Source organism: Xenorhabdus thuongxuanensis, assembly GCF_001908095.1.
GTDB lineage: Bacteria > Pseudomonadota > Gammaproteobacteria > Enterobacterales > Enterobacteriaceae > Xenorhabdus > Xenorhabdus thuongxuanensis.
Genome location: NZ_MKGR01000002.1, coordinates 25939 through 141281, shown reverse-complemented (window position 1 = coordinate 141281; position 115343 = coordinate 25939). Strand labels below are relative to the sequence as shown.

Genomic DNA, 115343 nt, shown 5'->3' with positions numbered 1-115343 from the left:
TAAAAAATAGTTCACTGCGCTAGCAAAAGCCACAGGATTGCCATAATGAGCATTATGTCCAACTTGAGGAATGGTTGTTAATGGCAGTCTATATTGCTGCGCTATGCTCTGGAATTTACGATCATTTTCCCCACATAAGTAAGAGAAAGGAATAGATATCCGCTGTAAAGCAGGAAATAACCAAGGTTGACGCCCTAAAGAGGTATTTTCCAGTATATCTGCGATACAAGCTCCCCTATTTTGACTACGCAGATGAATAAGTTGCTCACGTTGTGCCGTTGTTAAATCAGCAAATATCGGTTGTTGATACCAATCAGCCAAGACTAACATCATTGGCTCTTGACGAAAACGCTGCGCCCAATGCTGATCATTGCGCAATCGCACATCACGTTCCTGCTGGGAAAACAGTCCCGGATTTCCTCCCTCCACCAGCAACCCACGCAAACCATCCTGTTTGTTATAAATCGCATGGTACATAGCTATTCGTCCTCCCAGTGAATAGCCAATCAAACAGTAATCATTGATTTGATACTCTGTCAGGGTTGCCATCAGCAACTCACTCATCTCGGCAAAACCACCGGTCAAATTCACATCGACGGAATTACCGTGTCCAGGCAAATCAACAACTAATGAAGGATGCTGATCACAAGCATTTACGATAGGAGACCAATCGTCGCCTGTTCCCAATAATCCATGTAACCAAACTAGCCATATCCCTTGGTTATGCGAATGAAACGTTCGACAGTTTAGTTTCACAGAGCCGCCACCTGTTTTAGCAGTTCTTGCAGGCATACCGCTCCTGCATTGCCTGGGACCTTTAACTCAACCAATGTCGTCCCCTTACGATCCCATGCTCGTTGGGCACACCGTTTTAATTCCGGCCAATTTTGTGGTGCCGCATAATTCAGGCCGAACATGGCAGCAACATGATCAAAATTGACATCTTGCGGCATACAGTAAAAACTCTGGCGTTCTTCTTGTGGCGTTGGTAACAGAGAAAAAATCTGCCCGCCATTATTATTCACTATGATCAATAACATGGGAGAAGAAAGATTGCGTAATAAAGCCAGACTATTCAGATCATAGAGGGCTGAGATATCACCTATAATCGTTAGTGTCGGTTTATTTGTTGCCCGCTGAACGCCTGCTGCGGTTGCAATCAACCCATCTATACCACTGGCACCTCGGTTACTGTAGACCGGATACCCCACGGGAAGCTGCCCCAAAGCATCAATCAAACGCACAATCAGGCTATTACCGACAAACAATTGCCCCTGCCCTGGCAACAATTGATGCAGTTGATGTGCAACCGCTGCCTCGCTAAATTCTCCTGTCAACTTGGTTTCAACACACTTAAACGCACTTTTTGACCATGAATGCAATTCCTCTGCCCAAGGTGTTTGTGAATATGCAGGATGTTCCCGTAACCAATTAGTCACACTGCAAGTGAATTTGCGCCCTCTATGGTTTGCAGGATCAAGCCGGCCAACAATGGGATCAACAATCCAATATTGCTCAGGTTGGCATTTAGCCTGCCACTGCAATAGTCGCTTACCTGTCAGGCTGGCACCAAATTGGATCACCAATTGCCCTTGCGCCAGAATTTCCTGAGTGCGGGAGTGAGTCAGCCACAAATCTGCATATGGCAAAGGCTGCCCAGTTTGGGACAACACATCACCAATAATCGGCCATCCCATCTCTTTTGCCCATTGAGCAACATATTTTCCCTCTTCTGCGCTCATTCTCCCTGCCAATACAATTCCCTGTTTTTTCTGCCAGATATCCCAATCAATGGCCTTGATTGTGGTATGCATTTCTGGCTGAGCCAACCACGGCTCATTCCCTCGCCACCACTCACCCAATGTTTGCAACCAATCTTGATGTGCCATCATCTCATTACCATACAAAGGCTCCGCAAACGGACAATTAATATGTAGAGTACCTTTCAGGTTTGACATTGCATTATCAATGGAAGAAACCAACCAACTGGCGGGAACCTCTGTAGTTGGTCGTGGTAATGCTAAAGTTTGCGCGGGATGGGAAGCAAAAATGCCTACCTGACGAATGGCTTGATTAGCACCACAATCGATTAGTTCAGGCGGCCTATCAGCGGTGAGAAATACCAATCGTTCTCCCGTCAATCCCGCTTCAATTAAAGAAGGATACAAATTGGCAACTGCTGTTCCAGACGTCACAATAACCGCAACCGGCTCTTTACTCGCTTTTGCTAATCCTAAAGCCAAATACCCCAATCCACGCTCATCAAAATGGGTATGACAGATCAACTTACGATTTCCTGCGGCAGCCAATGTCAATGGTGTTGAACGAGATCCGGGAGCAATGCAGACATGACACAATCCGTGGCGGGTTAATGCTTCCAATAAAAGTTCCGCCCAGCGGCGGTTAAGTGCGCTGTTTGACATAGAGTGCTCAAAAACTTCTTTTCAAAAATGATGCTAAAGAATAAGAGATAATTATATAAGGCTGTTTTGATCTTAATGCGGGTAAAAACGATTTCCTTATCTTAGTTCAAGAAATTGTCATTTAATTGATGATATTTTATCTATAAGTGAGAAATATAAAATAAAGTGACAACAATACCCATATAATTACTAATGTAAATCACCAGTATAATATTGTTTGAAATTCACACACAATCGACAACGCAAAAGAAAATGATCAAATACTCATTTTACTATCCGGTAATATTTCCGTCATTTCTTAAGAGACTACTTTGGAGGTTAAAAATAGCATTTAATTTCGAAATATAGTCATGACACGATTAATAAACTACATTTTTATACTGAAAAAATCAATTAATATAATCCCACTAATTTATTTCAAATAAAAACATCAACAACTAGTAACATTCACACTTCGGTAATAAAAAATATTTACACTCAATCTAAGTTTTTTTTTATTGAAATTAACCTCAATATTAAACCTTATTTTTCAAGATATTCACAAAACAAAAAACACAAATCACAACCAATTGATTTAAAACAAATAAAAATCACTCAAAATAGATGAGTAATTCTTATGCATTATTACAAATAGATATAATCCCAATAAAAAACAAAATACCTGTAATTATTTTGCGAAATTTTCCCATTGATATAAATTCACGCAGTACGTATTATTTTCCCTCTTCAAAAATGAAGAATGTAAAAATTCACCTTAATCTAAATTAAACTCAATTCCGTCTGGCCCTGCTATTTGTAAAATCAATAAGCAGTATAAAAAGGGGATAGCGTGTCATATCTTTATTTCCATCCGATGGGCTTTCGTAGATATCGGTATAAGTTGTTATCGTTATTTATATCACTAGGTTGTTTAATAACAACGGAATCCGCGCAGGCAGATTACGATGCATTAATTCAACAAGCCAGAAATGGTAATACTAACCCTATGCTCGAATATATTCGTCAGGAAGAAAAACAACATCGTCTTTCTTCCTCACAAATTGCTGATTGGTTACAAGTTGCAAGCTGGGCTGGATATGATGATGAAGTCATTTCTCTCTGGCAACGCTATTATTCAATGGCTATACCTGCCAGAGGGCTTTCGGCGATTGCCCGCGCTTATCGCAACCAACGCCAGTGGTCACAAGCAATACAGATGTGGCGTACAGCCCTGGTTCTGGACAAACAGAACCGAGACATCAAAGCTGGCCTTATTATGACGCTCGCCGATGCCAAACAAGACACAGAAGCCCGCCGTTTAGCAAAAGATTTATTAGCTGATAAGACTAGTGCTGCTAATTACCGTTTGATGGCCTACGTTGATCAAGCTGCCGGCCGGATATGGGATGCCATGCAAATGCTTTCTATCGCGCATAAACGGTTTCCCGACAATCAAGAAGTTATCCAAGACTATCTGTTCAGCCTAAAAAACAATCGAATCAGTGATCCTGCATGGCGCCTGGGACAACAGCACACTACACAATTGACCACAGCGCAACTGCGCAGGCTGGAAGCTGACGCCGCCGCAGAATTGGTTCGTTTATCAATGATCCCTAATCGTAGTGAAAAAGAGCGCTTTGACATTGCTGACAGGGCACTTGCACGCTACGAACAGATACTTAATCAATGGCACAACCTGCCTGATGCACAACAAGATTACCAACAGGCGCGTATTGATCGGCTTGGTGCCCTCCTTTCTCGCTATCGGATGCAAGAAGTCATTGATGAATACCTGGCTTTACAAAAACAAGGCATAAATGTTCCTGAATATGCGCAGAAATGGGCAGCAGCAGCCTACCTGAATCTGCGCCAGCCAGAAAAAGCACGGAGTATTCTGCGTTCTTTGAACTATTCCTCTTTGAATCATCCCGATGAAAATGCCTCGTCGTCAGGGAAAATATCATCACCCAATATCCCCCTTGAAGATGATATCGTCCTTTTTTATGCAAATGTGGAAAGTGAGCGCCTGGATGCAGCTCAACAACTTGCTACCAATATCAAGCAGCGCAATTCTTATATGCTTAATGTCTTTGGCTCTCCCATTCGCGTTCCGAATGATGACTGGCTACAAGGGCAGCAGTTTTTAGCGGAGTCTGCACAATTACGTGAAGATCTTCCCGAAGCAGAAAAACGCTTTACCCATTTAGCCCGCACTGCCCCCGGAAACCAGAAATTACGGATTGACCTGGCAGCTATCTGGCTGGAGCGAGGTTGGCCACGTCGTTCTGAAAGTGAATTAAAGCAAATTGAAGGACTCGATCACCGTAATCTGCCGTTGGAAATCCAACAAGGTTATACCGCTCTTGCCCTGCAAGAATGGCGGCAGATGGATTTGCTAGCTGATGATGTTATTACACGCGCACCAGAAGATATGCTCGCTAAACGCCTTGATCGTCTGCGTAATGTGCATTATATGTCAGAACTGCAAATTAAGGTCAATCAGGGCATTAATTCAGATAATCCAGAAAGTGGAAAACACAGTTCAGATATTGACACTGTACTTTATAGCCCTCCTTTTGAGGATAATTGGCGCTTATTTGCTGGTGGTGCTTACAATCGCAGTCAATTTCCAGAAGGCCGAGGTTTTAACCGTGATTTACGCGGCGGTGTAGAGTGGCGTTCGCGGGATCTTTGGCTGGAAGGTGAAGTTTCCACACGTAATTATCGTCATGGCAATAAGATGGGATTGCGAATCGCGGCCTGGTATGACTTCAATGATCAATGGCGACTGGGTAGTTCCGCAGAACGCCTGGCTCGTAATACCCCCCTGCGTGCTTTGAGTAATAATATCCATGCTAATGGCGGACAAATTTACACTCGTTGGAGATACAGCGAACGTAGTCAATGGAATGCGCGCTTTGCCCCTACATTCTTTTCAGATGGCAACCATCGTTTTGAATATGGCATCGATGGCCTTCAACGCCTATATACCGCCTCTTACCTAAAGATCGATGCGCAGTTGGAACTGAGTACAACTCACAATACCCGGCAAAATACACCTTATTTCAATCCCAAAAACGACTTTACATTCCTGCCTGAACTGGAAGCAGATCACATCATATATCGACACTATCAAACCGTCTGGAGCCAGCAAGTTATGGCTGGTATTGGGCGATATTGGCAGCAAGGGTACGGTAGTGACCTAATCACAACGGTCGGATATGGCCAACGTATTAAATGGAATGACGTCATTGATGCAGGGATAAGACTCACTCTGGATAAACGTCCTTACGACGGTAAACGAGAAAGTAATCTGCAAACTGCTTTTGATTTAATCTATCGGTTCTAAAGGATTTTTTATGATACACAACGTTTTTCGTCATTGGTTGATGATATCGGCACTACTGGTTAGCCTGTTGATCTCCCAGTTCAGCATGCTGGCATACGCAGAAAAACCTGCTTTCATTCCACCAGCACAACGGCCGCTTTCCATGAATGAACGCCCTTGGCCTGAAAATGGTTTTGTGGTTCTCGCTTACCATGATGTCGAAGATGATGGCGCCGATCAGCGTTTTATGTCAGTCCGTACCAGCGCATTAAACGATCAGTTTGCATGGCTGCGGGAAAATGGCTACCAGCCGATTACTGTCGATCAAATTCTTACCGCCAATCAGGGGGGAACACCATTGCCGCCCAAGGCCGTATTGCTGACTTTCGATGATGGCTATAGCAGTTTCTACCATCGTGTATTTCCGCTGCTGAAAGCTTATAACTGGCCTGCCATTCTGGCTCCGGTTGGGATCTGGGTTGATGCACCCGCCGAAAAACCCGTGGATTTTGGTGGATTGAGGGTAGCGCGGGAACGTTTCACAACCTGGGAACAGGTAGCTGAAATGTCCCGTTCTGGTTTAGTAGAAATTGGCTCCCATACTTATCAGCATCATTATGGCGCCATCGCTAATCCACAAGGCAATACAGAGCCTGCGGCGGCCGTTCGCATTTACAATCCAAAAACAGGTAACTATGAAAGTGAACAAGCGTTTCGCCAGCGAATGGAAAAGGATATTGCTACTATTACCCAAAGAATTACCGCTGCCACAGGCAAACAGCCACGAGTTTGGATTTGGCCTTATGGCATAGATAACGGTGTTACACTGGAAATAGCCAAACGCTACGGCTACAAAATGGCATTGACTCTGGACAATGGGCTGGCTAACGTCAACAATCTTGATAATGTTCCGCGTATATTACTCACTCATAATCCTTCCCTGAAAGAGTTTGCCGAGCAGGTGATTCAGGTACAGAATAAACAGATCTTACGGATTGCCCATATTGATCTGGACTATGTTTACGATCCAGATCCCGCTCAACAAGCACAGAATCTCGACAAACTTGTTCAGCGCATTGCCGATCTACGCGTCAATACCGTTTTCCTGCAAGCCTTTGCTGATGCCAAAGGTGACGGCAATGTACGTGAGCTCTATTTTCCTAATCGCTGGCTGCCGATGCGAGCCGACTTATTTAACCGTGTCTCCTGGCAACTGCACAGCCGCCTGAATATTGAAGTTTATGCGTGGATGCCCGTTCTGGCATTTGAGCTGGAGCCTTCACTCCCGCGGGTGATGAGCTATGACGAAAATCACAACAAATTGTTTGTAAACCCGACACAATACCGGCGCTTATCGCCTTATAACCCAGAAAATCGCCAAAAAATCAAAGAGATTTATCAAGATTTGGCTTCTCATGCCATTTTTCAGGGCATCCTGTATCACGATGATGCAGTCATGTCTGATTTTGAAGATGCTGGGGCAGATGCTATCAAAACTTATCAAGCCACTGGTTTATCTGCCTCCATTGCAGAAATTCGGCAAGATCCGGAACAATTTGCCCGTTGGACGCGTTTCAAAAGCCAATATCTAATTGATTTTACTCATGAATTAACCAGAGAACTCAAGTCAATACGGGGTTATCAACTCAAAACTGCGCGCAATATTTTTACCCTACCAATTTTGGAACCAGACAGCGAAGAGTGGTTTGCCCAAAATCTGGATGATTTCCTCACTCACTACGATTGGGTTGCCCCAATGGCAATGCCGTTGATGGAAAATGTGCCTCTATCCAAAAGCAATCAGTGGTTATCCCGATTGGTGAAAATCATTGCACAACGCCCACAAGCACTGGACAAAACTGTTTTTGAATTGCAATCCGTAGATTGGCGCAATCCACTGGATAAAAGAGCGATTCCAGGGCACCAATTAGCAGAATGGATGCGTCAATTGCAACTCAATGGTGCGCAGAGCTTCGGTTACTATCCTGATGACTTTCTCAACAATCAACCAGAAATGAATGAGATTCGCCCTGTTCTTTCTCCTGAATGGTATCCACTTAATGATTGATCGTATTATTGCATTTGTAGTGCTCTGCCTTGTATTGAGCATCCCTCTTGGCATCGCTATCACCTTTACTGGGGAAGTCATGCTGAAATTTGTCTTTTTCTGGCCTTTGTTCATGTCGGCCATCTGGATCTCCGGAGGGATCTATTTCTGGTTCAATCGAGAAAGGCATTGGAAAATCATTGATAAAGAAGCCCCGCATCTTGAAGGTCAGCCTCTGATTTCAATTTTGATCCCTTGCTATAACGAAGGGCCAAATGTTCGCGAAACGCTGCTGGCAGCACTGAACCAACGCTATCCCAATGTTGAAGTGATCGCTATCAATGATGGTTCAACCGATAACACCGCAGATGAACTCAATGTTATGGCGCAACAACATCAAGCCTTGAGGGTGATACACCTGAAACAGAATCAAGGTAAAGCGACTGCACTTCAAGCGGGTGCTGCTGCCGCGAAGAGTGATTATCTGGTCTGCATTGATGGTGATGCTCTGTTAGATCGCGATGCGGCTGTTTGGCTGGTTAAGCCTATGATTGATCATCCCCGTGTTGGTGCTGTTACAGGTAATCCCCGCGTTCGTACACGATCCACCTTAGTTGGGCGCATTCAGGTTGGAGAATTTTCCTCCATCATTGGCCTAATTAAGCGTACCCAAAGGGTTTATGGTCAAGTCTTTACCGTTTCAGGTGTTGTTGCAGCCTTTAATCGCAGAGCGCTGGCTGAAGTAGGATATTGGAGTAATGATATGATCACAGAAGATATCGATGTAAGTTGGAAACTCCAATTACACCATTGGTCCATCTTTTTCGAACCCCGCGCCATTTGCTGGATCTTGATGCCTGAAACCCTACGGGGATTATGGAAGCAGCGGTTACGCTGGGCACAGGGAGGAGCCGAAGTTTTCCTGAAAAACCTGCGTCAATTGTGGTCATGGCAATATCGCCGCATGTGGGTGTTATTTGCTGAATTCTGCTGTTCCGTTATCTGGTCATTTACATTTTCCCTTTCCATCATTTTATTTTTACTCGGCATGTTCCTCACATTACCGGAAAACATTCGCGTCTATACACTATTTCCACCTGGGTATACGGGATTGGTTTTAGCAGCTACCTGTCTGATCCAATTTACCGTCAGTTTAGTGATTGAACGACGCTATGAAAAACACGTTGCCTCGTCGCTGTTCTGGGTGATTTGGTATCCGATGGTTTATTGGATGCTAAACCTATTTACGACCTTGGTATCTTTTCCCAAAGTGATGCTTAAAGTACACAGAAAACGTGCTCGCTGGGAAAGTCCTGACAGAGGAATAGAGAGAATCGAATAATGAAAGAATCCTTGATTTTTACCGAACAAAGGTTATGGCCTCGTTTAATCGATATTCTGTTGACCATCCTGGCTTGGGTGGGTTTTGTCTATTTATTCATAGTGGGGTTATTTTACGCCTCCCATAACAACCCCAAGCCTTTTATTTCGACATTATTTACTTCAGAACTGGGAACTGTCGCCATTTATATTGCTATCGCCATATTTAATGCATTTTTGCTCATTAGCTGGGCAAAATACAACCAACGTCGATTTAGGATAGAACGCCGTCGTCACCGACCTGCATTAACTCACACTGAAGTAGCCCAGAGTTTTACTTTGGAACAAGGGTTGTTAGATACCTTAAGGCAAAGCAAGGTTTCCAGTATCACTTATGACAATCAAGGACATATAATAGAAATCAATGAGGATGTATCAATATAAAAACAGCCATCTATTTACTAAATAATGAAATTATACCTTGGCGGTATCAATTAGATTTCCAATAATCTTATTTGGCAGGTAATAACTTTACAACCTATCTCATTCAGTTTCATTTCCTTAATGAGGTAGGTTCTGACTAAGAATAAATTTTATCAAAAATCTCAACACGATTATTTGCAATATGAAAGACAAATACTGGAACCCGATATGAAAATGATTGAACGGACTCATCATCTTTGTAAACGCACTATTTTTAAACACTGTATTTCCAGATTATTTCTATGGATATTGATGACCTTATGCTTAATCACCGTCACATGTAATTCGGCAGTAATGGCTATGCCTGATACCACTGAAAAAATAACACCTAACGAAAACGTTGCACGGGTAGTTTCTGGAATTATCAGTTATACCCACTGGCCTATTACACCTACTACCCTGCACCTATGTCTGGTTCCCCCATCCAATTACATTAGTGCCTTAACCCACATTAATATGATTTCTGATCACACAGAACTACAAGTTGAAACACTAAATTTCAATGTAGAACAACTCATAGAAAGATGTGATGTAATTTACTATGGTCAAGTCGATCCACAGCTTCAACACCAAGTGATCAGCCTGAAAAATGACAAACCATTACTTACCATTGCTGAAAATAACCCGAACTGTGAAATCGGCAGTGCATTTTGCCTCAACATTAACAACGCTCAGGCAACATTTAGCCTCAATCTTGATATTCTGACACGCAGCGGCGTGCGCGTACATCCGAATGTCCTGCAATTGGCTCGTAAGGTGGAATAATCTTATGAAAAAACGTTATTCACTGATGCTATCACGCCCTACTTTACGTCATGCTTTCCACCGGATCCATTTGGTCATTACGTTTATCATATTATCCGTAGTCGGCTTGTTTTTATCTTTGCTGGCATTGCTTGCCATGCAGAAATATGCTGAAAACAGTTTAAAACTGATTGCCACAACCATTGCCCATACAGCACAGGCAGCAGTGGTTTTTCAGGATAAAACCGCAGCAAACGAAATATTGGAAATGATTGCTGTTCATGATGGTTTTACAGAAGCCAAGATTTTTGATGCTAAACAGCAGGTGTTAGCCAGATGGCAAGCCAATCAGGAACACCGTACTGGCAATTTCAAAAAATTGGTCGAGCACTGGCTTTTTCCTGAACCTTTCACCCTGTCAATTTATCACCACCAGCAAAAAGTAGGAGCAGTCTGGTTAATTGGCAACAGCGACCACATCATCAAATTTATTTATCAGGCCCTGTTGGTACTATTTATCTGCCTGCTGTTCAGCGCCGTAATTTCACTCTACCTCTCATTACGTATGCACGATGGCATCGTCAGAGCCTTGCAAAACATTACAGCCGTCGCCCATGATGTGCGACAACGCCGAACATTTTCACGGCGCGTACCCTCTGCCCATATTGCTGAATTGCATGAACTAAGCCAAGTTTTCAATCACCTGCTAGAAGAGCTGGAAGAGTGGCAACACCATCTGCAAACAGAAAAAGCCGTTTTAACCTGGCAAGCACAACATGATTCCCTAACAGGTTTACCAAATCGGGCAACTTTTGAGCGCGTTCTTTCAACCGTCATGAGCGATAAATTTATGCGTGAAAGTGCAGCGATATTATTTATTGATGGTAACAGACTGAAATATGTCAATGATATCTATGGACATGCCGCCGGCGATCACGTGCTTATCACTATCGCCGCAACCTTAAGACGAAGAGTAAGAAAAACAGATACTGTTGCCCGACTAGGCGGGGATGAATTCGCTATCCTATTGCCTTCTACCACCCAGGAAGATGCAGAACGCGTTGCTAAAAATATCATTCATGCTATGGATTCCCCCATTCTCCTTCCTAATGGGCAACATTTACGTATCACACTCAGCATCGGCATCGCATTATCCAATGGTGAGCTAACGGCAGAGCAACTGCTCTCTGAAGCAGATGCAGCGATGTATCACATTAAACAACGAGGCGGTGGCTGGTATTCCGCTGATACAACAAAACTAAACTATCTATCAAGGAACCCTCTATGAGCAGAAATCGTTACTGTATATTTATCTGTGCATTTATTGGCGCACTTTTTCTCAGCGCCTGCCAGAACAAAGATTCTTTAACGGCCGCACAAATCGCCGCACTTAAACAACAAGGATTTCAACAAACCGATGAAGGTTGGTTATTTGGTATATCAGAAAAAGTATTGTTTGGTAATAACCAATTTCATTTGCGTCCAGAAGGTGAAGCAAAATTAAAACAACTCGCAAGTGTCTTATCCAAAATTGGTATCCACCACGCACGCCTTGATGGTCACACTGACAACTACGGAGAAGTAAATTACAACAATCAGCTATCGTTAAAACGAGCCAACACGGTTGCAGATGCACTAACACAGGGAGGTATGCGACGTACAAATTTGACAACTCGTGGATTAGGGCCAAGCCAACCTATCGCCGATAATCGAAACTCAAAAGGTCGGGCAGAAAATCGCCGAGTTGCCATTGTGATAACAACACCGTAATGGCTATGCAATGAAGCAAACAAAATGGATTTTAATACAACCCTATTTATTACATTCAACCTGATAATATATTGATATAAATCAAATAATGATTTAGCCACGGATGGCAGAAATATTTGTTTATCTTGCTCATCCTCAGCAATTATAAAAATTTCCCCCAGATCTTACTGTATAGCTATTTCCCGTCTTTAAATTCTTCCTGTAACATAGCCGAGGTTGTTTTCTCAAAAAAAGAGCCTCTTTTTTGTAATCAACAAGTTAATAAAATTTTGCATAGTTTGGATAACAAGCCTATTGTTAAGTAATGGGCTTTATCAAGAAGGAGATATGATGGAGCTGAATCTGAAATCATACCGATCCCTGTATCGGATGTTTGTGATGTTATTCATCACCATCACTGCCAGCACAGGTTTTATATTCTGGAGACTATTTTCCAATTATCGGGATAATATCCAACCAGGTGTAGAATTAGTATGTGTATTTATTTTATTGCCTCTGCTTACACTCATCTCTGCGGTGTTTTTTTATAAGCACACAAAAACCATCACCATTCCAGAATATCGCCTGAAAAAAGCGATTAAAAACAAGCAATTTATTCCCTACATACAGCCAATTATTTGTAGCAAAAACAATGAAATCGTTGGATGCGAAATCCTTGTTCGCTGGCAACACCCAATTCATGGGCTGTTGACACCAAATAAATTTATCGCACAAATTGAAAAGTCAGATTTGATTATTCCCTTAACGCATAACCTAATCACTCAAGTGAGAGATTATTTTTCACCTATTGCTCATCAATTACCTGCAAATTTCCATTTTAATTTCAATATTAGTGCAAGACATTATAAAGATGTTAGATTAGTTGATGATTGTCATCATTTTCTGAAATCATTTCCCACAGATTCCATCAAACTGATTTTGGAAATTACCGAACGAGAATTATTGGAACTCGACAATTATACTATTAATTTATTCAATAAGTTGGATGAATTAGGCGTATTAATTGCATTGGACGACTTTGGTACAGGTTTTTCTAATTACAATTATTTACAAAAAATTAATGTTAACTTAGTAAAAATCGGACATAACTTTGTTAGCAAAATGAATACTGATATGATTTCAAAAAATATTGTGGAAAATATCATTGATCTCGCCCTGCGATTACATCTGGAAATTGTGGCAGAAGGAATTGAAAACCAAAGATTGGCTAATCAATTAAAGAACTATTCTGTCGATTATTTGCAGGGATATTACTTTGACCGTCCGATGCCATTGGAAGAGTTTGTCAAGAAATGGTTATGATAAAGATTCCCCCTGCAAACGCTTGATGCTTTTAAGTCAAGATTGTTATTATAGTGACATTTTATGGCGGTTTTTCGTCATTATTGGCACTATAATATCATAACGCTAGAAAAGCCCGCTCTTCGAAAACACCAATCTATTTTAGTGAAAATAACGCAGAATAATACATTGATTATATCGTTTTATCACAATTTATATTGACTGTCAGATACTTTTATTAGTTTACCGTAAATAATCATTTTTTCTAAAAAACTATTTAAATTTTCTCTCACTTGAATCAAGTTTACCTGCCTAAATACATTCTTATTAGTAACCCAAAGGGAACTTACCTACACCACAAGCAAGTCAGTGGGTACGTTGCGTACGTCCTTACACTTTATTGCCTATTATGCCTGGTGGCTTTGGAATGAAAAGCGCCCATTCGGCTTGCATTTAATTTACAAAATTATATTATATAAAAAAATAAATTGTCAAGGTGAGGATATGGTAATGAAGGTAAATCATCCTGTACAACAAGCAATGCAGGAAGCTGCCGAACAGGCGGCAGATGTGTTACGAGCACTTGCCAATGATGATCGCTTATTATTGATGTGCCAGCTTAGTCAAGGAGAGTCTTCTGTTGGACAGCTTGAAGAAGCAGTGGGCATCCGCCAACCAACACTGTCACAACAGCTTGGTGTAATGCGGCGATTGAATCTGGTGCAGACGCGGCGGGAAGGAAAACAAATTTTCTATCGTATTGAAGACGAACGTATTCTGACATTGCTTCATACTCTCTATACCTTGTATTGCCCAAAACCGGAAATAACAGGAGATTAGGATGAGCATTAACTTTGCCCAGTTTACACCATGGCTGAGCTTTGGTGGGGGAATATTGGTTGGCCTAGCGGCAATTGTGCTGGTGTTGTTTTGCGGCCGAATTGCTGGTATCAGCGGTATTCTTGGTGGATTACTGCAACGTAAAACAAATGATCGCTCATGGCGGGTGGCATTTCTCGCAGGGATAGTTATTGCCCCTATACTCTATGGCCTGCTGCATCCATTACCAAAAATCACGGTTACGGCATCTTGGCCTGCTGTCATTATCGCTGGTCTTTTAGTGGGAATAGGAACACGTATTGGTTCCGGTTGTACCAGCGGGCATGGCGTATGTGGACTCTCTCGTCTCTCTTTGCGTTCGTTAATCGCCACCCTGATCTTTATGGCTGTGGGATTTGTCACTGCAACAGTGTTGGGTTACTGGTTCTTAGTGAGGTGAAAAATGATAGTGATATTTTCTTTTCTGTCTGGTGTCATTTTTGGTTTAGGATTAATTATCAGTGGCATGGCAAACCCCGCTAAAGTTTTAGGCTTTCTGGATCTGGCACATCCGTGGGACCCATCCCTGGCATTTGTGATGATGGGCGCTATTCTTATCGGTTTAGTAGGTTTCATACTGGCTAAACGTCGTCAGTATACACTTTGTGGTACACCAATGATATTACCTGACCAACGTCAAATAGACTGGCGTTTGATAGGGGGAGCCGCGCTTTTTGGACTGGGATGGGGAATTGCTGGGATTTGTCCGGGACCAGGGTTAGTACTACTGGGAGCGGGATATGCAAAAGGATTCGCTTTTGTGCTGGCAATGAGTGTCGGAATGTGGTTGGTGGATCGTAAAAAATAAAAAAGACCCAGTCAACAGTCACTGAGTCTTTAAAATAGTTTCTTTATCTTATTATTTACAAAACGCTTCTCGTCAGCTGAACAATATCAATCAGCGGTTGTGGCCAAATACCAAGGATCAACACCAGTAACGCAGCAAGCAATACAACAATCCCGCCAGAAGTAAATGCCCAATTGCGTGGTGTATCACGGTTCAATGCTTTCGGTGCTGGCAGGTACAAGCTCACCATCACGCGCAGATAGTAGTAAAGGCCGATGGCACTACCCACTACAACTGCACCGGTCAACCACCACAATCCTGCTTCAACACCTGTCGCGATAACATAGAATTTGCCAATGAAACCAAATGTTAATGGTATTCCTGCCAATGACAACATCATGACAGTCATAACCGATGACAGAATTGGTTTATGCCAGAACAGGCCACGATATGAGAACAGTGAATCCGCATCTGGCCCTCTGTATGGGCTAGACATCAAACTGACTACGCCAAATGCCCCGATGCTGGCAAGCAAATAACCGACCAGATAAATACCTGCCGTCTCTTCTGCCAAGGTATGATCTTTGATAGCAACCAATACCACCAGCAAATATCCCAAATGAGCAATGGATGAGTAACCCAGCAGTCGTTTGATATTGCTTTGTGTCAATGCCAACAAGTTACCAAACAGGATAGATGCAATGGCAATCACAGTTAGCAGAATACGTAAGGTTGTGCTTTCAGCCACTGGTGCTTCGATGAATAAGCGCATGATCACTGCAAAGATCGCAACCTTACTTGCCGTCGCCAGAAAGGTCGATACCGGTGCTGGTGCGCCTTGATAAACATCCGGTGTCCACAGTTGGAAAGGCACGAGGGAAAGTTTAAAACCCAGTCCTACGATCATCATCCCCAAACCAGCCAGCACTAACGGTTCATGCAGTTTGCTATCGCTCAAACTCTTGCCGAGTGATGAGAAAGACAAGTCACCGGATTCTGCATACAGCAGTGCAATACCGAATAGCAAGAATGAAGACGCGGCCGCAGACAGCAACATATATTTGATGCCCGCTTCTAACGAACGTTTCTGGCGATACGCATAACCCACTAAACCAAACAGAGGCAGAGTGATCAATTCAATTCCGATAAACAGTGATGCCATGTGGTTGGCAGAAGAGAGCAGAATTCCCCCAACCGCCGCGATCATCACCAACAGATAAAATTCTTCTTTATTATCGGGATAATTTTCCAACCATGAGTAGGCAAATGTCGTTGTTGCAAGGCTCGCAATTAGCACAAGGCCAGTATAGAACATTGCAAAACGATCTACATGAATCAATGGCGTGACATCCATTGGCTCCTGCTGTCCCACAAAATAGAGAGAGAACAGAGCCAGGTTTAGACCAATCACCGTCAAGGTGACATTGGTGAAATGATCGCGTCGCCACGCAATGGACAGCATCACAACCACCACCGTCAATCCGACGATCAATAGCGGCAACAGTGCGATCAATTGTTCAGAAGTTATTGTCATGGCGAATTACGGCCTTGTAGTTAAAAGTGAAGCAGAATACCAATTCTGGATGTTACTCATTGCTGCGGCTGAGGTATCAAGGATTGGCTGCGGGTAAACGCCCAAAATCACCAATAAGACGACCAACAGCAGCAGAATGGAAATTTCACGCACATCCATTCTCTGTAAGGGCTTATCCGTTTTTGGCGTACCGTAATAAGCTTTCTGCATCAAGTACAGTGCATAAACGGAGGCAAAAACCAAACCGAACACGGAGACCGTGGTAATCAAGGTAAATTTACTAAAGCTGCCAAACAGGATCATAAATTCACCAACAAAGTTACCGGTTCCTGGCATACCCAAGGTTGCTACCGCAAAAAACAGGGATATCGCAGGCAAGAGTTGAATTCTTCCCCACAATCCGCCCATTTGGCGCATGTCTCGGGTATGCAGGCGTTCATAGAGCTGACCACACAGAATAAACAAGCCCGCTGCTGACAGGCCATGTGCAATCATCTGGATCACCGCTCCCTGATAAGCTAATTGGCTACCTGTGTATATGGCGATAAGTACAAAGCCCATGTGGGAAACACTGGTATAGGCAATCAAGCGCTTGATATCAGTCTGGCTGAATGCCATCCATGCGCCGTAGAAAATGCCAATGATGCCCAGCCACATCGCAATCGGAGCAAATTCCGCAGAGGCTTGTGGGAATAGAGGCAAGCTGAAACGCAACAAACCGTATGCCGCGGTTTTCAGCAAAATCCCCGCAAGGTCAACTGAACCTGCTGTTGGTGCCTGACTATGGGCATCTGGCAGCCAGCCGTGTAAAGGCACAACCGGCATCTTCACCGCGAATGCAATGAAGAAACCCAACATCAACAGATATTGAACGGTGTATGACATCGGTGTATGCAACAATTTTTCATAGTTGAATGTCCATTCACCGGTTGCATCATGGTGAATGAAAGCCAATGCCAGAATCGCAATCAGCATCACCAAACCACTGGCCTGGGTATAGATGAAAAATTTCGTTGCCGCAGTGATACGAGTTTTACCTTCCGAGCCTCTGTGTCCCCACAGTGCAATCAGGAAGTACATCGGTACCAACATCACTTCCCAGAAGAAGAAGAACAAGAACAGGTCAATGGCAAGGAAAACCCCCATCACACCGCCCAATATCCACAACAGATTCAGGTGGAAGAAACCCTGGTATGGCTGGTTTTCATTCCACGAACAGAGGATTGCCATCAAACCCAATAATGCAGTCAGCACCACCATTAGCAAGGACAAACCATCCAATGCCAAATGAATGCTAATGCCAAAACGTGGGATCCACTGAAGCAAGAACTCTGATTGCCACTGTGGTATTCCCTGTGGGTTGGTGAGTGTATAACCGCCCTGTAACCACAGGTACAGGGAGAGTAACAGCGTCAGTCCCATCGCCAGAAGCGCTATCCAACGCGGCATACGGGTGCCGAAGCGCTCTGCCTGCCAACACAGCAGGCCCCCGATGAAGGGCAGAAGAATTAGCCAAGGTAGTAGCATGGCGCAATATGTCCCTTAATTAAACCAAAAGCAGCAGAGCTAAAACCAGCACTGCACCCAACCCCATAGAGGTAGCGTACCAACGGACTTGTCCGTTCTCACTCCAACGAAGCCCTTTATTGCCCCAACGTGACAATATAGCTGGAATATTCATCAGTGAGTTCAAAGGATCACTCTGCAACAAACGGGTAATGCCCTTGAATGGTTTCACAAATACCCAGTCATACAGTACGTCAAATCCCCAGGCATGGAACCACCATGTGGAGAAAAAGCGCCCTGGTGCACTGTTCGCCGTAGCATTAACCACACCACGTTTGCCCAGATACAATGCAGCCGCCAGCAAGATACCGACAACGGCAATCACACCAGAAACGATTTCCAATGTCATTTTGCCATCATGCCCTGTCGCACTGTTTTCTGACAGAACACTCTCAGGTAAGACGCCCGCCAGCGGTGGCACAATCAGCGCGCCAACAAAAGTGGACAGCACCAGCAATACTGATAATGGCAAGGTATGGGTAATACCCTTGACTGGATGAGCATAGGTATTTTCTTCACCGTGGAACACGATAAAGATCATGCGGAAGGTATACAGTGATGTCATCAATGCTCCAATCAGCCCTGCCAGCATCAGGTTCATATGACCATTTGCTAACGCGCCCCACAGGATCTCATCTTTACTGTAGAAACCGGCTGTCAGTAATGGCAGTGCCGACAACGCAGAGCCACCCACCAGGAAGCAGAGATAAACAAATGGGATACGCTTGCTCAGGCCCCCCATTTTGAAAATGTTTTGTTCATGATGGCAGGCCAGGATCACTGAGCCAGAAGCCAGGAACAGTAACGCTTTAAAGAACGCATGAGTCATTAGATGAAAGATAGCTGCATCCCACGCCTGTACGCCCAATGCCAGAAACATGTAGCCAATCTGGCTCATGGTGGAGTAAGCCAGCACTCGTTTGATATCTGTCTGTACCAGTGCTGCAAAACCTGCCAACAGCAAAGTGATCGCACCAATAATACCGACCAAATGCAAAATATCAGGCGCCATCAAGAATAATGCATGGCTGCGAGCAATCAAATAAACACCAGCGGTAACCATTGTAGCGGCGTGGATCAAGGCAGAAACCGGTGTTGGGCCAGCCATCGCATCCGCCAGCCATGTTTGCAATGGTAATTGAGCTGATTTACCGACAGCGCCACCCAGAATCATCAAGGTTGCCCAGGTGATCGCGCTAGAACCTATTTCAATATGTTGTGGTGCTAATACCGCCAATTCGCGGAAACTCAACGTACCAAGCTGGTCATAAAGAATAAACATGCCAATGGCAAGAAATACGTCACCAACACGGGTCACAATGAAGGCTTTCATTGCCGCCGCACCATTGGCAGGGGTTTTGTAGTAGAAACCGATCAACAGGTAACTGCACAGGCCTACACCTTCCCAACCGAGGTACATCAGCAGGATGTTATCTGCCAGCACCAATATCACCATGCTGGCGATAAATAGGTTGGTATAAGCGAAAAAGCGGGAGTATCCCTCTTCACCACGCATATACCAAGAAGCGTAAATATGGATCAGAAAACCAACGCCGGTCACAACACTAAGCATCGTCAGCGACAGACCATCCAGTACCAGATTAATAGGGATGCTGAAATTATCTACCGCCATCCAGTTCCACAACGTTTGGCTGTAGACCAGCCCCCCTGCCCCATCCTGGGTAAGAAAATCAATTGCAGCCCAGAATGTGACCAAAGCTGCCAACCCAACAGAACCAATCCCAATAGTGGCTGACAAATTTTCAGACCAGCGGCCACGGGAAAATGCCAATAGCAAAAATCCCAGCAGTGGCAGCAGAATTGTTAAATAGAGTAAGTTCATCCGCGCATCTCACTGACTGTATCAATATTCAGGTTTTGGCGACGACGGTGCAACTGTAGTAACAGTGCCAAACCGATGCTCGCCTCGGCTGCTGCCAGAGTAATGGCCAGAATGTACATCACCTGACCATCAGGCTGGAGCCAATAGCTGCCAGCAACGACAAACGCCAGCGCTGAAGCATTGATCATAATTTCCAACCCGATCAGCATAAACAATAGATTGCGGCGGATAATCAGGCAGGTGAAGCCCAATGTAAACAAAATAGCCGCCAGAATGAGGCCATGGTGTAACGCTATCATTATTGTTGGTCCTCCGCACGATTGCTGATCACTTCCCCTTGTCGGTTTTCACGGCCGATGTGGTAAGCCACTACCAATCCTGCCAACAGCAGCAAAGAGGCCAGCTCGACCGCCAATACATAAGGGCCAAACAGGCTAATGCCCACTTCTTTGGCACTGACCACTTCACCACTGATTTCAGCGGATGGCAGAGTGCTGATGGCGTAAATCAACACAATCAACAGCACGATAGACAGGATTGACGGGCCAATCCAAACACGGGGTTGTAACCATCGCCGTTCCTGCTCGACAACTGATTTTCCCAGATTCAGCATCATCACGACGAAGACGAACAACACCATAATTGCGCCCGCGTAAACGATGATCTCTAAAGCACCAGCAAAATAGGCCCCCATCGAAAAAAATACGATAGACAGTGCCAATAAAGAAATAATCAGATACAACAGTGCATGCACTGGGTTCGTATGGGTTATTACCCTGAGTGTTGCGAGAATAGCAACCAGCCCTGCGACATAAAATGTAAATTCCATGAATATCGCTCCTTACGGCAACAGGCTTTTAACGTCGATAGGCTTGGCCTCATTGTCGGCTTCGCCTTTATCCTTGCCGTCAATTGCCATACCTGTCTTACGGTAAAAGTTATAGTCAGGATATTTACCTGGCCCTGAAATCAGCAGATCTTCTTTCTCATACACCAGATCCTGACGCTTGAATTCACCCAGTTCAAAATCCGGTGTCAACTGAATAGCGGTAGTTGGGCACGCTTCTTCACACAGGCCGCAGAAAATGCAACGCGAAAAGTTGACGCGGAAGAATTCAGGATACCAGCGGCCATCCTTATGCTCGGCTTTTTGCAGTGAGATACATCCCACTGGACATACCGCTGCACACAAGTTACACGCAACACAACGCTCTTCACCGTCAGGATCACGCGTCAGAACGATGCGCCCACGGTAACGGGGTGGCAGATAAACTGGCTCTTCCGGATACATTTTTGTTTCGCGTTTATGGAAGGCATGAAGCCCTATCATCCAAATACTGCGTACCTGGGTGGCGAAACCGACCACTAATTCTTTCAATGTCATGGTTCAATCACCCCTTTATTGAGCGTTGTATAAAATAACTGCGGCTGTCGCTAGCATATTAAGTAACGTTAACGGCAGACAGATTTTCCAACCAAACGACATCACCTGGTCATAACGAGGACGCGGCAATGCAGCACGGATCAAGATGAACATCATCATAAAAAATGCTGTTTTTAGCGCAAACCAGACGAATGGCGGCAAAAGAGGCCCATTCCAGCCACCAAAGAACAGCGTGACGATCAAAGCTGATACCGTCACTATTGCAATATATTCCCCGACAAAGAACAGACCAAATTTCATACCGGAATATTCAATGTGATAACCGTCGGCCAGTTCTTGCTCTGCTTCCGGTTGGTCAAAGGGATGGCGGTGACATACTGCTACGCCCGCAATGGCAAAGGTCAGGAAGCCAAAGAATTGAGGAATAACATTCCACACATGTTGCTGTGAATTGACGATATCCACCATGTTAAAGGAGCCAGCTTGTGCCACAACTCCCATCATGGACATACCAAGAAAAACTTCATAACTCAATGTCTGTGCCGATGCCCGCATCGCACCCAGCAGGGCATATTTGTTGTTACTCGCCCAACCCGCAAACAGCACAGAATAAACCGCCAGGCCCGCCAACATCATGAAGAATAAGATGCCGATATTCAGGTCTGAAACCATCCATGTTGGACTTATTGGTACAATCGCAAAGGCCAAAAGCATTGAGCAGAATGCAATGACTGGAGCCAAAGTGAAAATGGCTCTGTCAGAAAAACGTGGTGCCCAGTCTTCTTTAAAGAACATTTTGATCATGTCTGCAACAAGCTGCAATGAACCGCCCCAACCTACACGATTTGGCCCATAACGGTTTTGAAACAGTCCAAGAATGCGGCGTTCAAAGAAACTCATGAATGCCCCGCAGATAACCACTACCAATAGAATGGCAATAGCTTTCAATACAGCAATCAGGATTTCAATTACCTCGGGAGTAAACCAGCTCATTATGCAACCTCCCGTAAGTTATGGACTAACTTGCCTGCCAGAACCGGCGGTATACCCGACATTCCCAGTGGCAAGCCGATTTGCCCTTGGGCCAGATTGCCGCTCAAGCGCACTGCCAAACGCAGTTTCTGCCCTTCACAATCAAATGCCATCACAGCACCTTCTTTCACATTCAAATGCTCCGCATCTTTATGATTGATCATCACATACGGCTCAGGCATACGCTCCTGTATTACATTAGAACGTTGTGACAATTCTTCACTGCCGAATAAATGGAAATAAGGCGCAACATGCCATTGATTTTTTTGCGCAGTGAATGCTGTCGGGATAGCGTCAAAATAGTTCAACCCACCATCAACCGTTTCAATCAAACGAACTCCTGGATCGCCAAAACGCAGCTTGCCACCGACTTCAGCCTGGAATTTATTCCAGGCTTGTGGTGAGTTCCAGCCTGGTGCCCATGCAAATGGGATTTGCTGACGTGGTGCATATGGGCTGTTGTTCCCTTCCATCGAGAAAGCAAATGCGGTATCGATATCCTGTGGTTGGCGCTGCTCATGGACACTGACATCAGCTAACATAGCTGTACGGCCACTGTAACGATGAGGTGAACGTGCTAATTTTTGTCCACGAATACGGAATGTCGCATCTGGTGCCGCATTTATGATGCCTTTGAATTGCGGCATAACTTTGACACAAGCTGCAATCACATGATCAAGCTGTGTCCAGTCCGTTTGGCACTGCGTATAGGTGGTATACAAGGAATGCATCCAGCGCCAGCTTTCTAACATAACGATGGATTTATCATAAAATGCGGGTTCGTAAACCTGGAAATAGCGTTGGGCACGACCTTCCTGATTCACCAACGTACCATCGCTTTCAGCAAAACTGGAGGCCGACAGAATCAAATGAGCCTTATCCATGATAGCAGTGCGTTGGTGATCCACGACAATCAGATTTTTCAGACTATCCAGTGCGCGATCAATTTTATCCGCCGGTGCATGACGATAGAGATCATTTTCCATCACGATGGCGGTATCTGAATCCCCTTTAGCAATACGCTGTAAAGCAGAATCCAATGGCTGCGCCTCCATCATTGCCAGTCCCAGGCTATTGGCATATATAGCAACATAGGAAAGACCCACATCCGAACCTTTATCTTTCAGGGCCCATGCGATATTGGCAGCAGCCTGAATCAGAGCATCACTGCCTGGATTGCTGCCACTAATAATCAATGGCTTTTTCGCATCACGCAATGCGTGCGCAATGATTTCTACTTTCGATTTCAGTTCATCCGGCAGATCATTAACGGCAGGTGCGATGTTATTCAAGGCATGTGCCACGGCAAAACCTAAGCGAGCCTGATCATCAATAGGTGCACGATAGCTCCATGCCGCAATATCATCCAGTCGGGTCTCATCGACATTGGTCAGGAAAAGAGGATATTTGGCGTGCTGGCCAATATTCATAACCGCCGCAATCTGCCAATCTGCCACTTTCTGGGCGGCAGCCATTTCACGCGCTTTGCCCTTAACTGCCTGACGTACAGATAACGCCATACGAGCAGCCGTTTGGGTCAGATCTTCCCCTAATACCAGCACCGCATCATAATCTTCAATTTCACGCAGGGATGGCGTATAGACTCCACCTTGCTGGAGAATTTCTAACATCGTATCAAGGCGATGTTGTTCTTCCGCTGAAATGCCGCTGTAGAAGTTTTCCGCACCCACCAATTCACGCAAGGCAAAGTTACTTTCAATGCTGGCACGCGGTGAACCGATGCCAATGGCATTTTTCGCCTGACGCAAAATGTCTGCACCCCCTTGCATAACCTGCTCAGCATTCAATGAAATCCACTGATCACCACGCAACTGTTGTGGCTGGCGAGGACGGTCGTCACGGTTGACATAACCATAACCGAAACGCCCGCGGTCACACATAAAGTAGTGGTTAACAGTGCCGTTATAACGGTTTTCTATCCGGCGCAATTCACCATAACGTTCACCAGGGCTGGTGTTACAGCCAATGCTGCACTGTTGGCAGATACTTGGCGCAAACTGCATGTCCCATTTACGGTTATAACGTTCTGAATGTGTTTTGTCGGTAAATACCCCTGTTGGGCAAATTTCAACGAGGTTACCGGAAAATTCACTTTCCAATGTGCCACTTTCAGGACGACCAAAATAGACGTTGTCATGAGCGCCATAAACGCCAAAATCTGTTCCATCCGCATAATCTTTGTAGTAACGGACACAACGGTAACAGGCGATACAACGGTTCATTTCATGAGCAATGAATGGCCCCAACTCCTGATTTTTGTGAGTACGTTTGGTAAAACGGTATTTTCGGAATGAATGCCCCGTCATCACTGTCATATCTTGCAAATGACAGTTACCTCCTTCCTCACAAACTGGACAGTCGTGGGGATGGTTGGTCATTAACCATTCCACAACACTGGCACGGAACTGTTTAGCTTCTTCATCATCAATGGAGATATACGTGCCATCTGACGCCGGTGTCATACAAGACATCACCAAACGACCACGCGTATCTTCCGCGTTTTGATATTGCTTCACCGCACACTGGCGGCAAGCGCCAACGCTTCCCAGCGCTGGATGCCAGCAAAAATAAGGAATATCAAGCCCCAATGAGAGACAGGCTTGTAACAGGTTATCAGCCCCGTTTACATCATATTCTTTGCCGTCTACATGTATCGTAGCCATAGTCAGCATGCTTCCCAATGGCCTGCCGTGGCAGGCGTTAATCAAAAATTAGCACTGTTTGTTACCAACGCTGGTTGAGCAGGTTTGGTTGAATACCCGCAATCAGGTTGGTATTGCCATAATCTTTGGTGACAATTCCCGCTTCAAACTCTTCACGGAAATATTTAATAGCACTCTGCAAAGGTTCCACAGCACCTGGCGCATGGGCACAAAACGTTTTACCTGGGCCAAGAAAACGACAGAGTTGTTCTAATGTTTCAATATCACCTGGCTGGCCTTTGCCACTCTCAATAGCCCTGAGGATTTTGACACTCCACGGCAAGCCATCACGGCATGGTGTACACCAGCCACAAGATTCACGGGCGAAGAATTCTTCAAGATTGCGGGTCAGGGAAACCATATTGATCTCATGATCTACCGCCATTGCCAGTGCGGTTCCCAATCGGCTACCCGCTTTAGCGATATGCTCAAAATCCATCGGCAGATCTAAATGGTCTGCTGTCAGGAAATCAGTTCCTGCCCCTCCGGGTTGCCATGCCTTGAATTTCAAGCCATCACGCATTCCTCCCGCGTAATCTTCAAGAATTTCACGGGCTGTTGTGCCAAAAGGTAATTCCCAAAGACCTGGATTTTTGACCCGACCAGAAAAGCCCATCAGTTTGGTACCGGCATCTGTACTTTTGCCAGCACTCAAACCGATATACCACTCTTTCCCATGTTCAAGAATTGCAGGAACGTTGCACAATGTTTCTACGTTGTTGACGCACGTAGGTTTACCCCATACGCCAGCCGTCGCAGGAAATGGAGGTTTTGAACGTGGGTTTGCCCGACGCCCTTCAAGGGAGTTAATCAGGGCAGTTTCTTCACCACAGATATAACGACCCGCGCCAGTATGAACAAACAGTTCAAAATCAAAACCACTGCCCAAAATGTTCTTGCCAAGCAACCCAGCAGCTTTAGCCTCCTCTATCGCTTTGCGTAAATGGACAGCCGCCTCGACATACTCACCACGTAGGAAGATGTAGCCGCGATAGGCTTTCAATGCAAAGGCACTGATTAGCATACCTTCCACCAATAGATGAGGCAGTTGCTCCATCAGTAGGCGGTCTTTGTAAGTGCCCGGTTCCATCTCATCCGCATTACACAACAAATAGCGGACATTCATGCTTTCGTCTTTTGGCATCAGACTCCATTTCAAGCCTGTTGAAAAGCCTGCACCGCCACGACCTTTTAAGCCAGCATCTTTAACCAATGTAATAATTTCATCAGGAGCCATGCCCTTCAGTGCTTTTTCGGCTCCTTTGTAACCATTTTGGCTTCGGTATTCATCCAGCCAGACAGGTTGTTGGTCATCACGCAACCGCCATGTCAGGGGATGAGTTTCCGCTGTGCGGATAATTTCTTTCACTCCTGAATGCGTTGTCATGGATATTGCTCCAGTAATTTTTCAATTTCTTCGGGTTTCACATAACTGTGGGTGTCCTCATCAATCATCATCGTTGGCCCCTTGTCACAGTTACCCAAGCAGCAAGTTGGTAATAGTGTGAAACGCCCATCTGCCGTGGTTTGCCCCGGGCGAATGTTCAAACACGATTCTATCGCTGCTTGAACACCTTGATAGCCTGTGATGTGACATACGACACTGTCACAGTAACGGATAATGTGACGTCCCACTGGCTGCCGATAAATCTGGCTGTAAAACGTCGCTACACCTTCCACGTCACTGGCTGGAATACCCAATACCTCAGAAATGGCATAAATGGCACCATCTGGCACCCAACCACGCTGCTTTTGTACAATTTTCAGGGCTTCGATTGACGCAGCACGCGGATCTTCGTAGTGGTGTTTTTCCTGCTCAATGGCATTACGTTCGTCAGCACTCAATACAAACTTATCCGGTGTCTGAGCGTCCGTTACGTTAACCACATCAAGGCGTGCTTGCTTGTTTGCGTTAAATTCACTTTGCATCGTTAGCGATCCACATCAGACATAACAAAATCGATACTGCCCAGATAGACGATAAGGTCAGAAACCAGACTGCCGCGGATCACCGATGGAATTTGCTGCAAGTGAGCAAAACTTGGTGTACGGATGCGGGTACGGTAGCTCATAGTGCTACCATCACTGGTCAGGTAATAACTGTTGATACCCTTAGTCGCTTCGATCATCTGGAATGATTCATTAGCAGGCATGACCGGCCCCCATGACACTTGCAGGAAGTGGTTGATCATGGTTTCGATGTGCTGCAAAGTCCGTTCCCTCGGTGGCGGCGTGGTCAGTGGATGATCCGCCTTGAATGGTCCTTCCGGCATATTTTTCAGGCACTGCTCAAGGATGCGCAGACTCTGACGGATTTCTTCCACTTTCAACATTACCCTGTCATAGCAATCACCGTTGTAGCCTGTTGGTACTTCAAAATCGAAATTTTCATAACCGGAATAAGGGCGCCATTTACGTACGTCAAAACTAATACCAGTGGCACGCAGCCCCGCACCAGTAACCCCCCAGTCCAAAGCTTGTTTAGCATTGTAGGCCGCTACCCCAACAGAACGCCCTTTCAGAACACTATTTTTCAGTGCTGCCTTGACATAGGAATCCAAACGTTTCGGCAGCCAGCCCAGCAATTCACGCAAAAGTTTGTCCCAACCACGCGGTAAATCATGGGCAACACCACCGATTCGGAACCATGCCGGATGCATACGAAATCCAGTAATCGCCTCGACGACGTCATAAACTTTCTGTCGGTCAGTAAAAGCAAAAAAGACGGGCGTCATCGCACCAACGTCTTGGATAAATGTACTGATATAAAGCAGATGACTATTAATGCGGAACAGTTCGGACAACATAACACGAATTGTTTTCACCCGATCGGGGACTTCAATGCCTGCCAGCTTTTCAACCGCCAGCACATAAGGCATTTCGTTAACACATCCCCCCAAATATTCGATGCGATCAGTATAAGGGATATAACTGTGCCATGACTGACGTTCCCCCATCTTTTCGGCCCCACGATGGTGATAGCCGATATCGGGAACACAATCGACGATTTCTTCACCATCAAGTTGCAAAATAATGCGGAACGCACCGTGAGCAGAAGGATGGTTTGGACCGAGGTTAAGGAACATGAAGTCCTCATTATCGGTGCCACGCTTCATGCCCCACTCTTCTGGTTTGAAAGTCAGCGCTTCCATTTCCAGATCTTCTTTCTGCTTAGTCAATACGAAAGGATCAAATTCCGTGGCACGCGCAGAATATTCCTTGCGCAACGGATGACCTTCCCATGTCGGTGGCATCAAGATACGACGCAAATTGGGATGACCGTTAAATGTAATGCCAAACATTTCCCACGTTTCACGCTCATACCAATTGGCATTTGGGAAAATCGATGTAGTCGTGGGGATATTTAGGTCTTGTTCAGTAAGCGCGACTTTCAGCATGATGTCACGGTTACGCTCAATGGAAAGGAGGTGATAAAACACCGAAAAATCCGCCGCCGGTAAACCTTCTCGATGAGAGCGCTGACGCTCATCAACACCATGCAAGTCAAACAGCATGACATAAGGTTTGGGCAATTTTTTCAGAAATGTTATTACTTTCAGTAACTGCTCCCGCTTAACCCAAACAACTGGCATACCGGTACGGGTCGGCTGGATGGTAAAGGCATCCGGGCCAAATTGACGGTTAAGCTCGCTGACAACAGGATCATCAAGATGATCGCGTGTTGTCCAAGCAGGCCGGGCGCTTTCTTGCGCTATCTGATCTGTCATCATTCTTCACCACAACGCTTGATCAGGGTTTCTGTGATCGCAACACATTGCTCTGGTTACGCTATATGGCTAAAAGCCTTAAATTTCATCTGGAGTACGCAGATTTTTCACCGCAATACGTTCACCGCGTTTTCTTTCTCTTTCTGATTGCATATTGGCGCGGTAAACCCCCTGATCGCCAACCACCCATGACAGTGGGCGTCGTTCTTTACCTATGGACTCCTGCAACAGCAGCAGTGCCTGCATATAGGCTTCTGGGCGAGGAGGACAGCCAGGAATATAAACATCGACAGGGATAAACTTATCAACCCCTTGGACTACGGAGTAAATATCGTACATACCTCCAGAGTTTGCACAGGCTCCCATTGAAATGACCCACTTCGGTTCCAGCAATTGGTCGTACAGGCGTTGAATGACGGGCGCCATTTTGACGAAACAGGTTCCAGAAATCACCATGAAGTCAGCCTGACGGGGAGATGCTCGCAATACTTCTGCACCAAAACGCGCAACATCGTGAACAGCGGTAAATGACGTCACCATTTCCACGTAGCAGCAGGAAAGCCCGAAGTTATAGGGCCACAGGGAATTTTTCCTCCCCCAATTCACCATATTATGCAGAGCATGTTCCAATTTCCCCATATAGACACTTCGGTGAACATGTTGCTCCAAGGGGTCGCTGACAGTTTCCTGTTTTTGCAGGGGATAACGGTCATTCTCACCGTTCGGATCTATGCGGGTGAGCGTATAATCCATCTTTATGCCTCGCTATTACTGCATGTGACTGTTGTTGGTATGATTGCCAGTAGTGTTGATATAAGTATCCGCACTCGGTTTACTGACCTGACGTTTTGAACGTGCTGGTGTCCAATCCAACGCCCCAATGCGCGCCAGATAAACCAAACCTGCCAATAACACCAAAATGAAAATGCTTGCTTCGGCAAAGCCTAGCCAACCGCTCTCTTTGATTGAGACGGCCCATGCATATAAGTAAAGGACTTCAATGTCGAAGATAACAAAGAACATGGCAACCAGATAAAACTTCGCCGACAGACGTAAACGTGCACTGCCGACAGAATCGATACCTGATTCATAAGGTATGTGTTTTGCTCTGGCTTTCGCCCTGCCCCCCATGAAGTACCCACCCAGTAACATGAATGCGCACAAACCAAGAGCACCTATTAGAAAAACCGCAAATGCCCAGTGATGGGCTAAAATTCCAGTGGATGTAGACATACTCGTTGCTTACTCATCAAAAGCGGTGTCAAAGTGTCTGCTCTTTTTGCCGGCAGTGTTGCACCACATCGATTCATGGGAAGGGATAATAACCAAATCTGAAACAACGCTAATCAATGCATCTTATAGCTTGAATCATCTTGGTTTTTATTCCTCTCAACAAAATTTGCCATAACGGCAAAACCACTTGCGTATTTATTTACAAACCACAAACCATTAATTAACGGATTGTGCTAATATACCGCTAAAACGTGTCAGTCGTACAAAGAAACATCTTCCCGACATAACTAGTCTAACCGATAACTCGACTTTACTACATCATTATCGCAGGAAAAACCTGTCTTTCCACTGTACCGCTTGGGGTATTTTTATGATCAAGTGCACAATTTCATTGAAAAACATTCAACACTTGAATGAAATTCATTCAACCCTTAATAAATTGTTTCTAAAAAGGACTATTAAAGTGTAATAAGCAAGCTATTCCTGAAAACGGTTTTATTTTATCAAGTTAGAAAAATGAAATTTGTTAACAAAACAACATTATTTTAACTAAAATTCGAAAGACATAGGAAAATTAGTGGGGTATATTTCTTATTAGAAATATCAGAAATGGAAATGAAAACTTGGGAGGATTATTATTAATAAGTAATTAACAACAGGCTAATACCTCCATAAATAAAATGGAAATATTAGCCTATAAAACACATAATACTTATTCGTCTATATTTTCAACGGAATTTCCATCAACTGTTTCAGTTGATTTGATGGGTTCAATAGTGTCGATAGATTCATCCATCTCATCGGATTCATCAGATTCAACAGCTGTTATAGTATAAGGTGTTTTCTTATTTTCTATTGCATCAAAAACAGTCAGAACAGATTCATTCTGTTCGTTACTATTACGATATAAGAAGAATTGGATTTCCGGCAGACGTGGTAATCCTTCAATTTCACCTAAAATTCTCAGGTCCGCATTCTGCATTTCCAGAGGGCGAGCAGTAATACCGACTTCTGCATTCACAGCCGCGCGAACAGCGGACAAGGAAGCAGCTTCATAGGCAATACGCCATGAAATGCCTGACATATCCAGCGTTTCCTGAGCGATCTGGCGGAAAGGGTTGGTTTCATCCATCACTACCAACGGTACAGGTTCATTCGTCTGCAGTTGGAAATCTGGTGCACAGTGCCATAAAACAGGCGAAGAACGTAAGATCGTTTTAGGATGGTGGTTGATTTTTGCTGTGGTTAATGCCAAATCAATTTCATGGTTATCCAACATGTTTTCGATAAACTGAGCGCGCTTAATGCGTACATCAACAGCTACACGTGGATAGACAGAGGCAATACGGTTTAATAAGAAAGGAAGTAGTGTATCAACAGCGTCATCTGATACGCCTATTCTCAATTCACCGTCTGCATCATTGTAGGTTAATGATGCTGTTGCATCGTCATTGGCACGCAGAATTTGGCGTGCGTAACCAAGAAGTTGAAGCCCATGTTCGGTCAGAAGCTTATTGCGGCCGTGACGAGCAAACAACTCTCTCCCCACGAGATGTTCCAACCGCTGCATTTGCTGACTCACAGCTGACTGCGTTCTAGAAACAGCTGCCGCTGCTGCTGCAAAAGTATTTAAGTCAGCAACAGCAACAAAAGTTCTTAGCAGATCGAGATCGAGGTTTATTATCTGACGATTTGCATTTATCATTGTATATTCATCACTTTTTTTTGATTTTAATTACTAACTAACCTGGTGTTTTTACTTCAGCAGTATCAAATAAAATAATACCGATTGTGACATTACTCTACTCTATTAAATAGGGCAAAGGTTTACTGATTTTTTTTACTATTTAGATCATCATGGGTTTTATTTTCTCCTTTCTTAACAAAATTTATGCAATCCCAAAATAAGTTGGAGATAAAATCCTATTTACATCACATAATCACCAATTTCCAGTACAAATATTCTTTTTCTGACTTGCTTCAAAGAATAACCTAATCTGAATTAGGAACACTTAACATTATCAGATAGTATTAGCATTTTTAATAAATTAACATCTTCATTGAATAGGCTTGAAAATGTTATGGATAAAAACTCAAAAAAATTGTCGAAGTATCATGTGAAAAAACCTAAATTAACTTTAGGTCGATAAAGATAAATTATAAGAATACATTATACAAATCTTCTTACTTTTATTGACAATTTGAAGATCCTTAAACAAACGACATTTGAACTAAAAAACCTCGTCAAAATGCCCTCTCTTGTCTCTCTTACCAACTAGAAACCAGCCATTATGCAAAATTTAAATCCAATCTAACACATATTTATGAAACAAAACACCAATAAAAAACAATAATTCAGAGAGCAAACTTGTTCATTTATTCTTAAAACAACCATTTTAACCAAAGATATCAAAGCCTCTTCAAAATACAGACTGAGAAGAGTACATTGATCATTACACTTTTTATGCCAGGTAATATCCATTTTGCCAAAGAGGTCAAGGCACCCTATGTTTTCCATTAATAAATCCAGTAAATTAGATAATGTCTGCTATGACATTCGAGGGAATACCCTCAAAGAAGCTAAACGACTCGAAGAAGAAGGTAATAAGGTACTGAAATTAAACATTGGTAATCCGGCGCCATTCGGATTTGAAGCACCAGATGAAATTTTAGTCGATGTTATCCGCAATCTGCCAACAGCCCAGGGTTACTCGGATTCAAAAGGGTTGTATTCAGCGCGTAAGGCAATCATGCAGCATTACCAAGCAAGAAATATGCTGGATGTTACCGTTGAAGATATTTTTATTGGTAATGGTGTTTCTGAACTTATTGTCCAATCCATGCAGGCTCTGTTGAATACTGGGGACGAAATGTTGGTTCCTGCGCCTGATTATCCTCTTTGGACTGCGGCAGTATCACTTTCCAGTGGTCATGCTGTCCACTATCTATGCGATGAGCAACAAGGCTGGTTTCCTGACTTAGATGACATACGCCGTAAAATTACCCCACGTACCCGTGGTATCGTTATTATTAACCCAAATAACCCAACCGGAGCGGTATATAGCAAAGAATTGTTGCTGGAAATAGTAGAAATCGCCCGCCAACATAATTTGATTATCTTTGCTGACGAGATTTATGACAAGATCCTGTACGATGATGCCCAGCACCACTCCATCGCAGCATTAGCGCCTGATCTCTTTACTGTTACTTTTAATGGTCTGTCCAAAACCTATCGTGTTGCCGGTTTCCGTCAAGGCTGGATGGTACTGAATGGCCCTAAAAAGCAGGCCAAGGATTATATTGAAGGATTAGAAATGCTGGCATCAATGCGCCTTTGTGCCAATGTGCCAATGCAGCACGCAATCCAAACAGCATTGGGTGGTTATCAAAGCATCAGTGAATTTATTTTTCCAGGTGGCAGACTCTATGAACAGCGCAACCGTGCATGGGAACTAATTAACCAAATCCCTGGAATTTCCTGTGTGAAACCCATGGGTGCTCTATATATGTTCCCGAAAATAGACACCAAACGTTTCAATATTTATGATGACCAAAAAATGGTACTAGATCTCTTGCTACAAGAAAAAGTTTTACTCGTTCAGGGCACCGCATTTAACTGGCCAGATCCAGACCATTTCCGTATTGTCACACTGCCACATGTCACTGACTTGCAAATGGCAATTGAAAAATTTGCCCGTTTTATCGGTAACTATCGCCAATAACCATAATCTTCTTCATTAAAGCCAATCCCATTAAATATTAATAGATTAATGGGATGGCTCGTCTCTGAGATAAATAGTTATTTCTTTACTTACCGCTATTTTTTCCATAATTGAATTTTCCAGGAATGAATATTTCCGTCATTTTTCAAGTTATAGATACTCCGCTCACAATTAATCATATTATTCCGCTACAATTTCGCTACAAGTTACTCGGCTACAAGAGGAAATTATGAGTCATTTTTTCGCCCAATTATCCCGCCTAAAATTAATTAGCCGTTGGCCTCTTATGCGAAATGTGCGTACAGAAAATGTTTCAGAGCACAGTTTACAGGTTGCTTTTGTCGCACACGCTTTGGCAATAATCAAAAACCGTAAATTCAACGGCAATGTCAATCCTGAACGGATCGCCCTGTTAGCAATGTATCACGATGCCAGCGAAGTCATCACCGGTGATTTGCCAACACCAATTAAGTACTACAATCCCCAAATTGCCCATGAATATAAGAAAATAGAAAAAATAGCCCAACAAAAATTATTGGATATGTTGCCGATTGAATTACAGGATGATTTTCGCCCCATTTTGGATGTGCATCACCATAGTGAAGAAGAAATCTATATTATCAAGCAAGCTGATGCATTATGCGCTTACTTGAAATGCCTGGAGGAACTCTCAGCAGGTAATACTGAGTTCAATCAAGCCAAAAAACGATTGGATAAGACACTGGCAGAACGTCGCAGTGAAGAAATGGATTATTTTATGGATGTGTTTGTACCAAGTTTCAGCCTCTCCCTTGATGAAATCAGCTTATAGATCATTATCCCCCCAATCATTTAGAGTTACAATAATTGCTCATGGAATTATTCAGTAATATTAAACTATAATCATAACGCAGCTCCCTGCCATGCGGAGCTGCCCAATAAAAATATTAGAATGGAAAAAGTATTGGGATAATCGCGACGCTAATTCCCATCACAATTAACGTAAAAGGCACACCAAGTTTCACGAAATCGGCAAATCGATACCCACCTGGCCCCAATATCAATGTATTAACGGGAGATGAAACTGGTGTCATAAATGCTGCCGAAGCCGCCACACCAATAATCATCGCAAAGGGCAGTGGAGAAACAGCCATCTCATTCGCTGCCGCAATCGCAATCGGAGCCATTAACACTGCCGTCGCGGTGTTAGAAATAAACAACCCTATAATGGCGCAAAGTACAAACAGGCAAACCAACATCACCCGTGGTCCCATATTACCTGCGATATCCATCAATCCCCGGACAATGAGATCAATTCCTCCCGTCTTCTGCAATGCCAAAGCAAAAGGCATCATGCCAACAATCAAGATAATGCTCGGCCAGTGAATAGAACGGTAAGCACTTTCCATATCAATACAGCGGAATTTTCCCATTAGCAGGCAGGCAATTAACGCGGCAATAAAATTCGGGATTTCATTGGTCAGCATCATAGCAACCATCAGGGCAAGACAGAATAAGGCATGAGGTGCCTGAGAGGCCGCAGGAGCCGCACTTTCCACCTCAATAGGCAGATTTAGCACAATAAAATCAGGGGTTTTTGTTTTTAACGCGTGGATCAATTTCCAATCGCCAATCAACAGCAGTGTATCACCAAGCAACAAAGGTTCATCCACTAACTTCCCTTCTAACGCTTTTCCCCCACGACGGATCCCTATTACATTAAGACCATAACGTGTACGAAATTTCATATCACGCAATGATTGCCCCAGTAGTTCGGATTCAGGGAGCACTGAAACCTCAGCCATACCAACATGACGAGAATGCTCGGAAAAATACTCCCCACGCAATACCATCGGTTCTAGCTGTTGCTCACGACAGAATTCCCGCAAATCAACATCACTATCCGACATATCTACCAGTAAGACATCCTGCCCTTGCAATTCCATATCCCCAGTGGCAGCAACCATCACTCGACGGAATTTACGCCAACGTTCAATACCAATAACATTGGCACCATAACAGGCACGCAGCCCTAATTCATCCAATGTATGTCCAACCAATGGTGAACCTTGACGGATAGTAAAACGACGAGCACGACCAGACAATTTATAGTCACGTATCAAATCACGAAATGTCCGATGATAACGCTTGTCCTCTGTTTGGTGGTTTGCTCCCCCTAGCCAACGACGAGCGACTAACATGTAAACCAAGCCAGCCATCAACACTAATATGCCGATTGGTGTAATGGAGAAGAAATCAAAACCCCGCAGACCTTCACGCACCAGCTCACTATTGACGATCATATTAGGTGGCGTTGCCACCAGGGTCATCATGCCACTAATCAAACCGGCAAATCCTAATGGCATCATCAATCGTCCCGGAGAGGTTTTCATTCTGGCGGCCACACTCAGGACAACAGGAATAAATATTGCCACAACGCCCGTAGAACTCATGAACGCTCCCAATCCGGCAACTGATACCATTAACCAAACTAACATCTTGGTTTCACTGTTACCTGCGACACGAACCAGCCAGTCTCCCATCTGATAAGCAACCCCAGTTCTCACCAGCCCTTCGCCAATGACAAATAGGGCAGCAATCAACAATACATTGGGATCACTAAAACCGACAGTGGCTTCACTTAACGTCAGTGTGCCACTCAAGACAAATGTGATGATCAGTAATAAAGCCACAACATCCATTCTGACTTTATTGGTGGTGAAAAGCACAATGGCTATCAATAGCAGGGTTAATACCCACAACAGTTCGCTACTCAATTTGGCCTCTATCAACGATACCTTGCAAATATAACTATCCGCATAACCAATCTGCTAATTGGCAGATTGGTTATATATCAAAAGACTACATATCAAAAGATTACAGGTACAAACGTTAACAAAGTAAGTAGACCATGTTTCTCAGAGAAAATCCCTCGTTCTGATCAAGGAACCTCCTGATTTATGGTGTCTTAAGTCGCTACTTTTTTGGCTATTTTGTTTTTGACTACATTGGTTTTGACTACAATGTTGGCTGAGATACAAAACTTATTGGGTATAGATCGATACATAACTACCAGATTTGACAATCTCAATATCTTCCAGATTATTAATCGTCAAATGAATTTCATCGCGACGTGGAATATCCGGCGAATCGTGGACAACAACAACCTGACAACCCGCATCCAGTCCGGCATTAATTCCCGCAGCAGCATCTTCAAACACGACACACTCTTCTGGCAAGAGTCCCAGTTTTTTCGCTCCCAACAAATAAGGCTCAGGGTTTGGTTTTCCATTTGTAACAGACTCTGCCGTCACCCAATGAGCAGGTTCCGGTAACTCCGCCACTTTATGACGCGCAGAAGCAAGCGGAACCGTTCCCGATGTCACAATGGCCCACGGAATATCTAGTGCATTCAACTTATCAATCAGAGCGATAGCACCAGGCAAAGCGGTAATACCTTCCGTATCTTCTGTTTCAATTTTTTCAATCCATTTGAAAGTGTTAGTGATCTCTTCTTCACTCGCATCGGGCATAAAATGTCGTAGTGACAATATCGCCGGTGTACCATGAACATAGTTCAGTACTTCATCTCTATTGATACCCATCTTATCGGCAAACTGAATCCATGCTCGCTCAACCGCAGGCAATGAATCAATCAGAGTACCATCCAAATCGAATAAAAAACCTCTACATTTCAGAACCAAACCCAACTCCTTCAAACATCACTATTTGTTAATAATCATGTGGTAATAAAATATTTATTCCACACGGCGCCTGGAGATTAAATATCATCAAGAAAAGAGTTGTCCAATTGCTTAAAAGCCCGTTTAAGCAATTCAGCCAGTGAAAAATAGGTCGGAGTACTTTCTACTGGTGCCATTGCAATGCCTGCCTGGGTAAATTTTTCCCGAATTTCATAAAACCAATGCAGTAATCTCTCCGGTAATGGTGTCGCGGCACGTTTTCCTAACCACCATAATCCCTGCAACGGCAAACTACAGGCAAACAAGGCCGTTGCCACCGATGGCCCCAATTGCCCACCCAAAGCGATTTGCCATGTCAAAGTAAAAATTGCCAACGGCGGCATAAACCGAATACCAAAACGAGTTGCCTTAATCACACGATTTTCAGGAAAAACAGGCGCAAGCTGTTTTTCCAATGGCCAAGTTTTCAAATATTGCTGTCCTAATTTCATGCGCTTGAACCAACCCTGGCTAACAGGCGGTGTCGTGTTCATCATGACCTCAATCAATTAAAGGTATAGTTTTTAAAAAATTCCTACAAAAAATAAAATCTTTTTTGTAGTATTAATACTATTAAGTATATTTTGTCTTTATTGCTAGCAAACGGTATCCTACACAGACTTTTATGTTGTTGCAGTAGCAAAACAGGAATTTTGCCCTTTTTCGCAACAATTGGGTTCGGTTTGTTAATAAATTGTTTTATTTTTAACATTGTTCTTATTTAAGATTAGATCACAACAAGATAATAGGTATTTCCATGTCAAGTAAGCTGGTACTGGTTCTTAATTGCGGTAGCTCCTCCCTGAAATTCGCTATCATCGATCCTGCCAATGGTGAAGAATATCTTTCTGGTTTAGCAGAGTGCTTTGGCCTGCCTGAAGCCCGTATTAAATGGAAAATGGATGGCGCGAAAAACGAAGCTGCTTTAGGTGCCGGCGCAGCACACAGCGAAGCACTGAACTTCATTGTTAATACTATCCTGGCTGAAAAGTCAGAACTTTCCGCCCAAATCTCAGCCATCGGTCACCGTATTGTTCATGGTGGTGAGAAGTTCACTTCTTCCGTGGTGATCACTGATGAAGTTATCGCAGGCATTGAAGCGGCTATTCCATTCGCACCACTGCACAACCCCGCTCACCTGATCGGTATTGCTGAAGCGAAAAAAGCGTTCCCTCACCTGGTTGAGAAAAATATTGCCGTATTTGATACCGCATTCCACCAGACTATGCCAGAAGAAGCATACCTATACGCACTGCCTTACAACCTGTACAAAGAGCATGGTATCCGTCGTTATGGTGCACATGGCACCAGCCATTTCTATGTTTCCCGTGAAGCAGCTAAGATGCTGAACAAACCCGTTGAAGAACTGAATGTCATCACCTGCCACTTAGGTAATGGTGGTTCTGTTTCTGCCATTGTTAACGGTCAGTGTGTTGATACTTCCATGGGCCTCACCCCATTGGAGGGTCTGGTCATGGGAACCCGCAGTGGTGATATCGATCCCGCTATCGTATTCCATCTGCACGATGCAATGGGCATGAGCATTGCTCAGATCAACACCTTGCTGACCAAAGAGTCTGGTTTCTTAGGCCTGACTGAAGTCACCAGCGATTGCCGTTATGTAGAAGACAACTACGAAACCAAAGCTGATGCTAAACGTGCTATGGATGTTTACTGCCACCGTCTGGCTAAATATATCGGCGCATACAGCACGCTGATGGAAGGCCGTCTGGACGCAATTATCTTCACTGGTGGCATCGGTGAAAACTCTGCACTGGTTCGTGAACTGACCATGAAGAAAGTTGCTCTGCTGGGCTTCGAATATGATCACGAGCGTAACCTTGCCGCTCGTTTCGGCAAATCTGGCGTTATCACTACAGATAACAGCCGTCCTGCCCTGGTTATTCCAACCAATGAAGAATTGGTTATTGCTCAGGATTCAGCACGTCTGACCGCGTAATCAGATGATTTTAGAACCGCCAGTAATGCTGGCGGTTTTCACGAATATATCGCACTGAGTCACATTTATTGACTGACGAGCAACCGTTAAAGAGGTTTCCGTGTCCCGTACAATTATGTTAATCCCTACTGACACTAGCGTTGGTTTAACCAGTGTCAGCCTGGGTGTTATTCGCTCCATGGAGCAAAAAGGCGTTCGTCTGAGCGTTTTCAAACCTATCGCACAACCACGTCACACTGGTTTTCAGGATCAAACCACTTCTATTATCCGTTCACATTCCAGCATCCATGCTGCTGAACCTCTGGATATGGCGTACGTGGAATCACTGCTGACCACTAACAAAAAAGACGTGTTAATGGAAGAGATCGTGGCACGTTACCACGAAAACGCCAAAGATGCGGAAGTGATTCTGCTCGAAGGTTTGGTGCCGACTCGCAAACATCCATTTGCCCAATCCCTGAACTATGAAATCGCCAAGACACTGAACGCTGAAATCGTGTTCGTAACTGCTCTGGGTACTAACACCCCAGAACAACTGAAAGAACGAATTGAACTGAGCCGTGCTGAATACGGTGGCAGCAAGAACCAAAACATTATCGGTGTTATCGTCAATAAACTGAATGCACCGGTTGATGACCAAGGCCGTACTCGCCCAGATTTATCCGAGATCTTTGACGAATCAACCAAAGCGACGATTACCAACGTCGATCCAAAAACCATCTTCAAAAACAGCCCATTACCCATTCTTGGTTGCATCCCGTGGAGTTTTGACCTGATCGCTACTCGTGCGATTGATATGGCTAAGCACCTGAAAGCGGACATCATCAATGAAGGAGCTATCGAAAGCCGTCGCATCAAGTCTGTGACTTTCTGTGCTCGCAGTATTCCTAACATGCTGGAATACTTCCGTCCGGGTTCTCTGCTGGTGACTTCTGCTGACCGTCCTGACGTCCTGATCACTGCCTGTCTGGCCGCCATGAACGGTATTGAAATTGGTGCCGTATTGCTGACCGGTGGTTACTCAATTGATGATTCTATCCGTGAACTGTGCGAACGTGCATTCAATACTGGCCTGCCCGTTTTCACTGTGAAAACCAATACATGGCAGACTTCCCTGAACCTGCAAAGTTTCAGCCTGGAAGTTCCAGCCGATGACCACGAGCGCATCGAAAAAGTACAAAACTACGTTGCACAACATATCAGCAGCGAGTGGATCGATTCTCTGGCTGCCGCATCAGAGCGTCCAAATCTCCTGTCCCCACCGGCATTCCGCTATCAGTTAACCGAACTGGCTCGTCAAGCTGGCAAGCGTATCGTTCTGCCAGAAGGCGACGAACCACGTACCGTCAAAGCAGCGGCTATCTGTGCTGAACGCGGCATTGCAGAATGTATCCTGCTGGGAGATCCAGAAGAGATCCGTCGTGTAGCTGCGGCTCAAGGCGTTGAACTGGGTGCAGGTATTGAAATCATTAACCCAGTGTCAGCACGTGAACGTTATGTGCCACGTCTGGTTGAACTGCGCAAGAACAAAGGCATGACCGAAGTTGTTGCCCGCGAACAACTGGAAGACAACGTCGTTCTGGGCACCATGATGCTGGAACAAGGCGAAGTTGACGGCCTGGTTTCTGGTGCAGTACACACCACAGCGAACACGATTCGCCCGCCATTGCAGTTAATTAAAACTGCACCAAATAGCTCTCTGGTTTCTTCTGTCTTCTTTATGTTGCTGCCAGAGCAAGTGCTGGTTTACGGTGACTGTGCGATCAACCCAGATCCAACCGCAGAACAACTGTCCGAAATCGCGATCCAATCTGCGGATTCTGCGAAAGCATTTGGTATTGAGCCTCGTGTTGCGATGATCTCTTACTCCACTGGTAACTCTGGTGCAGGCAGCGATGTTGAAAAAGTGCGTGAAGCAACCCGTTTGGCACAGGAAAAACGCCCAGACCTGATCATCGATGGCCCATTGCAGTACGATGCAGCTATCATGGCAGATGTTGCGAAATCCAAGGCACCAAACTCACCAGTTGCAGGCCAGGCAACCGTGTTCATTTTCCCAGATCTGAACACGGGTAATACCACTTACAAAGCAGTACAACGTTCAGCGGATCTGGTTTCCATCGGGCCAATGCTGCAAGGTATGCGCAAACCAGTTAACGATTTGTCCCGTGGCGCACTGGTTGATGATATCGTTTATACCGTTGCACTAACTGCAATTCAGGCAACTCAGCAAGAAAACGCTTAATTTTCTAGCTGCATAAAGATGAAATAGCCCTATGCTGCTAGCGTGGGGCTATTTTTTATAACGACTAATTTACCATTTCATCCTGCATACCCTGCTGTTCGCGATTTTTCCGCATACGCCACAAAATTTCCAATATCACAAACCACACAGGCGTACCATATAGCGCAATACGGGTGTCATAATCAAACACCATGATCACCACCGTAAAGACAAAAAATATCAAGGTACACCATGTCATGGGGATACCCATTGGCATTTTATAGATAGATTTTTTATGCAAGTCAGGACGTTTCTTGCGATAAGCCAGGTAAGCAATCAGTATCATACACCAGCTATAAATAACCATGATGGCTGCCACGGTCGTAACAATAGTAAATAATTTCATGACATTGGGGATAATAAATAGCAAGAATACGCCACTTGCCATACAAAGCACTGAAAATATCAAGCTAAAAATGGGAATAGCACTGTTGATTGAAAGTTGCCCAAATTTGCTGTGCGCCAGCTTTTCCGTAGATAAACCATAAAGCATACGGGTACAGGCATATAATCCACTGTTGGCCGAGGACATAGCCGAAGTCAGGGCAACAAAATTGATCACCGCAGCCGCTGCCGGCAATCCTGCCAATGCAAACAGCGTCACAAAGGGGCTAATTTCTGGTGAAATCTGCGGCCATGACGTAACAGCGATGATGCACATCATGGAAAGCACGTAAAAGATAATGATCCTGATCGGAATATTGTTGATAGCTTTTGGTAAAATTTTCTCTGGCTCTTTGGTTTCAGCAGTCACTGTACCAACCAGCTCAATGCCAGTAAAAGAGAAAATGGCAATCTGAAAACCTGCCAGAAATCCAAATACGCCATTGGGCAGGAATACTTCGGGCTCCGTCAAATGACTTACAGAAGCTGTCACGCCATTGGGAGAAGTCCAGCCTACAAAAACCATGCCACTGCCAACGACAATCAAAGCAACTATCGCTACCACCTTAATCATGGCAAACCAGAATTCCGCTTCACCAAACAGCCTTACTGAGAAGAAATTACACAGGCACATCAAGCCCAAAATAAATAACGCCGTTAACCAAAGCCAACTGTCTGGAAACCAATACTGGATATAGCCACCACATACCACAACATCTGCGATGCAACTGACGATCCAGCTCATCCAATAAGTCCATCCCAAAAAATAGCTTGCCTTATCCCCAAGATAATCTGCGACAAAGTCAGCAAACGTTCTATAGTCCAATTTAGTGAGCAACAGTTCGCCCATTGCTCTCATTACCATAAAAGCAAAAAAGCCAATCAAAAGATAAGTTAGGATAATTGAAGTCCCTGATACTGCGATAGTTTTCCCTGCTCCCATAAACAATCCTGTACCAATAGCACCACCAATTGCGATCAATTGAACATGGCGCTTACCCAATCCACGGTGAAGTTTCTGCTCACCGGCGGATTGTTCCACAGGTGTTTTTAATGATCTTGTCATCAATAACCTCTACGGCTTGCTGTTTTATGAATTGATTAGGTTAATTTCTCTAACAACAATCCTGCGCGTAACCCAATAGCAACATGGGCATTAGGAAACAGGATAAAATTTGCAGGAGGCTCGATTTTCCAGAATTGATTTTTCTGGCGGGCGATTTCAAAATCTTCCGGTAATTCAGTAAAGTTTTTCGTATCTTCTGGAATATTGAGCTGAAAACTATCATGTTGTTTGATAATTGCATCAACCACACGATAACGTTTAAGCACCGGTTTAGCTCGTTTGCCTGAAGACAAACCGGCGATCAAATCCTGCAACGCTATGGTAATATTGCTGAATCTTGCCAGATCGTTTTGTCCAAAAGGCAGTGCCTTACCGATTTCTAACGTGCAGCTATCCATATTGAAATGTTCGCTGGTAAAGTTACTGAACGTTCCCCCTACTGTGTTATGAAATACCAAGGCATCAAGATCGCTATCTTCCAACCATTGTAAAAAATCCTCAGCATATTCACGTGCCTGGTATGGCAATAGCGCGAACTGTTCATGGCAGGAACCTCGGATTGCAGTGTGAAGATCAAGGTGCCGATGTTTCGTTGATACCATCACCGCCGGTTCATTAAAAAACTGACGGATAACAGACTCCAATTCCATAGCACGGTTCGATTCACTCCCCAACGGGAAATTTTGATAGCGACCACCAAACATTCGGTTGAGATCACTATCAATATATCGCTGCCCAGCTTGCATGGCGGGTAAGTTGCCAAATATCAGCAAAAGGTTATGTTGCAATGGCAACTTTCCCTGTGCCAGTTGTGACAATAACTGGATAAGTATTTCCACAGGCGCCGTTTCATTGCCATGAATTCCGGCAGAAATAATTAACGTATCGGCGGTTTTTGATGATCTTTGCGGTAATAACTGTAATACGCCTTCTGCCAACCATGATGACTGAATAGCTGACGGAAAAAACAAGTTATTTTCGATTTTGTTTTCAAGCAATAAAGTCAGTAAATCCATTTCATCTCCTGATTAATTCTGAAACTCATAAATCGAACCCAACTTGAGGATCTGCGTCAGTTCATCAAGGGCAGAATAGACTTCCCTTAATAGTTGTGGATCAGCAAGATCAGCCGCATATAAGGAATCCCGATAATGACGCTCAACCCATGACGTCAGGCGTTGATACAGTTCTGGTGTCATCAAGGTCGCTGGATTTACCGCGGCTAACTCTTGTTCGTTCAAAACAACCCTGAGTCGCAAACAAGCCGGCCCTCCACCATTGCGCATACTTTCCCGTAAGTCAAAAAAGTGGAGCTTATTGATGGGGGAATTTCCTTTCGCAATCAACGTTTGCAAATAAGCTGAGACATTGTGATTTTGACGGCACTCTTCCGGTAAAATCAGCATCATGTTGCCATCCGGCTGGCTCAATAACTGGCTGTTAAACAAGTAAGACTCGACCGCATCCTGAATAGTGACTTGCTCCATAGGCACTTCAATTGCCACCAAGGCGTGTCCAAGCCGAGCCATTTTTTCTCTCAACTCAGCCAATACTGACTGCTGATTTAAGAAAGCCTGCTGATGATAGAAAAGAACATTACGGTTACTAACTGCGATAACATCGTTATGAAACACACCACTATCAATGGCAACGGGATTTTGTTGGGCAAATACAGTCCTGGACCCTTCAAGCTGATGTAGACGAGCAATTGCCTGACTAGCTTCCAATGTTTGCCGGGCGGGATAGCGCTTAGGTGTAATTCCTTCCTGCAATACCTTGCGACCATAGACAAATAACTGTACGCCGGCTTCATCATATTCGCCGCAAAAACGATTATGGTTTGCCGCACCTTCATCTCCCCAATCCGCATGTTGTGGCAGAGGATCATGATGAACAAAATAGTTTTGATCAGGAAAAGTCGCTCTCAGGGCCCGTGAAGTCGTGGGGCTTTCCAGTGAACGATGCAGCTTGTTATTTAAATTAGCCACCGTGAAATGGACACATTGATCCACACTATCTGCTGAAGGGGAAACCGTTGCCGCATTTGCTGTCCACATAGAAGAGGCAGAACTGAGGTTAGACAGTAACAACGGAGAATATTGTGCAGCTTTATTTAATACTTGTTCGTCACTGCCGGTAAACCCTAGTTGGCGCAATGCAGGCAGGTTAGGACGCTGTTGCGGGGGTAAAACCCCCTGTATTAACCCCATATCAGATAACGCCTTCATTTTCATCAATCCCTGAAGTGCGGCTTTGCGAGGATTAGATTCTTTACCCTGATGATTTATGGAAGCCTCATTACCTATTGATAGCCCGGCATAATGGTGAGTCATTCCCACCAAACCATCAAAATTTGCTTCAACTCCTGACATAATTACCTCTGCCATCCTATTGATTGATGAAAAAATTAAGCCCTGGTGCCGGTGTTTCAGGCAAAACTAAATTTTCAGCCGTCAGGGAAGCCATCGGCCAGGCGCAATAATCCGCTGCATAATAAGCGCTGGGGCGATGATTACCGGATGCCCCAATACCACCAAACGGTGCCTTACTGGATGCGCCTGTCAGCGGTTTATTCCAATTCACGATCCCTGCTCTCGCCCCTTGCAGTAGCCTCTCAAACAAGCTGGCGTCAGGAGAGATTAACCCAGTTGCCAGCCCAAATCGGGTATCATTTGCCATTGAGATGGCTTCATCGAAAGTGGTATAGCGCTTCACTGTTAACAGGGGGCCAAAAAATTCTTCATCAGGAATATCTTTGACATTGGTTAGATCAATGATGCCAGGTGCCATAAACGTCGAGTTCGGATCAGGCTGGGTTAAGGTGAGCAAAGATCTTCCCCCTAAAGCCAATAACTTAGTTTGGGCTTCCAGCAAACTTTCCGCTGCCGCTAAAGAGATTACCCCGCCGATAAAAGGCTGAGGATCAGCATTCCAATGGCCTGGCACAATCTGGCCTACGGCATCAACTAACCGCTGGATTAACGCATCTCCCTTATCTCCCTGCTTCACTAGCAATCTGCGAGCACAAGTACAGCGCTGCCCTGCGGAAATAAATGCCGACTGGACAATGGTATAAACCGCAGCTTCAATGTCATCATAATCGTCCACAATCAGCGCATTGTTGCCTCCCATCTCAAGAGCCAGCATTTTTTCTGGCTGACCTGCCAATATACGATGGAAGTGGAACCCTGTTGCCGCACTGCCTGTAAACAGCACACCATCAATTTCGCGATTATTCAGCAAAGTACCGCCAGTTTCTTTACCCCCTTGAACCAAATTCAGCACACCTACAGGCAATCCCGCCTTAATCCACAACTCCACCGTTTTCTCCGCCGTCATTGGCGTCAATTCACTGGGCTTGAACACCAATGTGTTACCGGCAATTAGCGCAGGGACAATATGCCCATTCGGTAAATGCCCCGGAAAATTATAGGGACCGAAAACAGCTATCACTCCATGAGGACGATGCTGTAATATCGCTTTCCCATCTGGCATAGATGTTTCGGAATACCCCGTTCGCTGTTCCCATGCTTCAATCGAAATGGCGATCTTACCTATCATAGATTGGACTTCTGTCCGTGTTTCCCACAAAGGCTTACTGGTTTCCTCACTGATCACTTGCGCAATCTTTTCTTTTTCCTGAGCCAGCAAATCAGCAAATGTCTGAATAATTGCAATCCGTTTTTCAACCGCCAATCCAGACCATGCAGGAAACGCTTTGCGGGCGAATTGGCAGGCTTCATCTACCTGATGGGCAGACGCGCCGTATGCCTGCCATAAAACCCGCTGATCTACAGGAGAGTATTTAACGACAGGCAGACCTTGCCCTGCTATCCACTCACCGCCAATGTAATTTGCTTGATGATTCATTACGAAATTCCTCAATTGCAACAGCTCTAAATGACAAAGCCTTTAATTGTGAAAACAGCTAATTGTGAAAACAGCTAAGAGAAAAGAGAAACGAAGCGTACCAGATCGCCATCATCCACATGCAACACCTCCATTTCTGCGGAGGTAAGCAGTAATTCATCGCTATCCAGCGGCTCAGAAACAGGCAGAAGGAGTGCTTTAAACGCCTGAAAATTCAGGTTCGAGACAATGCATTGTACGCCGCCCTGTGATCGGGAAACCTGGTCGTTTCTTTTCACATGCACAAGCCGGCTGGCTTTGATTGTACGTACATTGTCAATCTCAGCATCCAAGATGGCGCCCGCATCAAAAATATCGACCGCATCGTGATAAGCAAATCCCTCTTTTTCCAAAATAGCGCGAGCGGGCAGCGTATTTTCATGTACCTGACCAATGGTCTGGCGTGCTTCTTCTGGCAACAAAGGCACATAAATCGGATGAAATGGCATCAACTCTGCAATAAACGTTTTGGAGCCAATGCCGGTCAGATAGTCAGCTTCAGCAAAGGGAACATTGAAGAAATGTTTCCCAAGGGCATCCCAAAATGGCGATTCACCCTGTTGATTCACCACGCCACGCATTTCCGCAAAAATGCATTTCGGGAAGAGATGTCTGAATGCAGCAATAAACAGAAAGCGGCTTCTGGAAAGAAAAACACCATTGCCTCCCCCGTGATAATCGGGATCAAGGAACAACGTACACAACTCACTGCATCCGGTATAATCCTGCCCAACAATCAGCGTTTCAAATGTGTTATAGACGCCCAATTCGCGGGAAGCTCGCACTGATCGATGTATGCGAAAATTGTAGAAAGGTTCCTCCAGCCCAACAGCAACTTCCAGCGCACTAACACCAACAACACGATGCTTTTCCGTGTCTTCCAAGGTAAATAAAAATCCTTGTTGTGCTCGTCCCTTTGCATCGTTGAAAGAATCAATACTGCGTGAAATCCGTGCCATCAGATATTCCTGATTATTGGGTAATGTCGTCAGGCCAATTCCTGCACGGGACGAAAGATTGAGGATATCCTCTAAATCTTCATATTGAACGGATCTAAATAGCATCATGATATCACCTCAAATCGGCTTTATTCCTGAACAAATCGCCTGAGGGCGCTTTCAAGGCGGCTGAAACCGTCATTGATATCCTGCTGTTCGATATTTAACGCAGGAGCAAAACGCAACACATTGGGGCCGGCTATCAAAGCAATCAGTCCCTCTTCCGCAGCAATATTGGTCAAGTTTTTCGCCTTGCCCTGATATTTTTCAACCAACTCTGCTCCCAACAATAACCCTTTGCCGCGCAACTCACTAAATACCTGATAACGCTGATTAAGCTCAGACATCTGTCGCATAAATTCATGGTGACGCTCTTGCACCCCTGCAAGAAACTCCGATTGGTTCACCAACTCAACAACTTTGTTAGCAACGGCTGCCGCCAACGGGTTGCCGCCAAATGTTGTGCCGTGTGACCCCGGCTGGAAAGCCTCTGCGATATGTTGCCTGACCAACATAGCGCCAATTGGGAATCCACCACCAAGCCCTTTGGCACTGGTCAAGATATCCGGCGCTACACCAACTTCCTCGTAGGCATATAAATATCCAGTGCGACCAATACCCGTTTGGATTTCGTCAAAAATCAATAACGCTTGATATTGATCACATAACTCCCGTAATACTTTTAAAAATGCCGGTTCGGCAGGGATCACTCCCCCTTCGCCAATGATCGGCTCAACAATCACAGCGCAGGTTTTTTCTGATATACGAGCCTTGATAGCGTCGATATCGTTAAATGGCAGGTGAGTAATTTGCTGCGGTAGTGGAGCAAAATCTTGAGAATATTTAGGTTGCCCTCCGACAGTCACAGTAAATAATGTTCTGCCGTGGAAGGAGTTCTCAAATGAAATAATCTCGTTCTTATGATTCCCATATTTATCCAAAGCATATTTTCTGGCAATTTTTAATGCGGCTTCATTCGCTTCTGCTCCGGAATTGCAGAAAAAAACCTTATCTGCAAATGTATTTTCAACCAGAGATTTCGCCAGTTTTAAAACAGGTTCATTTGTATAACCATTACCAATATGCCACATATTCTCCATTTGAAAATTTAATGCATTCTTTAATTCATCATTGGCATGACCCAGTGAATTCACAGCAACTCCACCAGCAAAATCAACATATTCCTTACCATTCTGATCCCAGACACGCGAGCCTTTGGCAACGATTGGGATAAAATTTGCAGGTGAAAAACAGGGAACCATATACTGGTCAAACCAATTTCTTTGAATCGTGTTCAACATTTGTTTTTCCTCAAATGATTAAGGTATAAAAATAATTTTATATATTATTAAAGTTAACCTTTAATGATTGGTTTTATTTAAGATATCAATTCATTGTTTCTATAAGTTCTCAATGAATTATTACAAAATTCTTTTTGATCATGAATTGACCTCATAATTCCTTTGATATTTAACAAAGTCAACACAACGTAATCACAATTGATTTACTTTATGATGTTTTTCACAATTTATAAAAATGTATTTTTTTTCAGTTTATGCATCATTTATGCATAAAAAAATAAATAAAAAGAGGTATGGAATTGAAGGTAGTGGAAAGGGAGTATTATTGTTTAATAATTATTCAAAACAATGGTTATAAGTTATATCAATAAGCTAAAAAATGTATTTGCAATTAGTGATTTTTACTCTATTAAACAATATTATCATTTAAAATCAATTAATTAAAAATTATCATACCCGTTTTTAATGAATGATTGAGGTGACTTTGGCCGATGAGTTTATCTAATCATTGGGAGCATGTCCCACTGGCAACCGCTCTTGAGTATATACAGCAATGCGCAAAACACCTCATACACATCGACTTTCCGAGGGCGTGTGCGTTTTCGGCTGCTGAAAGACAAGGAGGTGATTCCCTGAAAGATTTATCGACTGATATCACTAATGTAGGCTTTTCTCATCCCAAATAGGATAAATGAAATGTTGAAGCGAGATTTATGAAATATAGAATTAAATCTTCATCTAATAGCCAATAACATTGACATACATTGCTACCAATCCTGAAAAAAAACCATCCCCCAATAGCTGAATTAACCTATTAAGTGCAATCGGCGGGATATTAAAAGGTGTGAGTCAACTGTGATACATTTCATAGCTCTCACACCCGAAATCATGGCCTGATATGCATAAACAAACCAGACAGTACCGACAGTTGACGTCAGCGCAAAGATATCAGCCTCAAGCCCTGTATAACAAGGGAGTTGCAATTATTGTGTTAATCCAACGATCCGCTTTTATCTGTTAATAGCAGTGCCATTCCTCCTCCTTGTCATCATTCAAATAATTCATTTATGTAATAATCTAGGGTTACAATTCATATTGAGAATAATCTTTATCACAATTATATTTATTAATATTGCCATGCCATAAATCACACTTGCAGTTTTATAAGAAAAAAATAACCATAGTGGATTGAGCAAGCAGATATATGAATTTTCATATTAATTATAACCTTCGACAATGGCTTTTTTTATGACTCTAATAGCTTATTTATATCGTCAATCTTGGGTATTACTGTTGGTATCGACAATAAGCGCATTAATTAGTGGGTTTGCCGGTGCTTCGATAGTCGGGATGATCAGTCAAGGAGTAACAGAAGAGATTAACCTGATTACATTTCTTTGGAGCTTTTTTGGAATCTGTTTTATTTTTTTTATTACTAAAACCGTATCAGAAATTACACTATCGCATTTAGCCCAATCCACGGTTTTTTCATTACGTCTAAGTTTAAGTAATAAAATTTTGCGGGCACCACTCAAAAAACTGCATAAACTTGGGCGGCACGGTTTATTGGCGGTTTTAACCAAAGACGTCGATGTTTTTGTACACTCCTTTATGTTGGCCCCCTCTGTTTTTGGTAATATCACCCTAATCATAGCCTGTTTTGGTTATTTAGCCTGGATGTCCTGGCAACTGTTTCTCATTTTAGCGGCACTTAGCCTTATCGGAATGTATGTGTTTTATCTGTGGGAAAAATACCCATTACAATTAATGACAGATATGCGTGATCAAATAGATAAAATATACCTTAATTTCCAAAGCCTGATTGATGGTAGTAAAGAGCTGCAACTCAATAAACAAAAAGGTAATCTTTTCATTAATAAAGTGATAGCTCCTGCCGCCAAAGTATTCCAGGAGATCTGTATTAAAGCGAACTCCAGCTATGCTTGGGTTATTAATGCCAGTTCTGTTACATTTTATGTCATGATTGGTATCATTATTTTTGTTGTCCCGATTTGGCTTCCCCAAGAACCATCAACATTGGTTACTGTATCGCTGCTTGTTCTCTTCTTATCAGGCCCAATCAGTGAAGTTATTGGAGCAATTCCAGAACTGAGAGAGGCGGAAGTTTCATTGAATAAAATGCGTCGTCTTGACAACCAACTGGAAGAAGCCCTATCGATACAAGTTGAAGGCACGAACCCATTTAACCAGCAACAATCAATCGAGATTGAACTGAAAGATGTTGTCCACCATTACACAACAGATAAAGAAGATCGCCAATTTGTACTCGGCCCATTAAGTTTGAAAATATCGCAAGGCGAAATTGTTTTTATTGTCGGTGGGAATGGCAGTGGGAAAACAACCCTCGCCATGTTGCTTGTTGGCCTATTTGAGCAAGAATCCGGCACTATCTCACTGAATGGTGTGCAAGTAACACCAGCAAATAATGAACATTATCGTCAACATTTTGCGGCGGTTTTTTCTGATTACCATTTATTTGAGCAGTTACTCAATAGCGATGCAAATGTCACTGAAAAAGCAACACATTATATTGAAGCCTTAAACATGGCACACAAAGTTAAAATCGTTGATAGCGGATTTTCCACCACAAATCTTTCCGCAGGTCAACGGAAACGATTGGCTTTGGTTTCAGCTTACTTGGAAGACCGTCCTATTTATCTGTTTGATGAATGGGCAGCCGACCAAGATCCCGTGTTTAAACGCTTATTCTATACTGAGTTGCTGCCGGAATTAAAAGCCAGAGGTAAAACTGTCCTGGTTATTAGTCATGACGATGCTTACTTTAATATAGCAGACCGAATTATCAAATTAGAAGATGGTCATATTAAAGAAGTCGATTATAAAGACCATTATATTCAATAAAATGAAATAACTCTTATAGCAAAGAGCCTAATAAAACAGGCTCTTATTTCACTTTATACACCTAATAAAACTTGAGCAACAAAGTGAACACAAAATCACCAAAAACAATAAAATTTATCACGTAATACCTATAATAAAATTAGACACATTAGAAAAACATTATTATAAATGTGGAATTAAATAATTTAATGTAAAATTATCCAATATTGTAATAAATATAATTTACCAGCAATAAAAAGGAATTTAAAAAGAATAAAAAATAAGACCATTCTTTTTTATTAAAATGGTCAACTATTTTTATTGTTTAAACCCAAGTGTGATTTTTTGTTTTATCAGTTCTCATGTTTTTATTTTTTAATGTACCCATAAAAAGGGAGCTATAGAATGAATTACCCTGAAAAATTGAAATCATTCCCTTTATCAGAAGCTCAACGCAGCCGCTGGTTTCAATATCAAATTGCCCCTGACAAACGCGGTCAAAATAATAGTGCATTTTGCGCTCACATTAAAGGATTAACAGCTAAGCGTTTAGAAGAAGCTCTCAATAAATTGGTACAAAGACATCCGATGCTACGGACAAGTTTTGGACTATACCACGACGAATTAGGCTATTGCATCGCAGACAGCGCTAAAATCACACTGATAATACATGATGCCCAGCATCTTAGCGAAGAAACGCTTAAACAACGTGTTCAAGATGATTGCTGGCATATGTTTGATCTAGCCCATCCGCTGCGGGTTTATGCCAGTTGGTATCAACGCAATCAACAAGAAAGCGTAATGGTTTTGACATTTGATCATCTGGCGGTTGATGGCTGGTCTTATTGGATACTGTTAGATGAACTTGATGCCCTGCTTTCTGCAAAACCGCTGGAACCCGCACCAGAAAATAGTTTTCACGATTATGTGGAATGGCAACAACAATGGTTAAAAAGTGCCAGCGCCAAAAAACAACAACAATTCTGGCAAAACATATTGGCGGGCGATTTGGCTGTCTCGCAATGGCCACCTAAAAACAGCCTCCTGCCCGCCACAGGAAAAATATCGTTAAAGAAAATAATTAACAAATCACTGACACATAAGCTGCAAGCACTGGCCCTAAAATATGATAGCAGCCTGTTTGCTGTTTTTCTGGCTGCCTACCAAATTCTTCTGAGCCGTTATACCGAAGTGGATGATGTCATTATCGGTTCTATCTTGCCGGGAAGAGGTCGAGCCCGTTGGGGAAAATTAGTTGGTGAATTCATCAATCCGGTTGCTTTACGCTGCCAGATAAACGGTGATATGACAGTACAGGAACATATCACACAAGCGACTAAAACCATCCGGCAGGGTATTGAAAATCAGAAATATCCGTTCACCAAAGTACTGGAACAACTGAAACTGCAACGCAATGCAGAAACTCATCCCGTTTTCCAGACCGTCATGATATTCCAAAAAGCCAGATATATCGGTGACCTGACCACCCTCTGGATGGCGGAAGATGACGATGTCACGGTACAGTGGGGAAATGCAGAGTTGCGGTCTTTCTCATATCCTCTCTATGCTGATGTTCCCGTTCCATTGATGATAAATGTCTTAGAATCCGGCGATCATATCGGTTATACCTTTTATTATGATACTGCAATATTTGATGCAGCATTCATTTCCCAGCTTATGCAGAACCTCTTAACTCTGCTGGAAGCCATGGTAGATGACGAACAGCAGACAATTGATCGTTTGCCATTGATGGATGAACAGGCACGTCAGCAAGTTCTTCATAATTTTAACAATACGGATAAACCCTTCCCGCAACACGCCTTAATCCATCAATTTGTTGAGCAACAAGCAGCATGCACCCCAACTGCAATTGCACTGCTGTATGGGAATACTCAACTCAGTTACATGGAATTGAATCAGCGGGCTAACCAGCTAGCTCATGCCCTTGTTGCAGCGGGAATTCATCCAGATGATCGCGTTGCCATTTGCATGGAGCGGAGTTTGGATATGGTCATTAGCCTGTTGGGGATTTTAAAAGCGGGGGCTGCTTATGTGCCACTCGATCCTGAATATCCCACAGACAGACTCGCTTATATTCTGTCAGACAGTAAACCTGTGATCCTGCTGACCCATCATGGCTTGCAAGAACAACTGCCCGTGACCGAAATTCCTGTCTGGTTTTTAGATAATCCCACCGTTCAGACCAATATTGCCTGCCAGGATGATGATAACTTAGAAGCTTCTCATTTAGGGCTAACATCGCGTCATCTGGCCTATGTACTCTATACCTCTGGCTCAACGGGATTACCCAAAGGCGTGATGAATGAGCACCGCGGTGTGGTTAACCGTTTGCTTTGGGCACAGGACACTTATCAATTAACTCCGCAAGATCGTGTCTTACAAAAAACGCCGTTTAGTTTTGATGTTTCTGTTTGGGAATTCTTCCTTCCCCTGATGTTTGGGGCTCAATTAGTGATGGCTCGCCCCGGTGGTCACAAAGAACCGCACTATTTATTGGAAGAGATAGAAAACCGTCATATCACGACGCTCCATTTTGTGCCTTCCATGTTGCAAAGTTTTCTCCATTACATTCCTGCCGGACGCTGCCTTTCCCTGCGCCAAATTTTATGCAGTGGGGAAGCGCTGCCTTATGCCTTGCAACAACACTGTCTGTCTCACTTGCCTCACAGTAAACTGCATAATTTATATGGACCTACAGAGGCAGCCATTGATGTCACTGCCTGGCAGTGTGTTCCGGATCGCTATATCGGGCAAGTGCCGATTGGACATCCTATTGCCAATATCCAAATTTATATTCTCGATACCTACGGAGAACCCGTTCCAATTGGTATGGCGGGGGGAATTTATATCGGGGGCATGGGTGTTGCCCGTGGCTATTTGAACCTGCCTGAGTTGACTGCTGAACGTTTTATTAACGACCCATTCAATACCGATCCTGCTGCTCGTCTGTATAAAACTGGCGATCTGGGACGTTGGCTACCAGACGGCAGTATCACCTATCTGGGACGCAATGATTTTCAGGTCAAAATTCGCGGATTACGTATTGAACTGGGTGAAATTGAAACCCGCCTGACCCAATGTGCCGGCATTCGTGAAGCTGTAGTTGTTGCCCGTGAAAATGGAGTCAATGACAAGCGACTGGTTGCCTATTTAATCCCAAATCAGGATAGCACACCGAACATTTCTCAACTGCGTGAGCAATTAAGCCGAAATCTTGCCGATTACATGATACCGAGTGCCTTTGTAGTGATGAAGGCGTTTCCTCTCTCTCCAAATGGCAAACTCGATCGCAAGGCTCTGCCTGCCCCTGATCACGCAGCCATGTCAAGTCGTGAATATGCAGCTCCAGAAGGTGAAACCGAAGAGCAGTTGGCCGCCATTTGGCAAGCATTATTGGGACTGGATCGGATTAGCCGCTATGACAACTTCTTTGAATTGGGCGGTCATTCACTGTTAGTACTACAGCTACAATCGCAAATAAAACAAACATTTGATGTTGAATTATCTATTCATCAACTGTTTTCCCACCCAACTCTCTGTCAACTTGAAGAATGCATTATCGACTCTCTATTACTGCAATTTGATTCAGAGTCTCTGCAAGATATTTATAAATCAATGAATTAGGTTTTAATTTACCTTGTTTTAAGTGGTGATAATCAAATGAATAATAACGAGCTTTCATCTCTACCATTAGCGGAACGCAGAAGACTACTTGAGTTAGCCAAATCAGCAAAACTAACCCGCCAATCGACGCAAAAAACAACAATCACGGCTCAACCGCGTGATAACGGTGTGCCTTTATCCTGGACACAACAACGCTTATGGTTCCTTGCTCAATTAGATCCTGCTGCACAAACGGCATACCATATGTCAGCGGGGTTAAACCTACAAGGCAAACTGAATCTGAACGCCTTGCAAGCAGCCTTGGATCGTATTGTGGCGCGCCATGAAATTCTACGTACCACAATCGTGACGGTAGAAGGCGAAGCACAACAAATCATTCATGATGCAGATTGTGGTTTTCCTCTGATACAAGAAGATTTCAGCCAGCTCTATTCCGAAGGAACTGAGTCAGAACAACAAGCAGCAATTGAAAAAGTAGCCTATCTTGAGGCAAACCATCCTTTTGATTTTGTTCATGATCTATTAGCACGGGGACGTCTGCTAAAACTGGCAGAAGATCAGCATATCCTGCTGTTAACTCAGCACCATATTATCTCTGATGGCTGGTCAGTCAGTCTCTTTATGCAAGAACTGTCCACACTTTATCGCGCATTCTGTCAAGGACAGCCTGATCCAATGCCAGCCCTGACCATTCAGTATGCTGATTATGTTCTCTGGCAGAAAAATGGGTTACAGGAAGAGGTACTGGAAAAACAGGTCGAATTCTGGTGTCACACCCTGCAAGGTGCTCCCGCACTTCTGGAATTGCCTGCCGACCATCCGCGTCCTGCAAAGCAAAGTTATCTCGGCGGACGCATCAATATTGCTCTACCTCCCGCATTGCAGGCAGGTTTAAAAGAACTCAGCCAACGTCACGGAACAACCTTCTTTATGACGTTATTGGCTGGATGGGCTACATTGCTCAGCCGCCTCAGCGGTCAGGATGATATTGTAATTGGCACTCCCATTGCTAATCGTCAACAACCTGAATTAGCTCCTTTAATCGGCTTTTTTGCCAATACATTGGCATTACGTGTGCAATTGCACGATAACCCCAGTGTCAGTGAACTCCTGGCACAAGTGAAAGAACAAGCAATCAATGCATTTGCCCATCAAGACCTGCCCTTCGAACAATTGGTCGAGATCTTACAACCTCCACGCAGCCTAAGTCATAGTCCAATTTTTCAGGTTATGCTGGCAACCAATAATACGCCAGGACAACGGCATTTCGAACTGCCGGGATTGGTATTGGATGAGCGGCCATTAATCAGGGATAGTGCTTACTTTGACCTGACATTAACCCTGGATGAAACTGAAAATGGGTTAGTGGGTGATCTGGAATATGCCCGTGATCTGTTCGACCACGCCACGATTGAACGTATGGTCAGCCATTTAAACACTTTGCTAGCGGCAATGGTGGCTGATGATAGCCAGCGCGTGGCTGAACTACCGCTGATAACCCCCCAACAGAGTAAACAATTGTTGGTGGATTTTAATGACACTGCCCTCACCTACCCACAAGACAAATTGATCCACCAGCTATTTGAACAATACGCAGAGTCGATGCCTGATGCTATTGCCTTGGTGTATCAAAATACGCAACTGAGTTATGCAGAGTTGAACCAACGCGCCAACCAACTGGCTCACAGTCTGATTGCCTTTGGTATACGCCCAGATGACCGTGTGGCACTGTGTGTCGGGCGCAGCCTGGATATGATCATTGGCATGTTGGGCATTCTCAAAGCAGGAGCAGGTTACATTCCATTCGATCCAGAATATCCTGCCGAACGACTGGCTTATCAGTTATCAGACAGCACACCAAAATTATTGCTGACTGAAAAACATTTACAAGCGACTTTACCGCTGACGGAAGTTCCGGTCTGGTTACTGGATGATGAAAATTATCTAAATATTGTGGCCCAACAGCCGATCCATAATCCTGATGCCAGCCAGTTAGGGCTTCTGCCACATCATCTGGCCTATATTATCTACACCTCCGGTTCGACTGGATTGCCTAAAGGTGTGATGCTGGAACACCGCAATGCAGTCAACTTTATTCATGCTCAACATCAAATCAGCCAACCCCAACCAGGGGATCGCATTCTGCAATTTGCGACAATAGCGTTCGATACCTCCGTATCAGACATTTTCCCGACACTGGCTGCGGGAGCAACTTTAGTCCTGCGCCCTGCCCATATCCGTGTGCCGGATACGGAATTTATTGACTTTTTACAGCAACAGAAGATCACCATCATGGATGTACCGACTGCGTTTTGGCACCAATGGGTACAGGAAATGAAAGCCGATCGTACAGGTTTCAGCCCTTACCTGCATACGGTCATTGTTGGTGGTGAGAAAGCAGAATACCGACATTGGGTAGATTGGCAATCATTGCCAGAAACGCAATTCTGCCGTTGGATCAACACCTATGGCCCAACTGAAACCACCGTTATCGTGACTTCACTGATACTCAATGGTGGCTCCTCCAACGAAATTGTTAACAACATTCCCATTGGCCGTCCTAACGCTAACTCGCGTATTTATATTCTCGATCCCTTCGGCCAACCCGTTCCCATCGGGGTTAGTGGAGAGATTTATATTGGCGGTGCCGGTGTTGCTCGTGGTTACTTGAACCAACCGGAACTGACAGCAGAGCGTTTCGTACCCGATCCATTCAGCAAAGAACCTGATGCTCGCCTGTATAAAAGCGGTGATCTGGGACGCTGGCGGCCAGACGGCAACATTGAATATTTAGGGCGCAATGATTTTCAGGTCAAACTACGTGGCTTCCGTATTGAATTGGGAGAAATCGAAGCGCAATTGGCAACCTGCGACGGAGTCAAAGATGTTGTGGTCATTGCCCGTGAAGAAACGGCTGGCGACAAGCGTCTGGTCGCCTACCTGATACCACAACCTAGTGTTACGCTTACACCTTCCCACCTGCGTGAACAATTAAGCATCCATCTGATGGAACACATGATCCCCAGTGCATTTGTCATACTGGATGCATTTCCTCTGACCGGTAGCGGTAAATTAGATCGCAAGGCCTTGCCTGTACCAGATCATACTGCCATCGCCAGCCGTGAATACGAAGCTCCCCAAGGGGAAATTGAGCAGAAACTGGCGGAAGTCTGGCAATCTCTACTTGGGCTGGAACAAGTGGGACGTCATGACAATTTCTTTGAGTTGGGTGGTCACTCTTTACTAACGGTACAAATGGCTGCCCGCTTACGCCAAGTTTTCAATAGCCAAATAGACTTACAAGATCTATTCACTCATCCAATTTTGTCAGATTTGGCACAATCACTGGATATAGCCAATCAGCCAGCACAGCATTCTACACAACCGGTGATATTACCCGCCGACCGGCAACAAGTTCTGCCGCTCTCTTGGGCACAACAACGCCTGTGGTTCTTGGCACAGTTAGATCCTGCCGCCCAGACGGCATATCACATCTCTGGCGGATTGCGTCTGAAAGGACAGTTAAACCTGAATGCGCTGCAAGCATCTCTGGATAGGATCGTTGCCCGCCATGAAATTCTGCGCACAACGATTAAAATGGAAAATGGTACAGCCCAGCAAGTGATTGCCAATGCAGATCGTGGCTTCAATTTGACCATTAAAGATCTCAGTCAGTTAGATGAGGCAGAAAAACGGGCTGCTCTTGATGAAACCGCTCAATTTGAAACTAACCATCCCTTTGATTTTGCTCTGGAGCCATTAATTCGCGGACAATTGCTGAAACTCACCCATGATGAACATGTTTTGTTGTTGACTCAGCATCATATGATTTCGGATGGCTGGTCATTGAACATCCTGATATATGAATTGACCACCCTCTACCGTGCTTTCATTCAGGGACAAGACGATCCACTGCCTGCACTGACAATACAATATGCTGACTATGCTCTCTGGCAGCGACAATGGCTACAGGGTGAAGTGCTGGAAAAACAGGTCAATTTCTGGCGAGAAGCACTGCAAGGTGCCCCTGCGTTACTGGAACTGCCGACAGACAGAATACGTCCTGCGGTTCAGAGCTACCGTGGTGATCAAGTGGCATTCACCCTTTCACCAGCATTAAGTGATGGCCTAAAGGCATTGAGCCAGCGCCATAGTTCCACATTATTCATGACATTGCTGTCTGCATGGTCAATCTTGCTTGCCCGCATCAGTGGTCAACAAGATATTGTTATTGGAACGCCTATCGCCAACCGACAGCACAGTGAATTAGAACCGTTGATCGGTTTCTTTGCCAATACGCTAGCGCTCAGGGTAAAACTGGAAGATAACCCTACTGTTAGCGCGTTATTGGCACAAGTCAAAGCCCATGCACTGGCAGCCTATGTACATCAAGACTTACCCTTTGAGCAATTGGTCGATGCGTTGCAACCGCCACGTAGCTTGAGTTATAGCCCGATATTTCAGGTTATGCTTGCGCTGGATAACACACCAATACAACAATCCCTTGAATTACCCGGTTTAGCGCTGGACGAACTGCCATTAACCCGAAGAAGCACCCATTTCGATCTGTCACTTTCCATGAACGATACCGATAATGGGTTAGTCTGTGAATTGGAATATGCCAGTGATCTGTTTGATCGTGCCAGCATTGAACGGCTCGCAAGCTACCTGCAAACCCTGTTAGCAGCGATGGTTGCTGATGACTCTCTGCGAATACAAGATCTACCATTGCTGCAACCGCAACAACGCAAGCAATTATTGGTCGATTTCAACCATACCGCTCAAGCCTATCCGCAAGATAGGTTGATCCACTCTCTGTTCGAACACCAAGTCACACAGACACCGGATACCACTGCGTTGATATTCGGTGAAAACGTATTGAGTTATGCCGAACTGAATCACCACGCCAACCAGTTAGCTCATTATCTGATGGCATCCGGCGTGCGCCCTGATGATCGCATCGCAATCTGTGTTGAGCGTAGTCTGGATATGATCATCGGCATGTACGGTATCCTTAAGGCGGGTGCCGGTTATATTCCGCTTGATCCAGAATACCCCACAGAACGGCTGGCCTATCAGTTGTCAGATAGCCAACCTGCTTTATTGCTGACCCAGCGCCATCTACAAGCACATTTACCGATGCAGGGCATACCTGTCTTGCTACTGGATGATGACAACCACCGTAACGCGGTGGCACAACAACCCGGCCACAACCCTGATGCACAGAAAATGGGTCTCCAGCCACACCATCTGGCCTATATCATCTATACTTCCGGTTCCACCGGTCAGCCCAAAGGCGTGATGCTGGAACACCGCAATGTAGTGAACTTTATCCATGCTCAACACCAGACCAGCCAACCACAATTGGGTGATCGTATTCTGCAATTTGCCACCGTGGCGTTTGATACGTCGGTATCCGATATTTTCCCGACCCTGGCATCCGGCGCGACACTGGTTCTGCGCCCACCGCATATCCGCATACCGGATATGGCGTTTGTCTCGTTCCTGCGTGAGCAGAAGATCACCATTATGGATATGCCAACTGCTTTTTGGCACCACTGGGTACAGGAGATGATGGCAGGCCGCAGTGGTTTCAGCCCTTATCTGCACACCCTTATAGTAGGTGGTGAAAAAGCGGAATACCGCCATTTAATGAATTGGCTGTCCAGTCCAGAAACCCAATCCTGCCGCTGGATCAACTCCTATGGTCCGACGGAAACCACCGTTATTGCCACAACTCTAAAACTGGACCACCAAAATCTACCGTACCTCGAAAATATTATCCCGATTGGTTATCCGCTACCCAATACCCGCATTTATATTCTGGATGGACAGGGACAGCCAGTTCCCATTGGGGTAAGTGGAGAAATCCATATTGCGGGTGCCGGTGTTGCCCGTGGTTATCTGAACCGCCCCGATGTGTCGGCAGAGAAATTTATTTCTGATCCGTTTAGCGAACAAGCAGATACCCGTATGTATAAAACGGGGGATTTAGGACGCTGGTTGCCCAACGGCATGATTGAATATCTGGGGCGCAATGATTTTCAGGTCAAGATCCGTGGTTTCCGTGTTGAACTGGGAGAAATTGAAACCAGACTGGTTGCTTGTGAAGGTGTCATGGATGCGGTCGTGATCGCCCGTGAAGAGGAAACCGGTGATAAACGTCTGGTTGCTTACCTCATTCCACAATCAGGGATCACACTCAATCCCGCCTACTTGCGTGAGCAATTGAGTTCCGGTTTGATGGAACACATGCTCCCTAGTGCCTTTGTCATACTTGATGCTTTTCCGCTAACCACCAATGGCAAGCTGGATCGCAAAGCCCTGCCCGCACCGGATAGCTCTGCCATAGTCAGTCGCAAGTACGAAGCGCCACAAGGAAAAACTGAACAAACCTTGGCCACAGTTTGGCAATCCCTGCTGGGCTTGGAGCAAGTGGGACGCCATGACAATTTCTTTGAACTGGGGGGGCACTCTTTACTGGTAGTCAATCTGATCGAGGAATTACGCCAGCATGACCTATTCCTTGATGTTAGCACGGTCTTCTCTGCACCAACATTGGCAACCATGAGTGCTCGTTTAAATCAAAAAACCGCTCAAGGTGTCACAGAATTAATGGTTCCACCAAACCTGATCCATGAAGACAGCCAGACGATTACCCCAAACATGCTGCCACTGGTGGCGTTAACACAAAACCAAATCGAGGAGATTGTCAATCTCGTTCCTGGAGGTGTTGCCAATATTCAGGATATCTACCCACTGGGGCCATTACAGGCAGGTATCCTGTTCCACCATTTGCTGCAAACCAAAGGCGATATCTATCTGGACAATCAGCTTATGGCGTTTGATAGCCGAACACGTTTAGATACTTTCTTACAGGTATTTCAACACGTCATTGATCGGCACGATATCCTGCGCAGTGCTGTGCACTGGCAAGAATTGCCAGAACCTGTTCAGATTGTCTATCGTCATGCACCGCTGCCGATTATTGAACACACGTTGTTAACAGAAGCGCAATTACGCCATCTGACTGATCCACACTCGGTGCGCATGGAGATCACCAAAGCACCACTTCTAACGGCACATATTACCCAAGATCCTGAATCTGGACAGTGGCTGCTCTCCTTATTGCACCACCATTTAGTTTGCGACCACATTTCATTAGGCATGATCTTCAATGAGATTAATACGCTGATCTTGGGAGAAAGTGCTAGCCTTCCTGTTCCCCTGCCTTACCGTAATTTTATCGCCCAGATCCGCAGTGTGCCGCAGGAAATCCATCAAGCCTATTTCCGCGAACAACTTGAGGATGTTGAAGAGCCAACTCTGCCCTTTGGATTACTTGATGATCTCAAAGAAACAAACCGCAATAAAATCGTAGAAAATACCATCACACTGGATAGCGAACTCGCCCACAACCTGCGTAACTGTGCCCGTCAACTCGGCATGAGTGCTGCTGTTCTGTTCCATGTCGCATGGGCACAAGTATTAGCCCGATGCAGTGGGCGAAACGATGTGGTGTTTGGCACGGTCCTACTGGGACGCTTACAGGGTGGAGTCGGTGCTTCCGAAGTACTGGGTATGTTTATCAATACCTTGCCTATCCGCATTCGGTTACAGGAGCGTACTGTTAAGCAGGCAGTCCGGGAAACCCATCAACAACTCAGTGAATTGCTCGATCACGAGCAAGCATCATTGGCCGTTGCCCAGCGTTGTAGTGGCATTCAGGCACCATTACCGTTGTTTAACAGCTTGCTGAACTTCCGCCATAGCCCACGTAATGCATCTCAATCTGCATCGTTGGCATGGGAAGGTGTACAAATACTCAGGGGTGAAGAACACAGTAACTATCCACTGTCACTGGATGTAGATGACTTTGATGATGGATTTGCACTCACCGCACAGTGCAATCAGCAGATTAATCCAGCGCGTATCAACGCCTATATGAATATGGCTTTAAGAGGAACTATCGCAGCCCTGCAACACGCACCGGAACAGAAAATAGAATCACTCGATATCTTGTCCCCAGAAGAGCGCACTCAGGTATTGGAAACATTTAACGATACTGCCGTCGATCTTCCACCAGATGTTTTAATCCACCAACTGTTTGAACAGCAAGTGGAACGGACACCTGATGCCACTGCATTAGTGTTTGGTGAAAATCAGGTGACTGGTGAAAGCCAATTGAGCTATGCCGAACTGAACCACCATGCTAATCAACTGGCTCATCATCTGATTGCATCTGGTGTACGTCCCGATGATCGCATCGCTATCTGTGCCGATCGCAGTTTGGATATGATCATTGGCATGTATGGCATCCTTAAAGCAGGTGCAGGTTATATTCCCCTTGATCCAGAGTACCCCACAGAACGACTGGCCTATCAGTTGTCAGACAGCCAACCTGCCTGGCTGTTGACTCAGCGCCATTTACAGACACGTTTGCCGACGCAGGATATTCCAACCTTGTTGTTGGATGATGACAGCCATCGTAACGCGGTAGCACAACAACCTATTCATAATCCTGATGTTCGCCAAATGGGGCTTCAACCACACCATCTGGCCTATATCATCTATACCTCCGGCTCCACTGGACAACCTAAAGGCGTGATGCTGGAACACCGCAATGTGGTGAACTTTATCCATGCTCAACGCCAGACCAGCCAACCACAATTGGGTGATCGTATTCTGCAATTTGCCACCGTGGCGTTTGATACTTCGGTATCCGATATTTTTCCAACTCTGGCATCCGGTGCGACACTGGTTCTTCGCCCGCCTCATATCAGAATACCGGATACGACATTTGTCGCCTTCTTACGCGAACAGAAGATCACCATCATGGATATGCCCACTGCCTTCTGGCACCACTGGGCACAGGAGATGATGGCGGGACGCAGTGGTTTCAGTCCCTATCTGCACACCATCATTGTGGGCGGTGAGAAAGCAGAACATCGTCATTTAATGAATTGGTTGTCTCACTCGGAAACTCAATCCTGCCGCTGGATTAACTCCTATGGTCCGACTGAAACAACCGTTATTGCCACCACATTGACCGTAGATAAACTGACGATAGATAACACACAATTTCCATATATCAATGACAATATTCCGATTGGTCGCCCATTGCCCAATACCCGTATCTATATTTTGGATACCCTCGGTCAACCGGTTCCTATTGGTGTCAGTGGTGAAATTCACATCGCTGGTTTAGGTGTCGCACGGGGTTATCTAAATAAGCCGGAGATGACTGCGGAGAAATTTGTTGCCGATCCATTCAGCGCACAGCCAAATGCGCGCATGTACAAAACCGGTGACTTAGGACGTTGGTTGCCAAACGGCATGATTGAGTATCTGGGACGCAACGATTTTCAAGTCAAGATACGCGGCTTCCGCATTGAACTGGGGGAAATTGAAGCACAACTGGTCACCTGTGAAGGTGTCAGGGATGCCGTAGTGATCGCCCGTGAAGAAGAAATGGGCGATAAACGTCTGGTAGCCTATGTCATTCCACAATCCGGTTTCACACCAGAAGCCAATAGCCTGCGTGAACAACTGAATAACCGTCTGGCTAGCTATATGGTGCCTGGCGCGTTTGTTGTACTGGAAGCCTTCCCGCTAACCGGAAGCGGCAAACTAGATCGCAAAGCACTGCCAGCGCCAGATCGTTCAGCCATTGCCAGCCGTGAATACGAAGCGCCCCAAGGTGAAATCGAACAGCAAATTGCCGCTATCCTACAGAATTTATTGGGGTTAGAACAAATAGGACGCCATGACAGTTTCTTTGATCTGGGTGGAAATTCCCTATTAATCATTCAGTTAATGGCAAGATTGCGTGATGCATTCCATCTTGAAGTGTCCATTCAAGACATATTTACCCATCCAGAACTTTCTGAACTTGCCAAGCTTATCGCATCAAGACAGATCGAAACCTTTTTCGCACAAGAAGATATCGAATTATTGCAACAAGAATTGGAAAACTTGTCCGAAGATGAACTGCGTGCCCTGCTAAATGGAGACAATTAATTAAATGAGTAACAAAGAAATAAGCCTACTTGAATTAAGACAAGCGGTACTCCAGAAAAAAATTAAAGAACGCATTGAAAACAGTCAGATTCGGGAAAAAAAGCAGATCAGAGAAAAAAGGCAAATTATACCGAGAAACGCTGATCAGCAAACGCTTCCCCTATCCTGGGCACAGCAACGCTTATGGCTCCTGGCGCAGTTAGATCCAGCAGCACAAACGGCATACCACATTCCAGGTGGTCTGCGTCTGCAAGGTTATCTGAATTTAGATGCCCTGCAAGCAGCATTAAACAGAATTGTTGCTCGTCATGAAATTCTACGTACTACAATCAAGAGAGCCAAGGGCACCACGATGGCCGAAGGCCAGGCCCTGCAACTTATTGGTAAACCAGATAGCGGCTTCTCTTTGGCAGTGGAAGATCTCAGCCATTTGCCTGCGCAAGAGCAACAAACTATCATTGAAGAGAAAATCCAGCGTGAAACCAGCCAGCCATTTGACTTTGCACAAGGCCCCCTAATCAGGGGGCGCTTGCTGCGGCTGGCTGAGAATGAACATATCCTGCTATTAACCCAGCATCATATTATTTCCGATGGTTGGTCTCTTAACATCCTGATGCACGAGCTCTCCACGCTTTATCATGCGTTCAGCGAAGGACAAGGTGATCCCCTGCCCGCTTTGACACTCCAATATGCTGACTATGCCCTTTGGCAAAGAGAGTGGCTACAGGGAGAACGATTGGAAAAACAGGTGAATTTCTGGCGCGATGCGTTACAGGGTGCTCCTGCACTTTTGGAACTGCCAGCAGACAGGCCACGTCCAGAGAAACAGAGTTATGCCGGAGGGTATGTTGATATCGTTCTGTCACCGGAACTGAGTGCCGGATTAAGAAACCTTTGCCAGCGTCACGGGACAACATTATTCATGACCCTGATGGCAGGATGGATTACTTTGCTTTCCCGTCTTAGCGGGCAGAAAGATCTGGTGATTGGCACACCTGTCGCTAATCGGCAATATAGCGAATTAGAGCCGTTAATTGGATTTTTTGTCAACACACTGGCTCTGCGAATTCAAATAGATGACAATCCAACGGTCAGCGCTCTGCTAGCCAGAGTTAAGGCTCATGCACTGAATGCCTACGCGCATCAAGATCTGCCATTCGAACAATTGGTGGAAGTACTCAAACCACCACGTAGCCTCAGTCATAGCCCGATTTTTCAGGTTATGATGTCAGTGGATAATACCCCTGGACAGCAGAATATAGCATTGCCGGATATCACTATTAGTGAAATCAATCTGGCCGAAAACAGTTCGCATTTCGATTTGTCCCTCTCGATAAATGATACCGAAAATGGCTTAGTGGGTGGCCTGGAATATTCCAGTGATCTGTTTGACCATACCAGCGTCGAACGCATCGCCAGTTACCTGCAAACCCTGTTAACCGCGATGGTTAAAGATGATTCACAACCGGTGGAAAGTTTACCACTATTGCAACCACACCAACGCACTCGAGTGTTAGATAATTTCAATGATACGGCCTTTCCATACCCACAAACGTTATTGATTCATCAACTGTTTGAACAACAGGTGGAACAAACCCCTGACGCCACGGCGTTAGTGTTTGGCGATAGCCAACTGAGTTATGCAGAGCTAAACCGCCACGCTAACCAATTGGCACACCATTTGATCGCTTCTGGCGTACGCCCCGATGATCGCGTGGCAATCTGCGCTGATCGCAGTCTGGATATGATCATTGGTATGTACGCCATCCTTAAGGCCGGTGCCGGTTACATTCCACTTGATCCGGAATACCCTGCTGAACGCTTGGCCTACCAGTTGTCGGACAGCAAGCCGGTGTTATTGCTGACCCAACAGCATCTACAGACCCGTTTGCCAATACAGGATACCTCTGTCTGGCTGCTGGATGATCAACATAATCGGGATAACGTGGCAAAACAACTAGCCCATAATCCCGATATCGAACAATTGGGGCTTAAGCCGCATCATCTGGCTTATATCATCTATACTTCCGGCTCCACCGGACAGCCTAAAGGTGTGATGCTGGAACACCGCAATGTGGTGAACTTTATCCATGCCCAACACCAAACCAGTGAACCACAATTAGGGGATCGTATCCTGCAATTTGCCACCGTGGCGTTTGATACCTCGGTATCCGATATTTTCCCCACTCTGGCTGCCGGTGCAACACTGGTTCTGCGACCGCCTCATATCCGGATACCGGATATGACTTTTGTCACCTTCCTGCGTGAGCAGAAGATTACTATTATGGATATGCCGACTGCTTTCTGGCACCACTGGGTACAGGAAATGATCGCGGGACGCAGTGGCTTTAGCCCACATCTGCACACCGTCATTGTGGGCGGTGAAAAAGCGGAATACCGCCATTTAATGAATTGGCTGTCCAGTCCAGAAACCCAATCCTGCCGCTGGATTAATTCGTACGGCCCAACGGAAACGACGGTGATTGCCACCACACTGAAATTGGATCAACAAAATCCATCGCATCTCAACGGTGTTATCCCGATAGGTTATCCACTGCCCAATACCCGCATTTATATTCTGGATACGCACGGCCAGCCGGTTCCTATTGGTGTCCGTGGTGAAATCCATATTGCCGGCGCAGGCGTAGCCCGTGGGTATCTCAATCGTCCGGATTTAACCGCGGAGAAATTTGTGGCAGATCCGTTTAGCGCCCAGCCCGATGCGCGCATGTATAAAACCGGCGATCTGGGATGCTGGCTGCCCAATGGCACGATTGAGTATCTGGGACGCAATGATTTTCAGGTCAAAATACGCGGGTTCCGCATTGAACTGGGGGAAATTGAAGCGCAACTGGCGGCTTGCGAAGGCGTCAGCGATGCCGTGGTGATTGCTCGTGAAGAAGAAACCGGTGACAAGCGTTTAATCGCCTATGTGATCCCAGAAACTGGTATGACACTCAGTCCGGCTGAATTACGTAAGCAACTGAGCACCCGATTGATGGAACATATGCTACCCAGTGCCTTTGTAATACTGGACGCCTTCCCGATGTCCGCTAACGGTAAACTGGATCGCAAAGCCCTGCCGGCACCGGATCGTAGCGCTATCGTCAGCCGTGAATATGAAGTTCCACAAGGCGAAACTGAACAAACACTGGCCGTAGTCTGGCAATCCCTGTTAAATGTGGAACAAGTCGGGCGGCAAGACAATTTCTTTGAACTGGGCGGACATTCACTTCTCGTGGTCAATTTGATTGAGCAACTACGTCTCCACAACCTGTTTCTGGATGTCAACGCGGTCTTCTCTGCCCCTACCCTGGCGGCCATGAGCGCCCTAATCCGTCACAATAACACTCAGACTACAACCCTACAGGAAATCCCACCTAACCTGATTAGAGAAGACAGTTCCGTCATTACGCCAGATATGCTGCCACTGGTGGAATTGACCCAAGACCGGATAGATCAGATTGTTTCCCATGTAACAGGGGGTATTTCCAACGTCCAGGACATTTATCCACTGGGGCCATTACAAGAAGGTATCCTGTTCCACCATTTACTGGAAACAGAAGGTGATCTCTATCTGGACAACCATTTGATGATTTTCGACAGTCGGACGCGGTTGGAGAGTTTCTTACGGGCGTTGCAGCGGGTCATTGACCGGCACGATATTCTGCGCAGCGCCGTTTACTGGAAAGAGCTTCTTAAACCAGTACAAATCGTCTATCGTTATGCACCACTGCCGATCACTGAACTCACGCTATCGGCAGAGGAACCCCCAGAAACCCAGCTACGCCGCCTTACCGATTCCCGTGCAATACGGTTGGATATAACCAAAGCACCACTGTTAGCTGCTCATATAGCCAAAGATCCAGACTCCGATAAATGGCTACTCTCCTTGCTGTATCACCACTTAGTTTGTGATCACATATCACTGGATATGATATTCAGTGAAATACAAACCGTGCTTTTAGGGGAAAGTGAAAATTTACCAACACCACTGCCTTACCGAAACTTTATCGCGCAGATCCGCAACGTGCCGTTGGAGGTTCACCAAAACTATTTCCGCGAATTATTGGAAGATGTGGAAGAACCCACCCTGCCATTTGGGTTGCTTGATGTACAAGGTGGCAGTCTCAATGAAATAGAGGAAAACGTTCTCACTCTGGATAGCAAGCTAGCCCAAAATCTCCGTGATTGCGCCCGTCAATTGGGTATGAGTGCCGCCGTATTGTTTCATGTGGCTTGGGCACAGGTTCTGGCGCGATGCAGTGGACGAAATGACGTCGTATTCGGCACTGTTCTGTTGGGACGGTTACAAGGTGGGATTGGTGCATCCGAAGTGCTGGGGATGTTTATCAATACCTTACCTATTCGCGTTAAGTTACAGGCACGTACCGTTAAGCAAGCAGTACAGGAAACTTATCAGCAGTTAACCGCACTACTGGAACATGAGCAGGCACCTCTGGCTGTCGCCCAACGTTGCAGTAGCATTCCGGCGCCATTACCGCTGTTTAACAGCCTGCTAAACTTCCGCCATAGCCCAGGTGAAGATGAGCAAGTGGCTTCAATCGCCTGGGAAGGCATTGACGAGCTAGAGGGTGAGGAGCACAGTAACTACCCCTTGTCACTGGATGTGGATGATTTTGATGGTGGATTTGCGCTGACTGCACAATGCAGCCGGTATGTTGACCCTGTGCGCATTAATGCCTATATGAATACGGCGTTAAAAGGCATTGTGACAGCACTGCAATATGCACCTGAGCAAGCCATTGAGTCAATCGACATCCTGTCACTAACTGAGCGCACCCAATTACTGGAAACATTTAATAATACTGCTATTGAATATCCGCAAAACACCTTAATCCACCAACTGTTTGAACAGCAGGCAGCGCGCACACCGGATGCGATTGCATTGGTCTTTGGCGAGAGCGAACTGAGTTATACGGCACTGAACTGCCATGCTAACCAACTGGCACACCAACTGATTGCAGCGGGTGTACGCCCCGATGATCGTGTGGCAATCTGTGCTGACCGTAGTCTGGATTTAATTATTGGTCTGTACGCTATTCTTAAAGCGGGGGCCGGCTATGTTCCGCTCGACCCAGAATACCCAGCCGAACGTCTGGCCTACCAGTTGTCGGACAGCAAACCCGTATTATTGCTGACGCAGCAACATTTGCAGGGACTGTTGCCAATATCAGATATCCCCGTCTGGTTGCTGGATAATGAAACCCACCGAAATAAGGTGGCAAAACAGCCGATCCATAATCCTGATGTTCAGCTTCAACCACACCATCTGGCCTATGTCATCTATACTTCCGGTTCCACCGGACAGCCCAAAGGCGTGATGCTGGAGCACCGCAATGTGGTGAACTTTATCCATGCCCAGCACCAGACCAGTGAACCACAATTGGGGGATCGTATCCTGCAATTTGCAACCATCGCCTTTGATACCTCGGTATCCGATATTTTCCCCACCCTGGCCGCTGGTGCAACACTGGTTCTGCGTCCGCCCCATATTCGGATTCCGGATATGACTTTTGTCACCTTCCTGCGTGAGCAGAAGATCACTATTATGGATATGCCAACCGCCTTCTGGCATCTGTGGGTACAGGAGATGATGGCAGGTCGCAGTGGCTTTAGTCCCTATCTGCACACCCTTATTGTGGGCGGCGAAAAAGCGGAGTATCGCCATTTAATCCATTGGCTGACCAGCCCGGAAACCCAATCCTGCCGCTGGATTAACTCGTATGGCCCAACGGAAACCACGGTGATTGCCACCACGTTGAAATTGGATCAACAAAATCCATCTCATCTCAACGGTGTTATCCCGATTGGTTATCCGTTGCCCAATACCCGCATTTATATTCTGGATATGCACGGCCGGCTGGTTCCCATTGGCGTCAGTGGTGAAATCTATATTGCCGGCGCGGGTGTGGCCCGTGGTTATCTCAATCGCCCTGATTTAACTGCGGAGAAATTTGTGGCTGATCCGTTTAGCGCCCAGCCCGATGCCCGCATGTATAAAACCGGCGATCTGGGGCGCTGGCTGCCCAATGGCACGATTGAGTATTTAGGACGCAATGATTTTCAGGTCAAGCTACGCGGATTTCGCATTGAACTGGGGGAAATTGAGACACAACTGGTGGCTTGCGAAGGCGTCAGCGATGCCGTAGTGATCGCCCGTGAAGAAGAAACCGGTGATAAGCGTTTGGTTGCTTATCTGATCCCGGAAACAGGCACCACGCTAAAACCGGCCGATTTACGTGAACAACTCAGTACCCACCTGCTGGAGTATATGCTGCCCAATGCCTTTGTTATGCTGGATGCCTTCCCGATGTCCGCCAATGGCAAACTGGATCGCAACGCGCTGCCAGCGCCGGATCGGCACGCTATCGTCAGCCGTGAGTACGAAGCACCACAAGGCGAAACCGAACAGAAACTGGCGGCAATCTGGCAATCGATTCTGGAACTGGAACAGGTCGGGCGCCATGACAACTTCTTCGAACTGGGCGGCCATTCCCTGCTGGTCGTCAGTCTGATCGAACAGTTGCGTCAGCAAGGGCTTTCTCTGGAGGTCAGCGCAGTCTTCTCTGCCCCCACCCTGGCGGCCATGAGCGCCCGCTTACATCAGAAGAGTGAGCAAGATGCGGAGACATCGGCTATTCCGCCCAATCTTATCCGCGAAGACAGTCCGCATATTACACCGGCTATGCTGCCACTGGTGACATTAACTCAGACCCAAATTGACCATATTGTTGACCATGTCCCGGGCGGTGTCGCCAATGTTCAGGATATCTACCCGCTTGGACCCTTGCAGGAAGGCATCCTGTTCCACCATTTACTGGCAGAAACCGGTGACACCTATCTTGAAAATATTTTGATGCACTTTGACAGCCGGAGGCGGCTGGAGAGTTTCTTGCAAGCGTTACAGCGGGTGATCGACCGACACGATATTCAACGCAGTGCCTTCCACTGGCAGGAACTTCCGATCCCCGTGCAGGTTGTCTACCGTCATGCGCCACTGCCCGTCACTGAACTGACGTTATCCGCGGAAGAAAGTGTTGAAACACAGCTACGACGCCTGACCGATCCTGATACAATCCGGCTGGATATTACCCGAGCCCCATTATTGGCCGCTTATATAGCCCAGGATCCTGACACCGAACGGTGGTGGCTAAGCTTGCTGCACCACCATCTGGTGTGTGACCATCTGTCACTGGACATCATTTTCAGCGAAGTGCAGGCTCTGATGCAGGGGGACGAAGCGCACCTGCCCGCCCCATTGCCTTACCGCAATTTTATTGCCCAAACCCGTCAAGTGCCGATTGAAGTCCATCAGGCCTATTTCCGCCAGTTACTGGGTGACGTAGACGAGCCGACTTTACCGTTTGGGTTACTGGATGTGCAGGGAAATAGCCGCGATAAGCACGATAAAATCGTGGAGGATATCGTCACGTTAGATGATGAACTGGCACAACAGATCCGAGATTGCGCCCGTCAATTGGGTATCAGCGCTGCCGTGCTGTTCCATGTGGCCTGGGCGCAAGTGCTGGCGCAATGCGGCGGCCGTGAGGATGTGGTATTCGGAACTGTGTTATTGGGCCGATTACAGGGCGGCATGGGCGCTTCGCTGGTACTGGGGATGTTTATCAATACCCTGCCAGTCCGTATCCAATTACAGGCCCGTACTGTAATACAGGCGGTACAGGAAACCTACCAGCGCCTGAGCGAATTGCTGAACCATGAACAAACCCCGCTGGCGATTGCCCAGCGGTGCAGCGGTGTGCCGGCCTCATTGCCGCTGTTTAACAGCCTGCTTAATTTCCGCCACAGTTCGCGTGATGAGGCACCTGCTCACTCATCGGTTTGGCAAGGTATCCAAGTGTTGGACAGTGAAGAGCGCAGTAACTACCCTTTGTCACTGGATGTGGATGATTTTGATGACGGATTTTCGCTGACGGCACAATGCAGCCAGCATGTTGATCCTGTACGCATTAATGCCTATATGAAGACAGCTTTAAAAGGCATTGTGGCTGCACTGCGATATGCGCCTGAGCAACCTATCCACACGATCGATATCTTGCCACTGGCCGAACGTACCCAATTACTGGAGGGTTTTAACAATACGGCGATAGACTATCCGCAGAACAGATTAATCCATCAACTGTTCGAACAACAGGTAGCGCACACACCGGATGCGATTGCGTTGGTCTTTGGCGAAAGCGAATTGAGTTATGCGGCACTGAACCGCCATGCTAACCAACTGGCACACCAACTGATTGCAGCGGGTGTACGCCCCGATGATCTCATCGCGATTTGTATTGAGCGCAGTCTGGATTTAATTATTGGCCTGTACGCTATCCTTAAAGCGGGGGCCGGCTATATTCCGCTCGATCCGGAATACCCAGCCGAACGCCTGGCCTACCAGTTGTCGGACAGCAAACCCGTATTATTGCTGACGCAGCAACATTTGCAGGGACTGTTGCCAATATCAGACATGCCTGTCTGGCTGCTGGACGATGAAACCCAGCGAAATAACGTGGCAAAACAACCAATACATAATCCTGATGTTCAACTTCAACCACACCATCTGGCCTATGTCATCTATACTTCCGGCTCCACCGGACAACCCAAAGGCGTGATGCTGGAGCACCGCAATGTGGTGAACTTTATCCATGCCCAGCGCCAGACCAGCGAACCACAATTGGGGGATCGTATCCTGCAATTTGCAACCATCGCCTTTGATACCTCGGTATCCGATATTTTCCCCACCCTGGCATCGGGAGCAACACTGGTTCTGCGCCCTGCGCATATCCGCGTACCGGATGCAGAATTTGTCGATCTGTTAAATAAGCAGAAAATCACTATCATGGATATGCCCACCGCCTTCTGGCATCAATGGGTACAAGAGATGATGGCAGGACGCAGTGGTTTCGGCCAATACCTGCGCACAGTTATTGTCGGTGGTGAGAAAGCGGAACTACGCCATTTGCTTAATTGGCAATCTATACCAGAAACGCAATCCTGCCGCTGGATTAACTCTTATGGCCCTACCGAAACCACGGTGATTGCCACCACCTTAACCCTCAATGATAATAGTCAAGATTCGCCTGAATTGACTGACGTTATCCCGATTGGTTACCCACTACCCAATACTCGCATTTATATTCTGGATGCCTTTGGGAAGCCGGTTCCTCTAGGTGTCAGTGGTGAAATTCATATTGCTGGTGCAGGTGTGGCCCGTGGCTATCTCAATCGTCCCGATCTGACAGCAGAAAAATTTGTGGCTGATCCGTTTAGCGAACAGCACGATGCCCGCATGTACAAAACTGGCGATCTGGGGCGTTGGTTGCCCAATGGGGCGATTGAATATTTAGGGCGCAATGACTTTCAGGTTAAGATCCGTGGCTTCCGCATTGAATTGGGTGAAATAGAAACTCGTCTGGCGCAATGTCAGGGAGTGCAGGAAGCCATTGTTCTGGTTCGGGAAATAACACCTGATGATAAACGTCTTGTCGCATATATTCAGCCTGAATCCGGTGTCAACTTGGTTCCCAGTGAACTGCGTCAGCAACTTGCTCAGCATCTTGCCGAGTATATGCTGCCCAGTGCATTTGTAACCCTTGACGCTTTCCCGCTTACCTCTAATGGCAAAATCGACCGTCAGGCATTCCCTGCTCCCGATCAATCTGCCATCATAGCCCGTGATTATGAAGCCCCCCAAGGTGAGATTGAGATAACACTGGCTCAAATTTGGCAAGATCTGCTCGGATTAGAGCGTGTCAGCCGCCATGACCATTTCTTTGAGTTAGGAGGACATTCACTGCTTATTTTGAAAGCCTGCTCTTTGGCAATAGAAAAACTTGGGCTTCAGCAGAATATGATGGCGAGCTTGATGACGTTTACCACTATCAAAGAACAAGCCAACGCCATTGAAGATCGAGAGAATATCTATGTGGGTTCTATGGTCGGCCTGTCTCGAAACCTCAAAGCAACACCGCTGTTCTTTGCTCCCGGCGCCGGAGGGCATGTGCTCTATTTACGGGAATTGGCGACAGCATTGGAAGGTGCTTATTCCGTTTGGGGTATGCAATTACCAGAGTTAGATGGACGCAACGATCCCCCACTATACCTTGAGATGAACAGCCTTGAAGCAATAGCCAGTGTTATGATCGATGATCTTAAGAAAGTTCAACCAACTGGCCCTTATTACTTAGGTGGACACTCTTTCGGAGGCTGGCTCGCATTCGAAATGGCTCGACAACTCCTCCAACAGGGTGAAAGCATTGGCTTACTGGCTTTAGTCGATAGCGAATCCCCTCTGGAGGGCGTAACCCAAAAGATCGAGTCAGAATGGTCTCATAGCCGCTGGCTGGCCGAGTTTGGCAATGCGTTTGCTGCATTAGAGGGAACAGAGGAAAACTTTACCGAAGAAGAATTTCAATCCATGACAGAAGAAGCGCAACTCGATAACTTGCGACTTCGTCTCATTGAAGAGAAACTCTTGCCTCCTCAACTTGAATCTAAGGAAATCTCGGCTCATTTACGCGTCTTCAAAATGCACTATTTGGCAACTTATCAGCCGCAAGAACGCTATCCCGGAACACTCCATCTGTTTCTGGCTAGCGATAGCCAAGATTATGAAGGCCAAACCGAAAGCATTATTGATGGATGGCAAACACTGGTGGCTGGAAAAGTTATCTCTGAAACTTTATCCGGTAATCACATCACCATTATGCGTCAACCTTTCGTTCAAGGGTTAGCATCGGCCATAGCGGGTGTAAATATAATCTCATAAATTTCTGGCAGCTAATGGCTGCCTTATTCACTAAAAAACTTCGTTGAAAATAGCGAAGTTTTTTATCTCAGGAAATCAAAATAAAAAATAGTGATAAAAACAAAACAAAAATAAACATTACAAATTTAAACAGTGTTATTTATTAATCAAAAATAATACAAAACTAAATAAATAATTTTTAAAACCCAGATTCAACATAAGAGCTACCCCTCACCTTGACATATAAATCCACTCCTTTATTCTAGTTATTCACCTCAGTTATCAAACATAAGGAAAAAATTCATTATGTCTAAAGATAAATTAATTCATGGCGCTATATTCTATACTGAAAAGAATTATAGCGGGGATATTTATGCATATTCAGAAAATAGTCAGGAAGTTAATTTAATTGGTACTCCATTAAATGATAAGTTTCGTTCCGTTAAAATTGGAACAAATTCGATCGTATTCGCTTGGCGACATGGCAATGATAGTCAAGCAGGACAAATTTACCGTGAATGGGATACAAGCCAACCAGATATCAGCGATATTCAAGGATTATCAAAATTTATTGTATCACCCGCAAACCGTGATTTACTCGCGGTAAAATTGATTAATGAATCAGGTGTTGATCAAATATTCAGAGCTCATATTCAAACCTATAAAATTCCCAATCCCGTAGATTGCTATTCAAATGGAGACTATGAAATAGTCGGGTTAATTCCCAAAGATGGTCTACAGTATGTAGCATTCGTTGTCGTATTTGATCAGAAGAATATTCCGGTCACTCAAGGAGCTGTCTATTTTAAACATGATGATCACGGCCTTGAAATAATTACTTATGATACAACTAAACCACCCCACATACGGTTTGAAAAAATAGATGGTTATCATTTTAAATTCTTTCTGGGGAAATTTAATTAATAATAGTGGAATACCAAATTAGATATTTATTAATTTTCATAAAATAACAAAGCATGCAATAAAAAAGGGGTATGTTTTGTAAATAGACATCCCCCTGATAAACTACTCCACTTGATTGTTACGTGCTAACCATAAAGAGAGCGCTTTCAGTGAATCCTGAGTGAATTCATCACAACGCGCCGTGATCTCTTGTGGCGTTAACCAATAAACTGCGGCGACTTCTTCTTCCTGCAATGCAAATGGCCCATGACTGACACAACTGAACAAACCACCCCATATACGGCAAGTGTTCTCTTCATAATAAAAAACCCCATGTTCGGCAAAAGGAACACCTGCAATTCCCAATTCCTCTTCGGCTTCCCGCCGCGCAGACTCAAGCAAAGTTTCTCCCGCCATCACAACACCGCCTGCCGTTGCATCCAGTTTTCCCGGATAAAAATCTTTCGTTTCTGTACGATGCTGAACCAGAATTTTGCCCATCCCATCATGTACAACAATATAAGTAGCACGATGCCTCAAATTTTGCGCTCTCATCTGCTGACGAGTCGATTGCGCAATGACTTCATTTCCTTCATTGACGATGTCAATCCATTCAATATTGGCTGATTTTTCTTGCATCATTCTAAAAACCTTTTATCAATGAGTCGCATGTTACTTTTTGCAGTAAATTTATAACATTTATAAACAAACGATGGTAAGGTAACATCGCTACATTTTTCAGAAAGTTATTATTGCTGGAGGTTATATGATAGATCTATACTATGCTCCAACCCCAAATGGCTATAAAATCACCCTTTTTCTTGAGGAAGCCGGTATTCCTTACACTACCTACCCCATCAATATCAGTACTGGCGAACAATTCAAACCTGAATTTCTTGCCATTTCACCCAATAACAAAATCCCAGCTATTGTTGATCATCGACCCGCCAATGGGGGAGAGCCTATCTCTATCTTCGAATCGGGGGCCATTTTACTTTATCTGGCAAACAAAACAGGCCAGTTATTAAGCAAAGACTTACGTGAACGTACCGAACAATTGCAATGGCTGTTTTGGCAAGTTGCCGGCTTTGGCCCAATGCTCGGTCAAAATCACCATTTCAACCACTATGCTCCAGAAGTTGTACCCTATGCCATTAATCGATATGTGGAAGAATCAAAACGTTTATACAAGGTGCTAAATACTCAACTGGAAAAAACGGCTTATCTCGGAGGAAACGAATACAGCATCGCAGATATTGCCACTTATCCGTGGGCGAGATGCTATGAATACCAAAAAATCGACCTACAGGATTATCCGGCGGTTGCTAAATGGCTGGATAAGATCAGCCAACGCCCTGCGACACAAACAGCCTATAAGGAAGCTTAACTCCATATATGTAAGAAATTCATCTGATGACGATACTTTTCACCATAAAACTTGATATTGATAACAGTTAGCAGCATATTTCGCTGCTACTTAAGTCATCCCTTGTTATAGTCAATACACAATTATCTTTTGTTACAGGGGGTGGCTATGCGTATCTTAATTACAGGGGGAACAGGGTTAATTGGTCATCGCTTAACCTGTCAGTTGATTTCTCTCTCCCATTCCATCACCATTTTAAGTCGTTCACCACAAAAGGTGTATTCACTGTTTTCTGATCGCGTTGAATGTTGGACAACGCTAAATGACCAACATGATCTTGATGGCTTTGATGCTGTTATCAATCTTGCTGGCGAGCCTATTATCAATAGACGATGGACACCGAAACAAAAAGAGAAACTTTGTCAAAGCCGCTGGCAGATCACTGAACAATTGAGCAAGCTAATCAAGGCCAGTGAACCTCCGCCATCTGTATTTATTTCCGGTTCAGCCGTTGGCTATTATGGCGATCAGGGACAATCAGTCGTTACTGAAAACGAGCTTCCTCACAATGAATTTGCCCATCAGCTTTGTGAACGCTGGGAGCAGCTTGCTCTACAAGCCCAAAGTGATAAAACCCGTGTATGTTTGTTACGTACAGGCATTGTATTAGCTCCCAAAGGAGGGGCGTTGCAAAAAATGCTGCCACTATTTCGGCTGGGGTTAGGGGGAGCAATCGGCAATGGCAAGCAGTATATGCCATGGATACACATTGACGACATGGTCAATGGGATCTATTACCTGCTGATATCACCTGAGCTATATGGCCCCTTTAATATGACATCTCCTTATCCGGTTCATAATGAGCTGTTTAGTGCCACGCTCGCCACTGTATTACATCGTCCTGCGTTTATACGCATTCCTGCATTTGTGTTAAAAGCAATGATGGGAGAAGCCGCAGAGTTAGTCTTAGGTGGTCAACAAGCCATTCCCAAAAAACTGGAAGAAGCTGGATTTGGTTTCCGTTATTTTCAATTGGAAGAAGCCTTGCAAGATGTAATGAAGGAAAAGGACAATGTTTGCTAATCTGATACATTCAGAATAAGAATAAGGTCATTAACAATATGCTGTTGTGGTTTATTCACAACAGCATATTGATTCACTTAAATGCCACACTCAATGGGTTTAGCGCCCTGCCAACGGCTAAACAGATCTTCTGGCAAGTCAATATCAAATTGATCAAGCACACGGTTAACCGTCTGGTCGATGATATCCTGAATATGTTCAGGACGATGATAAAATGCGGGAACTGGTGGCATGATCACCGCCCCAATTTCGGCGGCCTGCACCATTAACCTCAAGTGCCCCAAGTGCAAGGGGGTTTCCCTCACTCCTAACACGAGTTTGCGCTTCTCTTTCAAAACAACATCTGCAGCACGGGTAATTAAGCCGTCAGTGTAACTATGCACAATTCCTGATAGGGTTTTTATGGAGCAAGGCAAAATCACCATACCCAATGTCTTAAAAGAGCCAGAGGAAATGGATGCGGCAATATCACGATTGTCATGTACAACATCTGCCAAAGCTTGTACATCTCGCAACGTATAGTCCGTCTCCAATGCCAGAGTCTGCCGAGCTGATTGACTGATCACTAAATGCGTTTCAATGCCTTCTATTGGCCGCAAAACTTGCAGCAACCTGACGCCATAAATCGCACCACTCGCTCCGGTCAGCCCGACAATCAATTTCTTCATGTTTTCCTCTGGGATTCTGGCTATAACTACATGATAATAATATTATCCTTCATTATATATTTCCAGATTCTCTATTTCGCCCTGTCCACGCACTTTCATGGCATCGTCTTTACGTAGATTTTCCAGATAGTCGAGGTAACACTGGTCAATATCTTTTGTGACATAGATACCATCGAATACGGAACATTCGAATTTTTCAATATCAGGGTTTTCTTCCCTGACCGCCTGGACAAGATCGTGAAGGTTTTGGTATATCAGCGCATCAGCACCAATGATCTGACGAATTTCATCCACTTCTCGGCCGTGGGCAATCAGTTCATTGGCATTCGGCATATCAATACCATAAACATTCGGGAAGCGAACTTCTGGTGCTGCCGAAGCAAAGTAGACTTTCTTGGCTCCCGCTTCACGTGCCAGTTCAACAATCTGTTCAGAAGTGGTTCCACGCACAATGGAATCATCCACCAGTAAGACATTTTTACCCCGGAATTCAGCGCGATTAGCATTCAGTTTACGACGAACGGATTTACGTCTCTCCTGCTGACCAGGCATGATAAAGGTACGCCCTACATAACGGTTTTTAACAAATCCCTGACGATAGGGCTTATCCAGAATATGGGCGATTTCCAGGGCGATATCACAAGAGGTTTCCGGCACGGGAATAACGACATCAATATGTAAGTCTTCCCATTCACGAGCAATTTTTTCCCCTAATTTTCGCCCCATCCGCAACCGTGCATTATATACCGAAACCTTGTCAATAAAGGAATCCGGGCGAGCGAAATAGACAAATTCAAACAAACAAGGTGTTAATGACGGATTTTCTGCGCACTGGCGAGTAAACAGTTGCCCGTTTTCAGTGATATAAATCGCTTCCCCAGAAGCCACATCACGCAGGAACTCAAAACCCAATGTATCCAGCGCCACACTTTCCGATGCCACCATGTATTCATTGCGACCATCTTCCAGTGTTTTCTTTCCCAACACCAGAGGACGAATGCCATGTGGATCACGAAAAGCCACCACTCCATGCCCAATAATCATGGCAACACAAGCGTAAGCTCCACGAATTTTTTTGTGCATTTTTGAGACTGCTGAGAAAACATCATCAGGCTCTAATGGGAAATGTGGAAATTGGGATAATTCATTGGCAAAAATATTCAGTAGAATTTCGGAATCTGAGGTTGTGTTGACATGACGGCGGGCATTTTCAAACAGCATTTTTTTCAATTCATGTGCGTTTGTCAGATTGCCGTTATGTGCCAACGTGATACCAAAAGGAGAATTCACATAAAAGGGCTGCGCCTCAGATGCACTGGAACTGCCCGCCGTAGGATAACGGACATGCCCAATTCCGACGGTTCCCTGTAAACGTAACATGTGCCGTGTTTCAAACACATCCTTGACTAAGCCATTAGCCTTACGTAAACGAAACCCATTGTTACCATCAATAGTTGCAATACCTGCTGCATCTTGTCCACGGTGCTGAAGCACCGTCAATGCATCATAAATCGACTGGTTAACCGGTGTAAAACCGACGATACCGACAATACCGCACATGTAGCCTTTCCTCATCAGCCAAGCGGAGAGCGTTATCTCTCCGGCAGGAAACTCGACGCATTTTGTAGGTAGTCAAAAAACCACCTGATAATTTGACTAAACTGTGGGATCAGTTGTGATTGTTGCCAATCCTGACTTTTGGGCAGTGGCGTGAAAGAGTCCGCAATAAACAAAATAGCAGAGACCACCAAGACACCACGCAAAGCCCCAAAGCAGATCCCCAGAACCCGATCAGTACCTGACAGGCCCGTTCGCTGAACAAGTGAACCAATGACATAGTTTACTACCGCGCCAACAATCAGTGTTGCAATAAATAGGATAGCAATCGCTACCCCATTGCGCACCAGTTCATCTTCAAGGCGGGTCAAATAGGCCGCCAAGTAAGTATAGAAGTGGCTTGCAACAAAGAAAGCACAGCCCCACGTTATCAGGGAGAGCGCTTCGCGAACAAAACCACGAATCAAGCTAACCAGTGCCGAGAAACCAATAATGGCAATAATCGTATAATCAATCCAGACCATATTTTAATCCAAAAACAGGCTCCCGACATTCAAGTCGGGCGCATTCTAACAGAAAACGAAAACGTTTGCGTAGTAGATTCATCACTCTACTGAAAATTAACCCTTATGCGCTTCACACTCCTCATAAAGGCCAATCGAATTATGGCTGATAGTTTTTGATCTGCCCTTGTAACCCTGTAAGTTCCTTCAATTCGGACAAAACAGATTCCAATGTCTGCCTTGATGCATTCGGCCCTACATAGATCCGAGTTAATTGTCCCTGTATCGGTGAAGAAGGAACTGTATATACCTGATGCCCAGAAAGACGCAGCCTTGCCACTATTTCGTCAACCTTATCCGCATTTTTTAATGCACCAAGCTGAACAACATATGCTGTTGCCTGAGGAGGCTGTTCTGTTGGCTTTTTAGTTTCCGGCTTGCTTTCAACGCGAGGTTCAGGTTTAACCTGTGGCTTAGTTTCCGCTTTTTGTTGAGGAGATGACTCAGGTTCCACTGCTGTTTTAGGAGCTTGAGTAACAGTGACAGGAGGTGCTGTTATTGGCTCTGAAGGCGATGGCCTGGACAACATGTCTATATCTGGCTCTTGCTCCTGTGATTGCATTGCTTGTGCAGCACCTTCGGGCGGTGTAGATGGCATGTTTTGTGTCAATGGTGGGATCGAGTCAACATCTTCTTCATCGCCAGGTTTTGGCACCAAAGGAATCGAAGCAAATTGATCTTCGTTATATTTCTTATCACCATCAAAGATCATAGGCAGAACAATCACGCCCAATGCGACAAGAGCAATGGCACCAACCAAGCGATTTTGGAATTTACTGGCCACTTTCCTTGCCCTCCTCCAGTGCTTCCATAACATGTGCGACAGTGTGGAAAGAGCCACAAACCACAATAATATCTTGCACCGATGCGTCTTCTATTGCCTGCTGCCAGGCTGTTTTGACTTCGGAGAATGTCCGAGTCCGAGCCTGCACAAGATGTCCAGACAGTTCTTCGGCCTCTGCTCCCCTCAATTCATGCAACGATGCGCAATACCATTCATCAATCTGTTGAGAAAGGCAAGCAAGTGTACCTGCAATGTCTTTATCTCCCAACATACCAACTACACCACGAATCTTACTGTCTGGTAAGCGAGGTAGTTCTGCCAGTTTTTGCACTAGATAGCCCGCAGCATGTGGATTATGAGCCACATCCAAAATGACCAACGGATTTTCCCTGATAATTTGGAAACGCCCTGGTAATTGCGCATTTCTTAGCCCTTCACAGATTGCTTGTTCATCAATGGCTCGGCTGATTTTGTCATCCTGCTGCAACAAGCAATGAATCACCCCCATTGCAGTCGCGGCATTTGCCAATGGCAAATTAGGTAAAGGTAATTCATTGAATTGCTGATTACCGCTTAGCCAGTTCCAGCTATTTTCATTCTGTGAGAAATGCCAATCAAAGCCACAACGAAAGAGCTTCGCACCCAATTCATCCGCAACTTCAGCAATTGAGTGAGGCATATCATATTCACCCACCACCGCAAAGTGTCCACGGCGGAAAATACCCGCTTTTTCACGGCCAATGTGTTCGCGATCTGCGCCCAACCAATCCGTATGATCCAGTGCAATACTGGTGATTGCGGCAATATCGGCATCAACGATATTGGTGGCATCCAAACGTCCACCCAGCCCAACTTCCAAAATTACAACATCAAGCTCCGCTTCTTTAAAAAGCTGTAATGCTGCCAACGTCCCATATTCAAAATAGGTTAATGAGATGTCGCCACGCTGAGCTTCAATCGCAGCAAATACCCGGCAAAAGTCTTGTTCCGCGGGTTCTTTCCCCTGAATACGCACCCTTTCGGTGTAGCGTACTAAGTGCGGGGAACTGTACACACCGACTTTAAGCCCGGCAGCCAGAAAAATAGATTCCAGGGTATGGCAAGTGGTTCCCTTGCCATTGGTGCCTGATACCGTGATAACTTTTAGTGCCGGATTCAATAAGCCTAACTGACGACCTAGCTTACCCACACGCTCAAGCCCCATATCAATGGCTTTGGTATGCAGGTTTCCCAGATAGGAAAGCCACGTCATCAGTGGTGACGTGACTTGAGGAATTTGTGAAATATCAGACATCTTCTTTATTAGGATTGATGTTTATATCAGCTTCGACATCAGCAGATTCAACAACGATTGCTTCTACCGTCTCTGCTTTTGTGCCCGGATGGGGTTTGTGAGTCAACATTGCAAGTAGGCTGGCAACTTTATCGCGCATGTCTGGACGACGCACGATCATATCAATCGCACCTTTCCCCAACAGAAATTCGCTGCGCTGGAAACCTTCCGGTAGTTTTTCACGCACAGTCTGCTCGATAACACGAGGACCCGCAAAGCCAATCAATGCTTTAGGCTCAGCGATATTGATATCACCCAGCATCCCCAGACTTGCCGTTACTCCACCCATTGTTGGGTGGGTCAACACACAGATATAAGGCAAACCACGATGCTGCATTTTTGCCAGCGCAGCACTGGTTTTTGCCATCTGCATCAGTGACATCAACGCTTCCTGCATACGTGCCCCACCACTGGTGGCAAAACAGATAAATGGACAGTTATCTTCCAGAGCCTGTTCAACAGCACGCACAAAACGAGCGCCAACCACAGACCCCATTGAGCCAGCCATAAAATTGAACTCAAAAGCACCGGCCACAACTGGCATATCATGCAGCTTACCTTTCATGACGATGAGTGCATCTTTTTCTTGTGTCTGCTTCTGGGCTACAACTAAGCGATCTTTATATTTTTTGGTATCGCGGAATTTCAGGATATCTTTGGGTTCCAGCTCACTGCCTAATTCCGTGCCAATACCTTCATCCAAAAATGAATGCAATCTCTTACGGGCTGAAATACGCATATGGTGGTCACACTTTGGACACACTTCAAGGTTACGCTCTAATTCAGCACGATAAAGTACCTGACTGCAACTGTCGCATTTTGTCCAAACTCCTTCAGGTATGCTTGCCTTACGAGTTTGTATAATTTTGCTTTTGTTTAGAATCTTTTCAATCCAGCTCATTAATGAACCTTTCCGTCTGAATCTGGCTGCTGCCAGCTTTTGTTTTACGTGCCATTAAACCACAATGCCATCGCAGTGTGGATAAAAAACTGCTCAAACCTGTTTACGGTTATCGATTTATCTATCTTCTATTTATCTATCTACTACTTCCTGCTGCTTTTTTCGATGCAGCACGACGATGACGCCAAATTTCTATGATGCCGGGCAGAATAGAAATAAAAATAATTGCGACAATCAATAATTTCAGATTCTGCTGTATAACGGGCATATCACCAAATAAATAACCGGCATAAGTGAATAATAGCACCCAGATAAATGCACCAATTACATTATAAGCAGCAAAGTGGCGGTAAGACATTTTCCCCATTCCTGCAACAAACGGTGCAAACGTTCTAACAATTGGCACAAACCGAGCCAAAATTATTGCTTTTCCACCATGTTTTTCATAAAACTCATGGGTCTTATCTAAATAACTGCGGCGAAAAATCTTTGAATTTGGATTGGAGAATAATTTCTCACCAAAAATTCTGCCAATGGTATAGTTGATAGCATCACCAATAATCGCGGCCGTAATCATTAAAGCCACCATAATGTGTACATTCAGATCATTGGAATCTAATGCAGACAGTGCTCCAGCCACGAACAGCAAGGAGTCTCCTGGCAAAAATGGCGTGACTACCAAGCCTGTTTCACAAAATATAATCAGAAATAGGATGCCATAAACCCAATCACCATAACTAGCAACCAGTTCAGCTAAATGAGCATCAATGTGTAAGATAAAATCGACAATGAATTTCGCAAAATCAACAAAATGAGTCAAAAACTCCATAATATTCCTCGTTATGACCAAACATCCCTGTCACTATTCGAAAATGTCAGATTAAATGATTTATCAGAAACTAATCATTTTCCAAAAACAGAGGCCCCATAATGGGTTCAGGTAAACCAAAACGCTCAGGATAATCCACAGCAACTAAATATAAACCTTCAGCCTTAGCAGTTGCTGCCGCTTTTGTCCTGTCTTTTAACTCCAATAGTTCAGCCATCCAGCCAATATCCTGGTTACCGCAACCAATCTCCAGTAAGCTGCCAACGATATTGCGTACCATGTGATGAACGAAAGCATTCGCCTTAATGTCCACAACAATATAATGCCCGTATCGACTAACGTTAACATGCATCACATTGCGCCACGGTGAATTGGACTGGCACTGCACTGCCCGGAAAGAGGTAAAGTCATTTTCTCCCAACAGGCTCTGTGCCGCTTCATGCATTTTTTTCTCATCCAATGGATAATGAAAATGCGTGACGCCGTGCGCCAATACCGCTGGACGATAGCGATGGTTAAAAATCACATAGCGATAACGGCGAGCAGTTGCACTAAAACGGGCATGGAATTCATCATCCACCGTTTTAACCCAACGTACTGCAATATCTGGTGGCAAATGGGTATTTACCCCCATTGTCCATGCAGCATCTTTACGTTGAGCCGAGGTTTCAAAATGCACGACCTGCCCAGTCGCATGTACTCCTGCATCCGTTCTACCCGCACAAAAAACTGAAATCGACTCATTCGCTACTTTCGACAGTGCTTTTTCCAGGCATTCCTGTACGCTTTTCACTTCTTGCTGACGCTGCCAACCATAATATCGACTGCCGTCATATTCAATCCCCAGTGCAATTTTCACTTTTTTTGCCTCTGGCACAGACTGACTCAGCTCTGTATCAGACATCAGTAAAATTGCTCCTGCATTAGTTTTTCTGCGATTTCAACTGCCATTAAGGCGCCGCTAAAACGGATGTTATCGGCAACTGACCAGAATTGCAGCATCTCTGGCATACCATAGTCATTGCGCAGACAGCCTATGCTCAAACTATCACTGCCCGAAGCATCAGTGACCTGAGTCGGATAATCACCCTCTTCTGAAACCTGAATATCGTCAAGGCGTTCAAATTCACTACGGGCTTCTTCTATGCCAACCGGACGCAATGTCTCCAAATTCACCATCTGGGCAATGCCATAGAAAACCGAAGATTGGACACAGTTTACGGAAACTGGCAATCCTTCATCCTGCAATACTCTGCGAATTTGATCGACAATACGACGCTCTTCGCGCACCACACCTTCTGCATCAGGCAATAAAGGCAATAAATTGAAAGCTAATTGTTTGCTGAAACGGCCTTCATCCGGTGGAATGCCATTTAATAAACGCGCACTCTGCCCTGCCAGTTCATCAATAGCTGTTTTACCATAAACAGAAACTGGCAATATATTGGTCAAATGTAAACGGGCAATGCCAGCCGTATCGATCAATGGCTTAATGGCAGTCAAAACCTGGCTCGTTGAACTATCTGCCACAGCAATGATGTTACGGTTACGATATTCAGCCAATGCATAGGGGTTAACGCCAGGAACAACCAAAGGCACATCTGGCTCTGCTGCAAACAAGCCGCTGCTGTCAATCACCAGGCAACCAGATTCTGTTGCTTTTTCAATATGTTGTGCGGTTACTTCCATCGTCGCGGCAAAAAAGGCGAGTTGTACCTGTGACCAATCAAATTCTGCCGCATCACGAACCGTGATGTTTTTTCCGTTAAAACGCTGGATCTTTCCAACACTTTGTTCACTGGCAAGAAGATACAGTTCACCAACCGGAAATTGGCGTTCCTGTAATAACGCCAATATCGCTTCACCTACTGCACCCGTTGCACCCAAGAGCGCAATATTCCAACCTTCTGACATGTTGGTTCTCTCCACTTCTTTTATTTTGCTGACAGGCAAGGATCCCTGCCTGTATTAAATCACTTTTGCATTAAACCCAATTCTGGACAGTAATTGAGCACTCTCTTCTGAGTCACAATGTACGGTCAGGGAAGACCATTCCCGACGTTCTGGATAGTATTTGCGTAATCGATCAAAAGCACCTTCCTGATCCGCAACTTGACGTAAGGGCGCATCATCACGGCGCACATCATACACTAAATGCATTAAACGCTTGAGGAGACTTTGAGTCACTTCCCCCTGCACTGTGACCTGACTGAAATCTGGTGTCGGCAACAGATCAGCCAACTGTGTCTTACGAGGTTGCCTCAGGAACTCACAATAGGCCTCAAAAACCTGAGTTGTACCCCGTGCTTTGCCTTCCAAGGTATAGCCAGCAATATGTGGAGTCGCAATATCAGCCAAAGCTAACAGGGGTAGAGAAAGGTTAGGCTCTGGTTCCCAAACATCAAGCACTACACGTAACTTTTTCCCATTTTGCAGCGCGGAAAGTAACGCTTGATTATCAACCACCTCACCACGGCTGGCATTAATCAAAATACGGTTGTCCGGTAATGCAGAAAGTAATTCTGCATCAGCCAAATGATAAGTCTGGTATGGGCCAGAGTGATTAAGAGGTGTATGAAAAGTCAGAATATCCGCTTCTTGCACTAATTTTTCTAAAGGCCAAAACTCCCCCTCATCACCACGATCTGCACGGGGGGGATCGCATAATAACGTCTTCACGCCCAAAGCCGCCAGGCGATCAGCTAATCGCCCTCCGACATTGCCAACACCGACAATACCGACAGTTTTATCTTTAAGCTGAAATTGATCTTGCTCAGCCAATAACATTAATGCCGAGAATACATACTCAACCACGGCAATGGCGTTACATCCAGGAGCGGCGGAAAAACCAATCCCTGCCTGAAATAGCCATTGCTGATCAACATGATCCATTCCCGCAGTGGCAGTTCCAACAAATTTCACCGAACTGCCTTGCAATAAAGATTCATTGACTTTAGTGATCGATCGAACCATAAAGGCATCAGCATGTTCCAAAATTCCCTCAGGCACTGGGCGCCCCGGAATTGCCTGCACTTCACCTAATTGCTGGAAGAGTCGCTCAGCATAAGGCATATTTTCATCAACTAAGATTTTCACTTCTCTCATCCAATAGCTTAAATGGGCGTGATCCACTATTCTGCCATTTTATCTACATAAAACCTATATGCCCTTAGCCTTTTCTGAAACGTTCTGGCGTTGTGCCCGCAATCTGCTGAAACATGGCGATAAAAGCCGATGATGAGCTATACCCCACATCAAATGCGATTTCGTGAATACTTTTCCCCTGTTCTAATAAGGATATGGAATACAAAAAACGCAGCCGCTGCCGCCATTCACTAAATGACATTCCTAACTCCTGCTTACAGCGCCGCGATAAAGTTCTCTCTGAGGTATAACGCTTTTTGGCCCACTCAGCTAAAGAGGTATTATCCGCCGGATTGCGTTCCAACATCTGTAATACTGGAGCGAGCAACTTATCTTTTGAATAAGGTAAATAGGTACATTGCCTTGGTGATAATTCCAATTGATCAATTAACACTCGTGCCAAGCGTCGATCCCTTTCTATTTCCGGTTGCCAGATCTTTCGTGCAAAAAAATCCGCCATAATAGCATTGAAAATGCCACTCAATCGGATAATACAAGGCTGTTGCGGTAAGATATTAGTCCATTGTGGAGAAATATCGATTATCCAAAATCGCAATGCCTTCTGGTTGTAACTCGAATGGGCGGTATTTTCCGGTATCCAGATACAAAATTCCGGTGGAGCCAGAAAACGCTGTTTGCCTACCTGCGTTTCCATTACTCCACAAACGACATAAATTAATTGCCCAAAAGGATGCGTATGTAACCGACATTCCGTATCAGCACTCAGTGTCTCATCACGAAAAGAGAGTGTATCTGGCATGATTGGTTGAAATATAGCTTGATTCGTCTTCACCCGTTCTATCATTTTTACTCCCGTAATCTTTTATCCATAAAATAATAAAGGGTAAATATCTTGTCTTAATTGCCCTATCTGTTGTCTGATTATCAATATATATAATAAATCGGTCATTGCTAAACTAACTAGACGAAACACTTACATAAATATCCAGCCTAATGAAGAATTTATTATTTCCCCTTGTCGCTGTACTGATCTGGTCAATCAACGCCGTTGTCAGCAAAGCTGCTGCCACCCTTATTGAACCGGCTGCAATTGCTTTCTACCGATGGTTTATTGCCTTTCTGGCCTTGACGCCTTTTATCTTATTGCCAATCCTGAAGCAGCGAAAAATCGTTGCTCAATATTGGTGGAAATTATTGATTTTAGGTTCTCTGGGCATGGTACTTAACCAAAGCCTGGCGTACTACGCAGCCCATACCATCAGCGCGACAATCATCGGCATTTTTACTTCATTGATACCATTATTAACTGTCATTATCAGCATCTTTGCCTTGCGGGCTGCCCCTACCGTTGGTATCACCCTCGGCACCGTGCTGTCTTTATTCGGCCTTGTATGGCTGGTCAGCAAAGGGGAGCCATCTTCCCTATTGCAACACGGTCTGGGCATTGGAGAAGTGATGATGTTTATTGCAGCAGCTTCTTATGCCTTGTATGGGGTTTTAACCAAACGCTGGGCAATTCCATTACCCAACTGGCAATCACTCTATGTACAAATTGGGTTTGGCGTTTTATTGCTTTTACCCAATTTTATGATGACAGATGATATTCAGTTAACGGCCGATAATATTTCTCTTGTTCTATTTGCCGGCATTCCCGCATCCATACTTGCACCCTATTTGTGGATACAGGGTGTCATTCGCATTGGCGCAAACATGACTGCTATTTTTATGAATCTGGCGCCCGTATTTACTGCCATCATTGCTATCGTGGCTCTCCATGAAGAAATGCACAGTTACCACTTAATTGGAGGAGGTATTGTTTTAGTTGGTGTGATACTTGCGCAACAGTTACGCACCCCGCTCACTTATAGAAAGCCCGAATATAATTCTCACCAATAACCCACCCAATACCTCACTGGGTAAAAGCTGGAGAGTGGCACTGTGGTATCGGCAGATTTCTTTAACAATAGTCAACCCTAATCCCGTCCCCTCCAGCCCAGCTGCGTTGTCCAATCGGTTAAACGCCATAAGCGATTGACAAATATCTTTTTGAGCGATACCCGGCCCTGAATCATCGATCTCAAGGAAAGCCTGTTTTTTATCTGCCATTATGCTTACTCTTCCCGTCACCACTCCCATTTGCGGGGTATATTTGATGGCATTATCCAGCAAATTGGCGCACATTTCGGCTAACAATAGGGGATCTCCCCTGATCCATAAGGCTTCTTCCCCTTCGTAACCTAAATCAATATTTTTGCTTTCTGCTTGCTGTAAACGAGAAAAACAGACTTGTTGCAATAGTTCCACGATATTGACTGGCTGATAATTTTGTATTGCTTCTTTTTCATGCACTTTAAGCTGTGAAAGTTGCAATAAGCGATCAGTCAGTAATATCATGTTATCCAAACTCTTATCAATCGCCGTCAGTATATTATCCCTTTGTTCTGGATCTTGATTGCCACATGCTACTGCAACCTGTGTTTTCAATACCGCTAAAGGTGTTCTCAGTTGATGAGAAGCGTCCGCACTGAATCGCTCTTGGCGTCCAACCATTAATTCCAACCGCCCAATATATCGGTTAAACGATTGCAGTAATGGAGCCAGTTCGGACCACGGTAAAATATTTGGTAATGGTGTTAGATCATTAGCAGAACGGAGGCTCATAATGCCTGAAAGTTTTCGCAACGGTTTAAGCAGAAGTTTGAGCAGAATGTAAGCAAGGAGTAATGTCAATAATACGACTGCCCCCTGATTAACCAACGAAGATAACAACAATTGGTTAGCCATATATTGGCGAGAAGTCTCAGTTTCTGCCACCAATATCAACGCCATCCCCATTATATTGCCTTCATTGACCGGCTGATACAGTCCCACTACACGTATAGGTTGCCCCTTGTATTCCGCATTATAAAAATAGGCTAATGCTGTATACAAGGGTGAACGCTGGACGTTCTGCGGTATCCGAGGAAGGTCGTCATACCCGGAAATCGTCTTTCCTTCCGGCGACATAACCTGATAGTACAGGCGATCATTTGTATTGCGCTCGAAACTGTCCAAGACAACATAAGGTACATCAACGATCAAGTTCTGATCCCGAACAGCCAAGCGTTCAGCGACTGTTCTTGCTGATGCAAGCAGAGTTCTGTCATAAGCCAGCATTGCAGCATTTCTCACACTGATATACTGACTATAAACAGAAGCACAGCCCAGTAACAGTAGAGGTACACCAAAGAACAGCAACAATTGGTGGAATAACGACCGTGGTATTTTTAGATATTTCATTATACCAACCGCTCCAACCGATATCCCAACCCACGTAATGTCTTGATCCCTACATCACTGTTGAGTAATTTTTTCCGCAACCGATGAACATACAGTTCTATGCTTTGTGGATTAGCCTCATCCGATAGGGAGAATACCTGCTCAAACAGTTGTTGTTTAGAGACCGGACGCCCTCGACGATGAAATAGTGTTGTTAAAACAGATAGCTCTCTGGGGGTCAGTGCCAATGGGACATTGTCCAATACAAAATACCCTTCGCCTTCATAAGATAACGAACCAAATTTCTGTGCCTCTTGTGGCATAGCTGAACTACGACGCAACAATGCACGAACACGAGCTTCCAATTCTTGAAAATCAAAAGGCTTGGTCAAATAGTCATCAGCACCAGAATTCAATCCCTTCACACGATCCGTAACCTCTGTTTTGGCAGTTAATAACAGTACGGGTAAATTTTGACCACGCTTACGCAACCTCAATAACAAAGATAAGCCATCCAATCTGGGTAAAGCCACATCCAGAATCACCAAGGTATAATTTTCAGTCTGCAAAAGCTGATCTGCCACAACACCATCTTTCGCCAAATCCACCACAAACCCAGCATTATTCAATGCTTTTTGTAACCAATGTGATAATTCTGGGTGATCTTCAACCAATAAGAGCCGCATGAATAATACCTATTGTTAAAAATTAACCAGAGAAATAAAGCGGAGATATCGCATAATTGCAATATTAAGATTCAGCAATTGCTTAGGAGTTAACAAAAAAATATTAATACAAACAAACAATTAACAAGATTATGTAAAACACCACGCAAATTAGGCGATTAAGGTCACATCCAGACAACTTTTGTTGTTAATGAAAGGTAATTGAAAGGTTTCATTTCTATAAATAAACATGCGCCAGAAATTTGTCATTCATATCCTTTACTGGTGCTATGTGAGGAATAAAAATGAGAACTTTTAAAACGTTATTAACCGCTGCAAGCCTGTTTATTTGTGCCTGCGCTTTTGCAACTTCTACTCCCAACAGAACCGAATGTATTGCACCAGCCAAACCTGGTGGAGGCTTTGATTTAACCTGTAAACTCATCCAAATTTCACTATTAGAAACCAAAACTATCGACTCTCCCATGCGAGTGACATTTATGCCCGGAGGTGTCGGTGCGGTTGCCTATAATGCCATTATTGCTCAACGGCCTGGTGAACCCGGTACTATCGTTGCCTTCTCTGGGGGTTCCTTATTGAATCTTGCACAAGGTAAATTTGGTCGCTACAACGTCAATGATGTACGTTGGCTAGCCAGTGCCGGCACAGACTACGGCATGATTGCTGTGCGCGATGATTCTCCTTACAAGACACTGACAGATTTGATGGAGGCTTTTAAAAAAGCGCCCGATAGTATTGTGTTTGGCGCAGGTGCTTCCATCGGTAGCCAAGACTGGATGAAAACCGCATTACTGGCAAAAGAGGTCGGTATTGATCCTCGCAAAATGCGCTATGTCGCGTTTGAAGGTGGCGGTGAACCTATCACTGCCCTGCTGGGTAATCATATTCAGGTCGTATCCGGTGATCTAAGTGAAACTTTACCTTATCTCAATGGCAATAAAATTCGCATACTCGCTGTTTATGCAGATAAGCGTCTGGACGGCGATCTGGCAAAAATTCCAACAGCAAAAGAACAAGGTTATGACCTTGTTTGGCCAATTATTCGTGGTTTTTATATGGGGCCAAAAGTTTCTGATGAACAATATCAATGGTGGGTAGATACCTTTAAAAAACTCCAACAAACTGACGAATTCAAAAAACAACGTGAACTGCGCGGATTATTTGAATTCAATATGACTGGCAAAGAGCTGGATGACTATGTGAAAAAACAAGTTATTCAATACCATGAAATGGCCAAATCCTTTGGTTTAGCAAAATAACAGGGGTAGCACCATGAGCGATCGTATCTTTGCTACTGTATGGCTAGTGCTATGTGGAATAGGGTTGGTCATTGGATGGGGTATCCATAGTGAATATAGCTATGAACCTCTAGGTCCTCGTCCATTTCCAATTGCTATTATTTCATTAATGGCACTCTGTGCTTTACTGTTGCTGTTTAAAAAAACTGATCCTGTTTACTGGCCGACACCACAAGTGTTACGTCGCTTAATTTTATTGATTGCCACACTAGCCATTTATGCATGGTCATTTGAGTGGTTGGGTTTTCCACTAGCAACCATATTATTGACTATTTGTGTGGCACTACTCTTTAACGCTACTCTTCTTGCCGCGATTATTTCTGGGGTATTTCTCGGCAGTTCGCTCTTTTTTGCTTTTGATCGTCTGTTAGATGTCACACTGCCCGTCGGCAGTTGGCTCAGCTAAGGAGATAACGATGGATACTTGGATTTATCTGAGCCATGGTTTTGAAGTCGCATTAGTACCCAAAAACTTGGTCATTGCATTGATAGGCTGTTTTATCGGTACTGTTGTTGGGTTACTGCCTGGTCTTGGTCCCATAAATGGGGTGGCGATCCTGTTGCCATTGGCTTTTGCGTTAAAATTACCCGCCGAATCTGCCCTAATTTTATTGGCAACTGTCTACATTGGTTGTGAGTATGGGGGACGTATCTCTTCAATCTTACTGAATGTACCGGGAGATGCCGCTGCCATTATGACAACGCTTGATGGTTACCCGATGGCAAAACAGGGGAGAGCAGGCGTTGCACTGTCTATCTCTGCCGTTAGTTCGTTTTGTGGCTCACTTTTAGCTATCACAGGTATCATCTTATTTGCCCCACTTTTGGCACAGTGGTCTTTAGCATTTGGGCCTGCTGAGTACTTTGCACTCATGGTATTTGCTATTGCTTGCCTCGGCAGTATGATGAGCCAAAATCCCATAAAATCACTACTCGCGGCCTTAATCGGTTTGGCTTTAGCAACCGTAGGCGTGGACGCCAACTCCGGCGTTTATCGTTTTACCTTCAATAACGTGCACCTCTCCGATGGTATCCAATTTATTGTTGTCGTCATTGGGTTATTTTCAGTCAGTGAAATTTTATTGATGCTGGAGAGCACTTCTGCGGGGCAGAAAGTCATTAGACAAACAGGGCGCTTGTTATTCAATAGAAAAGAAGCGGCAACGTGTGTAGGACCAACCTTACGCTCCTCAGTGATTGGCTTTTTTGTGGGAATATTACCCGGCGCAGGGGCTACAATCGCCAGTGCAATAACCTACATGACCGAAAAACGGCTCAGCGGTAACAGTGATTCATTTGGTAAAGGTGATATCCGTGGTGTAGCTGCACCAGAGGCAGCCAATAACGCATCAGCATGTGGTTCATTCATTCCCATGCTGACTCTCGGTGTACCCGGCTCAGGTACAACCGCTGTGATGCTGGGTGCTTTGACACTTTATAACATCACTCCTGGCCCTACCATGTTCACCGAGCAGCCTAATATCGTCTGGGGGCTCATTGCGGCTTTGTTGATCGCCAACATTTTATTACTGATCATGAATATCCCGATGATTGGGCTATTTACCCGTATGCTGAGTATTCCAATGTGGTTCTTAGTTCCTTCAATCGCTATCGTTTCCGCAGTTGGGGTATATGCTATCCACAGTACCACTTTTGATCTTATGTTGATGGTCGGGTTAGGCGTTTTCGGCTACATACTGCGAAAAATGAATTTCCCAATGTCACCACTGATCTTAGGTTTCGTTTTAGGCGAAATGCTGGAACAAAATCTACGACGGGCACTATCAATCAGCAATGGAGATTTTGAGATCCTATGGAGTAGTACTATCACACAAGTTTTGCTGATTCTGGCGGTATTGGTAATTATTATTCCACCCGTTCTGCGCATCATTAATAAACGCCGCAATAAAATCACGGCTCCTTAATAAAAATAGCCAATCCACATAATCAATGGATTGGCTGTAAATTTTTTATGGCTTAAAAAATCAGTTTGAATACTTGCGCATCACCAGGGATGCGTTTGTACCACCGAACCCGAAGCTATTGGACATCACTGTTCTTAGCTCGCGTTCGGTAGGTTCGGTAATAATATTCATGCCCTGCGCTTTTTCATCCAGATCTTCAATATTAATGCTTGGCGCAATAATTCCATGTTCCAACATCAATAAACTATAAATCGCTTCATGGGCACCTGCTGCACCCAGTGAATGCCCTGTCATCGCTTTAGTGGCGGAAATGGCAGGTGTATTGTCACCAAAAACTTCTCTAATGGCTTCCAGTTCTTTCAAATCACCAATTGGTGTCGAAGTTCCGTGGGTATTGATGTAATCGACTCCACCTTCAACACCATCTAATGCCATCTTCATACAACGTACAGCGCCTTCTCCAGAGGGAGCGACCATGTCTGCACCATCTGAATTTGCCCCATAACCGATAATTTCAGCATAAATATGCGCACCACGGGCCAATGCATGCTCTAATTCTTCAACAACAACAATACCACCACCACCAGCGATCACGAAACCATCGCGACTCTGGTCATAAGTACGGGAGGCTAGTTCTGGGGTTTCATTATACTTAGTGGAAAGTGCTCCCATTGCATCAAATTCACAAGCCATTTCCCAGCTTAATTCCTCACCACCACCGGCAAAAATAATATCTTGCTTACCGAGTTGGATTAATTCAACGGCATGACCGATACAATGTGCCGAAGTTGAACAGGCAGAGCTAATGGAATAGTTGACTCCCTTGATCTTAAACGGTGTTGCTAAACACGCTGATACGCCAGAGGCCATTGCCCGTGTGACCATATAAGGCCCAACACCACGCAACCCACGAGCACGCATGCCATCTGAACCAGCGACTTGGTTATAGGGAGAGCCTCCTCCTGAACCAACAACCAATCCAGTACGAAGATTAGAAACTTGTTCATCGGACAGGCCAGAATCTTTAATTGCCTCATCCATTGCCAGATAAGCATAAATAGATGCGTCACTCATGAAACGTAAAGTTTTGCGGTCAATCAAACCAGAAGTATCCAGTTTTACATTACCCCAAACATGGCTGCGCATGCCCATTTCTTTAAATTTTTCAGAGAAAGTTATCCCGGAACGGCCTTCTTTCAGAGATTCCAGCACCTCTTTCTGGTTATTACCAATACTGGAAACAATACCCAGACCGGTGATCACTGCACGTTTCATTACTTACCTCATCAATATGTTTACCTGCGGGATTTACTCACCCGCACTTTAGCGTACGCTTGTACGCCGAACAAGTCCGATCAGGTTAAAAATTCAAGGAAAAATTGATCTGGACTCAACTCTGAATCTTTACCATGGGTGGTGCAACTAAATGAAGACCGTTAAAATCCACATATTATTGTTACCAACAGTACAGGCATTATTGTGAAAAGCAGCGCTATCAACAACGCAACCCTAAGCTGGAATGAGCAGGGCACTCCCATTTCAGAGCATTTTGATGATGTTTATTTTTCAAATCAAGATGGCTTGGAAGAAACGTTATATGTATTTTTGCAAGGCAATCATTTTCCTCAACGTTTTAATATACATTCCCGTTCAGAATGCGTTATTGCAGAAACTGGATTCGGTACAGGATTGAATTTTCTGACACTTTGGCGATCTTTCTCTCATTTTAGACAACAATATCCTGAAGCTGCATTAAAACGACTGCATTATATCAGTTTTGAAAAGTATCCATTAAAACCAACTGACCTGAAAACAGCACACCAACGTTGGCCAGAACTTAAGGAATTTTCTGCCCAATTATACCAACAATGGCCCTTACCACTGGCTGGCTGCCATAGATTGATTCTGGATAATGGCGCTATTACCTTGGATCTTTGGTTTGGCGATGTAAATGATCTATTACCGAAGATAACTTCAAGCCTGACCAGGAAAGTTGATGCTTGGTTCTTAGATGGTTTTGCACCAGCAAAAAATCCACAAATGTGGAGTGAACAGTTGTTCGCTGCAATGGCAAGATTTTGTCGTCCTGAAGGTACTTTTGCAACCTTTACCTCTGCCGGAATAGTCCGCCGAGGGTTACAAGCAGCAGGCTTTGATGTCACTAAGGTTAAAGGATTTCGACGTAAAAGAGAGATGCTAACTGGTACTTTATCTCCATTAAGTAACCCACTTCCCTTACCTTATATACCATGGTTTTCTCGCAAAGCCGCTACCTGTACCGATGACATTGCCATCATCGGTGGTGGTATTGCCAGCACACTAACCGCACTTGCTCTACTGCGCCGTGGCGCCAAAGTTACGCTATATTGCCAGGATGCTCAACCTGCCCAAAATGCGTCCGGCAATCAACAAGGGGTTCTTTATCCTTTACTAAATGGTAATGACGATCCATTAGAACGCTTCTTTACATCAGCATTTACTTTTGCCCGCCGTCAGTACGATCAGTTAATTGACGAAAATATATCGTTCGATCATCAATGGTGTAGCGTCAGCCAATTAGCTTATGACGAAAAAAGCGCGAATAAAATAAGCAAAATGCTACGGACAACATGGCCAGAAGAAATTGCACTCGGTATGAACCGCAATCAATTAAGCCATATAAGTGGATTAGATGTGAATTATGATGGCATTCACTATCCACAAGGAGGATGGTTATACCCCGCGCAACTAACTCAAGCAGTGATTAAACTGGCTGAACAACATGGAATGCAGGTTTATTTTAATCATAAAGTAATTGAGCTCATCCAAAGTGAAAACGGCTGGCAATTGCAGATTGAACACAAAGAAAACCTGCAATGCAAGGATCACAAGGTTGTCGTTATTGCCAATGGTCACTGTCTGCCACAATTTGAACAGACTAAAAAACTCCCTGTAACCGCTGTTCGTGGTCAAGTTAGCCATATTCCAACTACAGATAACCTAAGCCAATTGAAAAGTGTACTGTGCTACGATGGCTACATGACTCCCGTTAATCCTAATAACCAATATCACTGTATCGGTGCCAGTTATCAACGCAATCAGTTAGATACACTGTACTCTTCTATCGAGCAACAAGAAAACCTAGATCGTTTACTAAAATGTTTCCCTGATGTTGATTGGCCACAAGAAGTTGACATTTCAGAAGAGAAGTCTCGTCAGGGTATCCGGTGTGTCATTCGGGATCATATGCCAATGGTCGGGAATGTTCCTGTTTTCAGTGAACTTATTGATAAATATGCAAATTTATCTCTGCTAATAAACGCTAATAAAATCATTGAAGAATCTCCTTGTTACCCAGACTTATTTGTTCTTGGTGCGTTGGGTTCACGTGGATTATGTTCTGCTCCTTTAAGTGCAGAATTATTGTCTAGCCAAATTTTTGGGGAACCTCTACCGCTTGATGATGAAACATTAGCGGCTTTACACCCAAATCGCTTTTGGGTTAGGAAGCTATTACGTGGCAAAGTAGTAAGAACAGAAAAACCTTAGAGTGGTTTATTCTGTTGCATCAGGTATGGAGACAATCATGCCTGGTGCCTCCCACAGTCTTTATTCCCAAAGCTGACATTACTTCAAATTCAGTATGTTATTTAGGTATGGTGGTCATAGTAAGTAAACGTCTCATTGCACAACGTTGTTCTTCAGCAAATCCATAATCAATTTCACTTTGTAGTATTTGCTGCAATGACTCAGAAAGTTGCTGCAACTCTAAGATCTCAAACCCCAATTTATGGTAGAAGGGTGCGTTCCAATTAACATAACGAAAAGTTGTTAATGTCACAGCGTTAAGATGGCGTTGTTCAGCAACCTGAATTACTTTTTCAATCAATGCCCTTCCGATACCTTTTCTCTGCCAATTTTCATGCACAGAAAGCTCCATAATATGTAATCCATCATCTAATGGCTTAGCTAAAATAAAGCCAATAGGCCAAGAGTCTTCGTTAAGGGCAACCCAGCTATTACCTTGCATAATATAGTCCAAATGTTGCTGCTCAGTTTGCACATGACCATCAGCTATCCAAGCCAGTTCAGGTATAAATCTAAATAATCTCGCAGCAGAATGTTCTACCGCGGGTAAATGAGTTACATCTGATTTTTGTGTTAAGCGAATAGAAGGCATTGTGTTCAAATTATAAACCTCATTGCTGCAATAATGACACCAGAAAAACCAAACATCATTGTGACCATCCATTTGGTTTGAGCAACTATTTTATTGGATAGTTCCTCATTTACAGTTGATATTCTCTGATGTATAGATAAGATATCACCTCGTATAGAGGATATTTCACTACGTATAGAAGATATATCACTACGTACAGCTACCATATCCTTCTGCAAGATCGATACGTCATTACGCATAGAGACTATTTCATTTCTCAGCAACGACATATCACTGCGCACAGATGATATCTCTTTATAAATCAGAGAATTAACAATTTCAATATCCGTTTTTGTTGCATAATTTGATTTTATGACAGCAACATCCATTTTTATTTGAGCAACATCTGATTCCAGATTTTCAACTCTTTTTTCCAGTGTTATATTCATCAACTTTTTCTCAGCAAATTTTAATATGTTATAATTTATCGATTCAGGTAATAAAAGTATTTTGCTATTTTCAGCATGATCTCTGTAACCACTTTGAACAAATCTGCTTTCCAGTTCCATGTCACTATCTCCTGAAATATCCTTTTCTAATTTTGACTTCCTAAGAGGAATTAATCTGTTTTTTAACATGAACTCTTATTGATTTTCTACTTAGAGATCTTTCCCTATTTCAGTTAGTTAATTAAGTAAAAATCACTTTATTTCCCTGTATATCACTACCTAAAATTTACCATCACTATTTATTTTAATCATCAGTCGTTCTATTAATAACAGGATTATTTAAAAGCAATGATAAATAATCATATCTCTGCTCGTTAAAACCTAACCATATTTATATATCATTTTAACGCAACATAAAAAAATCTCCTTAGATAATAGTAATAAATAGAATTTCATTATTTTATACACCATTTATCTTTAATTCCATTTAATATATGGAAATCCTAATTATTTTAATATAAACAATTAAAAACAACGTCATTTCTGCAAAGAGTACTTAAAACTATATCTGGAATGAATTTAACAACCAGATTACTGTACTTTATATTTACTACAAAAAGGTCAATAAAGATTTAATTATCACTATTTATTCTCATTATTGAGAAGCACTACGAGTTTTTTTGTAATTGAAGATAGAGAGTTACTCAATCCGAGCAAAAAATAAAGGGCTATATGAATAGCCCTAAATAAAGTTATTTTATATAAAATAATTAGTCTTTTGCACCATCCAGCAGTTTTTGCCAAGTTGCCAAAACCAAAATCTGATCTGGTGGAGTCAATTCTCCCACTTTAATTGCTTTGTGGATGCTTTCTTCAACACGCTGATGAAGCTGTTCGATAGTGTTTGCACCTTCTTGCTCTAATTCAGCAACAGCTAATGTCAGATGCCCGCGGAGGTAACCACCAGCAAATAATTCATCATCACTGGCCTGTTCAACCATATCATCAATTTGCGCCAGAATACGTGTTTCAAACTCTGCGAGCATTATTTTTTCCTCAAAATCAATTTCAGTTAGCAAAGAGATCTTCCGGATAAGGAAAGTGCTCTGCTTTTAATGGGGGCGTATTGTAGAACGATTGCAGACCTTGAATAAAGCGTGCAGCTCGTGCGGGTATCCCATTTTTAAGGTATTGCATGACTTGCGCATGCACTTTCCGCTGAAAAGCAAGACGATCCGGTTCAAAATCTCCTTCAAGATTGTCACAACTGACATTAAAAGGAAACTCAGCAGCTACACAGAATAACCACTCCAGCGATTGTGGTTTAATCTCCACTTTTTCAAACTTCTCCTGAGTTTGGGCATCACGCCCATCAGGACAATACCAGTAACCAAAATCGATAAGTTTGCGACGTTCTTCACCCGCAATGCACCAATGAGAAATTTCATGTAATCCACTGGCATAAAATCCGTGGGCGAACACTATCCGGTTATAGTTCACTTCATCATCTGCCGGTAGATAAATCGGCTCATCATCACCTTTTATCAAACGGGTGTTGTAGTCATTGCTAAAGCAATTATCAAAAATTTCAATCAGTTGCTGATAATGATGTGCGGTCATGTATTAATGCCAGATCCTAAATCAAAAATAAAATGCCAGCCAAGAACGGACTGTATCTCCGTGGTGATCATAAAGAAGTTTGATGCTCATCAAAAAGGAAATTGTCACCAACAGCGGACGAATGAGTTTTTTCCCTTTGCTCAGTACTAAACTCGCGCCAAATCGCGCACCGATTATTTGTCCTACCAGCATCACAACTCCCGCCAGCCATAAGATCTGCCCACCAAGAACAAAGAATCCTAAGGCTCCGATGTTAGATGCAAAGTTCAGTACTTTGGCATGAGCCGTTGCTTTTGCCAAATTGTAGCCACAAAGCATGACATAAGAGAGTGCGAAAAAAGATCCCGTTCCTGGCCCAAATACACCATCGTAAAAGCCAATACCACATCCGAAAAGACAACCAAATGCAATTGGGCCAAGACGATGTTGCCGATCTTCTGCTCCAATATTCGGTACCAATAGGAAATAAAGGCCGATAATGATCACCAGTACCGGCAATAAATAACGCAGAAAATCCGGTGAGATAAATTGAACCAGCAAAGCTCCCATCATGGCACCAATTATCGTCATGAAGATAGCAAAACGCTGGGAACGCAAATCCACTACACCACGGCGGATAAAATAGAGGCTGGCAGAGAAAGAGCTACCTATAGCCTGTAACTTACTTGTTGCCAACGCCTGGACAGGAGAAACTCCCACCGATAGCAACGCAGGAATGGTCAATAATCCACCACCTCCGGCAATGGAATCGATAAATCCTGCCACCATCGCAACTAAAAAGAGGAAACCGTAAATTTCCGGCCCCAATAATGACCATTCCATTATGCATTTCACCAGAAAATTGCTTGCCTATTCTCATGATACCTTTCAGCACCAACCAAAACGGGTATCAGGAGCCTCTTCCCAGATTACCAGCGCGGAAGTGATGATATCACATCAGCACATTGTGCCCGCTGGCGCAGTAAGTGATCCATCAGTACAATTGCCATCATTGCTTCTGCGATAGGTACGGCACGAATACCAACACAAGGATCGTGGCGGCCGCGAGTTACCATATCCACTTCTTCTCCCTGACGATTGATAGTTCTGCCTGGCACCATAATGCTGGATGTTGGTTTCAAGGCGATATGCGCAATAATTGGCTGACTACTACTAATTCCGCCTAAAATGCCACCAGCATGATTACTGGTAAATCCCTGCGTCGTCATTTCATCGCGGTTTTCGCTGCCACGTAAATTGATAACACCGAAACCCTCACCGATTTCAACACCTTTAACCGCGTTAATGCTCATCAAAGCATGAGCGATGTCTGCATCCAAACGGTCAAAAACCGGTTCACCCAATCCCGCAGGTACGTTTTCGGCAACTACACTAACTTTCGCACCGATGGAATCTCCCTCTTTTTTCAATGCTCGGAGTAACTCATCAAGCTGAGTCAACTTACTTGCATCCGGGCAGAAAAAAGGATTCTGTTCAACAAGATCCCAATCTTTCAATTCACAATGAATATCGCCCATCTGAGTCAGGCAAGCACGAATAAGAATGCCGTGTTTTTCAAGTAGATATTTTTTAGCAATTGCCCCTGCTGCAACGCGCATGGCGGTTTCACGGGCAGATGAACGCCCACCACCACGGTAATCACGTAATCCATATTTCTGTTCGTAGGTATAGTCAGCATGGCCTGGGCGGAAAACATCTTTAATCGCACTGTAATCTTGTGAACGCTGATCGGTATTTTCAATCATCAGGCCAATGCTAGTACCTGTTGTCACTCCGTTAAAAACACCAGAAAGAATGCGGACTTGATCGGGTTCACGACGCTGCGTCGTATAACGGGAAGTTCCCGGACGACGCCGGTCTAAATCGATTTGCAAATCAGCTTCTGTAATAGCAATACCCGGTGGAACACCATCGACAACGCATCCCAATGCGATCCCGTGAGATTCACCAAATGTGGTGACACGAAAAAACTGCCCAATACTATTTCCTGCCATTCCTACCCTGCCATCATTATCTGTACATTTAAAAAGAGCGAATAACAATAACTCACCCAATGATTAAAACCTATCTTATTTCAGTAATTTTATTTGCCTTTTATCCTTAATTTTTCGAGCAACAATATTGCTAGCTGCTACTTGAAATCCACTGGATATAGATACAATTTATATGAAATATCCGTTTTAACCATTGGATGAATGAAAAAATATCAGTCTTTGAATTGCTGGAAATATTCTTGATATTCAACAAGCTGCTGACGAGTCAGCACAAAAACACCATCACCATAATCATGTTCAAATGTCAGCCATTTGAATGGTACTTCAGGGTATTGCTCAATCAGGTGTACCATACTGTTACCTACTTCACATACCAGTATTCCATCTTCTGAAAGGAAATCCGGGGCAGTTGCCAGAATACGACGAACCAAATCCAACCCGTCAATACCTGCAGCCATGGCTAATTCAGGTTCATGATCGTATTCCTGAGGAAAATCACTCATATCTTCTTCATCGACATAAGGAGGATTAGTGACAATGATGTCGTATTTCACCGATGGTATATCATGAAATAGATCTGAACGAATCGGGATTACACGGTGAGAAAGCTTATGATTCTCTATATTTATTTCTGCAACTTCCAAAGCATCTGGAGAAATATCAACAGCATCAACTTCGGCTTCTGGGAAAGCATGAGCACAGGCGATTGCAATACAACCGCTTCCTGTACAAAGATCCAAAATTGTCGATGGCTGACGTGAGATAAGTCCTTCAAAATGGTCTTCAATCACATCTCTAATCAGCGAACGTGGAATCAAAACTCGCTCATCGACATAAAATTCATGACCACAGAACCAAGCTCGATTTATCAAATAAGCAACAGGAACACGTTCATTAATACGACGTAAGACAAGTTCCACGATGCGTTGACGCTCTGTTGATGTCAGGCGTGAAGCCATCATTGAATCAGGGACATCCATAGGCAAACGCAATGAGGGAAGAACTAATTGCAAAGCCTCATCCCACGGATTACATGCAGTATGTCCACAATAAATATCCGATTCGCTAAAACGGCTAGTAGACCAACGCAACATATCTAAAATGGTACGCAGCTCTGCAACAGCCTCATCGACTAAGATCTTATCCAAAAAACACCTCCAAACAACAAAAAAGATATATCAACTCGTTAGTTTGCCATGATCCAGAACACAAATCAGCTCTCTTAACACAGAGTTATCTTAGGATGAAATTGTATTCACAAAATACATAGGCTGGTATGGGAGGGTTAGCCATGACTTGGTTTTTTCACCCATAAATAATAGCTGATAGTCAATAATACTATCCATACTATCCCTACGTATAATGCAATCCGAGTATTTGGGAAATAACCTAATACCGCAATAACAAATGCCATAAAAGCAATGGCCAGAGTCGGTGCAACAGGCCAAAAGGGCACGGGGAATTTAAGCTGTTTAGCCTCTTCTGCCGGCATTTTTCGACGCATGACATATTGTGACAGCAAAATCATCAGCCATACCCACACCGTTGCAAATGTTGCGATGGAAGCAATAATGACGAAAACTTTTTCCGGCAACAGATAATTCAACAAGACGCCCACCAACAAGATCCCAGACATTGCCAGCACCGTCACCCACGGTACTCCGTTTTTAGTCAATTGAGTAAAAGAGGCTGGTGCCTGTTTTTCCTGCGCCATGCCATACATCATCCGTCCGGCACCAAAAATATCACTGTTGATCGCGGAAATTGCCGCGGTAATGACGACAATATTTAAAATATTAGCTGCGGAATCAATTCCCAAACTGGAGAAGATCTGGACAAATGGGCTGCCATTTTGTCCCACTTGATTCCACGGATAAATACACATCAAAACAAACAGCGTAAGGACATAAAACAGTAAGATACGGAACGGAACCGCGTTGATCGCACGTGGGATGGATTTGTCTGGATTTTTAGCTTCACTGGCCGTGATGCCGATAACTTCAATGCCACCAAAGGCAAACATAACGACTGTAAACGAAGCAATCACCCCCGCTATGCCGTTTGGCATAAATCCACCATGTTCCCATAAATTCGACAGGCCGGTGACATGCTCAGCTTCCTGACCAAACCCATACATCATGATGGCAAAACCACCGACAATCATGGCGATAATCGCAGCAACTTTGATGATAGACAGCCAAAACTCCATTTCACCAAATACCTTGACGTTACATAGGTTGATTGCGCCAATAAAAAAGACAATGCCAAGTACCCAAATCCACTGGTCAACATGGGGAAACCAGAGCTTCATATAGATGCCAAATGCGGTGACGTCAGCAAGACAAACAACCAGCATTTCAAAAACGTAAGTCCATCCGGTCAGAAAACCCGCCAATGGCCCTAAGTATTGGGTGGCATAATAGGAGAAAGAACCTGGCGCAGAGCGATGTACCGCCATTTCCCCCAATGCCCGCATAACCATAAAAACGGCTGCACCACCAATGGCATAAGCCAGCAATACCGCAGGTCCTGCGGCTTTAATGGCGCCCGCTGAACCATAGAAAAGACCGGTGCCAATTGCCGAACCCAGTGCCATAAACCGAATGTGGCGAACGCTTAACCCTCGTTTGAGTTGTGAGATGTTTTGCATGATTTATCCTTGTGTCTTTTATTATTAGATTGGAAGAGATAAATACTACGATAAGGCCGGATTTTATCCGGCCTAAGACGATGTGTCTGTACTTATTTTTCTAAGATATTTCCAGCCGGCAACAGAGTAGAAAGTTGCTGCTCGGCCAACAACTGAATTGCGACTTCAATATCCGGTGCGAAAAAGCGGTCTTTATTATAATGTGCAACTTTACCACGCAGAATATGGCGAGCTTTTTCTAATATTGGGCTACTTTTCAAGCCATGACGGAAATCCATGCCCTGGCAAGCTGTCAGCCATTCAATTGCTAAGATCCCTCGCACGTTATCTGCCATCTCCCACAGACGACGGCCTGCGGCGGGTGCCATTGAAACGTGATCTTCCTGATTAGCAGACGTTGGCAGACTATCGACACTGGAAGGATGTGCCAGCGCCTTGTTCTCACTTGCCAGCGCTGCCGCAGTCACCTGTGCAATCATGAAACCGGAGTTAACACCGCTGTTTTCAACTAAGAATGGTGGCAACTGGGACATATTGCTATCCATTAACAAGGCAATGCGACGTTCTGACAATGAACCGATTTCTGCCAAAGCAATAGCCAGATTATCCGACGCCATAGCGACGGGTTCCGCGTGGAAATTACCACCAGAAATCACCTCATCTTCTTCGGTAAATACCAGTGGATTATCAGAGACTGCATTAGCTTCAACCATAATGACATCAGCAGCATGGCGGATTTGGGTTAAACAAGCCCCCATCACTTGTGGCTGACAACGCAATGAATAAGGATCCTGAACTTTCGGGCAGTTTTTATGGGATTCACAAATCTCACTTTGTTCTTTTAATACCAAGCGGTAAAGGGCTGCTACATCAATTTGGCCTTTCTGACCACGCACTTCATGGATACGAGCATCAAAGGGTTTACGGGAGCCAAGAGCGGCTTCAACAGACATGGCGCCACAAACAATCGCTGATGCGAGTAAATCTTCTGCGGCAAATAGCCCTTTTAAGGCAAAAGCTGTAGAAGCCTGCGTACCGTTGAGCAGTGCCAATCCTTCTTTTGCGACAAGACACATCGGCTCAAGTCCTGCTTTTTCCAGTGCCACTTTTGCCGGCAGCCATTCACCACGATAACGGGCTTTCCCTTCTCCCAACAATAACAAGCTCATATGCGCCAAGGGTGCTAAATCACCGGAAGCCCCTACTGAACCTTTGCTTGGAATACAGGGATAAACTTCAGCGTTGACCAAGGCAATCAGTCCCTGAATGACTTCCAGACGAATGCCAGAATAACCACGGGCAAGGCTATTAATTTTCAATACCATAATCAAGCGGACAATTTCATCCGGCAGAGGCTCACCCACTCCCGCAGCATGTGACAACACGATAGAACGCTGCAATTCTTCCAAATCCTGCTCTGCAATACGGGTATTCGCCAGCAAACCAAAACCGGTATTGATACCGTAAGCGGTTTTATTTTCACTGATAATGCGATTCACACAAGCAACACTGCTCTCAATGGCAGGAAAGCACTGTTCGTCCAAATTAATGTGAACAGGATGCTGATAAACATGACGTAATTCTTCAAGCGTCATTTTTCCCGGATGAATAGTAATATTTTTCATTTTAACAACGCTCCTTATTTCGCATCAGTCACTGGCAGGTTTAACATTGGTAGGTTTAGCCCCTGCTCTTTCGCACACTGGATAGCCAATTCATAGCCCGCATCAGCATGACGCATAACTCCCGTTGCCGGATCATTGTGTAATACACGGGCAATGCGCTCCGCAGCTTCATCCGTTCCATCACAAACAATGACCATGCCGGAATGTTGAGAGAATCCCATACCAACGCCACCACCATGGTGCAGGGAAACCCATGTCGCACCACCTGCCGTATTCAGTAAGGCATTCAGCAATGGCCAGTCAGAAACAGCGTCAGAACCATCTTGCATGGATTCAGTTTCACGATTAGGGCTGGCGACAGAGCCGGAATCCAGATGGTCACGGCCAATTACGATTGGTGCAGAAAGTTCCCCTCGGCGAACCATTTCATTGAATGCTAAACCTAATTTGGCACGATCTCCCAATCCTACCCAACAAATACGTGCAGGCAGACCTTGGAAACTAATACGCTCTCTCGCCATATCTAACCAGCGGTGTAAATGGGCATCATTCGGCAACAGTTCTTTTACCTTGGCATCGGTTTTATAAATATCCTCAGGATCACCGGAAAGAGCCGCCCAACGGAAAGGTCCGATGCCACGACAGAACAGAGGGCGAATGTAAGCGGGAACAAATCCAGGAAAATCAAAAGCGTGTTCAATACCCACCTCTTTCGCCATTTGGCGGATATTATTGCCATAATCGAAGGTAGGTATACCCTGTTTCTGGAAGGCCAACATAGCGTCAACATGTGCGGCCATTGAAGCTTTGGCTGCTTGAATTACCACCTCCGGTTCATTTTCAGCACGGTGACAATACTCTTCCCATGTCCAACCGGCTGGCAAATAACCATGTAATGGATCATGGGCGCTGGTTTGGTCTGTCACCATATCAGGACGCACACCACGGCGTACCAGCTCAGGTAAAATCTCTGAAGCATTACCACACAATGCTATCGAGATTGCTTTGCCTTCCTGGGTATAACGTTCAATACGCGCCAAAGCATCATCCAGATCAACGGCCTGCTCATCTACGTATTTGGTACGCAGACGAAAGTCAATGCGACTTTGTTGGCACTCGATGGTTAATGAAGAGGCACCTGCCAATGTCGCAGCCAGTGGCTGGGCACCGCCCATACCACCCAAACCCGCTGTCAATATCCAACGACCAGTCAGATTGCCATTGTAATGTTGACGTCCTGCTTCGACAAAAGTTTCGTAAGTTCCCTGAACAATGCCCTGACTGCCAATATAAATCCAACTACCGGCGGTCATCTGGCCATACATAGCCAACCCTTTTGCATCCAGTTCGTTAAAATGTTCCCATGTCGCCCAGTGTGGCACCAAATTCGAATTAGCAATTAACACACGCGGGGCATTCTCATGGGTTTTGAACACCCCCACAGGCTTACCGGATTGCACCAGCAGGGTTTCGTCATTCTCCAGATCCTTTAAGGTTTCAACGATTTTTTCATAGCATTCCCAGTTTCTGGCTGCACGACCGATGCCACCATACACCACCAATTCACAGGGATTTTCCGCCACATCGGGATCAAGGTTATTCATGAGCATACGAAGTGGTGCTTCGGTTAGCCAACTTTTTGCTGTGAGTTGCGTCCCTCTGGGAGCGCGAATGGTTACGTTGCTGAATTTATTATTTTGCGTCGTCACGGTTTTTTCCTATCTCATCGTTGTGAATTTTGTTAATTGTATAGTTGTATATACATGTACATTCAATAGGCAAAAATGTGACGAAGATAAAGTTAATGATGCGGGTAAAATATTTTTTTGATAAAAATCAAAAAGATGATATTGATTTATTTCGTGATAAACAGGGATATATTTTTGCTGGTTTTGTGTTTAACATCACATTGATTTTACATTATTGTTACAACAATTAATAAAAAACCTCTTCTACCCAAAGGAAAAAAAGAGGTTTTTGCAGCCTAATTTTTGTAGCTCCATTAGGGAACCTATGAACTAAAACGCCCTTTCAATTTATATCGATACCCAGGAAACAATAACCTGGCACTGGAAACAATAAATTCTTTCGACCAGGTTCGCCGGCTGATTAACAAACAGGGCGTATTTGCCTCAATTTGTAATAACCGACAAGAGAGGGCATCTCCCGCCACGGCTTCAACGATATGTTCCCCTTCTGTCAATGGCGCTACCTGGGATAAATAATTGTGGGCAGTTTGCTGACGGAAATCTTGTCGCAAATATTCCGGTGCCGCCTGAACATTAACAAAGCGATCTTCAATCTGCACAGGTACATCATTTTCATAATGTACAATGATGGAATGGTAGAGCGGCGCACCGACTGCAATACTGAATTCCGCAGCCTGAGTCATATTGGCGCTCACTTCGGCGAGTTTCAGCACCTTGCAACTATGTCGGTTAGAGCGGGAGGCAATTTCATCTGCAATACTGTGAATTTCAAATAACGCAGATTGTCCTTTCGGCTCAGAAACAAACGAACCCACGCCTTGCAAACGGAATAAAAAACCTTCTGCCGTTAGCTCCCTCAATGCCCTGTTAGCCGTCATGCGACTACAGTTAAATTGCCTGACCAATTCCGCTTCCGAAGGAACCCGATCATGCGGTTTCCATTCCCCTGTATAGATCTTTTCAATAATCGCTTGTTTGACTTTTGCATACAAAGGCACTGGTTTGGCATATGTATCTGGTAAATCGTCTGTCACTATCCCTTCCTTCTCATTTTTTACTCACCCACCTATTTATTCCACCAGTGCACCAACTGCCATGCAAGGCGAGCCGCCGCTTTCCCCCCCATTCCCTGGATATCATATAAAGGGTTAAGCTCAACTAAATCTACAGCTTGCAATTTTTTGCTCTGACAGACGAGTTGAATTAATGGCAATAAACGCTCCAGCGGAACTCCCAATGCCGCAGGCGCAGAAACGGCTGGCATTTGCCAAATTGGCAGCACATCCAAATCGATAGTCATATAAATGATATCAACCTGATTAATTATATCTTGTAATTGCTGCTGTACCTTATCCAACATAGATTCAACACAGTGGGTATCCCAAATAATGGTGACATCAAGATGATTAGCCTCATCCAGTAATGCCTGGGTATTTGATGCCAAACTGGCGCCAACACAACTGTAATTAAATGGACGCTGATGTTGCTGGCAGTAATGCGCAAGTTGCCGAAATGGGGTTCCTGATGTAGGCTGCGGCGAATTTCTCAGATCCAAGTGAGCATCAAAATTGATGATACCGACACGTTGCTCCGAAAACGCACGGTAAACTCCCATCCCATGAGCAAAAGCCGTTTCATGCCCACCACCAAAAATCAGTGTTTTCATATTATGTTGCTGGCATTCATAGACAGCATCACTGAGCGCCTGCTGTGCCTCACTCAACGCTCCAGGATTAGCACGAATATTTCCTAAATCCACCAACCTATCATGGCCGTCATAACTCGCCAGGTTTGCCAACGATTGGCGCAAATATTCTGACCCCAATTTCGCTCCCGGACGTCCTTGATTAAGTTTAACGCCTTCATCACATTCAAATCCCAATAGCGCAATGTGATGAGGAAATTCTGCCGGTGAGAAACTGGCTGGCTGTTTTATTGTCTGGAACAGGCGTAAGGCATTATTGGCTTCAGCAAGATCATTGCGCCCTTGCCAAATGTTTTCTGATGTTGGATGCCATAAATTCATATTTTTCCCTCACCACCATTAATTAAAGCCATTTAAGTCATCACGATGCGTAATTTCGCCATGATAAACACGATAAACCAACGGGTTATGTCCTAGTTCATATAAAATATCAACTGGATTATGGACATCCCAAACGATAAAATCTGCTATAAAACCTGCCGCTAATTGACCGTGACTATCCGCTCGTCCCAAGGCCTGAGCTGCATAAATGGTCACTCCTTGCCAGGCTTCTTCTGGCGTCAAGCCAAATTGTACACAAGCCATATTCATAATCAGGCGCAAGGAAGCAAAAGGACTCGTACCGGGATTAAAATCTGTTGAAATAGCCATTGGAACACCATATTGGCGCAATAATGCAATAGGAGGACGTTGAGTTTCTCTCAGAAAATAAAATGCCCCCGGCAATAATACTGCCACTGTTCCACTACGGCTGATGGCTTCAATACCCTTTTCATCCAAATGCTCAATATGATCAACGGATAAACCTTGATATTCAGCGACCAGTTCACTTCCTCCCAAATTGGAAAGTTGCTCAACATGACCTTTTACAGGAATATTTAGACGTTTTGCGGTTGCAAAAAGGCGTTTGGTCTGATCCAGAGTGAAACCAACAGTTTCACAAAATACATCTACAGCTTCGAATAACTGTTTTTGCCAAAGAGTAGGCAAGATGGTGTCACAAACTAAATCAATATAGGCATCAGGATTATGTTTATATTCAGGTGGGACAGCATGGGCAGAAAGTAATGTCGGGCTAATTTCGATGGGATTTTTCTGTGCCAATGCCCGCACAACCTTCAATTGTTTTTCTTCATTTGCCAGATCCAACCCATAACCTGATTTCATCTCAATTGTTGTCACCCCTTCGGCCATCAATGCATTGAGACGCTTCTGGGATGCGCTTTCCAACAGTTGAGCTGAACTATTGCGGGTAGCCTTAACTGTGGAATTAATTCCTCCTCCTTTGGCGCTAATTTCTTTATAAGAAACCCCATTCAGGCGCTGTTCCCACTCAGAGGCTCTATTGCCACCAAAAACTAAGTGAGTATGGCAATCGATTAAGCCAGGTGTGATCAGGCGCTGCTCTGCGTCAATGACCTTACATTGGTTGGCTGGTACGCTATCTGTCGGCAAAATCGCTAAGATTTTTTCATCCCGCACAATAAGGTCATGCTGTTCCAACATGCCGTAATGACTTTCACCATCAATGTTTTTAATTGCAGGATTCATTGTGGCAAGTTTGGCATTACGCCATATGACATCAGTGTCTCTTAGTTCAATCGACATTGTACTATCCTGTTATTTTTCTTGTTTGTATCAGATCTCATGTTGTATATACATTTATTTTATAACCAAACATAATTGTCAAATCATTTTGTGAACAATTTGTTACTTAAAATGATAACTGCCAAGAAAAATCACAAAAAATCATGTACACTTACCAAAAGCTGTAAGTAAATGAATGTGTAATGAAGAAGAAATATCAACTAAACTCAGAAGACATCAGTCTATTCAGAACGTCTGTTACAGGAACCCATCGTATTACGCAAGATACGGTTTCCCATCCTCCAAAAAGAAAAAAAATCAACCATGTTGCTCCTGAACGCTTGATGCAAGAGCAAGCTGATGCCAGTTACTATTTTTCCGATGAGTTCCAGCCAAATTTGGATATGGAAGGCCCGACTCGTTACATTCGGGAAGGCGACAGCCATTATGAATTAAAGAAATTGCGCCGTGGAGATTATTCTCCTGAACTTTTTCTGGATTTACATGGGTTAACTCGATTACAGGCCAAACAAGAAATTGGGGCATTAATCGCCGCCTGTCGTCGTGAACATGTCTATTGTGCCTGCGTTATGCATGGACACGGTAAACACATTCTCAAACAACAAACCCCGCTATGGCTTGCCCAACATCCTGATATTATTGCTTTCCATCAAGCCCCCAAAGAGTGGGGAGGGAACGCTGCGTTACTCGTTTTGGTGGAAATGGATGAGTTTACGCGGCGCTAATTTGGTTTTTATATTTAATTAAATTGCCTAGGGCGTGTTGATGTTTTGTGAGGGATTATTAGACAGCATGATGATTTGGTATAATTACTTTCGCCAAAAAACAACCAGACCTCACCATCATGCCGCG

81 protein-coding genes and 1 pseudogene (1 of these 82 running past the window's edge) are annotated in these 115343 nt (G+C 44.6%); 28 read left to right on the top strand and 54 right to left on the bottom strand.

The window, feature by feature from the left end:
• Together menH and menD are read right to left on the bottom strand one after the other, a co-directional pair.
• Positions 1-792: the 5' portion of a 2-succinyl-6-hydroxy-2,4-cyclohexadiene-1-carboxylate synthase gene (menH, locus tag Xentx_RS02070; protein WP_074018604.1), read on the bottom strand. Its footprint begins 15 nt before the window's first position; the window shows 792 of its 807 coding nt (coding positions 1-792); its start codon is at positions 790-792; the stop codon falls past the left edge of the window.
• The gene (menD, locus tag Xentx_RS02065) at positions 753-2423 is read right to left on the bottom strand and encodes a 2-succinyl-5-enolpyruvyl-6-hydroxy-3-cyclohexene-1-carboxylic-acid synthase (RefSeq protein ID WP_074018603.1); all 1671 of its coding nucleotides are present in this window, start codon (positions 2421-2423) and stop codon (positions 753-755) included. The genes menH and menD overlap by 40 nt, the downstream gene beginning before the upstream one ends.
• Positions 2424-3252: 829 nt before the next feature.
• Here menD and pgaA point away from each other — a divergent pair.
• From pgaA to Xentx_RS02010, 11 genes are all read left to right on the top strand, one after another.
• Positions 3253-5751 (top strand): poly-beta-1,6 N-acetyl-D-glucosamine export porin PgaA, encoded by a 2499-nt coding sequence (gene pgaA / locus Xentx_RS02060; RefSeq protein ID WP_208607525.1) that lies wholly within the window; start codon positions 3253-3255, stop codon positions 5749-5751.
• Between the two features lie 10 nt (positions 5752-5761).
• On the top strand, positions 5762-7798 hold the full coding sequence (gene pgaB / locus Xentx_RS02055; RefSeq protein WP_074018601.1) for a poly-beta-1,6-N-acetyl-D-glucosamine N-deacetylase PgaB: 2037 nt from the start codon (positions 5762-5764) through the stop codon (positions 7796-7798).
• Complete coding sequence (gene pgaC / locus Xentx_RS02050; RefSeq protein WP_074018600.1) at positions 7791-9119, top strand: poly-beta-1,6-N-acetyl-D-glucosamine synthase; 1329 nt, start codon at positions 7791-7793, stop codon at positions 9117-9119. Before pgaB ends, pgaC begins: the two co-directional genes overlap by 8 nt.
• Positions 9119-9541 carry a poly-beta-1,6-N-acetyl-D-glucosamine biosynthesis protein PgaD gene (gene pgaD, locus Xentx_RS02045; protein WP_074018599.1) on the top strand — a complete coding sequence of 141 codons (423 nt, stop codon included), beginning with the start codon at positions 9119-9121 and terminating at the stop codon, positions 9539-9541. The genes pgaC and pgaD overlap by 1 nt, the downstream gene beginning before the upstream one ends.
• Before the next feature lie 207 nt (positions 9542-9748).
• Entirely contained in the window at positions 9749-10345 is a 597-nt protein-coding gene (gene yfiR / locus Xentx_RS02040) for a regulatory sequestration protein YfiR (RefSeq protein WP_083600847.1), read from the top strand.
• Positions 10346-10349: 4 nt separating this feature from the next.
• Positions 10350-11612, top strand: a complete 1263-nt coding sequence (dgcN, locus tag Xentx_RS02035; RefSeq protein WP_074018598.1) for a diguanylate cyclase DgcN/YfiN — start codon at positions 10350-10352, stop codon at positions 11610-11612.
• Positions 11609-12094, top strand: a complete 486-nt coding sequence (yfiB, locus tag Xentx_RS02030; RefSeq protein ID WP_074018597.1) for an outer membrane lipoprotein YfiB — start codon at positions 11609-11611, stop codon at positions 12092-12094. The genes dgcN and yfiB overlap by 4 nt, the downstream gene beginning before the upstream one ends.
• 378 nt (positions 12095-12472) lie before the next feature.
• Entirely contained in the window at positions 12473-13396 is a 924-nt protein-coding gene (locus Xentx_RS02025) for an EAL domain-containing protein (protein ID WP_244149804.1), read from the top strand.
• Between the two features lie 489 nt (positions 13397-13885).
• Entirely contained in the window at positions 13886-14215 is a 330-nt protein-coding gene (locus Xentx_RS02020) for an ArsR/SmtB family transcription factor (RefSeq protein WP_139292411.1), read from the top strand.
• Position 14216: 1 nt separating this feature from the next.
• Complete coding sequence (locus tag Xentx_RS02015; RefSeq protein WP_074018595.1) at positions 14217-14654, top strand: YeeE/YedE family protein; 438 nt, start codon at positions 14217-14219, stop codon at positions 14652-14654.
• Positions 14655-14657: 3 nt separating this feature from the next.
• On the top strand, positions 14658-15062 hold the full coding sequence (locus Xentx_RS02010) for a DUF6691 family protein (RefSeq protein WP_074018594.1): 405 nt from the start codon (positions 14658-14660) through the stop codon (positions 15060-15062).
• A 55-nt stretch (positions 15063-15117) separates the two neighbouring features.
• Here the strand turns inward: Xentx_RS02010 and nuoN are convergent, their stop codons facing one another.
• The 14 genes from nuoN to hexA all read right to left on the bottom strand — a co-directional run bounded on the left by nuoN (position 15118) and on the right by hexA (position 31789).
• Positions 15118-16575, bottom strand: a complete 1458-nt coding sequence (gene nuoN / locus Xentx_RS02005) for an NADH-quinone oxidoreductase subunit NuoN (RefSeq protein WP_074018593.1) — start codon at positions 16573-16575, stop codon at positions 15118-15120.
• A 6-nt stretch (positions 16576-16581) separates the two neighbouring features.
• Positions 16582-18102, bottom strand: coding sequence for an NADH-quinone oxidoreductase subunit M (gene nuoM / locus Xentx_RS02000; RefSeq protein ID WP_074018592.1), 1521 nt, complete (start codon positions 18100-18102; stop codon positions 16582-16584).
• Between the two features lie 19 nt (positions 18103-18121).
• Positions 18122-19984: an NADH-quinone oxidoreductase subunit L gene (nuoL, locus tag Xentx_RS01995; RefSeq protein ID WP_074018591.1), complete on the bottom strand. Its 1863-nt coding sequence runs from the start codon at positions 19982-19984 to the stop codon at positions 18122-18124.
• Positions 19981-20283: an NADH-quinone oxidoreductase subunit NuoK gene (gene nuoK, locus Xentx_RS01990; RefSeq protein ID WP_074018590.1), complete on the bottom strand. Its 303-nt coding sequence runs from the start codon at positions 20281-20283 to the stop codon at positions 19981-19983. Before nuoK ends, nuoL begins: the two co-directional genes overlap by 4 nt.
• A complete protein-coding gene (gene nuoJ / locus Xentx_RS01985) occupies positions 20283-20813 on the bottom strand; it encodes an NADH-quinone oxidoreductase subunit J (RefSeq protein WP_074018589.1) in 531 nt (176 codons plus the stop codon). Before nuoJ ends, nuoK begins: the two co-directional genes overlap by 1 nt.
• Positions 20814-20825: 12 nt before the next feature.
• Positions 20826-21368 carry an NADH-quinone oxidoreductase subunit NuoI gene (gene nuoI / locus Xentx_RS01980; RefSeq protein WP_045958195.1) on the bottom strand — a complete coding sequence of 181 codons (543 nt, stop codon included), beginning with the start codon at positions 21366-21368 and terminating at the stop codon, positions 20826-20828.
• 15 nt (positions 21369-21383) lie between these two features.
• Complete coding sequence (gene nuoH / locus Xentx_RS01975; RefSeq protein WP_074018588.1) at positions 21384-22361, bottom strand: NADH-quinone oxidoreductase subunit NuoH; 978 nt, start codon at positions 22359-22361, stop codon at positions 21384-21386.
• Positions 22361-25084, bottom strand: a complete 2724-nt coding sequence (gene nuoG / locus Xentx_RS01970) for an NADH-quinone oxidoreductase subunit NuoG (protein WP_139292410.1) — start codon at positions 25082-25084, stop codon at positions 22361-22363. The genes nuoH and nuoG overlap by 1 nt, the downstream gene beginning before the upstream one ends.
• A gap of 61 nt (positions 25085-25145) precedes the next feature.
• Positions 25146-26510 carry an NADH-quinone oxidoreductase subunit NuoF gene (gene nuoF, locus Xentx_RS01965; protein WP_074018586.1) on the bottom strand — a complete coding sequence of 455 codons (1365 nt, stop codon included), beginning with the start codon at positions 26508-26510 and terminating at the stop codon, positions 25146-25148.
• Positions 26507-27052, bottom strand: a complete 546-nt coding sequence (gene nuoE / locus Xentx_RS01960; RefSeq protein WP_074018585.1) for an NADH-quinone oxidoreductase subunit NuoE — start codon at positions 27050-27052, stop codon at positions 26507-26509. The genes nuoF and nuoE overlap by 4 nt, the downstream gene beginning before the upstream one ends.
• Positions 27053-27054: 2 nt before the next feature.
• A complete protein-coding gene (gene nuoC / locus Xentx_RS01955) occupies positions 27055-28854 on the bottom strand; it encodes an NADH-quinone oxidoreductase subunit C/D (RefSeq protein WP_208607524.1) in 1800 nt (599 codons plus the stop codon).
• Between the two features lie 75 nt (positions 28855-28929).
• Positions 28930-29604, bottom strand: a complete 675-nt coding sequence (locus tag Xentx_RS01950; RefSeq protein WP_047769419.1) for a NuoB/complex I 20 kDa subunit family protein — start codon at positions 29602-29604, stop codon at positions 28930-28932.
• A 15-nt stretch (positions 29605-29619) separates the two neighbouring features.
• Entirely contained in the window at positions 29620-30084 is a 465-nt protein-coding gene (locus Xentx_RS01945) for an NADH-quinone oxidoreductase subunit A (RefSeq protein ID WP_074018583.1), read from the bottom strand.
• 712 nt (positions 30085-30796) lie between these two features.
• Entirely contained in the window at positions 30797-31789 is a 993-nt protein-coding gene (hexA, locus tag Xentx_RS01940) for a transcriptional regulator HexA (protein WP_074018582.1), read from the bottom strand.
• 802 nt (positions 31790-32591) lie between these two features.
• On the opposite strand from hexA, the gene Xentx_RS01930 reads away from it, so the two are divergent.
• Together Xentx_RS01930 and yfbR are read left to right on the top strand one after the other, a co-directional pair.
• Positions 32592-33806, top strand: a complete 1215-nt coding sequence (locus Xentx_RS01930) for a pyridoxal phosphate-dependent aminotransferase (protein WP_074018580.1) — start codon at positions 32592-32594, stop codon at positions 33804-33806.
• A 229-nt stretch (positions 33807-34035) separates the two neighbouring features.
• A complete protein-coding gene (yfbR, locus tag Xentx_RS01925; protein WP_074018579.1) occupies positions 34036-34617 on the top strand; it encodes a 5'-deoxynucleotidase in 582 nt (193 codons plus the stop codon).
• 115 nt (positions 34618-34732) lie between these two features.
• Here the strand turns inward: yfbR and Xentx_RS01920 are convergent, their stop codons facing one another.
• From Xentx_RS01920 to yfbV, 3 genes are all read right to left on the bottom strand, one after another.
• The gene (locus Xentx_RS01920) at positions 34733-36562 is read right to left on the bottom strand and encodes an SLC13 family permease (protein WP_074018766.1); all 1830 of its coding nucleotides are present in this window, start codon (positions 36560-36562) and stop codon (positions 34733-34735) included.
• Between the two features lie 267 nt (positions 36563-36829).
• Positions 36830-37489 (bottom strand): sugar phosphatase, encoded by a 660-nt coding sequence (locus tag Xentx_RS01915; protein WP_074018578.1) that lies wholly within the window; start codon positions 37487-37489, stop codon positions 36830-36832.
• Positions 37490-37566: 77 nt separating this feature from the next.
• Positions 37567-38022, bottom strand: coding sequence for a terminus macrodomain insulation protein YfbV (gene yfbV, locus Xentx_RS01910; RefSeq protein ID WP_074018577.1), 456 nt, complete (start codon positions 38020-38022; stop codon positions 37567-37569).
• A 263-nt stretch (positions 38023-38285) separates the two neighbouring features.
• Here yfbV and ackA point away from each other — a divergent pair, with 263 nt between their 5' ends.
• Together ackA and pta are read left to right on the top strand one after the other, a co-directional pair.
• Positions 38286-39488, top strand: a complete 1203-nt coding sequence (gene ackA, locus Xentx_RS01905) for an acetate kinase (protein ID WP_074018576.1) — start codon at positions 38286-38288, stop codon at positions 39486-39488.
• Between the two features lie 100 nt (positions 39489-39588).
• Complete coding sequence (pta, locus tag Xentx_RS01900) at positions 39589-41733, top strand: phosphate acetyltransferase (RefSeq protein ID WP_074018575.1); 2145 nt, start codon at positions 39589-39591, stop codon at positions 41731-41733.
• Between the two features lie 64 nt (positions 41734-41797).
• Here the strand turns inward: pta and Xentx_RS01895 are convergent, their stop codons facing one another.
• The 7 genes and pseudogenes from Xentx_RS01895 to Xentx_RS01865 all read right to left on the bottom strand — a co-directional run.
• On the bottom strand, positions 41798-43222 hold the full coding sequence (locus tag Xentx_RS01895) for an amino acid permease (protein WP_074018574.1): 1425 nt from the start codon (positions 43220-43222) through the stop codon (positions 41798-41800).
• Positions 43223-43257: 35 nt separating this feature from the next.
• Positions 43258-44238 (bottom strand): succinylglutamate desuccinylase, encoded by a 981-nt coding sequence (astE, locus tag Xentx_RS01890; protein ID WP_074018573.1) that lies wholly within the window; start codon positions 44236-44238, stop codon positions 43258-43260.
• Positions 44239-44250: 12 nt separating this feature from the next.
• The gene (gene astB / locus Xentx_RS01885) at positions 44251-45594 is read right to left on the bottom strand and encodes an N-succinylarginine dihydrolase (protein ID WP_074018572.1); all 1344 of its coding nucleotides are present in this window, start codon (positions 45592-45594) and stop codon (positions 44251-44253) included.
• A gap of 16 nt (positions 45595-45610) precedes the next feature.
• On the bottom strand, positions 45611-47092 hold the full coding sequence (gene astD, locus Xentx_RS01880; protein ID WP_074018571.1) for a succinylglutamate-semialdehyde dehydrogenase: 1482 nt from the start codon (positions 47090-47092) through the stop codon (positions 45611-45613).
• A 74-nt stretch (positions 47093-47166) separates the two neighbouring features.
• Entirely contained in the window at positions 47167-48195 is a 1029-nt protein-coding gene (gene astA, locus Xentx_RS01875; protein WP_244149809.1) for an arginine N-succinyltransferase, read from the bottom strand.
• 23 nt (positions 48196-48218) lie between these two features.
• On the bottom strand, positions 48219-49430 hold the full coding sequence (locus Xentx_RS01870; protein ID WP_074018569.1) for an aspartate aminotransferase family protein: 1212 nt from the start codon (positions 49428-49430) through the stop codon (positions 48219-48221).
• A 509-nt stretch (positions 49431-49939) separates the two neighbouring features.
• A pseudogene (locus tag Xentx_RS01865) lies at positions 49940-50071 on the bottom strand (transposase); the annotation flags it as partial.
• A gap of 607 nt (positions 50072-50678) precedes the next feature.
• Here Xentx_RS01865 and Xentx_RS01860 point away from each other — a divergent pair.
• The 5 genes from Xentx_RS01860 (at position 50679) to Xentx_RS01840 (ending at position 77658) form a co-directional block, all read left to right on the top strand.
• Positions 50679-52313 (top strand): cyclic peptide export ABC transporter, encoded by a 1635-nt coding sequence (locus Xentx_RS01860; protein ID WP_074018568.1) that lies wholly within the window; start codon positions 50679-50681, stop codon positions 52311-52313.
• A 384-nt stretch (positions 52314-52697) separates the two neighbouring features.
• A complete protein-coding gene (locus tag Xentx_RS01855) occupies positions 52698-55937 on the top strand; it encodes a non-ribosomal peptide synthetase (RefSeq protein WP_074018567.1) in 3240 nt (1079 codons plus the stop codon).
• Between the two features lie 36 nt (positions 55938-55973).
• The gene (locus Xentx_RS01850) at positions 55974-65957 is read left to right on the top strand and encodes a non-ribosomal peptide synthetase (protein ID WP_074018566.1); all 9984 of its coding nucleotides are present in this window, start codon (positions 55974-55976) and stop codon (positions 65955-65957) included.
• Positions 65958-65961: 4 nt separating this feature from the next.
• A complete protein-coding gene (locus Xentx_RS01845) occupies positions 65962-76755 on the top strand; it encodes a non-ribosomal peptide synthetase (RefSeq protein ID WP_074018565.1) in 10794 nt (3597 codons plus the stop codon).
• A 285-nt stretch (positions 76756-77040) separates the two neighbouring features.
• The gene (locus tag Xentx_RS01840; protein ID WP_074018564.1) at positions 77041-77658 is read left to right on the top strand and encodes a beta/gamma crystallin domain-containing protein; all 618 of its coding nucleotides are present in this window, start codon (positions 77041-77043) and stop codon (positions 77656-77658) included.
• Between the two features lie 102 nt (positions 77659-77760).
• On the opposite strand, the gene yfcD is transcribed toward Xentx_RS01840, so the two are convergent.
• Positions 77761-78279, bottom strand: a complete 519-nt coding sequence (yfcD, locus tag Xentx_RS01835) for an NUDIX hydrolase YfcD (RefSeq protein ID WP_074018563.1) — start codon at positions 78277-78279, stop codon at positions 77761-77763.
• 124 nt (positions 78280-78403) lie between these two features.
• On the opposite strand from yfcD, the gene Xentx_RS01830 reads away from it, so the two are divergent.
• Together Xentx_RS01830 and Xentx_RS01825 are read left to right on the top strand one after the other, a co-directional pair.
• The gene (locus Xentx_RS01830; RefSeq protein ID WP_074018562.1) at positions 78404-79024 is read left to right on the top strand and encodes a glutathione binding-like protein; all 621 of its coding nucleotides are present in this window, start codon (positions 78404-78406) and stop codon (positions 79022-79024) included.
• A 147-nt stretch (positions 79025-79171) separates the two neighbouring features.
• Positions 79172-80086 (top strand): TIGR01777 family oxidoreductase, encoded by a 915-nt coding sequence (locus tag Xentx_RS01825; protein WP_074018561.1) that lies wholly within the window; start codon positions 79172-79174, stop codon positions 80084-80086.
• Positions 80087-80163: 77 nt separating this feature from the next.
• Here Xentx_RS01825 and Xentx_RS01820 read toward each other — a convergent pair whose 3' ends face one another.
• From Xentx_RS01820 to Xentx_RS01770, 11 genes are all read right to left on the bottom strand, one after another.
• Positions 80164-80754 carry a UbiX family flavin prenyltransferase gene (locus tag Xentx_RS01820; RefSeq protein ID WP_074018560.1) on the bottom strand — a complete coding sequence of 197 codons (591 nt, stop codon included), beginning with the start codon at positions 80752-80754 and terminating at the stop codon, positions 80164-80166.
• A gap of 42 nt (positions 80755-80796) precedes the next feature.
• Entirely contained in the window at positions 80797-82314 is a 1518-nt protein-coding gene (gene purF, locus Xentx_RS01815; protein WP_074018559.1) for an amidophosphoribosyltransferase, read from the bottom strand.
• A 32-nt stretch (positions 82315-82346) separates the two neighbouring features.
• The gene (gene cvpA, locus Xentx_RS01810; RefSeq protein ID WP_074018558.1) at positions 82347-82835 is read right to left on the bottom strand and encodes a colicin V production protein; all 489 of its coding nucleotides are present in this window, start codon (positions 82833-82835) and stop codon (positions 82347-82349) included.
• A gap of 139 nt (positions 82836-82974) precedes the next feature.
• Entirely contained in the window at positions 82975-83658 is a 684-nt protein-coding gene (gene dedD / locus Xentx_RS01805; protein ID WP_074018557.1) for a cell division protein DedD, read from the bottom strand.
• Positions 83648-84952, bottom strand: coding sequence for a bifunctional tetrahydrofolate synthase/dihydrofolate synthase (gene folC / locus Xentx_RS01800; protein ID WP_074018556.1), 1305 nt, complete (start codon positions 84950-84952; stop codon positions 83648-83650). Before folC ends, dedD begins: the two co-directional genes overlap by 11 nt.
• Positions 84945-85892, bottom strand: coding sequence for an acetyl-CoA carboxylase, carboxyltransferase subunit beta (accD, locus tag Xentx_RS01795; RefSeq protein WP_074018555.1), 948 nt, complete (start codon positions 85890-85892; stop codon positions 84945-84947). The genes folC and accD overlap by 8 nt, the downstream gene beginning before the upstream one ends.
• A gap of 136 nt (positions 85893-86028) precedes the next feature.
• Positions 86029-86721: a DedA family protein gene (locus Xentx_RS01790; RefSeq protein ID WP_074018554.1), complete on the bottom strand. Its 693-nt coding sequence runs from the start codon at positions 86719-86721 to the stop codon at positions 86029-86031.
• Positions 86722-86791: 70 nt separating this feature from the next.
• The gene (gene truA, locus Xentx_RS01785; protein WP_074018553.1) at positions 86792-87625 is read right to left on the bottom strand and encodes a tRNA pseudouridine(38-40) synthase TruA; all 834 of its coding nucleotides are present in this window, start codon (positions 87623-87625) and stop codon (positions 86792-86794) included.
• Positions 87625-88635 (bottom strand): aspartate-semialdehyde dehydrogenase, encoded by a 1011-nt coding sequence (locus Xentx_RS01780; RefSeq protein ID WP_074018552.1) that lies wholly within the window; start codon positions 88633-88635, stop codon positions 87625-87627. The genes truA and Xentx_RS01780 overlap by 1 nt, the downstream gene beginning before the upstream one ends.
• 54 nt (positions 88636-88689) lie before the next feature.
• A complete protein-coding gene (gene pdxB, locus Xentx_RS01775; protein ID WP_074018765.1) occupies positions 88690-89817 on the bottom strand; it encodes a 4-phosphoerythronate dehydrogenase PdxB in 1128 nt (375 codons plus the stop codon).
• A 73-nt stretch (positions 89818-89890) separates the two neighbouring features.
• Complete coding sequence (locus Xentx_RS01770) at positions 89891-90670, bottom strand: AraC family transcriptional regulator (protein WP_074018551.1); 780 nt, start codon at positions 90668-90670, stop codon at positions 89891-89893.
• 149 nt (positions 90671-90819) lie between these two features.
• Here Xentx_RS01770 and Xentx_RS01765 point away from each other — a divergent pair, with 149 nt between their 5' ends.
• Positions 90820-91722: a DMT family transporter gene (locus Xentx_RS01765; protein ID WP_074018550.1), complete on the top strand. Its 903-nt coding sequence runs from the start codon at positions 90820-90822 to the stop codon at positions 91720-91722.
• Here the strand turns inward: Xentx_RS01765 and Xentx_RS01760 are convergent.
• Together Xentx_RS01760 and tctD are read right to left on the bottom strand one after the other, a co-directional pair.
• Complete coding sequence (locus tag Xentx_RS01760; RefSeq protein WP_074018549.1) at positions 91672-93105, bottom strand: sensor histidine kinase; 1434 nt, start codon at positions 93103-93105, stop codon at positions 91672-91674. The genes Xentx_RS01765 and Xentx_RS01760 overlap by 51 nt on opposite strands.
• Positions 93105-93770 carry a transcriptional regulator TctD gene (tctD, locus tag Xentx_RS01755; RefSeq protein WP_074018548.1) on the bottom strand — a complete coding sequence of 222 codons (666 nt, stop codon included), beginning with the start codon at positions 93768-93770 and terminating at the stop codon, positions 93105-93107. The genes Xentx_RS01760 and tctD overlap by 1 nt, the downstream gene beginning before the upstream one ends.
• 284 nt (positions 93771-94054) lie before the next feature.
• Between tctD and Xentx_RS01750 the strand changes: the two genes are divergently transcribed.
• From Xentx_RS01750 to Xentx_RS01740, 3 genes are read left to right on the top strand one after another with little or no spacing between them, the layout of a single operon-like run.
• On the top strand, positions 94055-95029 hold the full coding sequence (locus tag Xentx_RS01750; protein ID WP_415843303.1) for a Bug family tripartite tricarboxylate transporter substrate binding protein: 975 nt from the start codon (positions 94055-94057) through the stop codon (positions 95027-95029).
• 13 nt (positions 95030-95042) lie between these two features.
• The gene (locus tag Xentx_RS01745; protein ID WP_074018546.1) at positions 95043-95474 is read left to right on the top strand and encodes a tripartite tricarboxylate transporter TctB family protein; all 432 of its coding nucleotides are present in this window, start codon (positions 95043-95045) and stop codon (positions 95472-95474) included.
• A gap of 10 nt (positions 95475-95484) precedes the next feature.
• Entirely contained in the window at positions 95485-96993 is a 1509-nt protein-coding gene (locus tag Xentx_RS01740; protein WP_074018545.1) for a tripartite tricarboxylate transporter permease, read from the top strand.
• A gap of 60 nt (positions 96994-97053) precedes the next feature.
• On the opposite strand, the gene fabB is transcribed toward Xentx_RS01740, so the two are convergent.
• The gene (gene fabB, locus Xentx_RS01735) at positions 97054-98268 is read right to left on the bottom strand and encodes a beta-ketoacyl-ACP synthase I (RefSeq protein ID WP_074018544.1); all 1215 of its coding nucleotides are present in this window, start codon (positions 98266-98268) and stop codon (positions 97054-97056) included.
• Positions 98269-98472: 204 nt separating this feature from the next.
• On the opposite strand from fabB, the gene mnmC reads away from it, so the two are divergent.
• A complete protein-coding gene (mnmC, locus tag Xentx_RS01730) occupies positions 98473-100521 on the top strand; it encodes a bifunctional tRNA (5-methylaminomethyl-2-thiouridine)(34)-methyltransferase MnmC2/FAD-dependent 5-carboxymethylaminomethyl-2-thiouridine(34) oxidoreductase MnmC1 (RefSeq protein WP_074018543.1) in 2049 nt (682 codons plus the stop codon).
• Between the two features lie 97 nt (positions 100522-100618).
• Here the strand turns inward: mnmC and Xentx_RS01725 are convergent, their stop codons facing one another.
• The 13 genes from Xentx_RS01725 to hutI form a co-directional block, all read right to left on the bottom strand.
• Positions 100619-101152, bottom strand: a complete 534-nt coding sequence (locus Xentx_RS01725) for a GNAT family N-acetyltransferase (RefSeq protein ID WP_074018542.1) — start codon at positions 101150-101152, stop codon at positions 100619-100621.
• Between the two features lie 5 nt (positions 101153-101157).
• Complete coding sequence (locus Xentx_RS01720) at positions 101158-101700, bottom strand: hypothetical protein (protein WP_244149803.1); 543 nt, start codon at positions 101698-101700, stop codon at positions 101158-101160.
• 650 nt (positions 101701-102350) lie between these two features.
• Positions 102351-102626 carry a YfcL family protein gene (locus tag Xentx_RS01715; protein WP_074018541.1) on the bottom strand — a complete coding sequence of 92 codons (276 nt, stop codon included), beginning with the start codon at positions 102624-102626 and terminating at the stop codon, positions 102351-102353.
• Positions 102627-102648: 22 nt separating this feature from the next.
• Positions 102649-103200 carry an elongation factor P hydroxylase gene (locus Xentx_RS01710; RefSeq protein WP_074018540.1) on the bottom strand — a complete coding sequence of 184 codons (552 nt, stop codon included), beginning with the start codon at positions 103198-103200 and terminating at the stop codon, positions 102649-102651.
• A gap of 21 nt (positions 103201-103221) precedes the next feature.
• Positions 103222-104022, bottom strand: coding sequence for a sulfite exporter TauE/SafE family protein (locus Xentx_RS01705; protein ID WP_074018539.1), 801 nt, complete (start codon positions 104020-104022; stop codon positions 103222-103224).
• An 86-nt stretch (positions 104023-104108) separates the two neighbouring features.
• Entirely contained in the window at positions 104109-105194 is a 1086-nt protein-coding gene (aroC, locus tag Xentx_RS01700) for a chorismate synthase (RefSeq protein ID WP_074018538.1), read from the bottom strand.
• A 212-nt stretch (positions 105195-105406) separates the two neighbouring features.
• The gene (prmB, locus tag Xentx_RS01695) at positions 105407-106342 is read right to left on the bottom strand and encodes a 50S ribosomal protein L3 N(5)-glutamine methyltransferase (RefSeq protein ID WP_074018537.1); all 936 of its coding nucleotides are present in this window, start codon (positions 106340-106342) and stop codon (positions 105407-105409) included.
• Between the two features lie 137 nt (positions 106343-106479).
• Positions 106480-107844, bottom strand: a complete 1365-nt coding sequence (locus Xentx_RS01690) for an amino acid permease (RefSeq protein ID WP_074018536.1) — start codon at positions 107842-107844, stop codon at positions 106480-106482.
• A gap of 92 nt (positions 107845-107936) precedes the next feature.
• Entirely contained in the window at positions 107937-109469 is a 1533-nt protein-coding gene (gene hutH, locus Xentx_RS01685) for a histidine ammonia-lyase (RefSeq protein ID WP_074018535.1), read from the bottom strand.
• Positions 109470-109483: 14 nt separating this feature from the next.
• Positions 109484-111178: a urocanate hydratase gene (gene hutU, locus Xentx_RS01680; RefSeq protein ID WP_074018534.1), complete on the bottom strand. Its 1695-nt coding sequence runs from the start codon at positions 111176-111178 to the stop codon at positions 109484-109486.
• A gap of 302 nt (positions 111179-111480) precedes the next feature.
• Positions 111481-112212 carry a histidine utilization repressor gene (gene hutC, locus Xentx_RS01675; protein WP_415843302.1) on the bottom strand — a complete coding sequence of 244 codons (732 nt, stop codon included), beginning with the start codon at positions 112210-112212 and terminating at the stop codon, positions 111481-111483.
• A 32-nt stretch (positions 112213-112244) separates the two neighbouring features.
• Positions 112245-113204 (bottom strand): formimidoylglutamase, encoded by a 960-nt coding sequence (gene hutG, locus Xentx_RS01670; protein ID WP_074018532.1) that lies wholly within the window; start codon positions 113202-113204, stop codon positions 112245-112247.
• Positions 113205-113222: 18 nt separating this feature from the next.
• Positions 113223-114491, bottom strand: coding sequence for an imidazolonepropionase (gene hutI, locus Xentx_RS01665; protein WP_074018531.1), 1269 nt, complete (start codon positions 114489-114491; stop codon positions 113223-113225).
• Between the two features lie 182 nt (positions 114492-114673).
• On the opposite strand from hutI, the gene smrB reads away from it, so the two are divergent.
• Positions 114674-115216 carry an endonuclease SmrB gene (gene smrB, locus Xentx_RS01660; protein ID WP_074018530.1) on the top strand — a complete coding sequence of 181 codons (543 nt, stop codon included), beginning with the start codon at positions 114674-114676 and terminating at the stop codon, positions 115214-115216.
• Positions 115217-115343 lie beyond the last annotated feature (127 nt).

What these genes read in the sequence shown, in the direction of transcription:
- menD (WP_074018603.1), bottom strand. Translation starts at nt 2,423, where the DNA reads ATGTCAAACAGCGCACTTAACCGCCGCTGGGCGGAACTTTTATTGGAA.
- pgaB (WP_074018601.1), top strand. Translation starts at nt 5,762, where the DNA reads ATGATACACAACGTTTTTCGTCATTGGTTGATGATATCGGCACTACTG.
- pgaC (WP_074018600.1), top strand. Translation starts at nt 7,791, where the DNA reads ATGATTGATCGTATTATTGCATTTGTAGTGCTCTGCCTTGTATTGAGC.
- pgaD (WP_074018599.1), top strand. Translation starts at nt 9,119, where the DNA reads ATGAAAGAATCCTTGATTTTTACCGAACAAAGGTTATGGCCTCGTTTA.
- yfiR (WP_083600847.1), top strand. Translation starts at nt 9,749, where the DNA reads ATGAAAATGATTGAACGGACTCATCATCTTTGTAAACGCACTATTTTT.
- dgcN (WP_074018598.1), top strand. Translation starts at nt 10,350, where the DNA reads ATGAAAAAACGTTATTCACTGATGCTATCACGCCCTACTTTACGTCAT.
- yfiB (WP_074018597.1), top strand. Translation starts at nt 11,609, where the DNA reads ATGAGCAGAAATCGTTACTGTATATTTATCTGTGCATTTATTGGCGCA.
- Xentx_RS02025 (WP_244149804.1), top strand. Translation starts at nt 12,473, where the DNA reads ATGTTATTCATCACCATCACTGCCAGCACAGGTTTTATATTCTGGAGA.
- Xentx_RS02020 (WP_139292411.1), top strand. Translation starts at nt 13,886, where the DNA reads ATGAAGGTAAATCATCCTGTACAACAAGCAATGCAGGAAGCTGCCGAA.
- Xentx_RS02015 (WP_074018595.1), top strand. Translation starts at nt 14,217, where the DNA reads ATGAGCATTAACTTTGCCCAGTTTACACCATGGCTGAGCTTTGGTGGG.
- Xentx_RS02010 (WP_074018594.1), top strand. Translation starts at nt 14,658, where the DNA reads ATGATAGTGATATTTTCTTTTCTGTCTGGTGTCATTTTTGGTTTAGGA.
- nuoN (WP_074018593.1), bottom strand. Translation starts at nt 16,575, where the DNA reads ATGACAATAACTTCTGAACAATTGATCGCACTGTTGCCGCTATTGATC.
- nuoM (WP_074018592.1), bottom strand. Translation starts at nt 18,102, where the DNA reads ATGCTACTACCTTGGCTAATTCTTCTGCCCTTCATCGGGGGCCTGCTG.
- nuoL (WP_074018591.1), bottom strand. Translation starts at nt 19,984, where the DNA reads ATGAACTTACTCTATTTAACAATTCTGCTGCCACTGCTGGGATTTTTG.
- nuoK (WP_074018590.1), bottom strand. Translation starts at nt 20,283, where the DNA reads ATGATAGCGTTACACCATGGCCTCATTCTGGCGGCTATTTTGTTTACA.
- nuoJ (WP_074018589.1), bottom strand. Translation starts at nt 20,813, where the DNA reads ATGGAATTTACATTTTATGTCGCAGGGCTGGTTGCTATTCTCGCAACA.
- nuoI (WP_045958195.1), bottom strand. Translation starts at nt 21,368, where the DNA reads ATGACATTGAAAGAATTAGTGGTCGGTTTCGCCACCCAGGTACGCAGT.
- nuoH (WP_074018588.1), bottom strand. Translation starts at nt 22,361, where the DNA reads ATGAGCTGGTTTACTCCCGAGGTAATTGAAATCCTGATTGCTGTATTG.
- nuoG (WP_139292410.1), bottom strand. Translation starts at nt 25,084, where the DNA reads ATGGCTACGATACATGTAGACGGCAAAGAATATGATGTAAACGGGGCT.
- nuoF (WP_074018586.1), bottom strand. Translation starts at nt 26,510, where the DNA reads ATGACAACGCATTCAGGAGTGAAAGAAATTATCCGCACAGCGGAAACT.
- nuoE (WP_074018585.1), bottom strand. Translation starts at nt 27,052, where the DNA reads ATGCAAAGTGAATTTAACGCAAACAAGCAAGCACGCCTTGATGTGGTT.
- nuoC (WP_208607524.1), bottom strand. Translation starts at nt 28,854, where the DNA reads ATGATGACAGATCAGATAGCGCAAGAAAGCGCCCGGCCTGCTTGGACA.
- Xentx_RS01950 (WP_047769419.1), bottom strand. Translation starts at nt 29,604, where the DNA reads ATGGATTATACGCTCACCCGCATAGATCCGAACGGTGAGAATGACCGT.
- Xentx_RS01945 (WP_074018583.1), bottom strand. Translation starts at nt 30,084, where the DNA reads ATGTCTACATCCACTGGAATTTTAGCCCATCACTGGGCATTTGCGGTT.
- hexA (WP_074018582.1), bottom strand. Translation starts at nt 31,789, where the DNA reads ATGATAAATGCAAATCGTCAGATAATAAACCTCGATCTCGATCTGCTA.
- Xentx_RS01930 (WP_074018580.1), top strand. Translation starts at nt 32,592, where the DNA reads ATGTTTTCCATTAATAAATCCAGTAAATTAGATAATGTCTGCTATGAC.
- yfbR (WP_074018579.1), top strand. Translation starts at nt 34,036, where the DNA reads ATGAGTCATTTTTTCGCCCAATTATCCCGCCTAAAATTAATTAGCCGT.
- yfbV (WP_074018577.1), bottom strand. Translation starts at nt 38,022, where the DNA reads ATGAACACGACACCGCCTGTTAGCCAGGGTTGGTTCAAGCGCATGAAA.
- ackA (WP_074018576.1), top strand. Translation starts at nt 38,286, where the DNA reads ATGTCAAGTAAGCTGGTACTGGTTCTTAATTGCGGTAGCTCCTCCCTG.
- Xentx_RS01895 (WP_074018574.1), bottom strand. Translation starts at nt 43,222, where the DNA reads ATGACAAGATCATTAAAAACACCTGTGGAACAATCCGCCGGTGAGCAG.
- astE (WP_074018573.1), bottom strand. Translation starts at nt 44,238, where the DNA reads ATGGATTTACTGACTTTATTGCTTGAAAACAAAATCGAAAATAACTTG.
- astB (WP_074018572.1), bottom strand. Translation starts at nt 45,594, where the DNA reads ATGTCAGGAGTTGAAGCAAATTTTGATGGTTTGGTGGGAATGACTCAC.
- astD (WP_074018571.1), bottom strand. Translation starts at nt 47,092, where the DNA reads ATGAATCATCAAGCAAATTACATTGGCGGTGAGTGGATAGCAGGGCAA.
- astA (WP_244149809.1), bottom strand. Translation starts at nt 48,195, where the DNA reads ATGCTATTTAGATCCGTTCAATATGAAGATTTAGAGGATATCCTCAAT.
- Xentx_RS01870 (WP_074018569.1), bottom strand. Translation starts at nt 49,430, where the DNA reads ATGTTGAACACGATTCAAAGAAATTGGTTTGACCAGTATATGGTTCCC.
- Xentx_RS01860 (WP_074018568.1), top strand. Translation starts at nt 50,679, where the DNA reads ATGACTCTAATAGCTTATTTATATCGTCAATCTTGGGTATTACTGTTG.
- Xentx_RS01855 (WP_074018567.1), top strand. Translation starts at nt 52,698, where the DNA reads ATGAATTACCCTGAAAAATTGAAATCATTCCCTTTATCAGAAGCTCAA.
- Xentx_RS01850 (WP_074018566.1), top strand. Translation starts at nt 55,974, where the DNA reads ATGAATAATAACGAGCTTTCATCTCTACCATTAGCGGAACGCAGAAGA.
- Xentx_RS01845 (WP_074018565.1), top strand. Translation starts at nt 65,962, where the DNA reads ATGAGTAACAAAGAAATAAGCCTACTTGAATTAAGACAAGCGGTACTC.
- Xentx_RS01840 (WP_074018564.1), top strand. Translation starts at nt 77,041, where the DNA reads ATGTCTAAAGATAAATTAATTCATGGCGCTATATTCTATACTGAAAAG.
- yfcD (WP_074018563.1), bottom strand. Translation starts at nt 78,279, where the DNA reads ATGATGCAAGAAAAATCAGCCAATATTGAATGGATTGACATCGTCAAT.
- Xentx_RS01830 (WP_074018562.1), top strand. Translation starts at nt 78,404, where the DNA reads ATGATAGATCTATACTATGCTCCAACCCCAAATGGCTATAAAATCACC.
- Xentx_RS01825 (WP_074018561.1), top strand. Translation starts at nt 79,172, where the DNA reads ATGCGTATCTTAATTACAGGGGGAACAGGGTTAATTGGTCATCGCTTA.
- Xentx_RS01820 (WP_074018560.1), bottom strand. Translation starts at nt 80,754, where the DNA reads ATGAAGAAATTGATTGTCGGGCTGACCGGAGCGAGTGGTGCGATTTAT.
- purF (WP_074018559.1), bottom strand. Translation starts at nt 82,314, where the DNA reads ATGTGCGGTATTGTCGGTATCGTCGGTTTTACACCGGTTAACCAGTCG.
- cvpA (WP_074018558.1), bottom strand. Translation starts at nt 82,835, where the DNA reads ATGGTCTGGATTGATTATACGATTATTGCCATTATTGGTTTCTCGGCA.
- folC (WP_074018556.1), bottom strand. Translation starts at nt 84,952, where the DNA reads ATGTCTGATATTTCACAAATTCCTCAAGTCACGTCACCACTGATGACG.
- accD (WP_074018555.1), bottom strand. Translation starts at nt 85,892, where the DNA reads ATGAGCTGGATTGAAAAGATTCTAAACAAAAGCAAAATTATACAAACT.
- Xentx_RS01790 (WP_074018554.1), bottom strand. Translation starts at nt 86,721, where the DNA reads ATGGAGTTTTTGACTCATTTTGTTGATTTTGCGAAATTCATTGTCGAT.
- truA (WP_074018553.1), bottom strand. Translation starts at nt 87,625, where the DNA reads ATGTCTGATACAGAGCTGAGTCAGTCTGTGCCAGAGGCAAAAAAAGTG.
- Xentx_RS01780 (WP_074018552.1), bottom strand. Translation starts at nt 88,635, where the DNA reads ATGTCAGAAGGTTGGAATATTGCGCTCTTGGGTGCAACGGGTGCAGTA.
- Xentx_RS01770 (WP_074018551.1), bottom strand. Translation starts at nt 90,670, where the DNA reads ATGATAGAACGGGTGAAGACGAATCAAGCTATATTTCAACCAATCATG.
- Xentx_RS01765 (WP_074018550.1), top strand. Translation starts at nt 90,820, where the DNA reads ATGAAGAATTTATTATTTCCCCTTGTCGCTGTACTGATCTGGTCAATC.
- Xentx_RS01760 (WP_074018549.1), bottom strand. Translation starts at nt 93,105, where the DNA reads ATGAAATATCTAAAAATACCACGGTCGTTATTCCACCAATTGTTGCTG.
- tctD (WP_074018548.1), bottom strand. Translation starts at nt 93,770, where the DNA reads ATGCGGCTCTTATTGGTTGAAGATCACCCAGAATTATCACATTGGTTA.
- Xentx_RS01750 (WP_415843303.1), top strand. Translation starts at nt 94,055, where the DNA reads ATGAGAACTTTTAAAACGTTATTAACCGCTGCAAGCCTGTTTATTTGT.
- Xentx_RS01745 (WP_074018546.1), top strand. Translation starts at nt 95,043, where the DNA reads ATGAGCGATCGTATCTTTGCTACTGTATGGCTAGTGCTATGTGGAATA.
- Xentx_RS01740 (WP_074018545.1), top strand. Translation starts at nt 95,485, where the DNA reads ATGGATACTTGGATTTATCTGAGCCATGGTTTTGAAGTCGCATTAGTA.
- fabB (WP_074018544.1), bottom strand. Translation starts at nt 98,268, where the DNA reads ATGAAACGTGCAGTGATCACCGGTCTGGGTATTGTTTCCAGTATTGGT.
- Xentx_RS01725 (WP_074018542.1), bottom strand. Translation starts at nt 101,152, where the DNA reads ATGCCTTCTATTCGCTTAACACAAAAATCAGATGTAACTCATTTACCC.
- Xentx_RS01720 (WP_244149803.1), bottom strand. Translation starts at nt 101,700, where the DNA reads ATGGAACTGGAAAGCAGATTTGTTCAAAGTGGTTACAGAGATCATGCT.
- Xentx_RS01715 (WP_074018541.1), bottom strand. Translation starts at nt 102,626, where the DNA reads ATGCTCGCAGAGTTTGAAACACGTATTCTGGCGCAAATTGATGATATG.
- Xentx_RS01710 (WP_074018540.1), bottom strand. Translation starts at nt 103,200, where the DNA reads ATGACCGCACATCATTATCAGCAACTGATTGAAATTTTTGATAATTGC.
- Xentx_RS01705 (WP_074018539.1), bottom strand. Translation starts at nt 104,022, where the DNA reads ATGGAATGGTCATTATTGGGGCCGGAAATTTACGGTTTCCTCTTTTTA.
- aroC (WP_074018538.1), bottom strand. Translation starts at nt 105,194, where the DNA reads ATGGCAGGAAATAGTATTGGGCAGTTTTTTCGTGTCACCACATTTGGT.
- Xentx_RS01690 (WP_074018536.1), bottom strand. Translation starts at nt 107,844, where the DNA reads ATGCAAAACATCTCACAACTCAAACGAGGGTTAAGCGTTCGCCACATT.
- hutH (WP_074018535.1), bottom strand. Translation starts at nt 109,469, where the DNA reads ATGAAAAATATTACTATTCATCCGGGAAAAATGACGCTTGAAGAATTA.
- hutG (WP_074018532.1), bottom strand. Translation starts at nt 113,204, where the DNA reads ATGAATTTATGGCATCCAACATCAGAAAACATTTGGCAAGGGCGCAAT.
- hutI (WP_074018531.1), bottom strand. Translation starts at nt 114,491, where the DNA reads ATGTCGATTGAACTAAGAGACACTGATGTCATATGGCGTAATGCCAAA.
- smrB (WP_074018530.1), top strand. Translation starts at nt 114,674, where the DNA reads ATGAAGAAGAAATATCAACTAAACTCAGAAGACATCAGTCTATTCAGA.